The organism is Microbacterium sp. NPDC058021 (assembly GCF_042885955.1).
Taxonomy (GTDB): Bacteria; Actinomycetota; Actinomycetes; order Actinomycetales; family Microbacteriaceae; genus Microbacterium.
This window is the reverse complement of sequence record NZ_JBHVRF010000003.1, coordinates 1-111,532: the sequence shown is the minus strand read 5'-3', so window position 1 is coordinate 111,532 and position 111,532 is coordinate 1. Positions and strand designations below refer to the sequence as shown.

Annotated in this window: 108 protein-coding genes and 2 tRNA genes (1 of these 110 cut by a window edge); 64 read left to right on the top strand and 46 right to left on the bottom strand. The window is 70.1% G+C overall.

The window, feature by feature from the left end:
- Together ACFVR6_RS07340 and ACFVR6_RS07335 are read left to right on the top strand one after the other, a co-directional pair.
- A protein-coding gene (locus ACFVR6_RS07340; RefSeq protein WP_386960612.1) for a DNA-directed RNA polymerase subunit beta crosses the window boundary here: on the top strand, positions 1 to 111 show its 3' end. 531 nt of this gene lie to the left of the window's left edge; only the last 111 of its 642 coding nucleotides appear in the window; its start codon lies beyond the left edge, outside the window; it ends in the stop codon at positions 109 to 111.
- A 365-nt stretch (positions 112 to 476) separates the two neighbouring features.
- On the top strand, positions 477 to 1,361 hold the full coding sequence (locus ACFVR6_RS07335; RefSeq protein WP_386960609.1) for an aminodeoxychorismate lyase: 885 nt from the start codon (positions 477 to 479) through the stop codon (positions 1,359 to 1,361).
- 120 nt (positions 1,362 to 1,481) lie between these two features.
- Here the strand turns inward: ACFVR6_RS07335 and pstB are convergent, their stop codons facing one another.
- The 7 genes from pstB to ACFVR6_RS07300 all read right to left on the bottom strand — a co-directional run bounded on the left by pstB (position 1,482) and on the right by ACFVR6_RS07300 (position 9,677).
- Positions 1,482 to 2,261, bottom strand: coding sequence for a phosphate ABC transporter ATP-binding protein PstB (gene pstB / locus ACFVR6_RS07330; RefSeq protein WP_386960606.1), 780 nt, complete (start codon positions 2,259 to 2,261; stop codon positions 1,482 to 1,484).
- Positions 2,262 to 2,300: 39 nt separating this feature from the next.
- A complete protein-coding gene (gene pstA / locus ACFVR6_RS07325; RefSeq protein WP_386960603.1) occupies positions 2,301 to 3,410 on the bottom strand; it encodes a phosphate ABC transporter permease PstA in 1,110 nt (369 codons plus the stop codon).
- Entirely contained in the window at positions 3,410 to 4,366 is a 957-nt protein-coding gene (gene pstC, locus ACFVR6_RS07320; RefSeq protein ID WP_386960600.1) for a phosphate ABC transporter permease subunit PstC, read from the bottom strand. The genes pstA and pstC overlap by 1 nt, the downstream gene beginning before the upstream one ends.
- A gap of 78 nt (positions 4,367 to 4,444) precedes the next feature.
- Entirely contained in the window at positions 4,445 to 5,551 is a 1,107-nt protein-coding gene (gene pstS / locus ACFVR6_RS07315) for a phosphate ABC transporter substrate-binding protein PstS (RefSeq protein ID WP_386960597.1), read from the bottom strand.
- Positions 5,552 to 5,820: 269 nt separating this feature from the next.
- Complete coding sequence (locus ACFVR6_RS07310) at positions 5,821 to 6,762, bottom strand: NUDIX hydrolase (RefSeq protein WP_386960594.1); 942 nt, start codon at positions 6,760 to 6,762, stop codon at positions 5,821 to 5,823.
- Entirely contained in the window at positions 6,759 to 8,927 is a 2,169-nt protein-coding gene (locus tag ACFVR6_RS07305) for an RNA degradosome polyphosphate kinase (RefSeq protein ID WP_386960591.1), read from the bottom strand. The genes ACFVR6_RS07310 and ACFVR6_RS07305 overlap by 4 nt, the downstream gene beginning before the upstream one ends.
- A gap of 51 nt (positions 8,928 to 8,978) precedes the next feature.
- Positions 8,979 to 9,677 (bottom strand): winged helix-turn-helix domain-containing protein, encoded by a 699-nt coding sequence (locus ACFVR6_RS07300; protein WP_386960589.1) that lies wholly within the window; start codon positions 9,675 to 9,677, stop codon positions 8,979 to 8,981.
- 112 nt (positions 9,678 to 9,789) lie between these two features.
- Here ACFVR6_RS07300 and ACFVR6_RS07295 point away from each other — a divergent pair, with 112 nt between their 5' ends.
- From ACFVR6_RS07295 to ACFVR6_RS07285, 3 genes are all read left to right on the top strand, one after another.
- Complete coding sequence (locus tag ACFVR6_RS07295) at positions 9,790 to 10,080, top strand: hypothetical protein (protein WP_386960586.1); 291 nt, start codon at positions 9,790 to 9,792, stop codon at positions 10,078 to 10,080.
- A 135-nt stretch (positions 10,081 to 10,215) separates the two neighbouring features.
- Entirely contained in the window at positions 10,216 to 10,815 is a 600-nt protein-coding gene (locus tag ACFVR6_RS07290) for an FABP family protein (protein WP_386960584.1), read from the top strand.
- On the top strand, positions 10,815 to 11,903 hold the full coding sequence (locus ACFVR6_RS07285; RefSeq protein ID WP_386960582.1) for a CAF17-like 4Fe-4S cluster assembly/insertion protein YgfZ: 1,089 nt from the start codon (positions 10,815 to 10,817) through the stop codon (positions 11,901 to 11,903). Before ACFVR6_RS07290 ends, ACFVR6_RS07285 begins: the two co-directional genes overlap by 1 nt.
- 56 nt (positions 11,904 to 11,959) lie before the next feature.
- On the opposite strand, the gene ACFVR6_RS07280 is transcribed toward ACFVR6_RS07285, so the two are convergent.
- Complete coding sequence (locus tag ACFVR6_RS07280; RefSeq protein ID WP_386960579.1) at positions 11,960 to 12,796, bottom strand: class I SAM-dependent methyltransferase; 837 nt, start codon at positions 12,794 to 12,796, stop codon at positions 11,960 to 11,962.
- 50 nt (positions 12,797 to 12,846) lie between these two features.
- On the opposite strand from ACFVR6_RS07280, the gene ACFVR6_RS07275 reads away from it, so the two are divergent.
- Positions 12,847 to 13,596, top strand: coding sequence for a phosphoglyceromutase (locus ACFVR6_RS07275; RefSeq protein WP_386960576.1), 750 nt, complete (start codon positions 12,847 to 12,849; stop codon positions 13,594 to 13,596).
- A gap of 63 nt (positions 13,597 to 13,659) precedes the next feature.
- On the opposite strand, the gene phoU is transcribed toward ACFVR6_RS07275, so the two are convergent.
- Entirely contained in the window at positions 13,660 to 14,337 is a 678-nt protein-coding gene (gene phoU, locus ACFVR6_RS07270; RefSeq protein ID WP_386960573.1) for a phosphate signaling complex protein PhoU, read from the bottom strand.
- 189 nt (positions 14,338 to 14,526) lie between these two features.
- On the opposite strand from phoU, the gene ACFVR6_RS07265 reads away from it, so the two are divergent.
- Both ACFVR6_RS07265 and ACFVR6_RS07260 read left to right on the top strand, forming a co-directional pair.
- Positions 14,527 to 15,744 carry a sensor histidine kinase gene (locus ACFVR6_RS07265; protein ID WP_386960571.1) on the top strand — a complete coding sequence of 406 codons (1,218 nt, stop codon included), beginning with the start codon at positions 14,527 to 14,529 and terminating at the stop codon, positions 15,742 to 15,744.
- Positions 15,741 to 16,424: a response regulator gene (locus tag ACFVR6_RS07260; RefSeq protein ID WP_386960568.1), complete on the top strand. Its 684-nt coding sequence runs from the start codon at positions 15,741 to 15,743 to the stop codon at positions 16,422 to 16,424. Before ACFVR6_RS07265 ends, ACFVR6_RS07260 begins: the two co-directional genes overlap by 4 nt.
- A gap of 174 nt (positions 16,425 to 16,598) precedes the next feature.
- Here ACFVR6_RS07260 and ACFVR6_RS07255 read toward each other — a convergent pair whose 3' ends face one another.
- Complete coding sequence (locus ACFVR6_RS07255) at positions 16,599 to 17,084, bottom strand: DNA modification methylase (protein WP_386960566.1); 486 nt, start codon at positions 17,082 to 17,084, stop codon at positions 16,599 to 16,601.
- Between the two features lie 144 nt (positions 17,085 to 17,228).
- Here ACFVR6_RS07255 and ACFVR6_RS07250 point away from each other — a divergent pair, with 144 nt between their 5' ends.
- Positions 17,229 to 17,711, top strand: a complete 483-nt coding sequence (locus ACFVR6_RS07250) for a CarD family transcriptional regulator (protein ID WP_191717359.1) — start codon at positions 17,229 to 17,231, stop codon at positions 17,709 to 17,711.
- Positions 17,712 to 17,734: 23 nt separating this feature from the next.
- Positions 17,735 to 18,934: a 2-C-methyl-D-erythritol 4-phosphate cytidylyltransferase gene (ispD, locus tag ACFVR6_RS07245; RefSeq protein WP_386960563.1), complete on the top strand. Its 1,200-nt coding sequence runs from the start codon at positions 17,735 to 17,737 to the stop codon at positions 18,932 to 18,934.
- Positions 18,935 to 18,946: 12 nt separating this feature from the next.
- On the opposite strand, the gene ACFVR6_RS07240 is transcribed toward ispD, so the two are convergent.
- Complete coding sequence (locus ACFVR6_RS07240) at positions 18,947 to 19,408, bottom strand: GNAT family N-acetyltransferase (RefSeq protein ID WP_386960560.1); 462 nt, start codon at positions 19,406 to 19,408, stop codon at positions 18,947 to 18,949.
- Between the two features lie 4 nt (positions 19,409 to 19,412).
- Entirely contained in the window at positions 19,413 to 20,339 is a 927-nt protein-coding gene (locus ACFVR6_RS07235) for a DMT family transporter (protein WP_386960557.1), read from the bottom strand.
- Between the two features lie 546 nt (positions 20,340 to 20,885).
- Here ACFVR6_RS07235 and cysS point away from each other — a divergent pair.
- Entirely contained in the window at positions 20,886 to 22,253 is a 1,368-nt protein-coding gene (gene cysS / locus ACFVR6_RS07230) for a cysteine--tRNA ligase (protein WP_386961672.1), read from the top strand.
- The gene (gene rlmB / locus ACFVR6_RS07225) at positions 22,246 to 23,232 is read left to right on the top strand and encodes a 23S rRNA (guanosine(2251)-2'-O)-methyltransferase RlmB (protein ID WP_386960554.1); all 987 of its coding nucleotides are present in this window, start codon (positions 22,246 to 22,248) and stop codon (positions 23,230 to 23,232) included. Before cysS ends, rlmB begins: the two co-directional genes overlap by 8 nt.
- A 3-nt stretch (positions 23,233 to 23,235) precedes the next feature.
- Here the strand turns inward: rlmB and ACFVR6_RS07220 are convergent, their stop codons facing one another.
- Together ACFVR6_RS07220 and ACFVR6_RS07215 are read right to left on the bottom strand one after the other, a co-directional pair.
- A complete protein-coding gene (locus tag ACFVR6_RS07220) occupies positions 23,236 to 23,628 on the bottom strand; it encodes a RidA family protein (protein ID WP_386960551.1) in 393 nt (130 codons plus the stop codon).
- Positions 23,625 to 25,052, bottom strand: a complete 1,428-nt coding sequence (locus ACFVR6_RS07215) for an amidohydrolase family protein (RefSeq protein ID WP_386960549.1) — start codon at positions 25,050 to 25,052, stop codon at positions 23,625 to 23,627. The genes ACFVR6_RS07220 and ACFVR6_RS07215 overlap by 4 nt, the downstream gene beginning before the upstream one ends.
- Positions 25,053 to 25,340: 288 nt before the next feature.
- Between ACFVR6_RS07215 and ACFVR6_RS07210 the strand changes: the two genes are divergently transcribed.
- From ACFVR6_RS07210 to ACFVR6_RS07150, 13 genes are all read left to right on the top strand, one after another.
- Complete coding sequence (locus tag ACFVR6_RS07210) at positions 25,341 to 26,231, top strand: cupin domain-containing protein (protein WP_386960547.1); 891 nt, start codon at positions 25,341 to 25,343, stop codon at positions 26,229 to 26,231.
- Complete coding sequence (locus tag ACFVR6_RS07205) at positions 26,228 to 26,935, top strand: SDR family NAD(P)-dependent oxidoreductase (protein ID WP_386960544.1); 708 nt, start codon at positions 26,228 to 26,230, stop codon at positions 26,933 to 26,935. The genes ACFVR6_RS07210 and ACFVR6_RS07205 overlap by 4 nt, the downstream gene beginning before the upstream one ends.
- 49 nt (positions 26,936 to 26,984) lie before the next feature.
- Positions 26,985 to 28,373 (top strand): M24 family metallopeptidase, encoded by a 1,389-nt coding sequence (locus ACFVR6_RS07200; RefSeq protein ID WP_386960541.1) that lies wholly within the window; start codon positions 26,985 to 26,987, stop codon positions 28,371 to 28,373.
- A 106-nt stretch (positions 28,374 to 28,479) separates the two neighbouring features.
- Positions 28,480 to 29,346 carry a branched-chain amino acid ABC transporter permease gene (locus ACFVR6_RS07195; RefSeq protein ID WP_386960539.1) on the top strand — a complete coding sequence of 289 codons (867 nt, stop codon included), beginning with the start codon at positions 28,480 to 28,482 and terminating at the stop codon, positions 29,344 to 29,346.
- A complete protein-coding gene (locus tag ACFVR6_RS07190) occupies positions 29,346 to 30,431 on the top strand; it encodes a branched-chain amino acid ABC transporter permease (RefSeq protein WP_386960536.1) in 1,086 nt (361 codons plus the stop codon). Before ACFVR6_RS07195 ends, ACFVR6_RS07190 begins: the two co-directional genes overlap by 1 nt.
- Positions 30,428 to 31,729, top strand: coding sequence for an ABC transporter substrate-binding protein (locus ACFVR6_RS07185; RefSeq protein WP_386960533.1), 1,302 nt, complete (start codon positions 30,428 to 30,430; stop codon positions 31,727 to 31,729). Before ACFVR6_RS07190 ends, ACFVR6_RS07185 begins: the two co-directional genes overlap by 4 nt.
- Positions 31,726 to 32,529 carry an ABC transporter ATP-binding protein gene (locus ACFVR6_RS07180; RefSeq protein ID WP_386960530.1) on the top strand — a complete coding sequence of 268 codons (804 nt, stop codon included), beginning with the start codon at positions 31,726 to 31,728 and terminating at the stop codon, positions 32,527 to 32,529. Before ACFVR6_RS07185 ends, ACFVR6_RS07180 begins: the two co-directional genes overlap by 4 nt.
- An 8-nt stretch (positions 32,530 to 32,537) precedes the next feature.
- Positions 32,538 to 33,242, top strand: a complete 705-nt coding sequence (locus tag ACFVR6_RS07175; protein ID WP_386960527.1) for an ABC transporter ATP-binding protein — start codon at positions 32,538 to 32,540, stop codon at positions 33,240 to 33,242.
- An 11-nt stretch (positions 33,243 to 33,253) separates the two neighbouring features.
- Positions 33,254 to 34,924: an amidohydrolase gene (locus ACFVR6_RS07170; protein ID WP_386960524.1), complete on the top strand. Its 1,671-nt coding sequence runs from the start codon at positions 33,254 to 33,256 to the stop codon at positions 34,922 to 34,924.
- Entirely contained in the window at positions 34,921 to 35,412 is a 492-nt protein-coding gene (locus tag ACFVR6_RS07165; RefSeq protein ID WP_386960520.1) for a RidA family protein, read from the top strand. Before ACFVR6_RS07170 ends, ACFVR6_RS07165 begins: the two co-directional genes overlap by 4 nt.
- 65 nt (positions 35,413 to 35,477) lie before the next feature.
- On the top strand, positions 35,478 to 36,719 hold the full coding sequence (locus ACFVR6_RS07160; protein ID WP_386960517.1) for a M24 family metallopeptidase: 1,242 nt from the start codon (positions 35,478 to 35,480) through the stop codon (positions 36,717 to 36,719).
- Between the two features lie 88 nt (positions 36,720 to 36,807).
- A complete protein-coding gene (locus ACFVR6_RS07155) occupies positions 36,808 to 37,473 on the top strand; it encodes a cupin domain-containing protein (RefSeq protein WP_386960514.1) in 666 nt (221 codons plus the stop codon).
- 16 nt (positions 37,474 to 37,489) lie between these two features.
- A complete protein-coding gene (locus ACFVR6_RS07150; protein WP_386960511.1) occupies positions 37,490 to 38,125 on the top strand; it encodes a helix-turn-helix domain-containing protein in 636 nt (211 codons plus the stop codon).
- Between the two features lie 15 nt (positions 38,126 to 38,140).
- On the opposite strand, the gene ACFVR6_RS07145 is transcribed toward ACFVR6_RS07150, so the two are convergent.
- The 3 genes from ACFVR6_RS07145 to ACFVR6_RS07135 are packed head-to-tail and all read right to left on the bottom strand — an operon-like array spanning position 38,141 to position 40,732.
- Positions 38,141 to 39,517, bottom strand: coding sequence for an aldehyde dehydrogenase family protein (locus ACFVR6_RS07145; RefSeq protein WP_386960508.1), 1,377 nt, complete (start codon positions 39,515 to 39,517; stop codon positions 38,141 to 38,143).
- 17 nt (positions 39,518 to 39,534) lie between these two features.
- Positions 39,535 to 40,218 (bottom strand): GntR family transcriptional regulator, encoded by a 684-nt coding sequence (locus ACFVR6_RS07140; RefSeq protein WP_386960505.1) that lies wholly within the window; start codon positions 40,216 to 40,218, stop codon positions 39,535 to 39,537.
- Positions 40,219 to 40,222: 4 nt separating this feature from the next.
- A complete protein-coding gene (locus tag ACFVR6_RS07135) occupies positions 40,223 to 40,732 on the bottom strand; it encodes a VOC family protein (protein WP_386960502.1) in 510 nt (169 codons plus the stop codon).
- A gap of 188 nt (positions 40,733 to 40,920) precedes the next feature.
- Between ACFVR6_RS07135 and ACFVR6_RS07130 the strand changes: the two genes are divergently transcribed.
- The 3 genes from ACFVR6_RS07130 to ACFVR6_RS07120 are packed head-to-tail and all read left to right on the top strand — an operon-like array spanning position 40,921 to position 46,013.
- A complete protein-coding gene (locus ACFVR6_RS07130; protein ID WP_386960499.1) occupies positions 40,921 to 43,110 on the top strand; it encodes an alpha-ketoacid dehydrogenase subunit alpha/beta in 2,190 nt (729 codons plus the stop codon).
- The gene (locus ACFVR6_RS07125; protein ID WP_386960496.1) at positions 43,110 to 44,462 is read left to right on the top strand and encodes a 2-oxo acid dehydrogenase subunit E2; all 1,353 of its coding nucleotides are present in this window, start codon (positions 43,110 to 43,112) and stop codon (positions 44,460 to 44,462) included. Before ACFVR6_RS07130 ends, ACFVR6_RS07125 begins: the two co-directional genes overlap by 1 nt.
- 36 nt (positions 44,463 to 44,498) lie before the next feature.
- Positions 44,499 to 46,013, top strand: coding sequence for an aldehyde dehydrogenase family protein (locus ACFVR6_RS07120; protein ID WP_386960493.1), 1,515 nt, complete (start codon positions 44,499 to 44,501; stop codon positions 46,011 to 46,013).
- 22 nt (positions 46,014 to 46,035) lie between these two features.
- On the opposite strand, the gene ACFVR6_RS07115 is transcribed toward ACFVR6_RS07120, so the two are convergent.
- Complete coding sequence (locus ACFVR6_RS07115) at positions 46,036 to 46,977, bottom strand: hypothetical protein (RefSeq protein WP_386960490.1); 942 nt, start codon at positions 46,975 to 46,977, stop codon at positions 46,036 to 46,038.
- A 112-nt stretch (positions 46,978 to 47,089) separates the two neighbouring features.
- On the opposite strand from ACFVR6_RS07115, the gene ACFVR6_RS07110 reads away from it, so the two are divergent.
- The 8 genes from ACFVR6_RS07110 to ACFVR6_RS07075 all read left to right on the top strand — a co-directional run bounded on the left by ACFVR6_RS07110 (position 47,090) and on the right by ACFVR6_RS07075 (position 55,968).
- The gene (locus ACFVR6_RS07110; protein ID WP_386961669.1) at positions 47,090 to 48,214 is read left to right on the top strand and encodes an MFS transporter; all 1,125 of its coding nucleotides are present in this window, start codon (positions 47,090 to 47,092) and stop codon (positions 48,212 to 48,214) included.
- 28 nt (positions 48,215 to 48,242) lie between these two features.
- On the top strand, positions 48,243 to 49,271 hold the full coding sequence (locus ACFVR6_RS07105; RefSeq protein WP_386960487.1) for a LacI family DNA-binding transcriptional regulator: 1,029 nt from the start codon (positions 48,243 to 48,245) through the stop codon (positions 49,269 to 49,271).
- Positions 49,272 to 49,416: 145 nt separating this feature from the next.
- Positions 49,417 to 50,643: an amino acid ABC transporter substrate-binding protein gene (locus tag ACFVR6_RS07100; RefSeq protein WP_386960484.1), complete on the top strand. Its 1,227-nt coding sequence runs from the start codon at positions 49,417 to 49,419 to the stop codon at positions 50,641 to 50,643.
- Between the two features lie 19 nt (positions 50,644 to 50,662).
- A complete protein-coding gene (locus ACFVR6_RS07095; RefSeq protein ID WP_386960481.1) occupies positions 50,663 to 51,544 on the top strand; it encodes a branched-chain amino acid ABC transporter permease in 882 nt (293 codons plus the stop codon).
- Positions 51,541 to 53,412 carry a branched-chain amino acid ABC transporter ATP-binding protein/permease gene (locus ACFVR6_RS07090; RefSeq protein WP_386960478.1) on the top strand — a complete coding sequence of 624 codons (1,872 nt, stop codon included), beginning with the start codon at positions 51,541 to 51,543 and terminating at the stop codon, positions 53,410 to 53,412. Before ACFVR6_RS07095 ends, ACFVR6_RS07090 begins: the two co-directional genes overlap by 4 nt.
- Positions 53,409 to 54,194, top strand: a complete 786-nt coding sequence (locus ACFVR6_RS07085) for an ABC transporter ATP-binding protein (protein ID WP_386960476.1) — start codon at positions 53,409 to 53,411, stop codon at positions 54,192 to 54,194. Before ACFVR6_RS07090 ends, ACFVR6_RS07085 begins: the two co-directional genes overlap by 4 nt.
- Positions 54,191 to 55,120, top strand: a complete 930-nt coding sequence (locus ACFVR6_RS07080) for an NAD(P)-dependent oxidoreductase (protein WP_386960473.1) — start codon at positions 54,191 to 54,193, stop codon at positions 55,118 to 55,120. The genes ACFVR6_RS07085 and ACFVR6_RS07080 overlap by 4 nt, the downstream gene beginning before the upstream one ends.
- A 209-nt stretch (positions 55,121 to 55,329) precedes the next feature.
- Positions 55,330 to 55,968, top strand: coding sequence for an NAD(P)-dependent oxidoreductase (locus ACFVR6_RS07075; protein ID WP_386960471.1), 639 nt, complete (start codon positions 55,330 to 55,332; stop codon positions 55,966 to 55,968).
- Between the two features lie 24 nt (positions 55,969 to 55,992).
- On the opposite strand, the gene ACFVR6_RS07070 is transcribed toward ACFVR6_RS07075, so the two are convergent.
- Both ACFVR6_RS07070 and ACFVR6_RS07065 read right to left on the bottom strand, forming a co-directional pair.
- Positions 55,993 to 57,300, bottom strand: coding sequence for a DUF4032 domain-containing protein (locus ACFVR6_RS07070; protein ID WP_386960468.1), 1,308 nt, complete (start codon positions 57,298 to 57,300; stop codon positions 55,993 to 55,995).
- Positions 57,301 to 57,371: 71 nt separating this feature from the next.
- Complete coding sequence (locus ACFVR6_RS07065) at positions 57,372 to 58,475, bottom strand: ABC transporter ATP-binding protein (RefSeq protein WP_386960465.1); 1,104 nt, start codon at positions 58,473 to 58,475, stop codon at positions 57,372 to 57,374.
- Between the two features lie 206 nt (positions 58,476 to 58,681).
- Here ACFVR6_RS07065 and ACFVR6_RS07060 point away from each other — a divergent pair, with 206 nt between their 5' ends.
- The 3 genes from ACFVR6_RS07060 to ACFVR6_RS07050 all read left to right on the top strand — a co-directional run bounded on the left by ACFVR6_RS07060 (position 58,682) and on the right by ACFVR6_RS07050 (position 60,336).
- Positions 58,682 to 59,626: a DsbA family protein gene (locus ACFVR6_RS07060; protein ID WP_386960462.1), complete on the top strand. Its 945-nt coding sequence runs from the start codon at positions 58,682 to 58,684 to the stop codon at positions 59,624 to 59,626.
- Between the two features lie 75 nt (positions 59,627 to 59,701).
- Positions 59,702 to 60,154 carry a hypothetical protein gene (locus ACFVR6_RS07055; RefSeq protein ID WP_386960460.1) on the top strand — a complete coding sequence of 151 codons (453 nt, stop codon included), beginning with the start codon at positions 59,702 to 59,704 and terminating at the stop codon, positions 60,152 to 60,154.
- A 106-nt stretch (positions 60,155 to 60,260) separates the two neighbouring features.
- Positions 60,261 to 60,336: transfer RNA gene (locus ACFVR6_RS07050), tRNA-Thr, on the top strand.
- 6 nt (positions 60,337 to 60,342) lie between these two features.
- On the opposite strand, the gene ACFVR6_RS07045 is transcribed toward ACFVR6_RS07050, so the two are convergent.
- A complete protein-coding gene (locus tag ACFVR6_RS07045; protein ID WP_386960457.1) occupies positions 60,343 to 61,113 on the bottom strand; it encodes a patatin-like phospholipase family protein in 771 nt (256 codons plus the stop codon).
- 165 nt (positions 61,114 to 61,278) lie between these two features.
- On the opposite strand from ACFVR6_RS07045, the gene ACFVR6_RS07040 reads away from it, so the two are divergent.
- The 3 genes from ACFVR6_RS07040 to ACFVR6_RS07030 are packed head-to-tail and all read left to right on the top strand — an operon-like array spanning position 61,279 to position 63,934.
- The gene (locus tag ACFVR6_RS07040) at positions 61,279 to 62,238 is read left to right on the top strand and encodes an ABC transporter ATP-binding protein (RefSeq protein WP_386960454.1); all 960 of its coding nucleotides are present in this window, start codon (positions 61,279 to 61,281) and stop codon (positions 62,236 to 62,238) included.
- The gene (locus ACFVR6_RS07035; RefSeq protein WP_386960452.1) at positions 62,235 to 63,059 is read left to right on the top strand and encodes an ABC transporter permease subunit; all 825 of its coding nucleotides are present in this window, start codon (positions 62,235 to 62,237) and stop codon (positions 63,057 to 63,059) included. The genes ACFVR6_RS07040 and ACFVR6_RS07035 overlap by 4 nt, the downstream gene beginning before the upstream one ends.
- Entirely contained in the window at positions 63,056 to 63,934 is an 879-nt protein-coding gene (locus ACFVR6_RS07030) for an aldo/keto reductase (RefSeq protein ID WP_386960450.1), read from the top strand. Before ACFVR6_RS07035 ends, ACFVR6_RS07030 begins: the two co-directional genes overlap by 4 nt.
- 7 nt (positions 63,935 to 63,941) lie before the next feature.
- On the opposite strand, the gene ACFVR6_RS07025 is transcribed toward ACFVR6_RS07030, so the two are convergent.
- Entirely contained in the window at positions 63,942 to 64,469 is a 528-nt protein-coding gene (locus ACFVR6_RS07025; protein ID WP_386960447.1) for a TetR/AcrR family transcriptional regulator, read from the bottom strand.
- Between the two features lie 82 nt (positions 64,470 to 64,551).
- On the opposite strand from ACFVR6_RS07025, the gene ACFVR6_RS07020 reads away from it, so the two are divergent.
- Positions 64,552 to 65,271: an MBL fold metallo-hydrolase gene (locus ACFVR6_RS07020; protein WP_386960443.1), complete on the top strand. Its 720-nt coding sequence runs from the start codon at positions 64,552 to 64,554 to the stop codon at positions 65,269 to 65,271.
- A gap of 27 nt (positions 65,272 to 65,298) precedes the next feature.
- Here ACFVR6_RS07020 and ACFVR6_RS07015 read toward each other — a convergent pair whose 3' ends face one another.
- Positions 65,299 to 66,315 (bottom strand): SDR family oxidoreductase, encoded by a 1,017-nt coding sequence (locus ACFVR6_RS07015; protein WP_386960442.1) that lies wholly within the window; start codon positions 66,313 to 66,315, stop codon positions 65,299 to 65,301.
- A gap of 43 nt (positions 66,316 to 66,358) precedes the next feature.
- Positions 66,359 to 66,718, bottom strand: coding sequence for a UBP-type zinc finger domain-containing protein (locus tag ACFVR6_RS07010; protein WP_386960439.1), 360 nt, complete (start codon positions 66,716 to 66,718; stop codon positions 66,359 to 66,361).
- Between the two features lie 108 nt (positions 66,719 to 66,826).
- Between ACFVR6_RS07010 and nhaA the strand changes: the two genes are divergently transcribed.
- Positions 66,827 to 68,713, top strand: a complete 1,887-nt coding sequence (gene nhaA, locus ACFVR6_RS07005; protein WP_386960436.1) for a Na+/H+ antiporter NhaA — start codon at positions 66,827 to 66,829, stop codon at positions 68,711 to 68,713.
- 9 nt (positions 68,714 to 68,722) lie between these two features.
- Entirely contained in the window at positions 68,723 to 70,357 is a 1,635-nt protein-coding gene (locus ACFVR6_RS07000; RefSeq protein WP_386960434.1) for an FAD-dependent oxidoreductase, read from the top strand.
- 40 nt (positions 70,358 to 70,397) lie between these two features.
- On the opposite strand, the gene ACFVR6_RS06995 is transcribed toward ACFVR6_RS07000, so the two are convergent.
- The 6 genes from ACFVR6_RS06995 to ACFVR6_RS06970 are packed head-to-tail and all read right to left on the bottom strand — an operon-like array spanning position 70,398 to position 76,206.
- Positions 70,398 to 71,024, bottom strand: coding sequence for a cysteine hydrolase family protein (locus tag ACFVR6_RS06995; RefSeq protein WP_386960431.1), 627 nt, complete (start codon positions 71,022 to 71,024; stop codon positions 70,398 to 70,400).
- A gap of 20 nt (positions 71,025 to 71,044) precedes the next feature.
- Positions 71,045 to 72,217: an MFS transporter gene (locus ACFVR6_RS06990; protein ID WP_386960428.1), complete on the bottom strand. Its 1,173-nt coding sequence runs from the start codon at positions 72,215 to 72,217 to the stop codon at positions 71,045 to 71,047.
- Complete coding sequence (locus ACFVR6_RS06985; protein ID WP_386960425.1) at positions 72,217 to 73,230, bottom strand: asparaginase; 1,014 nt, start codon at positions 73,228 to 73,230, stop codon at positions 72,217 to 72,219. The genes ACFVR6_RS06990 and ACFVR6_RS06985 overlap by 1 nt, the downstream gene beginning before the upstream one ends.
- Positions 73,231 to 73,270: 40 nt before the next feature.
- Positions 73,271 to 74,566: a TRAP transporter large permease gene (locus ACFVR6_RS06980; protein ID WP_386960422.1), complete on the bottom strand. Its 1,296-nt coding sequence runs from the start codon at positions 74,564 to 74,566 to the stop codon at positions 73,271 to 73,273.
- Between the two features lie 13 nt (positions 74,567 to 74,579).
- A complete protein-coding gene (locus ACFVR6_RS06975; protein WP_386960419.1) occupies positions 74,580 to 75,083 on the bottom strand; it encodes a TRAP transporter small permease in 504 nt (167 codons plus the stop codon).
- 28 nt (positions 75,084 to 75,111) lie between these two features.
- Entirely contained in the window at positions 75,112 to 76,206 is a 1,095-nt protein-coding gene (locus ACFVR6_RS06970; protein ID WP_386960417.1) for a hypothetical protein, read from the bottom strand.
- A gap of 237 nt (positions 76,207 to 76,443) precedes the next feature.
- Here ACFVR6_RS06970 and ACFVR6_RS06965 point away from each other — a divergent pair, with 237 nt between their 5' ends.
- Entirely contained in the window at positions 76,444 to 77,055 is a 612-nt protein-coding gene (locus tag ACFVR6_RS06965; RefSeq protein WP_386960414.1) for a GntR family transcriptional regulator, read from the top strand.
- A gap of 37 nt (positions 77,056 to 77,092) precedes the next feature.
- Here ACFVR6_RS06965 and ACFVR6_RS06960 read toward each other — a convergent pair whose 3' ends face one another.
- Together ACFVR6_RS06960 and ACFVR6_RS06955 are read right to left on the bottom strand one after the other, a co-directional pair.
- Complete coding sequence (locus ACFVR6_RS06960; protein WP_386960411.1) at positions 77,093 to 77,371, bottom strand: putative quinol monooxygenase; 279 nt, start codon at positions 77,369 to 77,371, stop codon at positions 77,093 to 77,095.
- Positions 77,372 to 77,445: 74 nt separating this feature from the next.
- On the bottom strand, positions 77,446 to 78,420 hold the full coding sequence (locus ACFVR6_RS06955; protein WP_386960408.1) for an alcohol dehydrogenase catalytic domain-containing protein: 975 nt from the start codon (positions 78,418 to 78,420) through the stop codon (positions 77,446 to 77,448).
- Positions 78,421 to 78,467: 47 nt separating this feature from the next.
- Here ACFVR6_RS06955 and ACFVR6_RS06950 point away from each other — a divergent pair, with 47 nt between their 5' ends.
- Positions 78,468 to 79,415 (top strand): LacI family DNA-binding transcriptional regulator, encoded by a 948-nt coding sequence (locus tag ACFVR6_RS06950; protein WP_386960406.1) that lies wholly within the window; start codon positions 78,468 to 78,470, stop codon positions 79,413 to 79,415.
- Between the two features lie 194 nt (positions 79,416 to 79,609).
- Positions 79,610 to 80,560 (top strand): DMT family transporter, encoded by a 951-nt coding sequence (locus ACFVR6_RS06945; RefSeq protein ID WP_386960403.1) that lies wholly within the window; start codon positions 79,610 to 79,612, stop codon positions 80,558 to 80,560.
- A gap of 6 nt (positions 80,561 to 80,566) precedes the next feature.
- Here the strand turns inward: ACFVR6_RS06945 and ACFVR6_RS06940 are convergent, their stop codons facing one another.
- On the bottom strand, positions 80,567 to 81,100 hold the full coding sequence (locus ACFVR6_RS06940; protein ID WP_386961666.1) for a nitroreductase family protein: 534 nt from the start codon (positions 81,098 to 81,100) through the stop codon (positions 80,567 to 80,569).
- A gap of 14 nt (positions 81,101 to 81,114) precedes the next feature.
- Entirely contained in the window at positions 81,115 to 81,522 is a 408-nt protein-coding gene (gene msrB / locus ACFVR6_RS06935) for a peptide-methionine (R)-S-oxide reductase MsrB (RefSeq protein ID WP_386960400.1), read from the bottom strand.
- Positions 81,523 to 81,591: 69 nt separating this feature from the next.
- On the opposite strand from msrB, the gene ACFVR6_RS06930 reads away from it, so the two are divergent.
- From ACFVR6_RS06930 to groL, 5 genes are all read left to right on the top strand, one after another.
- On the top strand, positions 81,592 to 82,602 hold the full coding sequence (locus ACFVR6_RS06930; RefSeq protein WP_386960397.1) for a DUF2332 family protein: 1,011 nt from the start codon (positions 81,592 to 81,594) through the stop codon (positions 82,600 to 82,602).
- Between the two features lie 9 nt (positions 82,603 to 82,611).
- Entirely contained in the window at positions 82,612 to 82,872 is a 261-nt protein-coding gene (locus ACFVR6_RS06925; RefSeq protein WP_386960395.1) for a DUF3263 domain-containing protein, read from the top strand.
- A gap of 9 nt (positions 82,873 to 82,881) precedes the next feature.
- Positions 82,882 to 83,454, top strand: coding sequence for a LytR C-terminal domain-containing protein (locus ACFVR6_RS06920; RefSeq protein WP_386960392.1), 573 nt, complete (start codon positions 82,882 to 82,884; stop codon positions 83,452 to 83,454).
- Positions 83,455 to 83,599: 145 nt separating this feature from the next.
- On the top strand, positions 83,600 to 83,800 hold the full coding sequence (locus tag ACFVR6_RS06915) for a cold-shock protein (protein WP_386960389.1): 201 nt from the start codon (positions 83,600 to 83,602) through the stop codon (positions 83,798 to 83,800).
- 140 nt (positions 83,801 to 83,940) lie between these two features.
- Positions 83,941 to 85,560, top strand: coding sequence for a chaperonin GroEL (gene groL, locus ACFVR6_RS06910; RefSeq protein ID WP_386960386.1), 1,620 nt, complete (start codon positions 83,941 to 83,943; stop codon positions 85,558 to 85,560).
- 66 nt (positions 85,561 to 85,626) lie between these two features.
- On the opposite strand, the gene ACFVR6_RS06905 is transcribed toward groL, so the two are convergent.
- From ACFVR6_RS06905 to ACFVR6_RS06885, 5 genes are all read right to left on the bottom strand, one after another.
- Positions 85,627 to 85,914, bottom strand: coding sequence for a WXG100 family type VII secretion target (locus ACFVR6_RS06905; protein ID WP_386960383.1), 288 nt, complete (start codon positions 85,912 to 85,914; stop codon positions 85,627 to 85,629).
- Between the two features lie 175 nt (positions 85,915 to 86,089).
- Positions 86,090 to 87,238 (bottom strand): acyltransferase family protein, encoded by a 1,149-nt coding sequence (locus ACFVR6_RS06900; protein WP_386960380.1) that lies wholly within the window; start codon positions 87,236 to 87,238, stop codon positions 86,090 to 86,092.
- A gap of 20 nt (positions 87,239 to 87,258) precedes the next feature.
- The gene (locus ACFVR6_RS06895) at positions 87,259 to 88,863 is read right to left on the bottom strand and encodes a sensor histidine kinase (protein ID WP_386961663.1); all 1,605 of its coding nucleotides are present in this window, start codon (positions 88,861 to 88,863) and stop codon (positions 87,259 to 87,261) included.
- Between the two features lie 160 nt (positions 88,864 to 89,023).
- Positions 89,024 to 89,716 carry a response regulator transcription factor gene (locus ACFVR6_RS06890; RefSeq protein ID WP_257508241.1) on the bottom strand — a complete coding sequence of 231 codons (693 nt, stop codon included), beginning with the start codon at positions 89,714 to 89,716 and terminating at the stop codon, positions 89,024 to 89,026.
- Positions 89,717 to 89,964: 248 nt separating this feature from the next.
- On the bottom strand, positions 89,965 to 90,501 hold the full coding sequence (locus ACFVR6_RS06885) for a TetR/AcrR family transcriptional regulator (RefSeq protein ID WP_386960377.1): 537 nt from the start codon (positions 90,499 to 90,501) through the stop codon (positions 89,965 to 89,967).
- A 110-nt stretch (positions 90,502 to 90,611) separates the two neighbouring features.
- Here ACFVR6_RS06885 and ACFVR6_RS06880 point away from each other — a divergent pair, with 110 nt between their 5' ends.
- On the top strand, positions 90,612 to 91,520 hold the full coding sequence (locus ACFVR6_RS06880) for an alpha/beta fold hydrolase (protein WP_386960374.1): 909 nt from the start codon (positions 90,612 to 90,614) through the stop codon (positions 91,518 to 91,520).
- A 143-nt stretch (positions 91,521 to 91,663) separates the two neighbouring features.
- Here the strand turns inward: ACFVR6_RS06880 and ACFVR6_RS06875 are convergent, their stop codons facing one another.
- From ACFVR6_RS06875 to ACFVR6_RS06865, 3 genes are read right to left on the bottom strand one after another with little or no spacing between them, the layout of a single operon-like run.
- Positions 91,664 to 93,322 carry a DNA repair helicase XPB gene (locus tag ACFVR6_RS06875; protein WP_386960370.1) on the bottom strand — a complete coding sequence of 553 codons (1,659 nt, stop codon included), beginning with the start codon at positions 93,320 to 93,322 and terminating at the stop codon, positions 91,664 to 91,666.
- 39 nt (positions 93,323 to 93,361) lie between these two features.
- Positions 93,362 to 95,071, bottom strand: a complete 1,710-nt coding sequence (locus tag ACFVR6_RS06870; RefSeq protein WP_386960367.1) for a helicase-associated domain-containing protein — start codon at positions 95,069 to 95,071, stop codon at positions 93,362 to 93,364.
- A 1-nt stretch (position 95,072) separates the two neighbouring features.
- Positions 95,073 to 95,339 carry a multidrug ABC transporter ATPase gene (locus tag ACFVR6_RS06865; RefSeq protein ID WP_386960364.1) on the bottom strand — a complete coding sequence of 89 codons (267 nt, stop codon included), beginning with the start codon at positions 95,337 to 95,339 and terminating at the stop codon, positions 95,073 to 95,075.
- A 105-nt stretch (positions 95,340 to 95,444) separates the two neighbouring features.
- Here ACFVR6_RS06865 and ACFVR6_RS06860 point away from each other — a divergent pair, with 105 nt between their 5' ends.
- On the top strand, positions 95,445 to 95,828 hold the full coding sequence (locus ACFVR6_RS06860) for a cold-shock protein (RefSeq protein ID WP_386960361.1): 384 nt from the start codon (positions 95,445 to 95,447) through the stop codon (positions 95,826 to 95,828).
- Entirely contained in the window at positions 95,812 to 96,558 is a 747-nt protein-coding gene (locus ACFVR6_RS06855) for a DUF3027 domain-containing protein (RefSeq protein ID WP_386960358.1), read from the top strand. Before ACFVR6_RS06860 ends, ACFVR6_RS06855 begins: the two co-directional genes overlap by 17 nt.
- Before the next feature lie 575 nt (positions 96,559 to 97,133).
- Here the strand turns inward: ACFVR6_RS06855 and serC are convergent.
- Positions 97,134 to 98,246 carry a phosphoserine transaminase gene (serC, locus tag ACFVR6_RS06850; protein WP_386960355.1) on the bottom strand — a complete coding sequence of 371 codons (1,113 nt, stop codon included), beginning with the start codon at positions 98,244 to 98,246 and terminating at the stop codon, positions 97,134 to 97,136.
- A gap of 133 nt (positions 98,247 to 98,379) precedes the next feature.
- Between serC and ACFVR6_RS06845 the strand changes: the two genes are divergently transcribed.
- The 7 genes from ACFVR6_RS06845 to ACFVR6_RS06815 all read left to right on the top strand — a co-directional run bounded on the left by ACFVR6_RS06845 (position 98,380) and on the right by ACFVR6_RS06815 (position 108,864).
- Positions 98,380 to 99,081, top strand: a complete 702-nt coding sequence (locus tag ACFVR6_RS06845; RefSeq protein WP_386960352.1) for a metal-dependent transcriptional regulator — start codon at positions 98,380 to 98,382, stop codon at positions 99,079 to 99,081.
- A 307-nt stretch (positions 99,082 to 99,388) separates the two neighbouring features.
- Positions 99,389 to 100,216 carry a M23 family metallopeptidase gene (locus ACFVR6_RS06840; RefSeq protein WP_386960349.1) on the top strand — a complete coding sequence of 276 codons (828 nt, stop codon included), beginning with the start codon at positions 99,389 to 99,391 and terminating at the stop codon, positions 100,214 to 100,216.
- A 301-nt stretch (positions 100,217 to 100,517) separates the two neighbouring features.
- Positions 100,518 to 101,015 (top strand): HNH endonuclease, encoded by a 498-nt coding sequence (locus ACFVR6_RS06835; RefSeq protein ID WP_386960346.1) that lies wholly within the window; start codon positions 100,518 to 100,520, stop codon positions 101,013 to 101,015.
- Between the two features lie 117 nt (positions 101,016 to 101,132).
- Positions 101,133 to 102,785: an MDR family MFS transporter gene (locus tag ACFVR6_RS06830; protein ID WP_386960343.1), complete on the top strand. Its 1,653-nt coding sequence runs from the start codon at positions 101,133 to 101,135 to the stop codon at positions 102,783 to 102,785.
- 251 nt (positions 102,786 to 103,036) lie between these two features.
- Complete coding sequence (locus ACFVR6_RS06825) at positions 103,037 to 103,741, top strand: hypothetical protein (RefSeq protein WP_386960340.1); 705 nt, start codon at positions 103,037 to 103,039, stop codon at positions 103,739 to 103,741.
- On the top strand, positions 103,738 to 105,273 hold the full coding sequence (locus tag ACFVR6_RS06820) for a DNA polymerase Y family protein (protein ID WP_386960337.1): 1,536 nt from the start codon (positions 103,738 to 103,740) through the stop codon (positions 105,271 to 105,273). The genes ACFVR6_RS06825 and ACFVR6_RS06820 overlap by 4 nt, the downstream gene beginning before the upstream one ends.
- 108 nt (positions 105,274 to 105,381) lie before the next feature.
- Positions 105,382 to 108,864 carry an error-prone DNA polymerase gene (locus tag ACFVR6_RS06815; RefSeq protein WP_386960334.1) on the top strand — a complete coding sequence of 1,161 codons (3,483 nt, stop codon included), beginning with the start codon at positions 105,382 to 105,384 and terminating at the stop codon, positions 108,862 to 108,864.
- Between the two features lie 89 nt (positions 108,865 to 108,953).
- On the opposite strand, the gene ACFVR6_RS06810 is transcribed toward ACFVR6_RS06815, so the two are convergent.
- Entirely contained in the window at positions 108,954 to 109,235 is a 282-nt protein-coding gene (locus tag ACFVR6_RS06810) for an iron-sulfur cluster biosynthesis family protein (protein ID WP_257517845.1), read from the bottom strand.
- A gap of 172 nt (positions 109,236 to 109,407) precedes the next feature.
- Here ACFVR6_RS06810 and ACFVR6_RS06805 point away from each other — a divergent pair.
- Positions 109,408 to 109,482: transfer RNA gene (locus ACFVR6_RS06805), tRNA-Arg, on the top strand.
- 126 nt (positions 109,483 to 109,608) lie between these two features.
- On the opposite strand, the gene ACFVR6_RS06800 is transcribed toward ACFVR6_RS06805, so the two are convergent.
- Together ACFVR6_RS06800 and ACFVR6_RS06795 are read right to left on the bottom strand one after the other, a co-directional pair.
- Positions 109,609 to 110,235, bottom strand: coding sequence for an SHOCT domain-containing protein (locus ACFVR6_RS06800; protein ID WP_386960330.1), 627 nt, complete (start codon positions 110,233 to 110,235; stop codon positions 109,609 to 109,611).
- A gap of 301 nt (positions 110,236 to 110,536) precedes the next feature.
- Entirely contained in the window at positions 110,537 to 111,301 is a 765-nt protein-coding gene (locus ACFVR6_RS06795) for a helix-turn-helix domain-containing protein (RefSeq protein WP_386960327.1), read from the bottom strand.
- Positions 111,302 to 111,532 lie beyond the last annotated feature (231 nt).

The following is a 111,532-nucleotide window of genomic DNA, read 5'->3' as shown; positions in this document are numbered from 1 at the left end:
ACCGAGTCCGACCGGGCGACGGCGCTCACCACGCGGGCGCTGCGGCTGTCGACGTACGCCGCCGACCTGGCATCCTGCGCCGCGCTCTGGCGCCGCGACTCCCTGACCTGACCCGTCCCGCCCGCGCCGGCGCCGGGTCGCTGCCCGCGTCCACCCACCACCCGGTGAGACTACAGCTGACGGCCGAGACATCGGGAAGTTCCCATCGTCTCGGCCGTCAGCTGTAGTTTCACGGTCCCGGGGGCGGGGCGGAAAGAAGGTGCCGGGCCGCAGAACGCCTCTCGGCGCGAGGCCGCTCAAAGCGGCAGAAGATGGAGCCCGGGGTTACTGCGGCCCGGCTGATCCAGTGTAACCGAGGCCCGTGCGGGCCTATTCCCCGTCGGAATTCAGGCTGTGGACAGCAGCTCGCTCCGGATGCCGCGAATCGCGCGATCACAGCCTGAATTCCGACGGCCCACCCTCGGTAGGCTTCCGTCATGGCCTGGCGATTCGCGCTCATGATCGACCCCGCAGCACCCGGCGACCCGCGCGGGTCGTTCGCCGAGACGTTCACCGTCATCGATCCTGCCGCCCCCGCCCTCAGCGTCGGCGAGCTGAGCACGCAACGCGGCGACGGCATCTTCGAGTCGATCGGCGTGGTCGACGGTCACCCGCAGGAGGTCACCGCGCACCTCGAGCGCCTCGTGCACTCGGCCCGCCTCTGCGACCTGCCCGAACCCCACGTCGCCCAGTGGCGCGAGGCCGTCGCCGCGGCGGCCGCCGCCTGCGGCCCGGGGGAGTCGGTGGTCAAGCTCATCCTCAGCCGCGGCGTCGAGCACGGCCCCGCCCCCACCGCGTGGGTCACCGCCGCCCCCGCGGCCGACTTCGCCGCGGTGCGGGAGCACGGCGTGCGCGTGGTCACCCTCGACCGCGGCTACGCCCTGGATGTCCCGGCCCGCGCGCCGTGGCTGCTGCTGGGCGCGAAGACGCTGTCGTACGCGGTCAATATGGCGGCCCTGCGCGAAGCCAAGCGCCGCGGCGCCGACGACGCGATCTTCACGACCTCCGACGGCTACGTGCTCGAGGCCCCGACGGCATCTCTCATCCTGCGCCGCGGCGACACCTTCGTCACGCCGGCGCCCAATGGCGGCATCCTGCACGGCACGACGCAGCTCAGCCTGTTCGCTCACCTCGAGGAGCAGGGCTACGCCACCGCGTACGCCACCATCCCGGTGAGCGATCTCGCGACGGCGGATGCCGCGTGGCTCGTCTCCAGCGTGCGGCTCGCCGCGCCCATCGCCGCGATCGACGGCGCCGGGCTCGCGGTCGACCGCGCGTTCACGGCATCCGTCAACCGCTACCTGCTGAGCCCGCGCGACTGAGCGCGCTCACCCGTCGCGCATTGCTGCTTCCGCGGGCGGGAACCCGCAAGACGCGACGGGCGAGCCCCACCGCGAGCGCGCCTGCTGCCCCGAGCCCACGACGCGCGCGAGCCCTCGGCATCACCCGAAGCGGCCGGAGACGTAGTCCTCGGTGGCCTGCTGCGACGGGGTGGTGAAGATGGTGTTGGTGTCGTCGTACTCGATGAGCTTGCCCGGCTTGCCGGTGCCGGCGATGTTGAAGAACGCGGTCTTGTCGGACACCCGCGATGCCTGCTGCATGTTGTGCGTGACGATGACGATCGTGTAGTTGGCCTTCAGCTCCTCGATCAGCTCCTCGATCGCGTACGTCGAGATCGGGTCGAGGGCCGAGCAGGGCTCGTCCATCAGCAGCACCTGCGGCGACACGGCGATGGCGCGCGCGATGCACAGACGCTGCTGCTGGCCGCCCGACAGGCCCGAACCCGGGCGGTCGAGGCGGTCCTTGACCTCGTTCCACAGGTTCGCGCCGCGCAGCGACTTCTCCACCAGGTCGTCGGCATCCGACTTCGAGATGCGCCGGTTGTTGAGCTTCACCCCGGCCAGCACGTTCTCGCGGATCGACATCGTGGGGAACGGGTTCGGACGCTGGAAGACCATGCCCACCTGGCGGCGCACGAGCACCGGGTCGACGGTGGGGCCGTACAGGTCGTCGCCGTCCAGCAGCACCTCACCCTCGACGCGGGCGCCGGGGATGACTTCGTGCATGCGGTTGAGCGTGCGCAGGAACGTGGACTTGCCGCAACCGGACGGACCGATGAAGGCGGTCACGCTGCGGGGTTCGATCTCGAGCGAGACGCCCTCGACGGCGAGGAAATCGCCGTAGTAGACGTTCAGATCGTTGACTTCGATGCTCTTGGACACCTGAGGATTCCTTCGGGTTGGAGGGAGTCGGATGCCGCGTCAGCGGCCCATCTTGGGGGCGAAGATGCGGGCGATGACGCGGGCGAGGAGGTTCAGCACCATGACGATTACGATGAGCACCAGGGCGCCCGCCCATGCGCGGTCGAGGTAGGCCCAGCCGGGGATGCCCTGGTTCATGTACTGCGTGTACACGAACACCGGCAGCGACGCCATGCGCCCCTCGAACAGGTTGTAGTTCATCGAGGTCGCCATGCCGGCGGTGATCAGCAGCGGCGCCGTCTCACCGATGACGCGGGAGATCGACAGCATGATGCCGGTGGTGATGCCGGCGATCGAGGTGGGAAGGACCACCTTCACGATCGTCAGCCACTTCGGCACGCCGAGGGCGTAGGCCGCCTCGCGCAGCTCGTTCGGCACGAGCCGCAGCATCTCCTCGGTCGAGCGCACCACGACCGGGATCATCAGCACCGACAAGGCCACCGACCCCATGATGCCCATGCGCACACCGGGACCGAAGAAGAGCGCGAACAGGGCGAAGGCGAACAGACCGGCGACGATCGAGGGGATGCCGGTCATGACGTCCACGAGGAACGTGATGCCGCGGGCCAGCCGCTTGCCGGCGCCGTACTCGATCAGGTAGATCGCCGTGAACAGGCCGATCGGGATGGAGATCGCGGCGGCGGCGAGGGTGATCAGCAGCGTGCCGACGATCGCGTGCAGCGCACCGCCGCCCTCACCGACGACGTTGCGCATCGAGTGGGTGAAGAACTCCGCCGAGATCCCCGCGATGCCGTTGGTGACCACCGTGATGGCCACGGAGACCAGCGGCACCATGGCGATGAGGAACGCGACGGTCACGATGCCCGTGACGAGCCGGTCGACGCCCTTGCGGTGGCCCTCGACGACGGTGGAGATGGTCGTGATGAGGGCCAGATACACCAGCGCCGACACGATCGCCCAGCCGGCGACGTTGAACTCCGCCTCGCCGGCGAGGGCGACGACGCCGAACAGCAGCGCGACGGCGGCGGCCGAGACGCCGAGGATGACCCACGGCGCCCAGCGGGGCAGACGGCCGTTCGTGAGCCGCAGCGGTGCCGAATCCTGCTGGGCAGGGGTGGCCGGCGGGGCAGGAGCGGTGGTGACGCTCATCAGTTGGCTCCCGAGAATTCCTGGCGGCGGCTGACGATCCAGCGCGCGACGGCGTTCACCGCGAAGGTGACGACGAAGAGGATGAGGCCCGTCGCGATGAGCACGTTGATGTTCGTGCCGTACGCCTCGGGGAAGGTCAGCGCGATGTTGGCGGGGATCGTGCTGGGGTTGGATGGGGTGAACAGGCGGAAGGTCACGGCGCCCGTGGCCGAGAGCACCATGGCGACGGCCATCGTCTCACCCAGCGCACGACCGAGACCCAGCATGGATGCCGAGACGATGCCCGATCGCCCGAACGGGAAGACGGCCATGCGGATCATCTCCCAGCGCGTCGCACCGAGGGCGAGGGCGGCCTCTTCGTGCAGGCGCGGGACCTGCAGGAAGATCTCGCGGCAGATGGCGGTGATGATCGGCACGATCATGACAGCGAGCACGATCGCAGCGGTGAAGATGGTGCGGCCGGTCTGCGAGACGGGACCGGCGAACAGCGGGAACCAGCCGAGGTTGGTGACGAACCAGCTGTACACCGGCTGCACGGCGGGGGCGAGCACGAGGATGCCCCAGAGGCCGAACACGACCGACGGGACGGCGGCGAGGAGGTCCACGGCGTAGCCGAGGGCCTGCGCCAGCCGACGCGGGGCGTAGTGCGAGATGAACAGGGCGACCGACACCGACAGCGGCACCGCGATGATCAGGGCGATGAACGAGGCCCACACGGTGCCGAAGGCCAGCGGGCCGACGTACTCCCAGAAGTTGCTGGTCAGCAGCGACGCGGTCTCGTTGGTGGCGCTGAGACCCGGCAGCGACTGCACGATGAGGAAGATCGCGACCGCGGCGAGGGTGACGAGGATCATCGACCCCGCGAACAGGGCGGTTCCCGAGAACCAGCGATCACCCGCGCGCTGCGGGGGTTTGGCTGGTGCGGTCGCGGTGACCGGTGCGGGTGTGGTGGTCATGGCTTCCTGTTCTCGGTGGCCGGGTTACGGGGGTGCTGCCCGGTCCGACGCGGTGGCATCGGACCGGGCAGCGGGGTGTCACTCCGCGACGATCAGGTCGATCGCGGCGTTGACCTTATCGCGCAGCGAGTCGGAGATGGGGGCGCTGCCGGCGGCGGCTGCCGCGGCATCCTGGCCTTCGGCGCTGGCGACGAAGTCGAGGTAGCCCTTGACGATCGGGGCGGATGCCGCGTCGACGTAGTCCTGGCACGCGATCATGTAGCTGATCAGGATGATCGGGTACACGCCGGCGGCGTCGGTGGTGCGGTCCAGGGCAATGGCGAGGTCACCGGCTTCGCGGCCGTCCTCGAAGGGCGAGGCGTCGACCACGGCGGCCGCGGCCTCGGGCGAGTAGCGCACGAACTCGTCGCCGACCTTGATGGCGACCGTCGACAGGCCTTCTTCGCTGGCGCGCGACGCGTCGGCGTAGCCGATCGTGCCGTTGCCGCCGGAGACGGCCGACACGACACCCGAAGTGCCCTGGGCGGCCTCGTTCACGCCGGGGGTCTCCGGCCACACGCCGTCGGGCTCCCAGGTCCACTCCGCGGGAGCGGCCTGGAAGAGGTAGTCGGTGAAGTTCTCGGTCGTGCCGGAGTCGTCGGCGCGGTGCACGACGGTCACGGCGAGGTCGGGCAGGGTGGCGTCGGGGTTCAGCGCGGCGATGGCCGGGTCGTTCCACTTCGTGATGCCACCCGAGAACAGGCCCGCGAGCGTGGCGGCATCCAGATCGAGCTCCTCGACGCCGTCGATGTTGAAGATCACGGCGATGGGGGAGATGTAGGTCGGCAACTGGATGATGCCGGTGCCGTCGGTGCAGCCGGCGAACGTGTCGCCCAGCTCCTCGGTCGTGAACGGGCGGTCGGAGCCCGCGAAGGCCACCGCACCCGCCTGGAACGACTCGCGGCCGGCGCCGGAGCCTGCGGCGTCGTAGGTGACCTCGACGTCGGGGTGGGCCTGCTGGAAGCCGGCGGTCCAGGCCTGCACGGCGACCTCCTGCGACGACGCTCCCGCGCCGGCGATGGTGCCGGACAGGGTGGTGTCGGTGGTGCTGCCGGCATCGGGGCGCTCGTTGGCCGCACAGGCGGTGAGGGTCAGTGCGGCGACGGCGGCGATCGCGCCGGCCTGGGCGAAACGGGAGAGCTTCACGTGTGATCCTTCGGGTGTCGGAGTGGCGGGCCCGGTGCAGGGCTCGCCCCGACGCTAGAGAGCGACGCTTACGAGAGTGCGCTGTCCGGGTAAACGAAAGGTGAACGGCTTCCTTCCAGCCGCCGAGTGAGCATTCGTGTCGCCGAGTGAGCATTCGTGTCGCCGAGTGAGTATTCGGTTCTGGGCCGTTCGGTCGGACGCGCGAGTACTCACTCGGACGCGCGACTACTCACTCGGACGCGCGAATGCTCACTCGCGGGCCCGAATGCTCACTCGGGCTTCGGGACGTGCGTCTCGATCGCTACGATCCCGGAGCCGGGATTGGTGACCGACAGGTGGACCACCGAGAAGGCGCCCACTTCCAGCGCCGACGCGCTCCCCAGATACGACCCCCGCATCGTCCCGGTCGCCAGCGCGATCTCGGTGAGGATGTCGGGCAGCACCGGCCCGTGACTGCAGAGCACGGCGGGCTTGCGCGCCCGCACCCGTTCCCCGACGACGCTGCGGACGTCGGCACGGCCCTGCTCCCAGGCATCCTGGCTCAGCTGGGGGGTCTCCTCGATGCGACGACCGAGGGATGCCGCCAGCGGTGTCACCGTCGCCAGGCACCGCACCGCGGGGCTCGACACGACGCGCAGCGCCCCGAAGGAGCTCAGCGGGCCCACGAGCGCGCCGGCCTGCCGGATGCCCTTGGCCGACAGCGGCCGCTTCGCGTCGGCCTTGCTCCACTTCTCGCGGGCCACGGCCTTGGCGTGCCGCAGCACGATGAGGGGGAAGGTGGCCAGCACCCCGTCGTCGACCAAGCGGGCGAACCCGTCGAGGATCTCGATGTCGACGGGATAGCTGAGGATCTCGCGCGCCTTCTTCAGGCTCGCCCATTCGAGCGCGGCGATCTCCTTGTTCGGCACGAACGCCGACGCCCGGATCGCGGCCTCGGTGGCCTGCGCCGACCAGTAGTGCACGATCTTCTGCTTCTTGCTGGGCAGGCTGTACCGCGAAACGCCGAGCGCCACCCCGAGGGCGACACGGATGCCGGTCTCCTCGTGGATCTCGCGCACGGCGGTCTCGGCGAGCGTCTCGCCGGGGTCGACCTTGCCCTTGGGAAGCGTGATGTCGCGGTAGCGGGTGCGGTGGATCAGCAGCACCCGCAGCTTGCCGTCGACGACCCGCCACACGACGCCTCCGGCGGCGTACACCGCCGTGTCGGTCATCGCACCGCCCGCACGCGTCGCCGCCGCTGCACCGCCGCCATGGTCTTGTCCTGCAGATCGACCAAGGGTCGGCCCCTGCCGTCGAGGTGGTGGCGCACCCATTCGTTGTCCTGGCTCAGCCGCCACGAGCTCGTGGTGTCGCTCATGGCGAGGTCGAACAGGTCGATGAGCTCCGTCACGTGCGCGGCGCCGGTGACCCGCACGAGCGCCTCGACGCGGCGGTCGAGGTTGCGGTGCATCATGTCGGCGCTGCCGATGTACACCTGCGGGTCGCCGTCGTTGTGGAACGCGAAGATGCGCGAATGCTCCAGGTAACGACCCAGGATCGAGCGCACCGTGATGTTGTCGGTCACCCCGTCGAGCCCGAGCTTGAGCGAGCAGATGCCGCGCACCCAGACGTCCACCTTCACGCCGGCCTGGCTGGCGCGGTAGAGGGCGTCGATGATCTGCTCGTCGACCATCGAGTTCACCTTGATGCGCACCGAGGCGGGCTTGCCGTCCTGGGCGTTGCGCCGCTCGGCGTCGATGAGCCGCAGCAGCCCCTTGCGCAGGTGCAGCGGAGCCACCAGCAGCCGCTTGAACTTCTTCTCGATGGCGTAGCCGGAGAGCTCGTTGAACAGGCGCGTGAGATCGCGGCCCACCAGCTCGTCGGTCGTGAACAGGCCGAAGTCCTCGTAGAGCCGGCTGGTCTTGGGGTTGTAGTTGCCGGTGCCGATGTGGCTGTAGCTGCGCAGCGCCCCGTCTTCCTGACGGATGACGTGCAGCAGCTTGCAGTGGGTCTTGAGTCCGACGAGGCCGTACACGACGTGCACGCCGGCCTTTTCGAGCTTGCGCGCCCACACGATGTTGGCGGCTTCGTCGAAGCGGGCCTTGACCTCCACCAGCGCCAGCACCTGCTTGCCCGCCTCGGCGGCGTCGATGAGCGCCTTGACGATGGGACTGTCGCCGGAGGTGCGGTACAGGGTCTGCTTGATGGCGAGCACGTGCGGGTCCTTCGCCGCCTGCTCGAGGAACGCCTGCACGCTCGTCGTGAACGACTCGTACGGGTGGTGCACGAGCACGTCGCCCTTGCGGATCGCGGCGAACAGGTCGGCGCGCCCGTTCTGCTCGCTGGGCTGGAACGCCACGGCGGTCGTCGGCACATGCGGCGGGAAGTGCAGGTCGGGCCGGTCGATGCGGGCGAGGTCGAACAGGCCGCGCAGATCCAGCGGCCCGGGCAGCCGGTAGACCTCCTGCTGCGTGATGTCGAGCTCGCTGATGAGGAGGTCCAGCGTCACGTCGTCCATGTCGTCGCCCACTTCGAGGCGGATGGGCGGCCCGAACCGGCGGCGCAGCAGCTCGGCCTCGAGCGCCTGGATGAGGTTCTCGGTCTCGTCCTCCTCGATCACGACGTCCTCGTTGCGGGTGAGGCGGAAAGCGTGGTGGTCGAGGATCTCCATCCCCGGGAACAGGTCCTTGAGGTTGTGGGCGATGAGGTCCTCGAGAGGGAGATACCGCACGCTGTGGCCGTCGGCGCGCACCTGCACGAACCGCGGCAGCATGGGCGGCACCTTCAGGCGCGCGAACTCCTGCCGCCCGGTGCGGGCGTTGCGGATGCGGATCGCGAGGTTCAGCGACAGCCCCGAGATGTAGGGGAAGGGGTGCGCAGGGTCCACAGCCAGCGGCATCAGCACCGGGAAGACCTGGCCCTGGAAGTAGTCGTACAGCAGCGTGCGCTCTTCGTCGGTCAGATCGCCCCACGAGACGATGTCGATGCCGGCGTCGGCCAGCGCCGGGCGCACCAGGCTGTTCCACGCGTCGGCGTGGCGCACCTGCAGCGCGTGGGCCTCGCCCGAGATGTCGGTGAGCACGTCCAGCGGAGCGCGCCCGACGTTCGTGGGCACGGCGAGCCCGGTGACGATGCGGCGCTTGAGGCCCGCGACGCGCACCATGAAGAACTCGTCGAGGTTGCTGGCGAAGATCGCGAGGAAGTTGGCGCGTTCCAGCGCCGGGACCGACGGGTCTTCCGCGAGCTCGAGCACGCGCCGGTTGAAGGCGAGCCAGCTGATCTCGCGGTCCTGGTAACGGTTCTCCGGCAGCTGCGAATCGTAGGTCTCGACGGCCTGGTCGAAGTCGTCGTCGTCGGCGTCCCCGAGGCCGCTGTCGAGTGCTTCGGTGTGGATCATCAGCCCATCATGTCAGGGCCGTGCGGCACGGTGGCCCACCGATGCCGCGGGTTACGCCTGCGAGCGCTCGCGGGGCGCGGGCACCTGGTCGTCCTCGTACACGTTGAAGCGGTAGCCGACGTTGCGGACGGTCCCGATGAGCTGCTCGAGGTCACCGAGCTTGGCGCGCAGGCGTCGCACGTGCACGTCGACGGTGCGGGTGCCGCCGAAGTAGTCGTAGCCCCACACCTCGCTCAGCAGCTGCTCGCGCGTGAACACCCGCGACGGGTGCGTGGCGAAGAAGTGCAGCAGCTGGAACTCCTTGTACGTGAGGTCCAGCGGCTTGCCGTGCACCTTCGCCGCGTACGACGACTCGTCGATCGTGATGCCGGAGGTCTGGATGCGGGTGGAGACCTGCTCTGTCGACTGCCGACCCACCGCGAGACGCACGCGGGCGTCGACTTCGGCGGGGCCCGCGGTGAAGAGGATGACGTCGTCGATGCCCCAGTCGGTGGACACCGCGGTGAGGCCGCCTTCGGTGACGATCAGCACGAGAGGGGCGTCGAGGCCGGTCGTGGTGAGGATCTTGCACAGCGACTTGGCGCCGACGAGGTCGACGCGGGCATCCACGAAGATGACGTCGGCGCTGGGGGCGTTCACCAGCTGCGCGGGTTCGGCGGGGATCTGGCGCACGCGATGGCTCAGCAGTTCGAGCGCCGGCAGCGCGGGCGTGCTGGCGGGCGCGGAGCTCAGAAGGAGTAGCTGGGCCAACAGAGGATCCTCCCCGGGCGCGGCGGGTCGCGTCGTGCCCCCATCTTAGGGTGCGCCCGATGACGCAGATCGCGCTCAGGTGCGCGGGCCCGCAGTGGTCCACAATGGTGACATGACGATTCCCGAGCTCGCCCCGCGGCGCACCTTCGGCGGCGTCGTGGCCGTGTGGGTCGTCGCGGCCGTCGCCGCCGTGCTGATCGGTGTGTTCTCGCCGCCGGAGTGGCGGTCGGCGTGGGTCACGGTGGCGCTGGGCGGATGCCTCGTGCTCGCCTTCGCCATCCAGCTCGGCTATGGCCGCTCCCACCGCTTCACCCAGCGCATGGCCGTGAGCATCCTCGGCGCGTTGCTGGTGATGGGTCTGATCGGCTTCGGGTTCGGGCTGGCGACCCTCGTTCCGGCGTAGAGTGCTGTCTATGGATCTCTTCGCGCTCGAGATGTTCTTCGTCGGGTTGCTGGGCCTTGCGGGCCTCGCGATCGCCTTCGTGTCCGGCGTCGTGCTCAAGAACCTCTACCGCGGCCAGCGCTGACAGGCGCCGCCGTGCTGGAGCTGCCGACCGACCTCCCCGCCGACCTCGTCCCACTGTCGTGGCTGCTGGGCGTGTGGGAGGGCACCGGTGTCATCGACTACGAGTCGGGTGACGGCCGGCGCCTGGAAGGCGAGTTCGCGCACCGCGCGAGCTTCAGCCATGACGGCGGCGACTACCTCAACTACGCCGCCGAGGCCTGGCTCCTCGGCGAGGAGCGCGTACGCCTCGTAGCCGAAACCGGGTTCTGGCGCCTCGCACGTCCTCAGACCGATGCCGACGCCGGCCCCGGTCTGCTGCCGGCCACCGCCGAGCGCAGCGAACGCACCGTCGACGACGTCGAGCAGCTGCGCAACGCCGAAGGCGGCTTCGACATCGAAGTGGCCCTCGTGCACGCGGACGGCGTCAGCGAGCTCTACCTCGGACAGGTGCGCGGTCCGCGCATCGACATCGCGACGGATGCCGTCATGCGCTCGGCCTCCACGAAGCCCTACGCCGCCGCGACCCGCATGTACGGCCTGGTCGAGAACCACCTGCTGTGGGCGTGGGACATCGCCGCCCTCGGTGCGCCGCTGTCGTCCCACGCCTCGGCGCGTCTCGCGCGGGTGCAGTGATGACCGCGCCCTTCGCGACCGTTCCCGGTGCCGTCCTCGACGACGACGGCCGCCTGCTGCATCTGGGAACCCCCGCCATCGAGCAGCGCTCCCTCGCCCAGGGCACCGCCGTCGCCCCGCTCGGGGACCGCACCGTGCTCGCCGTGACCGGCGAGGATCGGCTGTCGTGGCTGGATTCGCTGTCGTCGCAGGCGCTCACGGCGCTCGCGCCGGGGGAGAGCACCGAGCTGCTCATCCTCGACCCGCGCGGACACGTCGAGCACGCGGCATCCGTCGTGGATGACGGCGAGACGACGTGGCTCATCGCGGATGCCGCGAACGCCGAGAGCCTGCTCACCTGGCTCACGCGCATGCGGTTCCGGCTGCGCGTGGCCCCGCGGGACGCCTCGGACGAGGTCGCTGTCATCGGCGGCACCGCCGCCGCGATCGCCCGCGTGGTGCCCGAAGCCCTCGCGGTGTGGACCGACCCGTGGCCGGCGATCGGCGCCGGCGGCTGGGGTTACGCCGCCACCGACCCGCACCCCGGGGGCGAGCGCGACTGGAGCGAGGCGATCGTGCCCCTCGCGACCCTCGACCGCCTCGCCGACGCCGCCCGCGCGGGCGAGATCGCCCTGGCCGGCACACTCGCCGCCGACGCCCTGCGCATCGCCGCGTGGCGCCCGCGCGCCGCTGCAGAAGGGGGCGAGCGCACGCTGCCGCACGAAGCGGATTGGCTGCGCACCGCCGTGCACCTGAACAAGGGCTGCTACCGCGGACAGGAGACGGTGGCGAAGGTGCACAACCTCGGCCACCCGCCCCGGCGCCTCGTGGCCCTGCAACTCGACGGCAGCGATGCCATGCTCCCCGAACCCGGCGCGGTCGTGCGGCGCGACGGCGAGCCGGCGGGGGAGATCACCTCGGTCGCCCGTCACTACGAGGAAGGTCCCATCGCGCTGGCCTTCGTCAAGCGCTCGGTGCCACTGGATGCCCCGCTCACCGTCGACACCGCCGACGGCGAGGTCGCCGCCGCGCAGGAGACGATCGTGCCGCCCGACGCCGGCGCCACGGCATCCGTGCCGCGCCTGCCGCGGCTCTCGCGCCGCCGCTGATCACCGCGGTCGTGGTGCGCCCCGACAGGGGTCGACCACGCTGGCCGGACCGCCGCTCAGCGCGGGGCGACCGCCGACCACGGCACGGTGATCTCGCCCAGCCGCCAGCGCGCCGCGGGGCCGAGCGCCCAGCCGGCATCCGTCATCGCCTGCAGCGCCGTGCGCCAGCGGTGCACCGCGCCGAACGGCGAGACGACGGCCGCCAGATGCCAGTGCAGGTCGAGCGCGGCGAGCAGGTCGTGCACGCCCTCCCCGGCGACGTTGCGGTGGATGAGCGCCTTCGGCAGGCGCTCCGCGGCGATCGACGGCTCCGCGAGCTCGGCCAGGCGCAGCGACAGGGTGAGCGAGCGGGGCACGGCATCGGCGCCCACCTCGATCCACGTGGACACCCGGCCGATCTCGTCGCACGTGCCTTCGACCAGGATGCCGCCGGGCGCCAGCCTCGCCGCCATGCGCTGCCAGGCGCCGGGGACGTCGGCCTCGTCGTACTGCCGCAGCACGTTGAAGGCCCGCACGACGGTGGGGCGCCGGGGCGCGGGGACTTCGAACCCGCCGCGGGAGAACGACACCCGCGCGTCGGGGGAGAAGGTGCTCAGGCCCGCCCGCACCTCGTCGAGCTGGGCGCGGGCGCGGGCGACGCGGCCCGGTTCGATCTCGAGCCCCAGCACCTCGACGCCGGGTGTGCCCGGCCGCAGCCGCGCCTCCAGCTCGAACGCGGTGACGCCGCTCGCGCCGTAGCCGAGGTCGACCACGAGGGGGTCGGCGACCGTGCGCAGTACCGGGTGGCGCGCGATCCAGCGGTCTACGCGCCGCAGGCGGTTGGTGTTCGTGGTTCCGCGCGTGATCTGCCCGACCGGGGAGGACATGATCCGCCCGGCCGGGCTGGCTTTCATACGGCCATCTTGCCAGGTGCCGATGGGAGGCCCCCGAGTAGGATTGCCCCATGACCGAGCCCTATACCCTCATCTTGCTCCGACACGGCCAAAGCGAGTGGAACGAGCTGAATCTGTTCACCGGATGGGTCGACGTGCGGCTCACGGCGCAGGGGAAGGCGGAGGCCGAACGCGGTGGCCAGCTCATGGCCGAAGCGGGGCTGCTCCCCGACATCCTGCACACCTCGGTGCTCAGCCGTGCGATCCAGACCGCGAACATCGCGCTGGACTCCGCCGACCGGCTGTGGATCCCCGTGAAGCGCTCGTGGCGCCTCAACGAGCGTCACTACGGCGCCCTGCAGGGCAAGGACAAGGCGCAGACGCTCGCCGAGTTCGGCCAGGAGCAGTTCATGCTCTGGCGCCGCTCGTTCGACGTGCCGCCGCCGCCGCTGTCGGCCGACAGCGAGTTCAGCCAGGTGAACGACCCGCGCTACGTGGGCATCGACGGCGACATCCCCGACACCGAGTCGCTCAAGCTCGTCATCGATCGCCTGCTGCCGTACTGGCACGACGAGATCGTCCCCGACCTGCAGACCGGCAAGACGGTGCTCGTCACGGCCCACGGCAACTCGCTGCGCGGCCTCGTGAAGCACCTCGAAGGCATCAGCGACGACGACATCGCGCAGCTGAACATCCCCACCGGCATCCCGCTGGTCTACCGCCTCAACGCGGACATGACCCCGGTCGGCCCGGGCGAGTACCTCGACCCCGAGGCCGCCGCTGCGGGAGCAGCCGCCGTGGCCGCGCAGGGCAAGAAGTAACACCCGAGTACGACGAGGGGCGGATGCCATCGGCATCCGCCCCTCGTCGTACTCACGTGCAGGTCACTGCAGGCGCAGGGTCTCCAGCGTCTCGGTGTCGGCGGTCCAGTCGCCGGTGGCGAGGTAGAGCACCTTCTTCGCGACCGACTCGGCGTGGTCGGCGAAACGCTCGTGGTAGCGGCTGGCGAGCGTGGCGTCGACGGTGGCCGCCGCCTCGCCCTGCCAGTTCTCGCTGAGCACCTTCTCGAACACCGAGATGTGCAGGTCGTCGAGCTTGTCCTCCGCGGTGCGGATGCGCTCGACGAGCGAGACGTCCTCGGTGCGCAGCAGCTCGGTCAGTGTCCGCGCCACCTCGACGTCGAGCTCGCCCATCTTGGTGAACGTGTTCTTGAGCCCCCGCGGAATGGCCCGCTCGGGGAAGCGCATGCGCGTGAGCTGGGCGATGTGCTCGGCGATGTCGCCCATCCGCTCGAGCGACGCCGACACGCGCAGTGCGGCCACGACGATGCGGAGGTCGCGGGCGACGGGCTGCTGACGCGCCAGGATCTGGATGGCCAGCTCGTCGAGCTCGATGGCCTTGTCGTCGATGATCTGGTCGGCCTCGATGACCTCTTCGGCCAGGGCGACATCGCTCGTGCTGAAGGCGCGGGTGGCTTTGTCGATGGCCACCGTGACGAGCTCGGCGATCTCGACGAGACGTCCCTGGACGTCCTCGAGGGACTGATGGAAAACTTCGCGCATGGCTGCACCTTCCTTACCGCGGCGCGTGGCGCCGCTCTGGCCTCGCGGCTCAGCGTCGTTCGATGGCCTGGCGATTCTTGTCGGCGAAGGTTAACGAACGGTGCCGCGGGAATGAACAGTATCCCGCACGTGGCCCGGACAAGCCAACGCCGGCCGGGGAGGGGCGCTCGGCACGTTTACGCTGTTGTCATGGATTCGACGCAGCTGGTGCTGCTCGCCTTGCTCGCGGGAATGATCGTCGGCGTGGCGGTGGCACTGCTCATCGCCCTTGCCCTGCGCGCCCGTGACCGCAGCCTGGCCGAGGGTTCGTCGCATATCCCCGACGGCGTACATGCGGTGCTGCGCGGCATGGAGGACACCGCCGTGGTGGTGGATGCGTCGTCGACGATCGTGGCCGCCTCTCCCGCGGCCGACATGTTCGGCATGCACGAGGGCGAGGTGCTCCCGAGCCCCGAGCTGCGCGCGCTCGCGCGTGGTGCGCGCATGACCGGGCTCGCGCACACCGAGACCCTCCGGCTCGGGCGCAGCGCCACCTTCGCCCCGACGCGGCTCGTCTCGGCGCGCGCCAGTGCCGTGACCCCGCGCCTCGTGCTGATGGTCGTCCGCGACATCACCGAGCGGGAGCGGGTGGAGGAGATGCGCCGGGACTTCGTCGCGAACACCAGTCACGAGCTGAAGACGCCGGTGGGTGCGGTCATGCTGCTCTCCGAGGCGATCGAGTCGGCCGCCGACGATCCGGCGCAGGTGCGGGCGTTCGCCGGCCGACTGCACGCCGAGGCGTCGCGGCTCGGCCAGCTCACCGGGCGCATCATGAGCCTGTCGCGGCTGCAGGCCTCGGACGAGCTCGCCGAAGTGCGCGACGTGCCGGTCGACCAGGTGGTGGCTGCGGCGGCGGAAGCGCAACGGACGCAGGCGGATGCCGCGCGGGTCGAGCTCGTCCGCGGCGGCGAACGGGGACTGTACGTGCGCGGCGACGCTCAGATGCTGAGCGAAGCCGTCGGCAACCTCGTCGCCAACGCCATCGCGTACTCGCCTGCCGGGTCGAGCGTCGGCATCGGGGTCAAGGCCGTCGACGGCGTCGTGGAGATCGCGGTGACCGACCGCGGCATCGGCATCGCCGAAGGCGAGCAGCAGCGCGTGTTCGAGCGCTTCTACCGTGCCGACCAGGCGCGCTCGCGGCGCACCGGCGGCACGGGGCTGGGCTTGTCGATCGTGAAGCACGCCGTCGACCGCCACGGCGGCGACGTGCGGCTGTGGTCGCGGCCGGGTCAGGGGTCGACGTTCACGATCCGCCTGCCACAGGCCGAGGCGCCGCCGAAGAACCCCCACAAGCGCAAGGCGCGGTCCCGCGCGGCGTCCGAGAGTGCAGCGGCACCGGCCGCCGTGTCGAATGGAGAACCCCGATGACCCGTGTGCTGATCGTCGAGGACGAGCCCGACCTGGCCGACCCGCTGGCCTACCTGCTGCGCCGCGAGGGGTTCGAGGTGGAGATCGCCGAGGACGGCCACAAGGCCCTCGAGATCTTCCACTCGTCGGGGGCGGACATCATCCTGCTCGACCTCATGCTGCCGGGGCTGCCGGGCACCGAGGTGTGCCGCCAGATCCGCACGACCTCCGCCGTGCCGATCATCATGCTGACCGCCAAGGACTCCGAAGTCGACATCGTCGTGGGGCTCGAGCTCGGCGCCGACGACTACGTCACCAAGCCTTACTCGGCGCGCGAGCTGCTCGCCCGCATGCGGGCCGTGCTGCGGCGCACCGCTGCGCCGGAGGAGGAGCTCGACGACCGCGTGCTCACCGCGGGACGCGTGACGGTGGACCTGGACCGGCACGCCGTGGCGGTGGACGGCGCCGAGATCAGCATGCCGCTGAAGGAGTTCGAGCTGCTCGAGGTGCTCGTGCGCAACGCCGGCCGGGTGCTCACTCGTGGGCAGCTGATCGACCGGGTGTGGGGCAGCGACTACTACGGCGACACCAAGACCCTCGACGTGCACATCAAGCGCATCCGCTCACGCATCGAGAAGAACCCGAGCGAGCCGGTGATGCTCGTGACGGTGCGAGGGCTCGGCTACCGGTTCGAGGCCTGAGCCGCCGGCATCCGCGTCACGAGCGCGCCGGCATCCGCGTCACGAGGCCGCCGGCATCCGCGCCACGAGCGCAGGACATGGGCCGAGCGTAGGACCGATCCCGGGCGGGATGTCCTACCCCCGCCACATCTCCTACCCTCGCAACGCGGCGCGCTGCGAGGCCGTCGCGCGCGCTCAGTCCTCGATGAACTCTTCTTCGACCGGGACGAACTCGGAGTAGTACGGCAGTGCGCCGTCGAGCACGGTGATCTCCGCGACCACGCCCTCGCCGTCACCCGACTGGAATGCCATCGGCGCGGTGGCGCCGGGCGCGAAGCCGAGGTCGGTGAACAGGATGGGGTCCTCGTCGACGCCGAGCGTCACCGCGGCCCCGCCGGGGACGGTGACGATCTCCGTCTCGCCGCCCTCGACGCCGATCACGAGGACCTGATCCTCGAGCGAGTTGTTGACCAGCGAGGCGATGAAGTTGCCGAGCGAGCCGTCTTCATTCGCGATGATCATCGCGTTGAGCACGTCGACGGGTCCCGACTCGGGCACGTTCACGCCGTCGGAGGGGGAGTAGGCGATGGTGGTCGCCTGAGGCGCGACCATGTTGCAGCCGGTTGCTCCCAAGATGACAGCGGCACCCAGAGCGAGCGACGCGAGCAGGCGCGATTTCACGGTTCCTCCCGGAGAACAGACGGCGATTCTGAGAAGTCTACGCGGTGCGCGCGGGCTGTCGGGACCCGCCCCCGGGCGCCCGCCGGAGAACCTTAGCGTATGAGGGGTGTGGTATCCTAGAGGTTCCCGAAAGGACACAGCTGCATGCTTTTTGAGGTTGGCGAGACGGTTGTCTACCCGCACCACGGGGCCGCGACGATCATCGAGGTCAAAGAACGAGTCATCAAGGGCGAGACGAAGAAGTATCTCAAGCTGAATGTCACTCAGGGCGACCTGATCATCGAGGTTCCGGCGGACAATGTCGACCTCGTGGGCGTTCGCGATGTGATCGGCCAGGAAGGCCTCGATCGCGTCTTCGAGGTGCTGCGTGCCCCCTTCACCGAGGAGCCGACCAACTGGTCGCGTCGCTACAAGGCGAACCTCGAGAAGCTCGCGTCTGGTGACGTCATCAAGGTGAGCGAGGTCGTGCGCGACCTGTGGCGCCGTGACCAGGACCGCGGACTGTCGGCAGGCGAGAAGCGCATGCTGGCCAAGGCCCGTCAGATCCTCATCTCCGAGCTCGCGCTCGCGGAGAAGACCGACGAAGAGCGCGCAGGCGTCGTGCTCGACGAGGTTCTCGCCAGCTGACACCTGCGAGGTAGGTTCGAGGCGTGAGCATCACGCCTGTACCGCGCGTCGCGGTGATCGTCGTCGCTGCCGGCTCCGGCACCCGTCTGGGTGCGGGCGGTCCGAAGGCGTTCGTCGGCCTCGACGCGCACAGCATCCTCCGTCACTGCCTGCACGGCGTGTTCGCCGCGCCCGAGGCGCAGGTGATCGTCGTCGCGCCCGTGGGCCGTGACGGCGACGCGCTGACCGAGGCGCTCGAGGCCGCCGGCGACCGCCGCGACCTCGTGCACGTGGTCACCGGAGCCGACACCCGGCAGGGGTCGGTCGCGGCGGGACTGCACGCCGTCTGGCCCGATGTCGAGATCGTGCTCGTGCACGACGCCGCCCGCGCCCTCACTCCACCCGCCGTCTTCGAACGGGTGGTCGCGGCGATCGACGGCGGCGCCGCCGGCGCCATCCCGGTGCGGCCCGTGGTCGACACCCTCAAGCGCGTCGACGGCACCGACATCGTCGCCGCCGTCGACCGTGACGAGCTCGCGGCGGCGCAGACCCCGCAGGGTTTCCGTCGTGACGTGCTGGATGCCGCCTACCGCGCCGCGACGGCGGAGTTCACCGACGACGCCGCGCTCGTGGCATCCGCCGGTCACCAGGTCGTCACCGTCCCCGGTTCCGAGGAGGGGTTCAAGATCACCACGCCCGCCGACCTCGCCCGAGCCCGCGCGCTGCTCGCGCCGCTGCCTGCGGTGCCGACCGCCCTCGACGCGGCCCCGCGTGCTCCGCGGGTGGGTGTGGGCACCGACGTGCACGCGTTCGGCGGCGACGGGTCGCTGTGGCTCGCCGGCCTCGAGTGGCCGGGGGAGCAGGCGCTGTCGGGACACTCCGATGGCGATGCCGTGGCGCACGCGATCGTCGACGCGCTGCTGGCAGCGGCCGGCCTCGGCGACATCGGCACCCACTTCGGCACCGATCGCCCCGAGTACTCCGGCGCCCACGCCGACGCCTTCCTCGCCCGCACGCGGGCGCTGCTGGGTGAAGCGGGTTGGGAAGTGGGCAACGTGTCGGTGCAGGTGCAGGCCAACCGTCCGCGGCTGTCGGCCCGGCGCACCGAGGCCGAGGCCGCGCTGTCGGCGGCGCTCGGCGGTGCCCCGGTGTCGGTCTCGGCGACCACGACCGACGGCCTCGGCTTCACCGGCACCGGCGAGGGTGTCTCGGCGTTCGCGGTGGCGCTCGTCGTGCCGGCGTGACCGGCCCCACACTCAGAGGGCGCGGGTGAAGAACACCGACAGCGGGTCGTCGCGGTAGCCGCCGAACGGCGGACATGGCACGAATCCCTCGCTGAGGTAGAGGCTGCGCGCGGCCGCGAACTCGTCGGCGGACCCGGTCTCGAGCCACAGGCTCGACAGCCCGTCGGCGCGGGCGGCGGCGATGATGTGCCGCAGCAGCGCGCGACCGATGCCGGTGCCGAGGTGCGCCGACGCGACCCGCATCGACTTGATCTCGCCCCGGGTGGCATCCAGCCGCGCGAGCGCGCCGATGCCGGCGAGGTCCTCGCCCTGCCACGCGGACCAGACCTGCACGGCGGGGTCGCGCAACTGATGCAGCCCCCACGCGTGCACGCTCTCCGGAGGGGACCCAGCGTGCACCTGCTCGAGATGCGTCGCCACCAGGGCGCGGGTGGCGGCGCCGGTGAGGTCGTCGCGGCGGATCTCCAGCGTCATCGGGTCATCCCTCCACGGCATACGGTTGCGGGTCGCGCGGGGCGCGCGAGCCCCAGGCCAGCAGCACGAGCCCCGCGGCGAGCACCGTGAGGCCCGCCAGCGCGAGAGAACTGAGACGTTCGCCCAGAAGCGCGACCCCGAGGATGCCGGCCGTCAGCGGCTCCGCGAGCGTCAGCGTGGCCGCCGTCGCTGCGGTGAGGCGCTGCAGCCCCCAGGTGAACAGGGTGTAGGCGATCGCGATGGTGGCGATCCCCAGCCACAGCGCCATCACGACGCCGGAGGGCGTCCCCAGCCACGTGAGCGTCACGAACGGGAGCATGAGGATGCCGCAGGCCGCGGCTCCCGCGCCCATCGAGCCGGCGACGGTGAACGGGTCCCATCCGGCATCCATCAGCCGTCGCTGTGCGTTGGCGATGACGGCGAACGACGCGCCGGCGCCGAGCGACCCGAGCAGCCCCACCGGGTCGGTGCCCGCCGTCGCGCCGGCGGCGCCGCCGAAGGCCAGCAGCACGACCCCGCCGGTGGCGAGGGCGGTGGCGGCCATCCAGGCGCGGCTGGGGAGCCGGCGGGTGAGCAGCCACTCCAGGAGCCCGGCCAGCACGGGAGCCGAACCCAGCGCGATGACGGTGCCCACCGCGACGCCGTTGCGCTCGGTGCCGAGGAAGAACAACGGCTGGTACAACGCCAGGCACAGGCCCGTGGTCGCCATGAGCAGCAGGGCGCTCCTGTCCAGGGCGGGGCGCGGTGCGGTGGAGGTGCGGCGGTGGCGCGCGGCGAGTGTCAGGGCGATGGCCGCGAGCCCCGTGCCGCCGATGACCAGACGCACCGCGCCGATGGCGAACGGGGTCGCGTCATCGGGGCCCAGGGCCTGGGAAGTGCCGGTCGTGCCGAACAGCACAGCGGCGGCGAGCACGGCGAGAACGGGGAGCACCTCTCAGTTCTAGCGGATCGGTGTGTCGGGCTCGTGACGTGCCCCGCTCCGCCGCCCCCGTGGCTTCGCTCGTCGCACACGTCCCGCGTGGCGGGAGTGGATGGTGCATACGCGACGACCGAAGCGAGGTGGTGGCGGCGTGCCTCCGCCTCGCCCCCTGCGGCTTCGGTCGTCGCAAAGGCCCCCGCCGCGCGCACCGAGGGTGCAAGTGCGACGGCCGAAGCTCGCCCCCCGTGGTTCGGCCGCCGCAAAGGTGCGTCCCCCTGCGCGCCGAGGGTGCATATGCGACGACCGAAGTGACGTGCGGCGACGTCGCCGCCCCACTCCGCCACCCCCCGCCCCGCCCCGCCCCGCTACGGTTCGGTCGTCGCGAAGTTCCCTCCCCATGCGCGGGGAGGGGGCGGATGCGACGACCGAAACCACCGGCGGGCGCGCCACCATGACCACCGGTGCCCGCGGCGCCCAGGAAGCGGGTGGTGCCGCCGGTAGGCTGGTGCAGTGACAAACCGGGGATCGGGCGTGAAGCTCTACGACACGAAGGCGCAGATGCTGCGCGACTTCGTCCCCGGCGACCCCACGAACGTGACCGTATACGTCTGCGGGCCCACCGTGCAGTCCGGTCCGCACATCGGGCACCTGCGGGGCGCCCTGAGCTTCGACATCCTGCGCCGCTGGCTCGGCCACCGGTTCGGGCGCGTCACGTTCGTGCGCAACGTCACCGACATCGACGACAAGGTGCTCGCCAACGCGCGCGCCGACGAGCCATGGTGGGCGCTGGCGTACCGCATGGAACTGGAGTTCTCGCGCGCCTACGCCGCCATCGGCATCCTGCCGCCGACGTACGAGCCGCGTGCCACCGCGTCGATCCCGCAGATGCAGGAGCTCATCGCCGAGCTCATCGCCGCCGGTCACGCGTACGCCGCGGCGGGCGACGTCTACTTCGACGTGCGGTCGTGGGCATCGTACGGCGAGCTCACCCGCCAGTCGCTGGACGCGATGGAGCCGGCCGCCGACGCCGATCCCCGCGGCAAGCGCGACCCCCACGACTTCGCCCTGTGGAAGGGCGCCAAGCCCGGCGAACCGGCGGATGCCGCGTGGGACTCGCCCTGGGGGCACGGGAGGCCCGGCTGGCACATCGAGTGCTCGGCGATGGCGCGACGCTACCTGGGATCGTCCTTCGACATCCACGGCGGCGGCCTGGACCTGCGCTTCCCGCACCACGAGAACGAACTCGCCCAGTCCGCGGCGGCCGGCGACGCGTTCGCGGCCTACTGGGTGCACAACGGTCTCGTCACCGTCGGCGACCAGAAGATGTCCAAGTCGCTGGGCAACTTCCTCCTCGCCGATGACGTGCTCGCCCACCGCGACCCGCTCGTCGTGCGCTACGCGCTCGCGGCCGCCCACTACCGCTCGAATCTCGACATCACCGACTCGTCGTTCGACGAGGCCGACACCGCGCTCGAACGCATCCGCACGTTCCAGGTGCGCGCCGCCCGGGTGCTGGGCGCCGGCAGCTGGCTCACCGTCGCCGACCTCCCCGACGCCTTCGCCGCCGCGATGGACGACGACCTCGGCGTGCCCCAGGCCCTCGCCGTCGTGCACGAGCACGTGCGTGCGGGCAACGCCGCCCTCGACGCCGACGACCGCGACGCCGCGGCACGGGCCGCGGTGCAGGTGGGACGCATGACAGGCATCCTCGGGCTCAACCCCGAAGACCCGCGGTGGCGCGGCGACGAGGACGGCGCCGCGGCATCCGCGCTCGACGCCCTCGTGCAGACGATGATCACCCAGCGCGCGCAGGCGCGCACCGACAAAGACTGGCCGACGGCCGACCGCATCAGAGATGCGATCGCCGCCGCCGGCATCACTCTGGAGGACACTCCGGACGGAACACATTGGAGTCTCAATGGCTAAGCCAGGGCGCCCCGGCGCAAGCAAGAGCGGCAAGAAGGGCCCCACCAAGGGCACCGGCGGCAAGAACAAGCGGTCCCTCGAGGGCCGCGGACCGACGCCCAAGGCGGAGGAGCGCGCCTGGCACCCGGCCGGCAAGCGCAAGGCCGCGGCCGAGCGCTACGCCGCCGCCGGCGGCAAGGGTGCACCCGGGCAGAAGCCCGCGCCGCAGCGCCGCCCCAAGAAGGACGACGACACCGAGATCGTCACCGGCCGCAACTCGGTGCTCGAGGCGCTGCGCGCCAAGATCCCGGCGACCGCGTTCTACATCGCCCAGCGCGTGGAGATGGACGACCGCGTCAAGGAGATGCTGTCGATCGCCACCCACCGCGGCATCCCGGTGCTCGAAGTGACGCGCCCGGAGCTGGACCGCATGGCCGGCTTCGACGGCGTGCACCAGGGCGTCGCGATCAAGGTGCCGCCGTACGAGTACGCGCACCCTCAGGACCTGCTCGAGCAGATCATCGACCGCGACCAGACCCCGCTGCTCGTGGCCCTCGACGGCGTCACCGACCCCCGCAACCTGGGCGCGATCATCCGCTCCACCGCCGCCTTCGGCGGGCACGGTGTGATCCTGCCCCAGCGTCGTAGCGCGAGTGTCAACTCCGCCGCCTGGAAGACCAGCGCCGGCGCCGCCGCGCGCATCCCCGTCGCCATCGCGCCGAACCTGACCTCCACGCTCAAGGAGTTCAAGAAGCAGGGCGTGTTCGTGCTCGGTCTCGACGGTGACGGCGACGTGTCGCTGCCGTCGCTCGAGCTGGCCGACAGGCCCGTCGTGATCGTCGTGGGCTCGGAGGGCAAGGGCCTGTCGCGCCTGGTCACCGAGACGTGCGACCAGGTCGTGTCGATCCCGATATCGGCGGCCACCGAGTCGCTGAACGCCGGCATCGCGGCATCCGTCGCGCTGTATCAGGTGGCGACGATGCGCGCGGCGCAGGACTAGCGCTCAGACGACCGCAACGGCGTCGATCTCGATCTCGGCCCCGCCGACGAGCGAGTCGACGCCGATCACCGTGCTCGCGGGGAGGTCGCCGGGGCCGATGAAGCGGTCGCGTGTCGCGCGCCACAGCGCGAGCCGCTCCGCGTCGAGCCGCACGATGTACACGTTCACGCGCACAAGGTGATCGACCTCCGCCCCGCCGACGGTCAACGACCGCCGGAGGCTCGCGTAGGCGAGCTCCACGGCGCGCGAGAACTCGGCCGGGGCGGTCCCGTCGTCTTCGAGCCCGACCACTCCGGATAGGAACAGCAGATCACCGGCGGAGACTCGCACGCTGTCCGATATACCCGGGTACACCGGTGCGGGATGGCGCGTGAGCCGCGAGCCGGGGTCGGTCATTTCTTGTACTGGTACGGGTTGGTGAGCACTTCGGTTTCCGGGATGTCCGGGTGCATGCCCTGGACCCAATCGTCGCCGACCTCGCGCTGAAGGAACGACACCGTGTCATCGAGCTTCGCCCGCACGCCACGCAGGTCGCCGGCGGTGACCTTGCCGTTCCACTTGACGGCCTCGCCGCCGACGAGCACGGTGTGGACGTCTCCGCGCTGCGCCTGGTAAACGATCTGGCCCCACGGATTGATCAAGGGGGCCCAGGTCGGCGAGTCCTCGTTCTTGAGCAGGACCACGTCGCCGAGCTTGCCGGTCTCCAGCGAGCCGATCACGTCGTCCTTGCCCAGGGCTTGGGCGCCCCCACGGGTGGCCATGTGTACGACGTCCTCGGCGCGCAGCCGCACGTGCGTGACGGTCTCTGCCGGCTCGCGGCGATGCGCCCGATAGTGCTCGAGAGCGCGGTCGGCGTTGACGGTCGCACGCATGGCGGAGAAGAGGTCTGCGCTGAACCACACGCTCGTGTCCACCGACAGCGAGGTCGGGATCCCGTGTCGCCGCAGCTGATGCAGCGGGGGATAGCCCTGCCCGCAGGTGTCCTCCGACTCGGTGGCGAGTGACACGTTGCCGCCGGTCGCCGCGATCATCTGGTACGACTCCTCGGAGAGCGACGCGGCGTGCACGTAGGTGAAGCCCTCGTCCATGACCCCCGCGGCGTAGGCGTTGCGGATACCCCAGTCGTTCGTCGCACCCCACACGCCGGCGTGGGTGGTCACCCGCAGCCCGAGATCCTTGGCCACCCGGTACGCCGCCAGCTCCGGGAACTGCTCGTCCTGGTTCGGCACGTCGAACGCGATCTGCGTGTCGAACATCCGCGAGTCGTCGCGTGAGGTCATGAGGAGTCGCTGGATGGCGGGGTCCGCTGTCCACTCCCATGGGGAGCGATGGATGTTGCCGTAGGCGAAGACGAATCGGCCGGGTGAGGTGACGAGGGCCTCGTAGGCGGCCTCGCCGTGCTCGACGGTGCGCAGGCCGTGTGACCAGTCCACGCTCGTCGTCACGCCGGACTCGATCGCATCCAGCGCCGAGATCAGGTTGCCGGCCGCGTAGTCCTGGGGCCGGAACTTGGCGCCATGCTGGAGGTAGTACCAGACGAAGTACTGGGTGAGTGTCCAGTCGGCGCCGTAGGCGCGCATCGCGGTCTGCCACATATGCCGGTGGGTGTCGACCATTCCCGGCATGACGATGCCGCCGGACGCATCGATGACGCATGCCCCATCCGGCGCCGCCACATCCGTCCCGACCTCGGCGATCACCCCATCCTTGACGAGCACGTCGCCGCGGGGGAGGACGGTGTGCCTGTCGTCCATCGTCAGGACGATCCCGTCCTTGAAGAGGATCGGCTGCCCCGCCTGCGGGGTCGGTGAATTGGCCATCGCTCATCTCCTTCGATCAGCAATCTCGTCGGGTCGTTCAGCGCTCTGTACAGTCACGGGGAACGCTGCGTGGCATACAGCATGGCTTAGACCGGGGCCAAGGGGAAGGGGGTAATCGCCCTAGGAATCGGCGCGGTGCAGGCGGGCTTTCGGCGACATCGCTTGACAATCACGACGCGGTGCGGTTTACATGTCGTTTAGTAAGACTGAACAGCAGCCTTCGGGCGGCTCGGGTCTCGGGTGGCGCAAGGGTGCGCCGCCTCGTTCTCACCCTCGAGGAGGAAGAGCATGGCCAGGTTCATCGTCCGCCGCGCGGCCGAAGCCCACTACCTCGACGTGGGCGCGCTCGCTCCGGGAGCCGTCGGCATGACCCGCTGGCGCGGCGTCGGGGAGGATGACGGTGCGGCGCACACCGACTTCGGGATCACGCGTCTCGCGGCCGGCGGCAGCACGGCGACGCATGTGCACTCCTTCGAGGAGAGCTTCTACGTCCTCGAAGGCGAGGTCGTCATCGTCACCCCCGAGGGAACGGTGCGGCTGGTGGCCGGCGACTACGGCGTGATCCCCATCGGCGTCCCGCACGCCTGGCGCTCGACGGGGGTCGACGCCGCCTGGGCCGACCTGTTCACTCCGCCCGCGCGAGCGCGTCACGGCTCGGACACCTATCGGGTGGAAGAGCTACCCGAGCGCGAGCCGACCCCCGTCGACACCCGGGATCCCCGCACGCGGTCGTTCGGGAACATCACCGCCGCGCACATGGATCCAGCCGGGCAGTCGCAGCAGCTGCTGGCGGTCTCGGCGAGCATGCGCACCGCGTTGCTGGTCTACAGCGGCATCACCCTGAAGATGATGGTCGACTCGGACCTCGGCGCCACCCTCGGCACCTCGTTCATGGTGCGCTACGCGCCCGACGGCAAGGCCGGGCCGCACGACCACCCGCTCGAGGAGGCCTACCTCATCACCGAGGGCGAGGTCCGCGCACATTTCGACGGTGAGGAGTTCCTCCTGACCGCGGGTGACATCGCCTGGGCGGCAGTGGGGTGCGTGCACTCGTTCGAAGCCACCGGCGCTGAAGTGCAGTGGCTGGAGACCCAGTCGCCCCAGATGCCCCCACGCCACGCGTACCGGTTCGTGCGCGACTGGCAATACCTGGAAGAACGTCTCGAGGAGGAGATGTGAGCGGACGCACGATACTCATCGCCGGAGGATCATCCGGCATCGGACTGGAGCTGGCGAAGGATCTGGTCGCCGACGGCGACCGGGTGATCCTCACCAGCCGAAGCCGGGAGCGGGCCGAGGAGGTGGCGGCGAGTCTGGGCGGGAGTGCGACCGGTGTCGCCCTGGACGTCTCGGAGCCGGAAGGTATCGCAGCCCAACTCGCCGACGTCGGCCGGCTCGACGGCCTCGTCCTAGCGGCGATCGAGCGCGACGCGAACAGCCTGCGCGAGTACGACATCGCACGTGCCCGGCGGCTGGTCACCCTCAAGCTCATCGGGTACACCGAGACCATCCACAGCCTGATCGATCGTCTCGAGCCCTCCGTGGAAACCGGCATCGTGCTCTTCGGAGGGCGCGCGAAGGACGCGCCGTACCCCGGGTCCACGACGGTCTCCACGATCAACGGCGGCATCGACGGACTGATGAACACCCTCGCCCTCGAGCTCGCACCCATCCGGGTGAACGCGCTGCACCCGGGCATCATCGGCGACAGCCCGTTCTGGGAGGCGAAGCCCGACGGTGTCGTCAGCGGCTACGAGAGCCGCACCCCCGGCGGCGCTCTGGCGACGATGACCGATGTGGTGGATGCCGTGAAGTTCCTCCTGTTCAACCGCGGCGTCTCAGCCCACAGCCTCGACGTCGACCGCGGCTGGCGCATCACCTGACGCCGAGAACCCGACGAACCCCCACGAACACGCGAACAAGGAGCAGATCATGAGCACGGCCACACGCGGCACCATGGGCGTCGACTGGGAAGCACGAGTCGACTTCGAGCGGCTGAGAGACGAGCGCCTGGCGCGGCTGCACGCGGAGCTGGAACGCTCCTCTGTCGGTGCCGTGCTGGCGTTCGACTTCGCCAACATCCGCTACGCCTCCGCGACCCACATCGGCACCTGGGCGATGGACAAGCTCATCCGGTTCTGTCTCGTCACGCGCAAGACAGACCCCATCGTGTGGGACTTCGGATCGGCGGCGAAGCATCACGCCCTGCTGAACCCCTGGCTGCACGAGACGCATATGGAAGCCGATGCCGATCCCCACGCGCCGCATCACGGCGCGACCCGGCCGCGCCAGGAATCCGGAGCGCGCGCGGGTATCTCGACGCTGCGTGGTGCGTTCCCCCCGGACGCCGGCATCGCCGAGGAGGTGGCGCGCAAGATCAAGCGCGAGCTGGAGCGGTTCGGCCTCGCGGGGGAGCCTCTCGGCGTGGACGTCGTGGAGCTGCCGATCCTCTTCGCGCTGCAGCGGGAGGGCATCGAGGTCGTCGACGGCCAGCAGATCTTCATGGAGGCCCGGCGCATCAAGACCCCGGACGAGATCACCCTGCTGACGACCGCCGCGTCCATGGTGGATGCCGCCTACGACCAGCTCTACGAGTTCCTGCGCCCCGGTGTCCGGGAGAACCAGTGCGTGGGGCTCGTGGCGAAATCTCTCTACGACCAGGGCTCCGAGTATGTCGAGGGCGTCAACGCGATCTCGGGTGAGCGGTGCTCGCCGCATCCGCACGTCTACTCCGACCGTGCCGTGCGGCCGGGCGACCCGGCGTTCTTCGACATCCTCCACTCGTTCAACGGGTACCGCACGTGCTACTACCGCACCTTCGCGGTCGGGTCAGCCAGTCCCGCTCAGCGCGATGCCTACAAGAGGTGCCGTGAGTACATGGACCGGGCCATCGCCGCGGTCAAGCCGGGAGCCACCACGGCCGACATCGTCGAACTGTGGCCAACGGCGCAGGAGTTCGGCTTCCCTGATGAAGAGGCCGCTTTCGCCCTGCAGTACGGGCACGGCGTGGGGCTGTCGATCTGGGAGAAGCCGATCTTCTCGCGTCTCACCTCTCTCGATCACCCGGAGGTGCTCGAGGAGGGCATGGTGTTCGCTTTGGAGACGTACTGGCCCGCTGCCGACGGCTGGGGCGCCGCCCGCATCGAGGAGGAGGTCGTCGTCACGGCGGACGGCTGCGAGGTGATCACGAAGTTCCCGGCTGAGGAGCTCCTCGTCGCCGGCGGCGGGCGCTACTTCACCGTCAACGGGCCGCTCCCCGGCATCCGTGATTCGCAGTCCCACCTCAACACGCCGGAGGGGAGAGGGGAAGCGACGGCCTGACCAGTTCACTGAAGCTGGACAGTTGTACACTCTGACTTGACACCCTGTTCAGTCGTTGCTTGACTGAACCTGCCAACTCCCCGACGCAGTGGAAGGCCTGATCACGGTGCCCGAACCCGTATTCCTCGCCCAGCAAGTCCTCAATGGACTGAGCTTCGGCGCGTTGCTGTTCCTTCTGGCCAGCGGCTTGACGCTTGTCTTCGGGCTCATGCGCATCGTCAACATGGCGCACGGGGCCTTCTACATGCTCGGCGGCTACATCGGCGTCGTCATCGCGACCCTGACGGGAAACCTGCTGATCGCCGTGATCGCGGCAATCGTCGCCGTGGGGGTCACCGCCTTCCTCGTCGAGGTCGTGCTCCTGCGTTTCGTGCGCGGGCAGGAGATGCCCGAGGTGCTGCTGACGATCGGCGTGTCGTTCGTCATCGCCGATCTCTGCCTCGCCTTCTTCGGCGGGGACCCCCAGAACCTCCCGAACTCGGTGCGCATCCCGGGGGCCCTCGCCGTCGGCGACCTGGTGTACCCCTGGTACCGGATCTTCGTGATCGGGCTGGCGGTCGCCATCGGGGTGGCGCTCGCCCTCGTGCAGAGCCGCACGCGCGTCGGGGCCATCGTCCGTGCCGGCGTCGACGACCGGGAGATCATCTCGGCGATGGGGGTGAACATCCGCTGGGTGTTCACCGGAATGTTCGTGGTCGGTGCCGCCCTTGCAGCCATCGGCGGCACGATCGGTGCCGGCATGCAGAGCATCCTCCCCGGAGTGCAGAACGAGGTGCTCCTGTACGCCCTCGTCGTGATCATCATCGGCGGGCTAGGCAGCGTCCCCGGAGCCGCGGTGGGCAGCGTCCTCATCGGGTTGATCGACGCCTTCGCCAAGGCCTGGATCCCCGAACTGGCGTACTTCACCATCTTCCTGCCGATGGCGCTCGTTCTCGTCTTCCGCCCGACGGGCCTGTTCGGAAAGGCTGCCTGATGAGCAACCGCATCGTCGAGACCCGCACCGTTCGCACCTTCGGGCCGCCGCGCCGGGACCGCGTCCAGCTGACCAACATGGCGCTGCTCGCGCTGCTGCTGGTCGCAGCCATCGCACTGCCGTATCTCGGAGCATCCGGGTTCATGGTTTCTTTGGCGTCCACGATCCTCATCGCGGCGACGCTCGCCTCGAGCGTCAACTTCCTCGCCGGCAACGGCGGCATGGTCTCGCTCGGACATGCCGGCATCGCGGCGGCGTCGGCGTACGGCGCAGGCTGGGCTTCGCAGCAGGGCATGGATCCGGGGATGCAGGTGCTCGTCGCTCTGGGGATGACGCTGCTGGCATCATTCCTCTACGGTCTGCTGTCGATGCGGACGAGCGGCATCTACTTCCTGATGGTGACCCTCGCCGTGGGGATGCTCATCTACGGCCTCGCATTCCGGCTGTCGTCGGTGACCGGCGGAGAGAACGGCATCTCCGGGATCGAGCGATTCGAGTGGCTGGATTCGTACTGGACCTACTACTACTTCGTGCTCGGCGTATTCGTCCTGGCGACTGCGGCGCTCTGGATCGTGAGCAACTCGCCGTTCGGAGCGAGCCTGCGCGGAATCCGCGACAGTGAGAGCCGGATGCGCAGCCTGGGCTACAGCGTAAGGTCCTACAAGCTCGGCGCATTCATGATCTCCGGGAGCGTCGCCGGTCTGGCCGGGCTCCTCGCCGTCTGGCACACCCACTTCGTGAGCCCGTCCTCGGCGGGGGTGGACCGTTCGGTGCATCTCATCGTCATGGTGATCCTGGGCGGGGTCGGCACGCTGCTGGGGCCTCTCATCGGTGCCGCTGTGGTCGTGATGGTCGAGAACCTCCTGTCCAGTTACGTCGACCGCTGGCCGACGCTGCTCGGACTCATCTTCATTCTCGTGATCCTCTTCGCCCGTGCGGGAATCGCCGGCAGCGCCGGAAAGCTCTTCCGACGGCTCCGCGCCCGATCGAAGGCGGCGTCCTCACCCGAAGGGGACGCACCGGGGGGCGCAGCCGCGCCCCCCGGAGACCGCCACGCAGTACACCAAGGAAAGGACCCGCAATGACGTCAATGAAGACCCGCGGTCGCCGATCGGCGCTCGCCGCGGCAGGCATCGCGGCCATCACGGCGCTCGCGCTGACCGCCTGCGCCCCTCCAGGAGCCAGCGAGCCGGCCCCGAGCGCAGGCTCGGAAGGCGAGGAGGGCGGCGCGCTCAAGGTGGGGTTCATCTCGCCCACGACGGGCAACTTCGCCGTCGCCGGACAGGAGATGGTCGATGGCTGGAACCTCTATTGGGACCTCAACGGCGCGGAGGTCGACGGCATCACGATCGAAACGATCGTGGAGGACGACGCAGGCAACCCCGAGACGTCGCTGACGAAGGCGAAGAAGCTCGTCGAGCAGGATGAAGTCGACTTCATCGTCGGGCCGCTCATCGCCAACACGGCACTCGCCGTCGCGGCCTACACGGCGAGCGTCGACGTGCCCAACCTGCACCCGGTGGCCGCTTCCGACGACCTTACTCAACGCGCCGCGAACGACCTCACCGTCCGCACCGGCTCCATGGGAGGTTCTCAGGCGAACTACCCCGGCGGCGAGTGGGCCGCGACGGACGGCGGCTACGACACGGCTGTCACCCTCTGCGCCGACTACGCGTTCGGCTGGGAGTCCTGTGCCGGATTCGTGCAGGGCTTCACGCAGAACGGCGGAGAGGTCGTCGAGCAGATCTGGTTCCCCAACACGACGACGGACTTCTCAACCTACGTCTCGCAGATCCAGGCTGCGGGAGCCGACGTCGTGTACGTCGCGACGGCGGGTGGGGCGCCCGGACCGAACTTCCTCAACGCCTACCTCGGTCTCGGTCTCGACATGGACGATCTGCTCCTGAACTGCTGTGCCGCCGACCAGGGGACGCTGCGGACGATGGGCGACCAGATCGTCGGTCTGAAGTCGGTCAGCTACTGGGCGGAAGGCCGCGACAGCGAAGCCGTGGCGGAATTCGTCGACGCCTACAAGGAGTTCGCGGACGGCAAGGTGCCCGGCGCTTACGTCGCGGGCGGATACATGACCGCGTCGCTGGTCGCATCCGTGCTGGCCGAGCGCGGCCTCGTGACCGGCGAGGACCTCGTCAGTGCGATCACCGAGTACACCTTCGAGGACAGCATCTTCGGGCGGGTCTCCTGGGACGACTACAACCAGATGGTCGGGCCGGTGTACGTTCGCGAGGTCACCGAGGGCGATGACGGCAACTTCTACAACACGCCGATCGCGACGTTCGAGGACGTGGACCAGTGGCTGGGCCGTTCCCCGGAGGACGCGCTCGCGCAGCCGACGTACTCGCAGAGCTTCCAGGGGCTCGAGTGACCGCATCGGCAATGGCGGCGGCCTCGGATTCGTCAGGATCCGGGGCTTCCGCCCCCGCGCTCACGGTGGAACGCCTGGGCAAGCGCTACGGCGGGGTTCAGGCGGTCGAAGACATCTCTCTGCGCCTCGGCGCGGGCGAACGTATGGGGGTCATCGGCCCGAACGGCGCGGGCAAGACCACACTGTTCAAGATGGTGGCAGGCGATGTCGCGCCGACCACCGGCTCCATCGACCTGTTCGGCAGGGAGGTCACGAAGCTGGACACCGCGCGTCGTGCCCGGCTCGGCGTCGGACGCACGTTCCAGGTCTCGAACCTGTTCCGCGATATGACCGTGCTCGACAACGTGCGCGTCGCCGCCCGCGGCGGCTCGGGACAGGCCCGCATCTTCTGGCGGACCCAGGGCCAGCGCGACGAGATCACGACGCGCGCCACCGAGATGCTCGATTCGGTCGGCCTGTTCGACCGCCGGGACGACACCGTCGCCGACCTCTCGCACGGCGAGCAGCGTCAGCTCGAGATCGCGATGGCGCTCGTCGGCGAACCCCGCATCCTGCTGCTCGACGAGCCGGCCGCCGGACTGTCGGCCGCGGAGCGAAGCACCCTGCGCAGCCTCATCGAGGCGTTGCCGCGGACCCTCCCGATCCTCCTCATCGAGCACGACATGTCGCTCGCATTGGGGCTGACCGATCGCGTCATGTGCATGGAGAACGGCCGGCACGTCGTGACCGGCACACCGGACGAGGTGCGGGATCACCCGGTCGTCAAGGAGATCTATCTCGGAAGGCGGGACAAGAAGTGACACTCCAGGTGACCGGATTGCATGTCGGCTATGCCACGGCCCAGGTGCTGCACGGTGTCGACTTCGAGATCGGCGACGCCCAGAGCGTCGCGCTGCTCGGACGCAACGGCATGGGCAAAACGACGCTCGTCCGGGCCATCTGCGGCCTGCGCCCCCCGACGGTGACGGCAGGGTCGATCGTCTACAACGGTGCCGAGCTGACACGGATGCCGGTGTACCGCATCGCCCGCGCGGGAGTCGCCCTCGTCCCGCAGGGCCGGCGCGTCTTCGGCTCTCTGACGACGCTGGAGAACCTCACCGTCGTGCCGCGTCATCGGCGCGCCCACTCGGCGGAACCGTGGACGGTCGAGCGCGTGTTCGAGTTCTTCCCCCGACTGTCCGAGCGCTCCGGGTCGATGGCCCGGGCGCTCTCCGGCGGCGAGCAGCAGATGCTGGCCATCGGCCGCGCGTTGATGACCAACCCGTCCCTGCTGATCATGGACGAGCCGAGTGAAGGCCTCGCGCCGAGCGTGCTCGATGTGATCCAGGACCGGCTCGAGGGCCTGCGTGCCTCCGGTCTGTCGATCCTCATCGCCGAGCAGAACGTTGACCTTGCACTGGACATCGCAGAGAAGGCGATCGTGATCGACGACTCGGGGACGATCGCGTGGAGCGGGCCGACGTCGCAGCTCCGTGCCGACGACGTGCTGCTCGAACGACACCTCAGCATCTGATGGGTCACCGCATGCCCGAATCCCGCTTCGCACTCCCGGTCGTCGATCTCGTTCTCCGCGGCGGTCGTGTCACGACTTTCGCCGACCCCGATCAGGCACCCTCGCACGCCGAGGCCGTCGCGATCGCCGCCGGACGGATCATCGCCGTCGGCACCGACGAGGAGATCGAACCCTATGCCGAGCTGGCCGCCCGTGTCGTCGAGCTCGGGGGACGCGCGCTCATCCCAGGCCTGAACGATTCCCACATCCACGCCGTCAGAGGCGGCAACTCGTGGAGCAGCTCCCTGCACTGGGAGGACATCGACTCGGTGTCCGCGGCCCTGGACGCCATCCGGGACGCGGCCGCGCGGCTCGGTCCCGGACAGTGGATCGCCGCGGTCGGAGGATGGCACCGATCGCAGTTCCAGGAAGCGCGCATACCGACGCCCGCCGAGCTGGACGAGGCCGCACCGCACAACCCGGTGTTCATCCAGGAGCTGTACGACGTCGGCGTCCTCAACGCAGCGGGACTGGAGGCGAGCGGTTTCTCGGGTGCCACCGAGGATCCGCCGCGGGGCGTGCTCGAGCGCGACCACTCCGGGCTGCCCACGGGCCGCATCCACGGTGTGGGTGCGTTCGCCGTTCCCATCGCGCATGCCCTCAGCTCGGATGGACAACGCTCCCGCGAGGGCATCCGCACGATGCTCGCCGAGTTCGCCCGGCATGGTCTCACCGGGGTGGTCGACGGCGGCGGGTTGCTCATGACGCCCCGTGACTACGACCCCGTCTACGAGGTGTGGCGCGAGGGCGCCCTCGATGTCCGAGTGCGGCTCTTCTTCTCCGCTTGGACACGCGGCGGCGAGGTGGGCGACATCGACGCCCTCACCTCGCTCGTGCCGGCCGACGTGGGCGACGGTCTTCTCCGTATGGTTGGAATCGGCGAGATCCCTCACCTCGGATGCCACGACATGGAGGGACTGGATCCCTTCGCCATACCCGACGCGGGGTTCGAGGAACTCGTCGACATCGTACGACTGTGCGCGCAACGCGGGTGGCGGATGAGCATTCACGCCGTCCTGGACGACACCCTCGGCCGCGTGTTGGATGCATGGGAGCGCGTCGAGGCGGAGACGGGTCTCATCGCCGGGCGCGGATGGTCGATCGTGCATGCCGACGAGGCGAGCCGCGCCAATCTCGAGCGCTTGGCGCGACTCGGTGCCGGCATCCTCGTGCAGAACCGCCTCATCCTCAAAGGCGGGGACTACGTCGACGTCTGGGGTCCGGCGGCGACAGCCCAGGCGCCGCCGATCGGACTCATGCGTGAGCTCGGCATCGTCATCGGCGGGGGAACCGACGCCACCCGCGCCAACTGGTTCTCGCCGTGGGCATCGATCTGGTGGCTCGTCACGGGACGCACGCTCGACGGTCGCGGTGAGCGGCTCGCGGAGCACTGCCTCAGCCGCACACAGGCGATCGCCGCGTTCACCCGGGACGCCGCGTGGTTCACCGGGGAACAGGATCGTCGTGGCCGCATCGCACCCGGCTACGACGCCGACCTGTGCGTGCCCTCCGCCGACCCCTTCGGCTGTGCGGATGACGCTCTGCGCGACATCCGCAGCGACCTCACCGTCCTTGCCGGCCGCATCACCCATCAATCCAGCGCTCGTCCCGTGACGAGCGCGCAGCTACAGGAGACGACGTGACCCGCATCCCCGCCCCCCGGCGTGTCGGCCAGGCCGACATCATCCACCACGATGGATACGACGACACCATCGTGAGTCCGTTCGTCCCCGCGATGCGGGTCGTGTCGCCGGCGAGCCTCGTCTTCATCAGCGGTGTCACCGGCGCGCCCGTCTACCACGACCACCCGCACGTGCCGGAGGTCTTCGATGCGATGCCGATGGACGCGGCGGGCCAAGTGCGCAACGCGTTCGACCACCTCGACCTCGCGCTCGCTGCGGCCGGGTGCGGCCGCAGCGACGTGGTCAACCTCATCCGCTTCTTCACCGACGTCGAGGCCGACCAGGACGTCGTGAACGCGCACCAGAAGGAATGGTTCGGCGGGCACATCCCGACGAGCACGACGGTGGAGGTGACGCGCCTGGCCACCGATCCGCGGCTGCGGTTCGAGTTCCACGTGGTGGCGGCTGCACCTGCCGACGCCTCCGCGCAGGCGGGGGCACAGGCATGAGCGGCGCACACGGACACAGTCACGCCACGCGGCGGTTCGCGCGGCCCATCGATCGACCGGCCGGCGTGCGTCCCCTCGGCGCCCCCGGCATCATGGGCGTCGACTACGAGCACCGCGTCGATTTCGACCGCCTCCGCGACTACCGGCTGGGACGTGCGAAGGCCGCGCTCGAGGCCAGCGAATGCGGCGCCTTTCTCCTATTCGACTTCTACAACATCCGGTACACGACGCAGACCTGGATCGGCGGCGCGCTGGGCGACAAGATGATCCGCTACGCGCTGCTGATCCGCGGCCAGGAGCCGATCCTCTGGGACTTCGGCTCCGCGGTGCGTCACCACAAGCTGTACTCCGACTGGGTGCCCGACGAGAACTATCGCGCCGGCTTCCTCGGGTTCAAGGGCGCCGTCGCGCCCGAGGGCGGCGCGGACCTCATGAAGACGGCGATCGATGAGATCGAGTCGCTGCTGGCCACGGCAGGCGTGAAGGATGCGCCGTTGGGTGTCGACATCATCGAGCCGCCGTTCCTGTTCGAGCTGCAGCGCCGCGGCATCCGCATCGCCGATGCGCAGCAGCACATGCTCGACGCGCGGGTGATCAAGAACCAGGACGAGATCATGCTGCTCAACCAGGCTGCGGCCATGGTCGATGGTGTCTATCAGGACATCGCCGAGGCACTCAAGCCGGGTGTGCGCGAGAACGAGATCGTCGCCCTCGCCAACGCCCGCCTCTACGAGTACGGCAGCGATCAGGTGGAGGCGATCAACGCGATCTCGGGGGAGCGGTGCAACCCGCACCCGCACAACTTCACCGACCGCATCATCCGCCCCGGGGACCAGGCCTTCTTCGACGTGATCCACTCGTACAACGGCTATCGCACGTGCTACTACCGCACCTTCGGCGTGGGGTGGGCCACTCCCAGTCAGCACGACGCGTACAAGCAGGCGCGCGAGTGGATGGATGCCGCGCTGGACGCGCTGCGCCCCGGTGTCGCGACCGACGAGGTGGCCGCGGTGCTCCCCAAGGCACAGGACTTCGGTTTCGAGAATGAGCTGGCCGCCTTCGGACTCCAGTTCGCGCACGGCCTCGGTCTGGGCCTCCATGAGCGGCCGATCATCTCGCGACTGAACTCGCTGGCCGACCCCGTGGAGCTTCGGGCGGGGATGGTGTTCGCGATGGAGACGTACTGCCCGGCGTCGGACGGCTCGTCTGCCGCACGCATCGAAGAGGAAGTCGTCGTCACCGATTACGGCATCGAGGTGCTGACGAAATTCCCTGCGCAGGAGCTCTTCGTGGCGAACCCGTACTGATCGTCGCTTGCGCTGTGCCGGGCGCCCGTCGTGGCGCACCGTGCCCGGCAGCGGTGGAAGGTAGGGTCGGACACGCGAAAGGACGCTCATGACTGCTCAGTTGGGCGAGTGCATCCGCGCTGCGCGGATAGCGCGAGGGCTGAGCCTGCGCGCGACCGCTGCGGAGGCGGCGATCTCCCCGAGCCTCCTGTCGCAGGTGGAGACCGGCAAGGTGCAGCCGTCGGTGAGCACCCTGTACGCGATCGTGAGCTGCCTCGGGATCTCGCTCGATGAGGTGCTCGGCAACCGCCCCCCGGCCGAGGTCGTCCCACCTCCTCGCATGCGCAGCCGCCCGGTGCAGGAGCTGGCCGACGCGCCCGAGATCGTCATGCAGAACGGCGTGACCTGGCGGAGCCTCGCGGTCGGCGGCGATGAAGGGCTCGACGCCGTGCTCGCGACATACGAGCCCGGCGCAGCCAGCTCGCTCGATGAGACCCACATGCGCCACGTCGGCATCGAGCACGGCTACATCGTGCGCGGTGAGCTCACCCTGAAGCTCGACTTCGACACCTTCGTGCTACGGGCAGGGGACTCGCTCTGCTTCGACGCCCAGCGGCCGCATTACTACTTCAACCACAGCGACGCCGTGGCCGAGGGAGTCTGGTACATCCTCGGCGCGCGGCACCCATCCGCCGCGCACGCTCCCGGTGACATCCGCAACGCCGTGGACGTTCTCGACGCCATGGGACGGCTGAATGCGCGCAGTGACGTCTGAACGAGGGGGCGAGCCCATGTCCGAGCGGGAGACGCCCTGGGATGCGGTCGGCGAGCGCGTGCGCGAACTGCGGGGCGCCGCCGGACTCACCGTGCGTGAGCTCGCGCGCCGGATCGGCGTGTCGGCGAGTCATGTCTCTCAGGTCGAGCGCGGCATCGGCTCCTTCAGCGTGCCCGCGCTCTATGCGGTGGCCGCTGAGCTCGGCGTGCCGATGCACGACATCCTCGACCCGCAGGCGCCTCCGGCCCCGCCCGTGGCGCCGGCACTCGCGCCGGGCGGTGGCGATCTGGTCTCCGCGGGAATCGTGCAGAGAGCTCCCGATCATCCGTCGATCAAGCTCAGCTCCGGACCGCGGTGGAGTCGGCTCACCGCGATGGGAGAGCCCGACGCGGAGTTCCTCGAGGTCGTCTACGCACCGGGCACCGACGCGCCCGCCGAGCACATCGTCCACCAGGGCAGGGAGTACGGCGTCGTCATCTCCGGCCGGTTGAGCGTCGAACTGCGGGGGGAGGCGACGGTGCTCCACCCCGGGGACTCGATCGTCTTCGACTCCGCCATCCCGCACCGGTTCTGGAACTCCGGCGACGAGGAGGTGCGGGCGATCTGGTTCGTGCGGGATCGCAAGGCGAACGATCCCGTCCCGCACGCCTGAATCCCGCGGCGGCCGTCACGCCTTCCAGATCGACTTCAGGTTGCAGAACTCGCGGATGCCCTCCGCTGACAGCTCGCGGCCCACGCCGGAGTCCTTGATGCCGCCGAACGGCAGCTCCGGGTAGGACACGGACATGCCGTTGATGAACACCGCTCCGGCCTGCAGTCCTGCCGTGAGCAGGGCTTCCTCGGCGGCGTCCTCGGTCCACACCGCGGAGCTGAGCCCGAAGGTGGTGTCGTTGGCGATGCGCAGCGCATCCGCGGCGTCGGTCGCGTGGTAGACGGCGGCGACGGGGCCGAACGCCTCCTCTCGGTAGAGGCGCATCCGGTCGGTGACATCGGTGAGAACGGTCGGCGGGTAGAACCAGCCGTCGCCATCGGGGCTCCTGCCCCCGGTGACGGCGCGCGCGCCTGCGGTCAGCGCGTCTTCGACCAGTTCGGCCAGTTCTGCACGCCCGGTGCTCGTCGCCAGCGGTCCCACCTCCGTGCGTTCGTCGAGCGGGTCGCCCACGCGGAGCGCGCCCATGGCGGCGGCGAACTTCTCGACGAAGGCGTCGTGGATGTCGGCGTGCACGATGAAGCGCTTGGCGTTGATGCAGGCCTGGCCGTTGTTGGCGGTGCGGGAAGCGACGGCTGCGGCGACGGCAGCGTCGAGATCTGCGGACGGCATCACGATGAAAGGATCGGAGCCGCCGAGTTCGAGGACGACGTGCTTGACTTCTGAACCGGCGATCGCGGCGACCGAACGCCCGGCGGGTTCGGAGCCGGTGAGGGTCACCGCGACCACGCGGCGGTCGCGGATGACTCCCTCGACCTCGCCGGCGGAGATCAGCAGAGATCCGAACGAGCCGGCGGGGAATCCGCCCCGCTCGAACAGGCTGTCGAGGTAGAGCGCGGACTGCGGCACGTTGGAGGCGTGCTTGAGGAGACCCGTGTTGCCGGCCATGAGTGCGGGAGCGGCGAAGCGCACCACCTGCCAAATCGGGTAGTTCCAGGGCATGACCGCCAGCACCACGCCGAGGGGCTGGTACACCGTGCGCGCGGCGGTGGCTCCGACAGCGCTCGGGTCGTCGAGCGCTGAACCGGAGAGGAACGTCTCGGCGTTGTCCGCGTAGAAGCGCATCGCCTTGGCTGATTTGTGCACCTCGCCACGCGCTTGGGCGAGGGTCTTGCCCATCTCGCGGGTGATCAGCTCCGCGACCGCGTCGACATCGGCGTCGAGCAGGTCGGCGGCGGAGCGCATCCACCGCGCGCGGGTGGCGAAGTCGGTCCCGCTCAGCGCATGAAAGGCGTTCTGTGCCGCGCCGATCCGCGCATCGACCTCGTGGGCGTCATGCTCGGCGAACTCGGCGAACGTCGCTCCCGTGGTCGGGTTGATGGATGCGATGGGCATGAGGTTCTCCTCAGGGATCAGTGCGTGCGGGCGTCGAAAATGTGAGGTGTGCGGGCGAGATGGCGCCGTGTGCGACGGATGTGTCCGCCCAGGACGCGCTCGGCCTCCTCGAGGTCGCCGTCCTTCAGTGCAGCGACCATGAGGTGGTGCTCGTCGTGGGCGATGCGTCGTGCGTTGGCATCCCATGATGAGACGTAGGCCCTGCGGTATGGTGCGGTGGTGTTCCAGAGTTTGCGCACGAGCGGATCGAGCTGCGAGGTCTGAGCCGTCGCATAGCTGGCCAGGTGGAACTCGCGGTCCAGCTCGAGGAAGGCGTCGGTGTCATCGCCCACGTCGCTGATCCGCTGGGCGAGTTCCGCCAGGTGACCCAGATCGTCGGCGTCGAGCTGCGGGGCGGAATACCGCAGAAGCAGCGGCTCCAGTCGCTCGCGCATCTGGTAGATCTCTTCGCATTCGGCGAGTGTCAGATGTGACACCCACGCGCCGGAGTTCGGGACGACCGTGACCAGGCCCTCGTACTCGAGTTGGCGGATCGCCTCCCTCACCGGGACGCGGCTCGCTCCGAACTCCGCGGCGACGTCCTCCTGGCGGATGCGGGTGCCGGGGGGATAGGCGCCGGCGATGATGCGGCTGCGGATGCCGTCGGCGATGCGCGCGCCGGCGTCTCCGTCCCGGGTGCGGGTGGTCTCGAACTCGCTCATCGTTCTACTCTGCCGGACGGGACGGGTGCCACAGTGTGGTCTCCGCGTGGCGCTCGTACGCTTTGCCGTCGGGGTACGAGACGAGTTCGAACTGCATGCCCCACGGGCTGCGGAAGTAGAGCCAGCGCTGACCGGCGGACTCCCCGGCGCTGCGCACCGGGTCTCCCATGACCTCGACGTCGTTCGCGCGCAGGTACGCGGCTGCGGCATCGAGATCGTCGACGTAGAGGGCGAGGTGGTGACCGCCGATGTCGCTGTTGCGCGGCTGCGGCGCCTGTCCGTCGGCGCTCTCGTACTGGAACAGCTCGACGTTGCCTCCGTTGCCCAGCCGGTAGAAGCGGATCTCGGAGATCTCCGTCCGGGGATGCACACCCAGCTGCATCGCCATGAAGTCGTCATCGGCGCGCTTGGGGCCCAGCGTGTAGACATGCACGGCGCCGAGGATGTCCACGAAGAACCGTTCGGCTTCATCGAGGTCGGGCACGGTGAAGCCGATGTGATCGGTTCCTGTCATCCCGGGGATCGGCATTCCGGCTCCTTTCGTCACGGCACTGTGATGACTCACGGAAGGTGAGCACTGCGATTGTATCCAGATTGAGGCGTTCGGTGCGACAGATGCGACAAAACCCGCCGTGGGGGTTGTCATTGGATGCAATTGTCCTCTACCGTGAGCCCATCGCATGAAGATCGATGGAGACAGACATGCCGCGACGACGCAAGCTTTCGACCGAGGTGCCGTGGATCGAGCTGAGCACCACCCCGGCCGATTGGAAGGCCGCCGATCCGGCGTTACTCACCACCATGCTCGGTGAGCTCCATCTGATCCGGGCGTTCGAGGAGAGCGTGCTCGAACTCGCGGGCGCCGGCCTCGTGCATGGACCTGCGCACTCGAGCATCGGGCAGGAAGGCGGCGCGGTCGGGTCGATCGTGTCCTTGCGCTCCGCCGACGCCGTCAACGGCTCCCACCGTGGCCACCACCAGTTCCTCGCGAAGGCGATCACCCACGTCGCGGGGGGAGTGCTCGACCCCGCGGCGCTCGTCGACGAGCCGATGCAGCAGCTGCTCCAGCGCACGCTGGCCGAAATCCTGGGCCTGGCGCAGGGGTTCTCCGGCGGGCGCGGTGGATCGATGCACCTGCAGTGGCTGGAAGCCGGCGCGCTCGGCACCAACGCGATCGTCGGCGGCGGTGCTCCCATCGCCACCGGGAATGCGTGGGCCCAGAAGCACGCGGGCACCTCCGACGTCTCCATCAACTATTTCGGGGACGGCGCCAGCCAGATCGGCTCGGTGCTCGAGTCGATGAACCTCGCGGCGGCTTGGCGGCTGCCGGTCATGTACTTCATCGAGAACAACCTCTACGCCGTGTCGACGCGGGCCGAGGAGGTCACCGCCGACCCCCGGTTCTCCGTGCGCGGTCAGGGGTTCGGCATCCCCTCATGGCGGGTCGACGGCATGGACCCGCTCGCGGTGCACCTGGCCACGCAGGAGGCCCTGGAGCGGATGCGCGGCGGCGAAGGCCCCGCGATCATCGAGGCCGAGGTCTACCGGTTCTTCCACCAGAACGGCCCCTATCCGGGAAGCGCCTTCGGCTACCGCACGAAGGACGAGGAGAAGAGCTGGCGCGAGCGCGATCCGATCGCGCGCGTGACGAAGCAACTGGCTGCCCTGTCCGTGCTCAGTCCAGACGAGGCGGCGCAGATGCGGGCGCAGGCGCGGGAGGCGATGGCGCAGGCGGTCGCCCAGCTCACCGAGGACGACCCCGACAACGCCGGCCGACGCCGCATCGTGCCAGCGCTGTGGCCCGACCCCGCTGTCGTGGACACCGGCATCCGCAGCGATGCGTCGGAGCTCGAAGGGCTGACGGACGCCGAGCCCGACCCGCAGTCGGGGACGTGGACCGACATCAAGTTCGTCGACGCGATCGCCGCAGCGATGCATCGGCGGATGGCCGACGACGACCGGATCATCGTCCTCGGCGAGGACGTGCACCGCCTGAGCGGCGGCACGAACGGCGCCACGAAGGGGCTTCTCGCCGCCTTCGGCGGCGATCGCGTGATCGGCACCCCGATCAGCGAGAACGCGTTTTTCGGCCTCGCCGGCGGCATCGCGCTCGACGGCCGCTTCCGCCCCGTCGTGGAGTTCATGTACCCGGACTTCATGTGGGTCGCGGCGGACCAGGTGTTCAACCAGGTGGGCAAGGCGCGCCACATGTTCGGCGACAACAACACGATGCCGCTCGTGCTGCGCACGAAGGTCGCCATGGGATCCGGCTACGGCTCGCAGCACCTCATGGACCCGGCGGGCATCTTCGCCACCGCCCCCGGCTGGCGCATCGTGGCCGCCTCCACCGCGGCGGACTACATCGGGCTCCTCAACGCGGCGCTCGCGCTCGAAGACCCCGTGCTGATCATCGAGCACGTCGACCTGTACGGCGCCGTCGACCGCGTGCCCGAGGACGACCTCGACTACGTGATCCCGCCCGGACGCGCCGCCGTGCGGCGTGAGGGCACCGAGGTGACCGTGCTGACGTACCTGTCGATGGTCGCTCACACGCTCGAAGCAGTGCAGGGCACGGGCGTGGATGCCGAGGTCATCGACCTCCGCTGGCTCGACCGCGCCTCCCTCGACTGGGAGACCATCGAGCGCAGCGTGCAGAAGACCGGTGCCGTGCTCATCGTCGAGCAGGGAGCGCGCGGCACGTCGTACGGCGCCTGGCTCGCCGACGAGGTGCAGCGCCGGCTGTTCGACTGGCTCGACCAGCCGGTGGAGCGCGTCACCGGCGGCGAGGCCAGTCCGAGCATCTCCAAGGTGCTCGAGCGCGCCGCGATCGCTCGCACCGAGGAAGTGGCCGACGGACTCGAGCGCGTGCGCGTGAACGCAGGGGGCCGCTGATGGCCGCCGTGATCCGCATGCCGGCACTCGCCGCGGGCGCGACCGAGGCCGCGGTGCAGACGTGGCTCGTCGCCGTGGGCGACCGTGTCGAGGTCGGCCAGGCGATCGTCGAGATCGAGACCGAGAAGGCCGTCGTCGAATACGAGGCCGAGCAGGACGGCGTGGTCGCGGGGATCCTCGTCGATGCAGGCGTCGCCACGGCGGTCGGGGCCCCGATCGCCGTGCTCGCCGCGGAGGGTGAGTCCGTGGCGGAGGCAGTCGCCGCGGCCAGCGCGTCCTCTCCCGCCGCTGCTCCCGTCGCCGGGGCCGTTCCGGAGCTCGCGCCCTCCGCCGCACCCGAGCCCGAGACCGCCCTCGAGCCTGCGGGCGAGCCGGTGACGGACCCGTCTCCTGCCCCTGCTCCGTCACCCGCGCCGGCACCGGAGGCCTCCGCGCCGGCACCGGCTGGCGGCGGGACGGGACGCCTGTTCGCGAGCCCGCTCGTCCGGAAGCTCGCCCGCGAGAAGGGCATCGACCTCACCGGTCGGAAGGGTTCGGGGCCGAACGGTCGGATCGTGCGCCGCGATCTCGACGACCTGCCGGCGGGTTCCGCGGAGGCATCCGCCCCCGCCGCACCGGCCACCGCCGCGCCGGCGGCTCCGGCCATGAAAGCGCAGTCGGAGGCGGCCGCGGCCTTCACCGACATCTCGCACACGGGGATGCGGCGCGCCATCGCGCGCCGGCTCACCGAGAGCACCACGACCGTGCCGCACTTCTTCCTCTCGGCGGACTGCGTCGTGGATGAGGTGCTCGAGCTGCGTGCGCGCATCAACGAGCGCGCCGACGTGAAGATCTCGGTCAACGACTTCGTGCTGAAGGCGGTCGCGGCGGCGATGGTCGCCGTCCCCGACGCCAACGCGATCTGGACGAGCGAGGCGACGCGCCGCTTCGCGGGTGTCGACATCGGCGTCGCCGTGTCGGTCCCCGGTGGTCTTGTGACGCCTGTCCTGCGCGGGGTCGAGGGGCTGTCGCTCAGCGGCATCAGCCGCACCGTGCGCGATCTGGCCGAGCGCGCGCGGGCGGGTGGACTCAAGCAGGCGGAGCTGGAGGGCGGCTCATTCGCGGTCTCCAACCTCGGCATGTACGGCACGACCCGCTTCTCGGCCATCATCAACCCGCCGCACGCCGGCATCCTCGCCGTCGGTGCGGCACAGAAGCGGCCCGTCGTCGGCGAGGACGGCGCGCTGACCGTGGCGACGGTCCTGACCGTCACCCTCTCGGCCGATCACCGCGTGCTCGACGGTGCGCTCGCCGCCCAGTGGCTGGCGGAGTTCACCGACCGCATCCAACACCCCCTGTCCCTGCTCGTGTGACGGGCGAGACCCATTCCGATCGACAGAGGCGCTTCCGTGACATCCACCCCGACAGCAGTGAACGGCAGCCACCCGCCCCTCGCCCGAGGGCGATGGAGCTCCTTCATCGACGGACGCTTCGTCCCGGGCGGCCCGCGCGAGGTGTTCGACGTGCACGAGCCGGCGACAGGCCGGGTGCTCGCGACGGTCGAGGCGGCGGACGATGCCCTCGTCGATGCCGCGGTCGCATCCGCTGCGAAGGCGCAGCGCGCGTGGGCGGCACTGCCGCCACGGGAGCGAGGCGCCCTTCTCAGGCAGGTCGCCGATCGGATCCGCGCACACGCCGACGAACTCGCGACACTCGAGGCGCGGGAGGTCGGCAAGCCCAAACGCGACGCCGGCAGGTTCGACGTGTCGTTCAGCCACGCGGCGTTCGACTACTTCGCCGGTCTCGCCGACACGCTGCACGGCGAAATTCTCGACCAGGGGCCCATCGAGGCACGCGTGGTACTGGAGCCCTACGGCGTGGTCGCGGCGATCCTGCCGTTCAACTGGCCGCCCATCCACTTCGCCAAGAAGTGCGCACCGGCTCTCGCAGCCGGCAACACCGTCGTCATAAAGCCCGGGGAGCAGGCGCCGCTGACCGTGCTGCGCCTCGTCGAGATCGCCGCGGAAGTGCTGCCCCACGGTGTGCTCAACGCGGTCACCGGCATCGCGGCGGGAGCGGCGCTGGCCGGACACAAGGGGGTGCAGCGCATCACATTCACCGGAGCCACGGCGACCGGACGGCGGGTGCTGCAGTCGGCGGCATCCCATCTGACGTTCGCGACGATGGAGCTCGGCGGCAAGAACGCCCTCATCGTGCTCGACGATGCGGACGTCGCGCAGTCCGTGGACGTCGCCATCGAGGGCATGTTCTATAACCAGGGCGAGGCATGCACCTCGACCGCCCGCATCCTCGTGCACGACGCCGTCTACGACGAATTCGTCGATGCATTCTGCCGCAAGGCGACCTCGCTCGTGGTCGGCGACGGTCTGGATGCCGCCACCGACATCGGTCCCATGGTCGACGCCAGGCAGCGCGACCGTGTGCTCGCCTACCTCGACACCGCGATGGCCGAAGGCGCGCGCGTCGTCGCCCAGGGCGCGGTGCCGGACGACCCGGCGCTCGCCGGCGGGTACTGGGTGGCGCCCACGGTGCTCGTGGACGTCACGCCCGACTCCACCTTCGGTCAGGAGGAGGTGTTCGGGCCGATCGCGGGCATCATGCGGTTCAGCGGCGAAGACGAAGCCATCCGCATCGCGAACGGCACCGAGTACGGCCTCACCGCGGCGATCTGCTCCGCGGACGAGCAGCGGGCCTGGCGGATGGCGCAGAGGCTGGAGGCCGGCATGGTTTTCGTCAACAACTACATGCGGCGCGCTTTCCTCGGGTCGCCGTTCGGCGGTGTCAAGGGGAGCGGTTTTGGCCGGGAGAACGCCGCGGAGACGCTGCGCGAGTTCGTCCGCTCGAAGAACGTCCGCTTCCGATCCGGTCGGGCGCCCGTACCCGTGTGGCCCCCGACCGACTGATGTCCTGCGCGCAGCCGTCGGTTCAGGTGGCCCGACCGGATGCTGTCTCGAGCAGCAGATCCACCGCCGCGGTCAGTGACTCCGCAGGCTGGAGTCCTCGCCGCAGGCCAGCGAGGGTGAGGAGCGCCGTGCGCTCGAGCCGACCGCCGGCCACGACGCCGGTCTGCGGTGACCGGAGCACGTCGAGGTGACGGCGTGCGGACGCGGGGGACAGCCCCAGCAGCCGCTCGGCGGCCGAGACCGCGAGGGCGTCGTGACGACCGGCGGCGATCTCCGCGCCCGTGTCCACGAGAGCGCCCGCGACGGCGTCTGCATCCCTGGCATTCCGAGGCGCGGCGGTGGTGAGGCGGCACGCCACTGCGCCCAGGTAGTCGCCGAGCTGGCCGACGGATGCCACCCGGCGGCATCCGTCCTCCTCTGCGCGCAGCTCGTTCCCCGATCCGAGGATCGTCACATCGCAGACGCCGGCCGTGAGCGCGACCCGTCGCTGCGGGGTGGAGCCGAGGGGCAGCGTCTCGAGAGCATCCGTGTCCACACCCAGGCTCGTCAGCAGCGCCCGTGCGGCGATGGCGAATCCGGAGACGGCGACATCCACCCCGAAGACACGCGCCTCGGAGAGCCCGATGCCGGGGCGCGTCCACAGCGACAGGCCGAGCCCGCGGTCGAGGGCTGCCGTGATGGTCAGAGGCAGCCGGCCCCGGAGCGGGTTCGCGTCGAACCCCGCGTAGAGCAGCACGTTGTCGGGGCTTGTGACGGCGAGGTCGAGCGAGCCGTCCTGAAGCGCCGCGAACTGCGCCGGGGACGACGTCACCGGATGCTCTGCCACCTCGACCCCGAGCTCCGCCAGGCGGCCGGTGCGCCGAGCCACGTCGAGCACGACCGACGGTGTGAAGGTGCCGACGTGCACCGTTCGGGCTTCCACGATCACCACGAGGCTCCGTTTTCTCTGCTGCGCGCGGGCCATCGAGCAGCAATCGATTGTAGCGGGGGCGCGTTGCACCCGCGGAAGACGGGACACCGGGCGGGGTCGGGTCCTCGTGTCTGAGCGGTTGGCGCGTATCGCCTCGGTGACTCTGATGGCGGCCGCGTTCCTCGCCTTCTACGACAGGGCGCTGCTCGCCCCGATGATCACCGCCGCCGCACGCGACCTGCGTGCGGATCCCGCGGAGATCGCCCAGGCGGTCACGGTGTACGTGCTCACCTATGCCGCCACGCAGGTGCCGTGGGCAGCGGTCTCGGGTCGTCTCGGGCAGCTGCGCACACTCTCGATCGCGGCCGCCATCGCGGGGGCGGGCGCGGTGCTGTCTGGCGTCGCCTGGGATGCGTCGTCCCTCACACTCGCGCGCGCCCTGAGCGGAGCGGCGCTCGCGGCGATCGTGCCCACGATCCTCGTGCACATCGGCGACACGATGCAGCTGCAGCGGCGCGCGGTGGCGGCGGTCAACCTCGCGACGGCGCTCTCGCTCGGGATGACGGTGGGCTCCGCGCTGTCCGCGGCGCTCGCCGAATGGTGGTCGTGGCGCGTCGCGTTCTTCTCCAGCGCCATGCTCGCGGTCGTCGTGTGCGTGGTGTTCGCCCTGGCCGGCAGGGGCGGAGCCGGAGCGCCGGTGGCGTTCTGGTCGTCGTTCCCGCGTCTGGCGCGCAACCCCTGGGTCCCCGTGGTCCTCGCCCTCGCCGTCATCGAGGGGACGGTCCTGGTGGGCGTCATCAACTTCATCCCGGTCGCGCTCGAGGCGGACGGCGTGCCGGTGAGCGTCGCCGGCTTCGCGCTCGCGGCCTTCGGCGTCGCGGTGGTGGGATGGAGCTTCGTGGTGCGGTCGCTCGTCCGCCGACTCCCGACGTGGGCGCTGCTGGCCACCGGCGGGTCGACCGCGGTGGCCGCGTTCGCGGTGCTGTGGGGCGTGCGGGGTGTCGCCGCGGCGACCGTCGCCGTCGTGCTGCTCGGCTTCGCCTGGTCGTGTGCGCACACCCAGCTGCAGACGTGGGTGACGGATGTCGTCACGGGGGCCCGGCCGCTCGGGATGGCGTTGTTCGCCGTGGCGCTGTTCGGCGGCGGAGTGATCGGCTCGGCATTGGGGGTGTGGGCGATCGCGCAGAGCGCCTATGCCGCTCTCTTCGCCATCTCCTTCGCGATAGCGCTCGTCTTCACCCTCGCCGCATCACTGCTGAGGCTGCGCTACACCCCTCGCGAGACCGGGTGAGGGGGTGCCGATTGGCTAAGGTCGGCTCATGGCGAAACGGGTCACCCTCGATGATGTGGCAGCGCACGCCGGAGTCCACAAGGCCACCGCATCCCGCGCGCTGAACGAGCGCACGCAGCATCAGGTGAATGGCGAGACGCTCAAGCGGGTGCGCCGCGCCGCGCGCGATCTCGGCTATCAGCCGGACGTCGTGGCTCGGAGTCTGCGCACTGCCTCGACCCGCACGATCGGCATCATCATCCCCGATCTGATGAACCCGATCTTCCCGCCGCTCGTGCGGGGGATCGAGCACTTCCTGCAGCCGCGGGGCTACAGCGTGCTCATCACCAACACCGACGGCTTCGACCACGCGGAGTCGGCCGCCTTTGACTCGCTCATGCAGCGGCGCGTCGACGGGTTCATCCTGGCGACCGGCCGACTCGCGGCGCAGGACTTCCTCGCCGACGCGCGGCAGCGAGGCGTGCGCATCGTCATGGCCAACCGCGATGCGGAGGGGGGCTTTCCCGTCGTGACGGCGGACAACGCGTCGGGAATCTCGGCCGCGGTCCACCACCTCGTGGGACTCGGGCACCGATGCATCACCCACCTGGGCGGCCCTGATGACTTCTCGACGACCCGCGCCCGCGCCCAGGCCTTCACGCAGTCGGCAACGGGGGCCGGCGTGTCGAGCGAGGTCGTCGCCAACGTCGCCCTCACCGCCGAGGCGGGGGAGAGGGCGATGGACATGCTCATCGCCCGGGGCGGGCCGCGGGCGACCGCGATCGTGGCGGGCAACGATCTCGTCGCGCTCGGGGTCCTCCGCTCGATGCGCGCCCACGGGCTTCGCTGCCCACAGGACATCAGCGTCGTGGGCTTCAACGACATGCCCTTCGCGGGAGACTTCTCCCCGTCGCTGACGACGGTGCGCGTGCCGCTGCGCGAGATCGGCATCGAGGCGGCGCGCACTCTGCTCGCCGCGATCGAGGGTCCCGAGGGGGCGCGGCAGGAGCGCGTGATGATCACCCTGCCGGTCTCGCTCATCGTGCGCGAGTCGACCGGGCGCGCACCCCGCGGCTGATACACCCCCGCCGGCGTCTACGCCCTGCGAAGCGTTGACATTGGATGCAATCACGTCCTAGGATCAGTGCAATCGATTGCAGAAATCGGAGCGAAGACGCCCGATCTTCCGAGCGTCAACGGTAGCTAACAGAGAGGTTAGTTCCATGAAGAGGTCCGTCATCACACGACTTTTGGGGGCGGTCACGGGTGTCGCCGTGGCCGCCCTCTTCCTCTCCTCGTGCGCGGCTGACGCGCCAGGAGACGCCGACTCCGGTCCCATCCGAATCGGCGCGTCCCTGCCACTGACCGGCGAGTTCAGCCAGGGTGGCCTCGACACCCAGCAGGGCTATGAGGTCTGGGTCGAACTGCAGAACGAAGCCGGCGGCCTCCTCGGCCGCGACGTCGAGATCATCGTCAAGGACGATGCCACCAACCAGAACACGGTGGTCACCAACTACAACACCCTCATCGGTCAGGACAATGTCGACCTGCTTCTGGGCAGCCAGTCCTCACTCCTCAACATCCCCGCGTCCTCCGTCGCCGAGCGCGCTGAGATGGTCTTCGTCTGCCCCTCCTGCGGTTCGCCGGACATGTACAACCGCGGGTACGAGTTCATCTTCTTCTCGCAGCAGGCTGTCGCCACTGACCAGGCGAAGGTTTTCGCGGAGTGGGTGGCCGCTCTCCCCGAAGACCAGCGGCCCAAGACCGCCGCGTACCCTTCGCTCGACGACCCCTTCGCCGGACCGGTCGTGGAGGGTGCCGAAGCGATCCTGTCCGCCGCGGGCATCGAGACGGTCTACAAGGACGTCTATCCGGCGACGACCAAGAACTTCGACTCCATCGTCAACACGATCAAGGAGGCCGACGCCGACATCATCGTGCAGGGTGCCCAGTACGAGGACGGGGTCAACTTCGTCCGCTCCCTGCTGCGGGCCGGCTTCAGCCCGGAGATCCTCTACCAGTCATCCTCGCCGACCTATGGTCAGCAGTACGTGGAGGGCGTCGGCGCGGAGAACGCCGAGGGCGTGTTCTTCTCTTCGAGCTACCACGTCGCGGCCGACACCCCCGGCAACGACGAGTTCGTCGCCAAGTACACGGAGATGTTCGGCGGGGAACCTCCCGAGGACGCTGCTGACGGCTTCGCGGCCGCGACCGTGCTCGCCGCCGCCGTCGAAGAGGTCGGCGCGCTCGAAGATCAGCGGGCGCTGGCCGACTGGATCCGCGCCAATGAAGTTCCGACCATCCTCGGCACGCTCAGCTGGAACGCGGACGGAAGCCCGAAGGGCGACTTCCTGGTGGGGCAATGGCAGAGCGGCGTCTCCCAAGTCGTGCTGCCGACGGACGCTGCCACGACCGACACCATCCTCCGCTGGAAGAGCCCGGCGTTCTGAGCGCCGGACCTGAGAACCCATGATCCCCCTCCTGCAGACGCTCATTCTGGGGCTGCTCATCGGCGCGGTGTACGCGCTGATGGCATCCGGGCTCACACTCATCTTCGGAGTGATGCGTGTGATCAACCTCGCGCATGGCGCCCTCGCCATCTTCGCGGCGTTCCTCACATACACGCTCTGGAGTTCGTGGGGCTGGGATCCGCTCCTGGCCATCCCGCTTCTCGTCGTCGTGATGTTCGGCATCGGCTGGCTGCTGTACGTGACCGTCATCAAACGCGTGCGCGGACAGCATGTCAGCATGACGGTGCTCGCGACCTTCGGGATCGCGCTGGTCCTCGAGGGGGTCATGGGCTTCATCTGGGGCAACACATCCCACTCGGTGCGCACGCCCTATACGGACACCTCCGTGGTCTTCGGCCCGTTCTACGCACCCACGGCCCTCCTCATCGCCGCCGGGGTCGCTGTCGTCGTGCTGGGTGTCCTGGCGCTCGTGCTGAACCGCACGTGGCTCGGGCGGGCGATACGCGCGGCATCGGTGAATGAGAACGGCGCGCTCCTGGTCGGCGTCAGCGTCGCGACCGTCGCCGCGGCGACTTTCGCGATCGGGATCGCGACGCTCGCGGCGAGCGGGGCGATGATCAGCACGATCTACCCGTTCCTGCCTGGCTCCCACTACCAGTGGATCGCGCGCCTCCTCGCCATCGTCGTCCTCGGCGGCCTCGGCAGCTTGCCGGGAGCCGTCGTGGGCGCCCTCGTGATCGGCGTGACGGAGCTGCTGGCGACGGCCTACATCGGTGCGGCGTGGCCGATCGCGGTGCCCTTCATCATCATCTTCCTGGTGCTGCTGGTGAGACCGCAGGGGCTGCTTGGCACCCGACTCCGAGAGGACGCCGTCGCATGAGCGCGTCTCCCACCACCCGTTCCCTGCGCGAACGGCTGCTCGACGAACGGCTCTGGAAGATCGGCACGCGGGTGGTCCTCGTCATCGCTGCGATCGTGCTGCTGCTGTTCCCGCTGTCGCCGTCCGCATCGGCACAGAACACGGTGATCCTCGCCCTGGTTCTCGCCATCGGTGCCGTCGGCCTCAACATCATCACGGGGTACGCGGGCTATCTGTCCCTCAGCCAGGGCGCGTTCCTCGGCATCGGTGCCTACATCGCGGCCGTGATGACCCGCGTCGCACCCGACGTGAGCCCGTTCGTGTGGATGCCGCTGTCCGGCATCGGCGCTGCGCTCATCGCGATGGTCCTGGCGCTCGTGACCTACCGCTCCCGCGGTCCGTCGTTCGTGATCATCACGATCGCATTCCTCTTCCTCGTGCAGTTCGTCGCCATCGAGTGGACCGCCGTCACCAACGGCAGTGCCGGGATCACCCTTCCGCTGCCGGACTGGCCGCGGGAGTGGCGCAACTGGCCGTTCCACCTCGTGCTCGTGGTGCTCCTGGCGCTGTCATTGCTGATGTCATGGGCCATCCGACGCACCAAGTTCGGCACCGGGCTCATCGCCATCCGTGAGGACGAGGGCAAGGCCGGCACGATCGGCGTCAACGCGCCCATCTACAAGGTGCTCGCGTTCGGTCTGAGCGCGGTCTTCGTCGGCATGGCCGGCGCGGTGTACGGGTATTACCTGTCATTCGTCGATCCTGTCGGGATGTTCTCCATCATCATCTCGGTGCAGATGGTGCTCGCCGTGATTCTCGGTGGCAGGGGCACGCTCTTCGGACCCGTCCTCGGCGCCTTCCTCATCGAGCCGCTCAACGCTCTCGCCAACAACTCGTTCGGTGGGGGCAACGCGCGCCTCGTGCTGTTCGGCGGGCTCCTCGTGCTGCTCGTCGTGCTGCTCCCGCAGGGCATCATCCCCGGCGTCCGCTCGCTGCTGACGAAGGCGCGCACGCGGGGCTCGGTCGGACTGTCCGGAGCGCGCCTCGAGCCGCGCCCGGTGACCCTGGTCGAGCGCACCGAGCCGCAGGCGCCGGCGCGGCCGCTCTTGGAAGTGCGCGGGCTGCACAAGAGCTTCGGGGGGAACCGCGCCGTGGACGGCTGCAGCTTCACCGTGCCGGAGGGATCCATCACGGCGCTGATCGGACCCAACGGCTCGGGGAAGACGACGGTGTTCAACCTCATCTCCGGCACGATGGCCGCCGACGCGGGACAGGTGCTGTTCGACGGCGAGACACTCGGGCGCAGTCCGTGGTCGCGGGCGCACCGCGGGATCGGACGCACGTTCCAGATCACGCGCCTGTTCCGTGAGATGACGGTGCTCGAGAACCTGGTGGCGCCGTTGCGCGACTTCTCGTTCCGCCAGCTCGGCCTCGGCGCCGTGAGCGGCACCGAGGCGGCGAAAGCCGAGGAGCTGCTGTCGTTCGTCGGCATGTCGGCCTACCGCGATGCCCCCGCATCGTCCCTCAGCTACGGCCAGCAGAAGCTCGTCGAGCTGGCGCAGGTGCTGATGCTCGACCCGAAGCTGATCATGCTCGACGAGCCCGCGGGCGGCATCAACCCGACGCTCATCGCGCGGATGGGTGACCTCATCCGTGAGCTGAACGCGCAGGGCACGACGTTCCTGCTGGTCGAGCACAACATGCCCTTCGTTCTCGATCTGTGCGATCCCATCCGCGTGCTCGCGAAGGGCAAGGTGATCGCGCAGGGGCCGCCGGACATGATCCAGAAGGATCCCGTCGTCCTCGACGCCTACCTCGGCGATGATTACCTGCTCGACCAGCAGTCCAGGACCGGCGGAGTGGCCGTCGTGAGGGGAGCACGGCGATGATCCGACTCGAAGGAATCGTCGCCGGCTACGGCGGCGGCAACGTGCTCCAGGGCGTCACCCTCGAGGTGGGCGGGGGTGAGCTCGGCTGCATCGTCGGTCCCAACGGCGCGGGAAAGTCCACCGTCCTGCGGGTGGTGAGCGGGCTGCTGGCCCCTTCGGCGGGGACGGTCCATCTCGACGGCGAGGACATCACCGGGCTCCCGCCGCACGAGGTGCTCGCGCGCGGCGTCACTCAGGTCCCGCAGACCAACGGTCTGTTCTCCAATCTCACGGTGCGCGACAACATCCTGATGGGCGCGTACGTCATCCGCCGGAAGCGCGCCCTCGTGAAGGAGCGCTACGAACGGGTGCTCGACCTGTTCCCGCTCGTCAAGGACCGCACGGGCATCAAGTGCGGCAATCTCTCCGGGGGACAGCGCCGCATGGTCGAGTTCGCGCGATCGCTCATGCTCGATCCCGGCCTGGTGCTGCTCGATGAGCCGTCACTCGGGCTCGACCCGAAGTCGCTCGGAGTCATCGACGAAGCCGTCGCGATCATGCTCCAGGCAGGCAAAGCCGTGCTGATGGTCGAACAGAATGTTCGTTTCGGCCTGCGCATGGCCAACACCGGCATCGTGATGGAGAGCGGGCGCGTGCTGATGACGGCCCCCGCCGATCAGGTGCTCGACGACCCGGAGATCGCCGACCTTTACTTCGGCGGGGCCGTTCGCAAAGACCTCGACGCCGAGGCCGCGGCTACCGCCACCCCGGACCCCATCCAGAAAGAAGGAAGTGCACCATGACCGACAACCTGCCCACCATCGGCTGGATCGGCGCAGGCCGTATGGGCACGCAGCTGATCCAGCGTCTGCTGCATGCCGGGTACGACGTTGCCGTCTACAACCGCACCGCCGCCAAGGTGCAGCCGCTGGTCGACGCCGGCGCGACGCATGTCGCGCGGCCTGTGGATCTCACAGACCGCGACATCGTGTTCAGCATGGTGTCCGCGGACAAGGATCTCGAGTCAGTGCTGCTCGGCGCCGAGGGGCTGCTGACGGGTACGTCCAGCCCCCGGATCCTGGCGGATGTATCGACAGTCTCGATGGTCACGAGCGAGAGAGTTCGGGCTGCTGCGAGCGAGCGCGGTACCGAGTTTCTCGCGACGCCCGTGTCGGGCAATCCCGCCGTCATCGCTGCGGGCAAGCTCACCGTCGCCGCGTCCGGTCCGCGGACCGTGTTCGACGAGGTCGAACCTATCCTGCAGGTGTTCGGACGCGGCGTGACATACGTCGGCGAGGGCGAGGTCGCTCGACTCGTCAAGATCGCCCACAACGTGTTCCTGGGCGTCGTGACGCAGTCGCTTGCAGAGATCACGGTGCTCGCGGAGAAGGGCGGCGTTTCGCGCGCCGCCTTCCTGGCCTTCCTCAACGAGTCGGTCATGGGGTCGATCTTCACCGGCTACAAGACGCCCGCTTTCGTAAGCCTCGACTTCACCCCGACCTTCACGATGCCGCTGCTCCAGAAGGACTTCGACCTGGGGCTGGATGCCGCATACCGGCTCGGTGCGCCCATGCCGGTGGCCTCGGCGACGCGTCAGATCGTCGCGCAACAGGTCGGCGAGGGCAACACCGAAAGTGACTTCGCGACGCTGTTGCTCGGTGTGGCGCGCGGCGCCGGGCTCGACTTGCAGCCCGAGAACGCGGACGTGACGGACGGGCTGCAGGACTGAGGACCCGCGAACACCGAGGGATCCCGGCGGTGTGCATGCGGCTGCGCGGCACGGTCGCCGGGATCCCCGTTTCCACACCGTCGCAGAGGGCGTCCCCGCCAGGAAGCAGGGGAATCACATTATCGCGCCTGGCATGATTGCAGGAGCGACGGGAATGATCTCGCGACTGCGTGCCTTGCTCCCGATGAACGTCCGACGGAAGGAAAACCATGACCCGCATCGCCGTCATCGGAGGCACCGGCTACGCCGGCAGCAACATCGTCGCTGAGGCCGTCGACCGTGGCCACACCGTGGTCTCGGTCGCCCGCAGCATCCCCACCGAGCGCATCGAAGGTGCGACGTATGTCGAGGGCACCATCCTCGACGTGCCCTCCCTCGTCGCCCAGCTCGAGGGTGTCGACGTCGTCGTCGTGGCGATCTCGCCGCGCGGCGACATGGAGGGCAAGGTGCGCGAAGCGGTCGCCCAGCTGGTCGCCGCGCTCCCCGAGAACGTGCGGGTCGGCTTCATCGGCGGGGCCGGGGGGAGCCTGGTGGCCCCCGGCGGTCCGCGCCTGATCGACACCGACTTCCCCGAGGAGTTCAAGGCCGAGGCGTTCGAGGCCATCGGCGTGCTCGAAGACCTGCAGGCGACGGATGCCGCTCGCGACTGGTTCTTCGTGCACCCCGCCGGCGGCTTCGGGGCGTGGCATCCGGGTGAGCGCACCGGTCGCTACCGTGACGGCGGCGACGTGCTCGTCGTCGACGAGGCGGGCGACTCGTTCATCTCCGGACCCGACCTCGGCGTCGCCGTGGTCGACGAGATCGAGAACCCGCGACACCGGCGGGAGCGCTTCACCGTCGGGTACTGATCCGCACCGACCGGTGCGGCCTGACTACACCAGGTCGCGCCAGTCGACGGTCTCGTCGTCGTCGTCCTGCACCGGAATCGCCGACGTGCTCGTCATGACCGACAGGGTCTCGGTCTCGGGTCCGACGACCGTCGCCTCGTCGCGCCGGTGGCGCAGCACGTTTTCGATGTACGACGTCAGCGTCTCCGCCAGCGGCACCGAGCGGCCCCGCGACTGGGAGATGTACCACCGGTGCTCGAGCACCTGGTGGAAGACCTCGGCCGGTTCGAGCTTGGCTCGCAGATCCCACGGGATGGCCTTCACGACCGGCTCGAACACGCGCGTGAGCCATTCGTGCGCCACCATGTCCTCGTCCGAGCCCAGGCGCGACACGCGCGCCGCGAACTCGTCGAGGTCGTTGAGCAGTCGGCGGGCCTGGTTCTCCTCCACGTCGAGGCCGGTCAGCCGCAGCAGGCGGCGTTGGTGGTGCCCGGCATCCACGACCTTCGGCTGGATCGACACGCGCGTGCCGTTGTCGGTGGCCTCGATCGACATCTCGCCGATGTCGAAGCCCAGGTCGTTGAGCCGCTGCACGCGCTCGGTGATGCGCCACGACTCGTTGGCGGCGAAGGTCTCGCGGTCGGTGAGGGCAGCCCACAGTGCGTGGTACGACGACACGATGCCGTCGGCGATCGCCACGGCATCCACGCCGCCTTCCAGCCGGCCGCCTGCTTCGAGGTCCATGATCTCGCCGGCGATGTTGGTGCGCGCGACATCGAGGTCGTGCTCGCGCTGGCCGCGGGTGAGGCCGGACTCGTGCAGCTCGCCGGTCTCTGCGTCGACGAGGTAGGCCGCGAATGCACCGGCATCCCGGCGGAAGAGGGTGTTCGACAGCGACACGTCGCCCCAGAAGAAGCCGACGTTGTGCAGGCGCACCAGCAGGAGTGCGAGGGCGTCGACGAGGCGGGATGCCGTGTCGGGCCGCAGCACCTGCGTGAACAGCGCCCGGTAGGGGAGGGAGAACTTCAGGTGCGCCGTGACGAGGGCGGCCGGCAGCGGCTTGCCGTCGTCATCGGTGCGGCCGGCGATGACGGCGATGCGAGAGACGCACGGCACGTCGAGGCGGGCGAGGTTGCCCAGCATCTCGTACTCGCGGCGCGCCATCTCGGCGGTGGTCTCCTTGATCGCCACGACGCGGTTCGACAGGTTCGCGAAGCGCACGAGGTGGCGGGAGAGGCCCTTGGGAAGGGAGACGATCGTCTGCGACGGCCAGTCGGCCAGCGGCGTCGACCACGGCAGGGTCAGCAGACCCGGATCGACCGAACTCGCGGTGATGCTGAGGGCTGAAGGCACGGGGACTCCTGGCGAAACGGCGCGGCGCGGGCAGCCCCAAGGCTACCCGCGCCGCGCGAGGTGCAATGCGATCAGGCCGAGACGACCGGCTTGTCGTTCAGGCGCTCGCCCGACTCGATGTCGAAGGCGTGCACGTGACCGGCGGTCGCGGCGAGCGTGACCGTCTCGCCGGCGTTCGGGTGGTTGCGGCCGTCGACGCGAGCGACCAGGTCGGTGCGCTTGCCGTTGATCTCGGTGTGGCCGTACAGGTAGCCGTCGGCGCCGAGTTCCTCGACGAGGTCGACGACGACCGAGAGGCCCTTGCCGTCGGCGGGGCCGACGACGATGTCCTCGGGGCGCACGCCCACGGTGACCTGGCTGCCGTTGGCGCGGCCGACGGTGTCACGGTCCAGCGGCACGACCTCGTCGCCGAAGCGCACACCACCCTCGGCGAGGTCCGCCGAGAAGAGGTTCATCGCGGGGGAGCCGATGAAGCCGGCGACGAACACGTTGTTCGGCTTCTCGTACAGGTCGCGCGGGGTGCCGACCTGCTGCAGCAGACCGTCCTTGAGCACGGCGATGCGGTCGCCCATGGTGAGGGCCTCGGTCTGGTCGTGGGTGACGTAGACCGTGGTGACGCCCAGGCGACGCTGGAGCGACGCGATCTGGGTACGGGTCTGCACGCGGAGCTTGGCGTCGAGGTTCGACAGCGGCTCGTCCATGAGGAACACCTGGGGCTGACGCACGATGGCGCGACCCATGGCGACGCGCTGACGCTGACCACCCGAGAGGGCCTTCGGCTTGCGGGTCAGGTACTCCTCGAGGTCGAGCAGCTTGGCGGCCTCGAGCACGCGGGCGGCGCGCTCTTCCTTGCCGACGCCGGCGATCTTCAGGGCGAAGCCCATGTTCTCGGCAACCGTCATGTGCGGGTAGAGCGCGTAGTTCTGGAAGACCATCGCGATGTCGCGGTCCTTCGGCGGGACGTCGGTGACGTCGCGGTCGCCGATGAGGATGCGGCCCGAGTTGACCTCTTCGAGGCCGGCCAGCATACGCAGCGACGTGGACTTGCCACAGCCGGACGGGCCCACCAGCACGAGGAATTCGCCATCGGCGACCTCGAGGTTGAGCTTGTCGACGGCCGGGCGCGTGCCCCCGGGGTACAAGCGAGTTGCGTTGTCGAACGTGACAGTCGCCATGTTTCCTTCTCCTTCACCGGCAGGTACGTGCCGGACGATCCGTAGTGAAGTGATGCGGGGGCTGATTCCCGCGCGCCCGCCTTCGGGTGCCCCTCCAGTATGGCATGTCTGGGTTTTTCCCAGACACTCTGACTAGCATCGATATCGCCGCGCACACCCGAGCGGCCCCCGCCGGACAGCCGGCCGCACGTCTCTCAGAAGGTTCCATGTCCAGCGACGATCACTCGAACGCACCCGTGAAGCGCGACGCCCGCGAAGCGGTGCGTGAGAAGGCGCAGCTCGTGCACGCCAAACAGTCCCGCATGCGGATCATCCGGCGGTCGCTGCTGGGCGTGGGCGCCCTCGCCGTCGTTGCCGTCATCGCCGGATCGCTCGTGTGGGTCGTGTCCAGCAACGCCTCCAAGCCTCAGATGTCACCCGCCAACGAGGTCGACAACGGATTCGCCATCTCGTCGGTGACCGGAGCGCTCGGGCAGGCCGACGCCGAGCGCGGGATGGCCGAGGCGACGCCCGCTCCCGCCGAGGTCACTCCCAACGTCACGCTCGCCGAGCCGGCCGAGAGCGACGCCGCCGTCGACATCCGGGTCTACATCGACTACCTCTCCGAGGGGTCGCGCACGTTCCAGATGACCAACATGACGCAGCTCGCATCGTGGGTCGACGACGGCTCGGCATCGCTGACCTACTACCCGGTCGCCATGCTCAGCGCGAAGTCCAACGGCACCAAGTACTCCCTGCGCGCGGCCAGCGCCGCGGCCTGCGTGGCCACGCATTCGCAGGAGGCATTCTTCACCTACACCAACGAGCTGCTCACCAAGCAGCCCGACGTCGACGACGACGGCATGTCCGACAAGGAGCTGGCCGACCTCGCCCAGGCATCCGGCGTGAACGCGCCCAAGACCGTGCGCGAGTGCATCGACGAGGGGCGCTTCGCCTCCTGGGCTCGTGAGGCTACCGATCGTGCACTCAAAGGCATCCCCGACACCGACGGCCTGGCGCTGACCGGCACCCCGACGGTGCTCGTGAACGGCGAGCCGTACGTGGGCGCGCTGGACGACCCGGCCGAGTTCGCGCAGTTCGTGATGACGCTGGCCAGCGACGCGTACTACAAGGAGACCAACCCCACTCCGACGCCCACCCCCACGCCGTAAGCGGCAGTGCGTGGGCGCCGGTTAGTCACGGCGCGGGCTCGGGACGGGTGGCGCGCCCCGGCGTAGTCTGCGGATATGGAGACCGTGCTCCGCCCGCCGCGACGCTGGCGGGTGACGCTGGCGATCATCGCCGGGTTCAACCTGCTGTCCGCCGTGGTCGGCTTCGTCGGCCTGACCGCCGGCGGCGGTCTCGGGCTTCCCCTCGCATGGCTCCACGACAGTGTGTTCTCGTCGTACGTCTGGCCAGGCGTGATCCTCGGCATCGTGGTCGGCGGCTCGCAGGCGCTCGCCCTCGTCGCGCAGCGACGCCGACTCCGGCTGGCATGGGGTCTGCACGCCGCCGCGGGTCTCGTCATGATCGTCTGGGTCTTCGTCGAGATCGCGATCCTGCTCGTGTGGTCGCCGCTGCAGGGACTGTACTTCGCCACCGGCTTGCTGCAGGTCGTCGCGGCGGTGCTCGCGCTCGGCGCGTGGCCGCGACCGTTCTTCGCCGTGGAGGGCGCGGCGGCCGTGCACCGGACGCTCTAGACTCTGTGGTGGCTCCGTCGACGGCGGAGCCGAGTCTGCGGGGTTCGTGCGTGGCCGGTTCGACCGGGCGGCGTGAGCTCCCGCGGAAGCCCGGGATTCCGGGCTTGCCGGCTTGGCGCAATTGGTAGCGCACCGTACTTGTAATACGGGGGTTGCAGGTTCAAGTCCTGTAGCCGGCACCACGACACTCACGACGACGGCCAGTCGCCGTGCCCGTGCGACGCTGCGGCATCCAGCGCCGCCTCCGCCGCCCGGCGGCCTTCCGCGATCAGGCGCGGCACCGACGCCATCGTCCACTGCGCCATGCCTTCCATCTCGGGCTGGATCAGCACCACGGAGGGATCGCGCACGAGATCGGCCGTGCGACTGACGGTGCGCATCATGCGCACGTTCTCCCACTTCGCGTGCAGCCGCACCACGATCACGCGGGACGCCCCCAGGGTGCGGGCGGCATCGAATGGGACGTTATCGACGATGCCGCCGTCGGCCAGCAGCGCCCCGTCACGGCGCACCGGCGGCAGCAGACCCGGAACCGCGATCGTCGCCCGCAGTGCCTCGCTCAGCGGTCCGCGGTCGATCGTCACCGCGCGGCGGGTGCGCAGGTCGGTGGCCACGGCGCCGAACCGGCGGGGGAGGTCTTCGATGAGCGGGTCGCCGCCGAGGGTGCGGGTGACCGCGTCGGTCAGCACCCGGGTGTCGAGCAGCCCCCAGCGGGGAGTGAACGACCAGCGCGCGATCGCCCGCCAGCGGAACCGCTGCGCCAGCTCCTCGATCGCCGCGATCTCGAGGCCCGCGGCATAGACCGACGCGACCAGCGCGCCGGAGCTCGTGCCGGTGGCGATGCCGGGACGGATGCCGCGTTCCGCGAGTACCTGCAGCACACCGACGTGCGCCGCACCGAACGCGCCGCCGCCGCCGAGGGTTAGGCCCAGCGCCCGGTCATCGCCTGCGTCGCTCACAACGTCCTCCCGTCGCCGGTGGCGCCGTCCGCGGCGAATGTAACACCCCGCCCCTTACGTCCGGCCGTCCGCGGTGGCACGCTATGGATGCCGTCGCTCGAGTGGCCTGCATCCGCCGGTCCGTCGGGGTCGACGTACCACGTGCGCGGATCCGGAGGACGAGCAATGGGCGACGCGGGGAGTACCGGGGAACCGGTGGCGGTGCGGGTGCGCGGGCTCCACAAGAAGTACGGTGCGCACACTGCGCTGCACGCACTGGACCTCACCGTGCCACCGGGCTCGATCTTCGGGCTGATCGGCCCGAACGGCGCGGGCAAGACCACGACGCTGCGGGTGCTGCTCGACATCATCCGGCCCACGTCCGGGGAGGTGTCGGTGCTCGGCGCGGATCCGCGTGCGGGCGGCGCGGCGCTGCGACGCCGCATCGGGTACATCCCGGGGGAGCTGCGCCTGGCGAGTCGGGTGGGCGTGGGCGCCATGCTGCGCCACCTCGCCGAGATCAGCGGACCGGTCGCGCCCGGCGCCATCGAGAGCCTGGCCGAACGGCTGGGGCTGGACCTCACCCGCCCGGTGCGGACGCTGTCGAAGGGGAACAAGCAGAAAGTGGGGGTGGTGCAGGCCTTCATGCACCACCCCGCCCTGCTCGTACTGGACGAACCGACCAGCGGCCTGGACCCACTCGTGCAACGGGAAGTGCTCGCGATGCTGCGGGAAGCCCGTGACGACGGGCAGACGGTGCTGCTCAGCTCCCACGTGCTCAGCGAGATCCAGCAGACCGCCGACGACGTCGCCGTGCTGGCGGAAGGACGCGTCGTGGCGGAAGGATCCGTGGCGACTCTGCGCATCGCGAGCGTGCGCCGCCTCCAGGCCACCCTCGCAGGCGGCGCCGGGGAGGCGCTGCGGACGGAACTGGACGGGGTGCCCGGTGTCGCCGACCTGGATATCACCGCGCTGGGCGAGTTGACACGGGTGTCGGCCACCGTCCGCGGCGACATCGACCCGGTCATCCGCGCTCTGTGCACCGGGATGATCCGGGAGCTGACCGTGGAGGAGCCCGACCTGGAGGAATCGGTGCTCGGGCTCTACGGCGCGGCGTCCGGCGCCACGCGACGGAGGCGGTCATGACGGCCGAGGTCCGCGCACCCGCCCGCCCGGTGGTGGTTCCCGTGCTGCGCCGCGGGCTGCTCGACGGCTGGCGGGGCCAGATCGGCTGGTCGATCGGCATCGTCGCGATCGTCGGACTCTACCTGCCGCTGTTCCCTGCGATGCGCTCGCCGGAGTTGACGGGGCTGCTGGACTCCCTGCCCCGTGAGTTGGTGCGCACCATCGGGTACGAGGACATCGCCACCGGTGCCGGGTACACGCAGGCGACGTTCTTCGGCTTGATCGGCTTCGTGCTCATCACCATCGCGGGGATCGTGTGGGGTGCCGCCGCGATCGGCGGTGCCGAGGAGTCGGGACGTCTCGAACTGACGCTCGCCCACGCGGTGGGCCGCGTGCAGTACGCCCTGGAGAGCGCCGTCGCCGCGATGGTGAAGCTGCTTCTGCTGGGCGTCGTCGCGTGGATCGCGGTCGCGATCCTCAACGGCCCCGCCGAGCTCGATGTGAGCACGAGCAACCTGGCGGCGGTCGTGCTCGCCTGGGTCGGAGTGGGACTGTTCTCAGCGACCGCCGCGCTCGCCGCCGGTGCCGTCGCCGGCCGCAGGTCGTGGGGCGTGGGGATAGGCGCGGGGGTCGCTGTCGCCGGCTACGTGCTGCAGGCCGTCGCCAATAACGCCGACGACCTCGACGGACTGCGCATCTTCTCGCCGTTCGAGTGGGCGTTCGGGCAGGCACCCCTCGCGAACGGCGTCGACGGCCCGGGGCTCGCGTTGCTGTGGGGAGGCAGCGCCCTGCTCACCGCGGTCGCGACGGCGGCGCTCGCGCGCCGCGACGTCACCGGATGACCAACGAAAGGAACGACACCATGATCCTCGACGAGACCTACACACTGGCCAATGGTGTGCAGATCCCCAAACTGGGCCTCGGGACCTGGTTCATCGACGACGACAAGGTCGGCCGCGCGGTCGGCGACGCCATCGGCATCGGGTACCGCAACATCGACACGGCACAGGCGTACGGCAATGAGCGCGGTGTCGGCGAAGGCGTCCGCGGCAGCGGCGTGCCGCGCGAGCAGTTGTTCGTCTCCACCAAGCTCGCCGCCGAGATCAAGGAGCACGATGCCGCAGTCGCCGCGATCGACGGCTCGCTGGCCACGCTCGACATCGACTACATCGACCTGATGCTCATCCACAGCCCGCAGCCCTGGAACGACTTCCGTGGCGGTGGCTACGACGAGGGCAACCGCCAAGCGTGGCGGGCGCTGGAGGAGGTGCACGCCGCGGGCAGGATCCGCGCCATCGGCGTCTCCAACTTCCAGCAGCGCGACATCGAGAACATCCTCGAGGTCGCCACCGTCGCCCCGCAGGTCAACCAGATCCTCGTGCACATCGGCAACACCCCGACCGAGCTCATCGACTACTGCCAGGATGCCGGAGTGCTCGTCGAGGCCTACTCGCCGATCGCGCACGGCGAGATCCTGCACCGTCCCGAGCTCCGGGCGGTCGCCGAGCGGTACGGCGTCTCGGTGCCGCAGTTGTGCATCCGCTACACCCTGCAGCTGGGTGCGGTGTCGCTGCCCAAGACCGCGAACCCCGAGCACCAGCGCGCCAACGCCGACGTCGATTTCGTCATCTCCGACGACGACATGGGGACGCTTCGGAACCTCGATCTGCGCGACTACGGCAGATCGTCCGCGTTCCCGGTCTACAGCGGCAGATAGCCGCGCGTCAGCTCTGCCGGAGCGCGACCTCGAGTTGCGCGAGCCCGTACTCGAACGCGCCGTCCACATCGCCGCCGAGGCGGAAGGCGCCGGCCAGCTCCATGCTGAGGAACCCGGTCGCCCAGGCGGTCACGAGGCGCGCGGCATCCAGTGCCCGTTCCTCTCCGACCGTCGCACGCGCCGCCTGCAGCACCGGCTCGCTCGTGCGCTGCAGGTGGGCGAGGTCGGGGGAGGAGGCGTAGAGGTAGCGGAAGCCCTCGGGGTGCGTGTGCGCGAACGTGCGGTAGGCGTGCGCGAGGCCGGTGAGCGTGCCGTCGGATGCCGCGAGCACGGTGCCGAGGTCGTCGACGATGTCCTCGGCGATGAGCTGGAGCAGCGCCTCGCGGTCGCGCACCCGCTTGTACAGCGAGGGTGCGCGCACTCCTACCCGGTCGGCGACGGCCTGCATGCTCACCTTCGCGGGCCCGCCCCGTTCGAGCAGCTCCCGCCCAGCCGTGACGATGGCCGCGAGCGAGGTGCGATCGGGTGTCGGCATGGACGGTCCTCCTTGATGGCTATTGACGTAAGCCATGATAGCTAAGTATCGTAGCCAACGCCATCATCTCCGGGAGGACACCATGCGACTCGGACCGCACCTGCACCGCATCGGCAACGACATCGTCGCCGCGTACCTCGTCGTGACCCCCGAGGGGATCACCGTGATCGACGCCGGTCTCCCCGGCCACGAGCGGGATCTCCGCGCCGAGCTGGCGGGCATCGACCGCTCGATCGACGACATCCGCGGCATCGTGCTCACTCACGGCGACAGCGACCACCTCGGCTTCGCCGAGCGGCTGCGGCGCGATCACGGCGTGCCCGTCTTCGTGCACGCTGCCGACGCCGACCGCGCCCGTGGCGGAGACAAGCCGAAGACGCCGATGGGGCGGGTGCGGGTGGGGCCGCTGCTCGGTTTCTTCGGCTATGCGCTGCGCAAGCGCGGTATGCGCACCACCTACCTGAGTGAGGTCGTCGAGGTCGCCGACGGCGAGGTGCTCGACCTGCCGGGCGCCCCGCGCGTGATCGGGATGCCTGGACACTCGCCCGGGAGCATCGCGGTGTATGTGCCCATGGCGGATGCCGTCTGCGTCGGCGACGCCCTCACCACCCGCCACGTGCTCACGGGGCGCACCGGGCTCGGGCCCGCCCCCTTCACCGATGCGCCCGACGACGCGCTGGCGTCTCTCGAGCGGCTCGCGGGCCTCGAGGCGACGTGGGTGCTCCCCGGCCACGGCGCGCCGTGGCGGGGGTCGCCCGACGAGGTCGCCGCCGTCGTGCGCGCGGCGGTCGCGACGAGCTGACGCCGGGTCGCCGCGGTCCGCGTGGCGTTACGAGGTGGTGGCCCGTGCGCTGCCGGCGCGGTCGGCGTGGGCGATCATCGCGTCGAACGCGGCATCCAGCTCGGTGTCCACCCGCTGCTGATCGGGGTGCGCGTCGTAGAACGCCACGATGCGCCGTGCGCCTTCGTCGAAGGTCACGGTGGTGCGGAACCCGGGCACCAGGCGCGTCACCTTCGACACGTCGAAGACGACGGAATGCGCCTTGTCGCCCAGCAGCGTGGGGCCGAGATCGGGTGCCCACGCGGCGATCGTTTCGCTGGCCACGTGCACGAAGCGCGGGTCGGTGACGCCGGCGGCGTCGGCCAGCCACCCGTAGATCTGGTTCCAGCTGGGCGCGTGGGTCCCGGTGATGGTGAACGCGTCGCCGATGGCAGCCGGATTGCCGAGGATGCCGGTGAACGCGACCGCGAAGTCGTCGGCGTGCGTGATTGTCCACAGGCTCGTGCCGTCGCCGTGGACCACGACGGGCTTGCCCGCCCGCAGGCGCGCGATGTCGGTCCAGCCGCCGATCGTGGGGATCTTCGTCTCGTCGTACGTGTGCGACGGCCGCACGATCGTCACCGGCAGCGCGCGCGACCGATGCGCGTCGACCAGCAGCTGCTCGCACGCGATCTTGTCGCGGGAGTACTGCCAGAACGGGTTCCGCAGCGGCGTCGATTCGGTGACCGGCAGATATCGCGGCGGTTTCTCGTAGGCGGATGCCGAGCTGATGTAGACGTATTGCCCGGTGCGGCCCTCCACGGCCGAGAGCACGGTGGCGACGTGCTCGGGCACGAAGGAGAGGAAGTCGGCGACCACGTCGAAGCGCTGGTCGCCGATCGCGGCGCGGATCGACTCGGCGTCTCGCACGTCGCCGGTCAGCCGCCGCACCTCCGGGGGAAGATCGCGGTCGCGGGAACCGCGGGTGAGCACGGTGACGTCGTGGCCGGCGGCGACTGCGGCGCGCACGCACGCCGTGCTGATGGTGCCGGTGCCGCCGAGGAAGAGCAGGCGCAGGGAGGTCATAGCCCGACCCTAACGAGCGTCGGGGCGCGCTGCACGGGCGATGTCAGCCCCGGGCGCGCGCCTCGAGCAGCTCGCGCCAATTGCCGGGGACCCGGCCTCGCGGCCCGGGCGACGGCTGATCGAGGGGCCTGCTCGTCGGCGGCGCCAACGGCGGACCGTCGACGAGTTCCTTGCCGACGAAGTCCCAGAACCAGTCCTCGCCCGGCTCGAAGCTCTGCATGTAGCGGTGGCCCGTCGCGCGGAAATGCGCGGTGGCGTGCGTGCCGAGCGACGAGTCGCAGCATCCGACGTGGCCGCACGCGGCGCACCGCCGCAGATGCACCCACCAGCCGCCGATGTCGTCGCATTCGCGGCATCCCGTGCCCGAGGGTGGCACGGCCGGATCGATCTGGTCCTGGGGCATCGTGCCTCCTGTCGCCCGATTTCGTCCGTGGCACTCTACGCGGCGGTATCCTCGGGGACCAGACGTGCCGCAGTGGCTGCCGAACCCATCGTGCGAGCGGAGAAGCGGATGAGCGACCTCTCGATCATCGACGCACCACCGCGCGATCCGCGCGCCCGCGGCCGGGGGAAGCGGGAGTCCATCGCGGCCATGGTCCGCGCGATGGGGCGCCAGCGCATGGGTGCGCTGCTGCTGCTGCTCGCCACCGTCGCCGCGATCGTCTGGGCCAACGTCGCCGCGGGTGCCTACACGTCGTTCTGGGAGACCGACCTGTCGATCGGGGTCGGCGACCTGCGACTGGACTTCACCCTCCATGCTCTCGTCAACGACGCGCTCATGGCGATCTTCTTCTTCACCGTCGGGCTGGAGGTGCGTCGCGAGTTCGCCATCGGGGAGCTCACCAGCTGGTCGCGTGCGATGGTGCCGGTCATCGCCGCGGTGGCGGGCCTGGCCGTGCCGGCGCTGCTGTTCGTGCTGGTCGCGGGCTCCAGCGGTCAAGCCCACGCGTGGGGAGTGGTGATCTCCACCGACACCGCGTTCCTGGTCGGCGCGCTCGCGCTCGTGGGCCCGCGGGTCCCCGGCCGGCTGCGCGTGTTCCTCCTGGCGCTCGCCGTGGTCGACGACATCGGCGCGCTCAGCATCATCGCGTTCGTGTACACCGAGGACTTCTCGCCGATGCCGCTCCTCATCGCCGCGGTGGGGCTCGCCGGCGTCTACGCGACCCGTTACCTGCGCGGCGGGCGGGGGCCGGTGTACGCGACGCTCAGCATCATCGTCTGGCTGGCCTTCCTCGCCTCCGGCGTGCATCCCACCCTCGCCGGTGTCGCGATCGCGCTGCTCGTGCCGGTCTACCGCCCCAACCGCCGTGACGTGGAGCACGCCCTCGAGCTCGCCCGCACCTTCCGGCAGTCGCCGAACACCGAGTACGCCCGCGCCGCGGCGAACAGCCTGCGCGAGTCGATCTCGATCAACGAGCGGCTGCAATCCGCGTACGCGCCGTACGTGGCCTACGTGATCCTTCCGGTGTTCGCGCTCGCGAACGCCGGGGTCGTCGTCTCGCCCGAGATCCTGCGGGCGGCGGTGGTGTCGCCGCTCACCTGGGGCATCATCGTCGCGCTCGTGGTCGGCAAGTTCGTGGGCGTGTTCGGTTCGGCGGCGGTCATGCGGATGCTGCGGGTGGGCGAGTTCGGTCCGGGGCTGACCCTCGACCGCATCGCCGGGGGCGCGGCACTGTGCGGCATCGGCTTCACGATCTCGCTGTTCATCGTCGACATCGCCATCGACGACGCGATGGCCCAGAACGAGGCGCGGGTCGGGGTGCTCGTGGCATCCGTCATCGCGTTCGTGCTCGCCACCGTCATCTTCCGCGTGTCCGACGCCGTGCACCCCGACGCCGAGAGCGGGCAGGTGCTCGTCCGCCCGGTCGATCCGAGGCGTGATCACGTGTTCGGTGCCGCCGACGCGCCCTACACGATCGTGGAGTACGGCGACTTCCAGTGCCCCTTCTGTCTCAAGGCGTCGGGATCGATCCAGCAGGTGCACGACGCGCTGGGCGACCGGCTGCGCTACGTCTGGCGTCACGCGCCGCTGACCCGGCAGCACCCCAACGCGCTCGCCGGGGCGGAGGCGTCGGAGGCAGCCGCCCGGCAGGGCAAGTTCTTCGAGTTCGAGCGGGCGCTGTTCGCCGATCAGGACAACCAGCGCCCCGCCGACATCGTGCGCATCGCCGAGCGCATCGGGCTGGACGTGGCGCGGTTCGAGCGCGACCTGGAATCGGCCGAGGTCGCGGCCCGCGTGCAGGACGACATGCTCGACGCGGAGGCGATGAACATCACCTCGGTGCCGACCCTGTTCATCAACGGCCGCCGCCACACCGGACCCTACGACGCGCAGGCGCTCATCCGCGCGCTCGGGGAGATGGATGCCGCGGCCGCGTCGACGCCCGTCGAGCGCTGAGGAGGCGCCATGACCACCGCACCCGTCACCGACCCGCGGCTCGCCCCGAGCCTCACCGACGAGCAGTGGGCGCGATTGACCGCCCGCGCGGAGCCCGTGGACATCCCCGCGGGGGAGTACGTCTTCCGCACCGGGGAGAGCGACTACCCGATGATCCTCGTGGACGACGGCGAGATCGAGCTGCTGCGCGACGCGCTGAGCTGGAGCGAGGAGGTGGTGCTCGCGAGCGTCGGTCCGCGGTCGTTCGCGGGGGAGCTGGGGCTGCTCAACGGGCAGCGTGCCTTCCTCTCGGCGCGGGCCACCCAGCCGAGCCGGGTGCGCAGGCTCTCGCGCGCCGAACTGCGGCGGCTGCTGACCGACGATGACGAGCTCGGCGACATCATCCTGCACGCGCTGTGGGAGCGGCGGGAGTCCCTGCGCCGCGGTCCCGCCGCGATGACGCTCAAGTTCGTCGGGTCGGGAGGGACGAGCGAGTTCCTGGCGCTGCGCCGGTTCGCCGAGCGGCTCGACCTCGTGCACACCGCCGTCGCGCTGCCGCCGGGCGAGGCGCTGACGCATCCGCTGCACCAGTACGCGCGGGAGGACCTGCCCATCGCGTTCATCCAGGGTGAGCCCATCGTGCGGGCGACCCCCGGCATCGTCGCGGAGCAGCTGGGCCTCAGCTACGAACCCGGAGATGAGGGCACCGCCGACGTCATCGTGATCGGCGGCGGACCCGCCGGGCTGGCGGCGGCGATCTACGCGGCATCCGAAGGCCTGTCGACCGTGCTGCTGGACTCCGTCGCCCCCGGTGGGCAGGCGGCGGCGACCGCGCGGATCGAGAACTTCCTCGGGTTCCCGTTCGGCGTCAGCGGCGGCACCCTCATCGGGCAGGCGTCGCTGCAGGCCATCAAGTTCGGCGTGCGGGTGTGCGCGCCGTGCGAGGCGGTGGGCCTGCGCGCCGTCGGCGACGAGGTCGCCGTGGACCTCGCCGACGGTCGCACCGCCCTGGCGCGCACGGCGATCGTCACAGCCGGCGCGGCGTACCGCCGGCTGCAGCTGGACCGGTGGGAGGACTTCGAGCACTCCGCGATCTACTACGCCGCCACCCCGCTCGAGCTCAAGCAGGTAGCCGGTGCGCCCGTGGTGGTCGTCGGCGGCGCGAACTCGGCGGGTCAGGCGGCGCTGTACCTCGCGGCCAACGACTGCCCCGTGCATCTCGTGGTGCGCGGACCCGACCTGCAGGCGCGGATGTCGTCGTACCTCGTCGACCGCATCGCCGAGAACGGCCGCATCCAGGTGCATACCGGCTCGCGCGTCGTCGGGCTCGGCGGCGAGACGGCGCTCGAGACCGTCGAGATCGACACCGCCGGCCCCGTGGTCGCGCACGGTCTCTTCTGCTTCATCGGCGCCGACCCCGCCACCTCATGGCTGGAGTCGATCGACCGCGACCAGGCCGGGTTCATCCGCACCGGCACCGACATCACCCACCAGTCGCTGACGCAGTGGCGACCGCTCGGACGCGAGCCGCTGCCGTTCGAGACCTCGATCCCACGCGTCTTCGCCGCCGGTGACGTGCGCCGCGGGTCGATGAAGCGCGTCGCGGCTGCCGTGGGGGAGGGATCGAGCGCCGTGGCATCCGTGCACCGCGCGCTGGCAGGGTGAGGCCCGCCCCCGGTGAACGCACCGAGGGCGGACGCCCGCCTCAGACGGTGATGCCCGCCGCGCGCACCTGTGCGATCACCTCGGCACCCGACAGCACATCGGCGTAGCGACGCCCGACGTCGCGCATGTTGTCGGCGTGCGCCTGGGCGTCCTGGTCGCCGCAGCAGTCCTCGGCGACGATGGTGCGGAACCCGAGCGAGAAGGAATCGATGATCGATGCGCGCACGCATCCCGATGACGTGCATCCCATGACGATCACGGTGTCGACGTCCCAGAACCGCAGGATGGATGCCACGTCGGTGCCGAAGAACGCGGAAGGGAAGCGCTTCTCGACGACGGCGTCCGCGGGGGCGAGCACGCGGGGGTCGATGGTGGCCAGGTCGCTGTCGGGTGTGAACGCCGCGAGGTTCGCAGCCGCCTTCCAGTGCCCCAGCTCCCACGGGCCGCGGTACGCGACGAAGCTGTGCAGCACGGGGACGCCGAGGGCGCGCAACTCCTGCAGCACCTCGCCGGCACGCGTGGTGGCGGCGTCGACGTGCGCGCTCTGCGCCATCGGGTTGGTGCCGCCGGTGAAGCCCAGTTGCAGGTCGACGACGACGACCGCGCTCTTGCGGCCGAAGCCGACGGGACGGGCGCCGTAACCGGCGGCGGTGAATGCATCGGACATGGGAGCTCCTTCGATGGGGGTCAGGGGAGGGTGGGAAGCAGCCGCGGCGGCAGCGACCAGGCGAGGAGGAGGGAGACGGCTGCGAGCACACCGGCCAGCAGGACGACGGCCGGCCACCGGCCGACGTCCCATGCCAGGCCCATGCCCAGCGCGCCGACCGATGATCCGCCGTAGTAGAAGAGGGTGTACCAGGCCGACCCCGTCGTGGGGGTGGCGATCGTGCGGGGAACCAGACCGCTCGCGGTCGCGTGCACGATGAAGAAACCGGCGGCGAGGGCCAGCAGCCCGGCGATGACGACCCACAGGATCGTCGACAGCGTGAGTGCGATGCCCACGATGACGATCACCGCACCGATCGTCGTCGCCCCGCGCACACCGTGGCGGTCGATCAGGATGCCGGTGCGCATCGACGACAGCGTGCCGGCCAGGTACGTGAGGAACAGCAGCGAGACGGCGGTGAGGCTGAGGGAGAACGGGGGCTCGGTCATCCGGAACGTCAGGGCGTTGAACAATCCGACGAACACGGCCGTGCCCAGTCCGCCCAGTGCGTACAGGCGCAACCGCAGCGCGCGGGCACCGGGAGGGGGCGTCACGGTGCGGGTGTGCCCCGCTGCCGGCGCGGGGGGACGCCGTGCCGCGTGCCGGACGAGCAGCAGCCCGACGGCCGCCGCGATCAGCAGCGCGGCATCCACCGCCAGCAGGCCCCAGCGCCAGCCGAACGCATCCGCCACAATGCCCGACAGCACCCGGCCCGTGATGCCGCCGGCGGTCGTGCCTGCCACGTACATCGCCGCGACGCGGGCGGCATCGGCGCGGTCGACGACGCTGGTGGTCCACACGATCGCCGCCACGAGCACGGCGCTGCTGGCGATGCCGGCGAGGAAGCGGATGACGACGAGGGCTTCCCAGCCGGGCACGGTCGCGGTGGCCGCCGTCAGCAGCGCCGCCGCGCACAGTCCCGCCGCGACCGAGCGACCGCGCCCGAACCGCGCCGCCAGCGCCGCCATCGGGAACACCCCGAGAGCGATGCCGAGCGTCGTCGTGGACACCACGAGGTTCGCCTCGAAGGCGCTGCGGCCGAACTCGCGTGCGATCTCGGACAGCAGCGGCTGCGGCGCGTAGATCCCCGACATCACCGCGACGCCCACGGCGAGCGCGCCGATCGCGACGCGTTGTGCGCGTGCGGTTGCCATCAGTGCGTGGCGAACGCCGCGCGCGTCTGCGCGAGGTCGAACCCGGCGGTCAGGCACAGGCTCAGCAGGATGCGCGCCGCCTGCGGCGACAGCGAGTCGCTGGAGACCAACCCGCGGCGATCGAAGTCGCGGCGGTGGTGCACCCGGCCGCTCGAGGCGCGGCTGGACTGCACGACCATGACCCCCGCCGCGGCTGCGGCATCGATCGCCGCCTCGACGGGTGCCGGGCTCATGCTCGGCGGCAGCGCCGCCATCACCACTCCGGTGACCCCGTCGGCCAGCGCGCGTTCGAGCAGCCGGGGAGTGGAGCCGGCCCACGTCGGCACGATCTCGGTCGGTGCGAGCTCGACGGCGGGGTCCTCGAGCACGTGCCTGAACGCACTGGTCGTGGTGTGCGCGCGCAGGTCCTTGCGGTACATCCAGACATCGCCGTACGCGTCGATCTCGCCGAGCGGACCGTACGCGCGGGCGCGGAAGGCATCGAGCGCGTGGTTCGCGGCCTTCGTGACGTCGCGTGCACACAGGATGTGGTCGTCCATCGCGACCAGCACGCCGTGACCGCGCGCCGCGGGCGAGGCGGCCAGGCAGATCGCGGATGCCAGGTTCGTCTGGGCATCCGAGCCGAGCGCGGTGGGCGGGCGCTGCGCCCCGACGAGCACGACCGGCAGGTCGGTGGGGACGGTCAACTGCAGGAAGTACGCCGTCTCCTCGAGCGTCGCCGTGCCGTGCGCGATGACCACGCCGACGATGTCGGGCTCCTCCCGCTCGATACGCAGGATCTCTTCGCGCAGGCGTCGCCAGACGGTGAGATCCACGTCGTTGCTGCGCATCCGCGTGAACCGCCGCGTGACGACGTCGATGTGATCGGGAAAGCGGTACAGCGGGAGGGCCTGCTCGTCGGTGAGGACGAGGGCGAGGTCGACGTAGTCGAGACGGTCGGTCTCGTCTCGGCCTCCGCTGCCGATGGTGCCGCCGGTCAGCAGCACGGCGACCCTGGGGCGGGTGTCAGTCATGGGATTCCTTCGTGTCTGGGGGAGGCGGGGCGGCGGCGGATCAGTTGAGCATGCTGTCGGGAAGCCACGTGGCGAGCTGCGGCCAGGCGGTCACCGCGACGATCGCCACGACGATGCCGATCAGCATGAGCAGCGCGCCGCGGTACGCCTCGGCGAGCTTGGTCTGGGTCACCCCGGCGACGATGAACGTCACGATGCCGATGGGCGGCGCGATGAGTCCGATGTTCAGCAGCATGACCGAGAAGACGCCGTACCAGACCGGGTCGAAACCGGCCGTCACGGTCATCAGCGGAAAGGTGACGGGCAAGGTCAACAGCATGAACGGCATCTCGTCGACGAACATGCATCCGACGATGTAGATGAGGGCGACCAGTAGCAGGATGCCGATGGGGTCCAATCCGAGGTCAGTCACCCAGAGCACGACCGTCTGCGGAATGCGGGCGAGGGTGAGGAACTGCCCGAAGAAGCCGGCGCCGATGAACAGTCCGAAGATCATGACGGTGACCTTCAACGTCTGCGTGACGGCGTCGACGAAGCCGCCCCAGGTGAGCCGGCGCATCACGAGTGCCAGCACGATCGCGCCCAGCGCGCCGACCGCCGCGATCTCGGTGGGGGAGGCGATGCCGGTGTACAGGCACACCATCAGCAGTCCGATGAGCGCCACGACGGGGATGACGCCGATCACGGTGCGTCGCTTCTGCTCCCAAGAGGTGCGCGGGCCACGCGGGGCCAGCCCCGGCCGCACGACCGCGATCACCATGATGAGCGCGGCCAGCAGTGCCGCCAGCAGCACGCCGGGCACGATCCCCGCCATCATGAGCTGGCCGATCGAGGTCTCCGTCGAGATGCCGTAGACGATGAGCACCACGCTCGGCGGGATCAGGGTGGACAGCGTCGAGCCTGCCGCCACCGCGCCGGTGGACAGCGCCCTGCTGTAGCCGCGGGCGTCCATCGCGGGGACCGCCATGCGGGACATGACCGTGGCGGAGGCCACCGACGTGCCCGACATGGCCCCGAACACTCCGCCGGCGAAGATGCTCGAGACGGCCAAGCCGCCGGGGAGGCGGCCGAACCAAGCCGCGACGGCATCGAACAGGTCATTGGACAGCCGTGCGTTCTGCACGACGTAGGCCAACAGGACGAACAGCGGGATCGTGATCAGGCTGAAGTTGGTGCCTTCTCCGTACGCGACCGTTTCGAGCTGGCCGAGGACGATGTCCAGGCTTCCGGTGAGCAGGAACACGCCGACCAGGCCGGCGGTGGCCATGGTCCAGGCGACGGGGATCCCGGCCAGGAGCATGACGACGAACAGGATCAGAGACAGGGCGATTTCCATGGTGGGTTCTCTCTCAGACGCCGTCGACGGTGGGATCTGCCGGTGCGGGCGGCTGGCCGATGTTGATCAGGCACGTGACGGACATGAGCGCCGAGCCGGTGGCGACGATCGCGTACCCCACGAACACCGGCAGCCCGAACGAGACCGTGGAGACCTCGCCCGCCTGGAACGACTCCAGTGCGCGGGTTCCGACGACCAGGGCGATCGCCCCCCACAACAGCCCGGCGACGAGCAGCGCGACGCCGCGGAACGCCCGCTGCCCGCCCGGCGGGAGCCGGTCGACGATCACACCCAGCCGCACCTGCCCGTCTCCGCGGACGGACAGGGCCATGCCCATGAACACCACCAGTGGCAGCAGGAGCGTCGTGGTCATCTCCATGACGCCGTCGATCGGACGCTTCAGGAAGTAGCGGGCGATGACGTCGGCGCAGAACAGCAGCATGAGCGCCACGAGCGCCGCGCCGCCGGCGGTCGTGACGAGCCGTTCCAGCCACCGGGTGAGGCGGTTCACGAGCATGAGCGTTCCTTTCCTCGCAGCAGCGACGTCAGTACGTGGACGGGGTCCACTCGTCGACCGGCTGGGGAGTGATGTCCCGCAGGGCGTCGAGCGCGTCGACAGCCGCCTGCGCCTCGGCGCCGAGACCGCGCTCGCTCGCCATTCGCGCCACCCACCGGTCGAGGACGGCCGAGACGGTCTCGCGCACCGCGGCGCGTTCGCCCTCGGTGACCTCGTAGACGCTGATGCGCTCCGCCGTGTCCTGCTTGGCCTTCTCATCCTCCGCGTCGATGCCTTCGGCGATGGCGAGGGAGTACTCGCGGCCGAGTTCGCGCAGCGCCTCACGCACTTCCTCGTCCAGCGACTTCCACTTCGCCTCGGACATCGCGAACATCACCAGGCCCGCGTTCCAGTTGGCGAGCCCCTGCGTCGCGTCGGTGGTGACCTCGCCCAGTGACAGCGCGGGCATCGTGTACCAGCCCGCCGTCGTCCCGTCGATCGCGCCCTGGTCCATGCGCAGGTAGATCTCGGTGCTGGAGTCGGTGGTCGCGGTCGCGCCGAGGGCAGCGACGATCTCGCCCTGCAGGCCGGTGGCGCGGATGCGACGGCCCTCGAAGGCCGTCGCGACATCTCCGATCTCGGCGTTGCGCAGGAAGAGCTCGTACGGCGAGACCGACGTGCACACGATCGGAACGACGCCGGCCGCCCTGATCTCGGACGCGAACGGTTCCTGCTGGCACATCTCCCACATCGCCTGGGCCGACAGCGCCGCGGTCTCCCACGCGGCGCCGGCGGTCACCTGCAGCAGCGGGAACTCCGCGGGGTGGTAGGCCACGGTCGTCGAAGCCATGTCGGCGATGCCGCTCTTGAGCATCGTCAGGGTGTCGCCCACGGCGCCCAGGCCCTCGGAGGGGTAGTGCTCGATGCCGACCGCGCCGTCCGTGGCCTCAGCCAGGGCTGCGCCGAACGGCTCCCACCCGTCGGCGTTGAACGGGTGCGCGGGCGGGTTCCAGTCGTTCGTGCGGAACGTCGTGCCGGGCGCGTCGGCGGTGTCGGCGGCGGCGGTGCTGCTGCACGCGACCAGAGAGCTGCCGAGGATGCCGGTGAGAGCGAGTACTCCGATGAGGTGACGTCTGTTGCGCATGAGGTGCCTCTCAGTGGACCGCCGAAGCGGTGCGGATCAACTTCTATAGAAGTTAGGGAGGCTTCATTTCCTGAAAGTTTCGGCGGGGTTCCGGGAAATGGCGGAATTGCGCGCTTTTGATTCGATCTCGCAACAGAACTATCCGCAGACCCTTCGCGGAGTGGGGATGATCTATAGAATCAAGAGGGAAGAACGGGGTTGACGATGAAGCAAAACCCGCAGACCAACCGGGAAAGCGTGCTGGCCCGGCTGCGCTCGGAGATCTACGGAGGGGCGCGTGCTCCGGGTTCCCGTCTGGTGCAGACGGAGTTGGCTCGCGAGTACGGCGTGAGTGCGACGCCGGTGCGCGAGGCGATGCGGGACCTCGCCAACGAGGGCCTCATCACGGTGGTCGCGCACCGCGCCGCGCGCGTGCGCCGGCTCGACCCGGCCGAGGCCGTCGACATCAACGAGCTACGGCTGCTTCTGGAGCCTTATGCGGCAGGCCAGGCGGTCGAGCGGATCAGCGCCGACGAGGTCGCCGAGCTGGAGGATCTTCATGCCCGTATGTCGGGGGTGCACAGCGCCGACTGGGTGGAGCTGAACCACCGGTTCCACATGATCATCATCGAGGCGACCCGCAATCCCACGCTCGTGGGCATCCTCACCAACCTGCGCAATGTCAGCCGCTTCTACTTCGAAGCCGCGCTGCGCGCCGACGGTGGCGACTACGCCAAGCGCGATCTGGAGCACGCCGAAATCATCGACTGCCTGCGTCGTCGAGACGCGGAGGGGATCGAGGCCACCATGGCTCGGCACTTCTCGCCGTCGACGGAGCTGCGCCGACGACTTGCGCTGTTGGCCGAGTGATCCGCCGGATCGGGAGTGGCTGCGCAGGCGCGGCCGGTCAGATGCCGTCGACGGTGTAGCGGCGCTCGATGCCGTCGGTCGCGCGACCCCAGTCGCTCGCGGCGGTGCGCGCTTGGTGGGCCTGCAGCGCCGCGGCATCCGCGAACCGTTCCTCGACCCGCCAGACGAGCGGGTCCTCCGTCGGAGTGACCTCGAACGAGAGGCAGCCGGGTTCGGCGCGCGTGGAGGTGACATGCGGCCCGAGCTCGGCGGCGATGACGGCCGCCTGCTCCTCGTTCTCGCAGACGAGCAGACCGCTCAGGCGCACCGGACTCATACCGTCATCGTATTCGCCGAAGAGGATCCCGACCGGCCGTACCCGTGGGTGGCAGCCGGTCGGGATCAGGGCGGTCAGTCCCCGAAGCGGGCGACGAGACGCCCCGTGACCTGGTTGTTCTTGAGGCGCTCGAGGCCCTCGCCGATCTCGTCGAAACCGATCTCGGTGTAGACCGGCTCGATCTCCTTCGACAGCAGCAACGCGAAGACCTCTTCGATGTCGGCGACGCTGCCGCCGAGCGAACCGAGCAGGTTCTTGCCCAGGATCGCGTTGGTGGGCACGGTGAACGTCGGCTTGCCGAGCCCCACCTGCACCGCGGTGCCGCCACGGCGCACGGCGGCGAGTGCCTTGGCGGTGGTGTCGAATCCGGCGTAGTCCACGACGAGGTCGAAGTTCTGGCCCGCCCACTCATCGGCATCCTTCACGACACCGGCGACGCCGGCGGCCAGCGCGAGCGGCCACACGTCTTCCTTCACCTCGGCGACGTGCACCTCGGCGCCGGCGAGAACCGCCGCGCGGGTGCCGATCTGCCCGAGGCCGCCGTAGCCGATGACGCCGACCTTCATGCCCGCGGTCGCGCCGCCGGTCTTCATGATCGCGTGGTGCGAGGTCATGCCGGCATCCGTGGCGAGCGCGGCGAGGGCGAGGTCGAGGCCCTCGGGCACCCGGGCCAGGTCGGCGGCGTTGGCCACCAGCTGGTCGGCGAACCCGCCGTGGGTGAACATGCCCGCCGGAGGGCGCTCCCCGGACGAGCACACGCCGACGACATCGCCGACACTCCATCCGGTGACGCCCTCGCCGATGGCACTGATGACGCCGGCGTTCTCGTGCCCCTGCGTCATCGGCAGGAACGGCATGACGGCGTCACCCAGCTCCATGTACATGATGTCGCTGTGGCACAGGCCCGCCGCCTTGACGTCGATGACGACTTCGCCCGGTCCTGCCGTCGCTTCGGGAACCTCGTTGAGTGCGATCGGCTTGCGGTCGCCCTCGTACTGCCATGCCTTCATCTGGTGCTCCTTCTTCTTCGCGGCGCGCCGGAAGCGCACCCGTTTTCAGGCTAGGCACTTAATCGTTTAAGTGATAACTTTTCGGCATGCGGGGTGCGAGTCGGCCGACCATCCGTGACGTCGCGCGGGAGGCGGGCGTCTCGACGGCGACCGTGAGCTACGTGCTCAACGAGACGCCGGGCCAGACCATCCGCGACGGCACCCGCGAGCGGGTGCGCGAGGCCGCGACCAGGCTCGGCTATCTGCCGCACGCCGTGGCGCGCACCCTGCGGGAGGGGACGGCGCGGGTCGTCATCTTCAACACCGGCCCGGTCGTGATCGGGGAGAGCCTCAACGGGTTCATCCGCGGCATGGCAGGTGAGCTCCGCGCCCTCGGCCACGCCCTCATCGTGACGACTCCCACCGAGTCGGCCGGAGGTGCGGTACCCCGCGAGGTACTCGACGCGGTCGCCCCGCGGGCAGTGCTGGACCTCGCCTCACTCCTGTCCGACAGCGTCGCCGACGATCGCGTGTCGGGCGAGGTCGGCGGCGCTCATGTGGGATTCGCCTTCCAATCCAGCCAGCAGCTGCGCTACCTGGCCGACCGCGGGCACCGCCAGATCGCGTTCGCCTCGCTCACCCCGGCCACCGAACTCACCCGCATCCGGGAGGCGCAGTCGGCCCGCGCGGCGGACGCACTGGGCCTGGAGCTTTCGATCGTGCGGCTCGACGCCGACGACGATCATGACGCGTGGTGTCGCGAGGTCGACCGGCTTGCGCGGCACACGGCGGTGACGGCCGTGGCCGCGTACGACGACGACGTGGCCATCGCGGTGCTGGCGGCGATGGCGGCGACGGGCCTGAGAGCGCCCGACGACCTCGCCGTCATCGGATTCGACGAAGGCAAGCTGGCCCGGCTGTGGCGGCCGGCGCTGACGACCTTCCGCATCGACGCCGAGAGCTACGGCAGGCGGGCGGCACGCATCGCCCTGGGTCTCGATCCCGGGCATTGGCACCACAGTCCGTCGCAGGTGGTAATCCGCGAGACCGCATAGCCCGCGAGTGAGCATTCGAGCCTGCGAGTGAGTATTCGGGGTCGCGAGTGAGCATTCGGGCCTCCGAGTGAGCATTGGCGACGAGTACGCAATCGGCAGTGCGAGTACTCACTCGGCAGCGCGAATACTCACTCGGCAGCGCGAATACTCACTCGGGAGCGGCGGGGGAACGGGGCGCGACTAGACTTCCGCGAGTGCCCACCGAGTCCCGCCGCCTGCCCGTCTGGGTGGCGTTGGGCGGCGCAGCGCTCATCGGTGTGATGACCGCCGTGCAGGCCAGGGTCAACGGGCAGCTCGGCGTGCGTCTGGAGGACGGCTTCGTCGCCGCCTTCATCTCCTTCGCCTCGGGCCTCGTCCTCCTCACTGTCATCTCGCTCGCCCTGCCGGGCGGCCGCGCCGGCTTCGCGCGGCTGGCATCCGGTGTGCGCGAGCGGCGGATCCCCTTCTGGATGCTGTGCGGCGGCGCCGCGGGAGCCCTCACCGTCGCGACGCAGGGATTGGCCGTCGGCATCATCGGGGTGGCGCTGTTCACCGTCGGGGTCGTGGCCGGTCAGACCATCTGCGGTCTCGTGCTCGACCGGCTCGGCTACGGCCCGTCCGGGGTCGTCGCGGTCACCACCGGGCGCGTGCTCGGCGGCGTGCTCGCCCTCGCCGCCGTCGGCATCGCGCTCACCGGCGGCGCGGTCGATGCGCCCCTGTGGATGCTGGTGCTGCCGTTTGCGGCCGGCGTCGGCATCGCGTGGCAGCAGGCGACCAACGGCCGCCTGCGCCAGCGGGTGGGAACGCCCCTCACCGCGACGCTCGTCAACTTCATCGGCGGATCGCTCTGCCTGCTGATCGCCGCCGGCGTGCACGTCGCCCTGGTCGGCGCCCCCGCGGCGCTGCCGACGGAGCCCTGGCTGTACGTCGGCGGGGCGCTCGGGGTCTTCTACATCTTCCTGTCGGCCGCGCTCGTCGTGCACACCGGAGTGTTGCTGCTCGGCCTCGCCTCGGTGGCCGGCCAGCTGGCGGCATCCGTCGTGCTCGACCTCGTGTGGCCGGCACCGGCGGGACCGGGCACCGGGACGGCGCTGGCGATGGTGGCCGTCGCGCTCGCCTCGGTCGTGGTCGCCGCCGTGCCGTGGCGGCGTCGCCGCGCACGCTGACGCGGGCTAAAGCGCCTTCTTGGGCTGCGGCATCCGACTGACGAACGCCGCGGCGTCGATGACCTTGTCGCGGGATTCGCGGGTGCGCTCGGGCTTGCCGCCGACGTACAGCCAGCCCAGCAGCTCCTCGTTCTTGCGCAGCCCGTGCGCCTTGGCGACGGCCTTCGCGCGGGTGTAGTGGCCGGTGCGCCAGATGACGCCCCACCCCGCCTCGTCCAGCAGCAGGCTGAGGGCATGGGCGACTCCGGATGCCACCGCCTCCTGCTCCCACCGGGGCACCTTGTCGCTCTTGCGGTAGCTGGAGACCACGGCCACCAGCAGCGGAGCGCGCAGCGGCTTGGGGGAGACGCCCTTTTCGCCGGACGCCTTGTTGATCGCCCGGCCGAGCGTCTCGCGGTCGTCGCCGCGCAGCTCGATGAGACGCCAGGGCTTCAATTCCGAGTGGTCGGCGACGCGGCCCGCGGCGCCGACGAGCTCCAGCAGTTCCTCGTGGGAGGGCGCGTGGTCGGTCACCTTCGACAGCGACCGACGGCGCCGCATCGCCTCGAGTGCGCTCACCCGGCATCCTCTGGGGTGAACTGCAGGGCGATCGAGTTCATGCAGTACCGATCCCCCGTGGGGGTGCCGAAGCCGTCGGGGAAGACGTGCCCCAGGTGCGAGCCGCAGTTCGCGCAGCGCACCTCGGTGCGCACCATGCCGTGGGCGTTGTCCTCGACCAGCTCGACAGCCTCGGGGCGCACCGACTCGTAGAAGCTCGGCCACCCGCAGTGCGAATCGAACTTCGTCCCGCTCTGGAACAGCTCCGCACCGCACGCGGCACAGGCGTACAGGCCGGCGCGGCTCTCGTCGAGCAGTTCGCCGGTCCACGGCCGCTCGGTCGCGGCCTCACGCAGCACCGCGTACTGCTCGGGTCCGAGCTCCTCGCGCCACTGCTCGTCGTTCTTGCTCACTGCGTAGGTCATGTTCGACTCCTTCTGTCCCTATTCAACCCGACGCACCGGTGGTGTGTTCCGATCGGGGACAATCGGTGGGTGAGTTCAGAGCCGGATGCCGCGACCGCCGTCCGCGACCGCTTCGCGCGCTTCGCCCGCGACGAGGCGCCGGGGCGATCGGAGCTGTACGGCGCCTGGGCCGCGGGCGTCGCGGCCGACCCTGCCGTGCAGGCGGTGCTCGCCGGCATCCCGGCCTCGCATCGCCAGCCGCCGCTCGTCTTCGCCGTCACCCGCCTGCTCGGCGCGCCCGAAAGCGACTACCCGGCGTGGGCGTCGTGGCTGCTCGCGCACGCCGACGCGGTGGTGGCCGAGTGCGGCAGGCGCAGCGTGCAGACCAACGAGGCGCTGCGGTGCGCCGCCCTGCTGCCGGCGCTCGCCCTCATCGACGGCCCCATCGCCCTGCTCGAGGTCGGCGCCAGCGCCGGGCTGTGCCTCTACCCCGATCGCTACGGCTACCGCTACCACCGTCCCGATGGTGAGGTGCTGGCGCTCGAGCCCGCCGACGGGCCGTCGCCGGTGACGCTGCACTGCGACCTGCGCGGCGAACGGATGCCGCCGCTGGCGCTGCCCCAGGTGATCTGGCGTGCCGGCATCGACCTCGACCCCCTCGACCCGACCGATCCGCAGACGCGCGCCTGGCTCACGGGCCTCGTGTGGCCGGGGGAGGAGGGGCGCGCCGAACGCGTCGGTGCGGCGCTCGACATCGCGGCCGCCGACCCGGCGCTCCTCGTCGCCGGCGACGCTGCGGATGCCATCGCCTCCGTCGCCGCGCTCGCGCCGCCGGAGGCGACGCTCGTGGTGACCACCCCGGGAGTACTGGCGTACCTGCCCTGGGCGCGCCGCCACGAGGCGATCGCCGCGGCCCGCGCCGCAGGCCGCTGGGTCACCATCGACGACCCGCGCCTGCACGAGGGGTGGACGACGCCCGTCGACCCGGATGCCGGGCCAGGGGGCTTCGCCGTCGCGCTCGACGGCGACATCGTGGCCGCCGCGGACCCGCTCGGCGGCTGGCTGGAGTGGCGCGCGGTCGACGCCGCGCCGGCGCGTTAACGTGGAAGGGTGCCCCTGACCCCTCGCGATCGCGCGATCCTCGACTTCGAGTCGGGATGGCCGCGCCACGGTCCGGTGAAGGAGGAGGCGATCCACGCCCACCTCGGCCTGTCGCCGGCGCGGTACTACCAATTGCTCGGCAGACTCATCGACACCCCTGAGGCGCTGGAGTACGACCCGATGATGATCTCCCGGCTGCGGCGCATCCGGGATGCCCGCGAACAGGCACGGCGCGCTCGCGTTGCGATGAGCCCGCGCGTGGCCAGGTAGCATTCCAAAGTGCCGAAAACGACCTACCCGAAGGATCGCTTCGACCAGATTCCGCCCACGAGCGGCCGCGTCGGGGCCCACCGGGCCGAGAACCCCCACATGCGTGGGTGGGTCGTGCTGCTGTGGGCGGCCGTCGCGACGGTCGTGCTCGTGGCCGCGGGAATCTTCGGCACCCTCGTCGTCACCGGCCGCGTGACACTGTTCCCCACCCCCGAGCCCACGGTGGCCGCCCCACCGGTGGTGACCCCCGTGCTCGACACCACGTACGAAGTGCTCGTGCTCAACGCGACCCCCGAGGCGGGTCTGGCCAGCCGCGCCCGCGACGAGATCATCGCCGCCGGGTGGTCGGCCGACCTGGTGCTGGCCGGCGACGCCGGGTCGCAGGACTTCGCCACCACGACGGTGTACTACCCGCTCGCCTCCGACGAGGCGGCCGCGCTCGCGCTGGCCGAGGTGATCGGCGGGGCCGAGGTCGCCCAGAGCGAGGTCTACCAGCCGCTGGACGACCCCGAGGCCCGCCAGCTCGCCGTCGTCCTGGGGTTGGACCGCACCACGGCCGGTGCGGAGACACCGGCATCCTGAGCCTGTGTCGCATCGCCCACGGGCGGTGCCGTGTTACGCGCGTGTGAAGACTTCGGTGCACGCCCGTCAACAGTTGCCGGATTCGCGAATCCGCCCCTGAACTGCTGGTTACGCTGACGACGTCACACAGCAACAGGAGATTCACATGGCACAGGGCACCGTCAAATGGTTCAACGCGGAAAAGGGCTACGGGTTCATCACCGGCGCCGACGGGCAGGACGTGTTCGTCCATTACTCGAACGTCGAGATGGACGGCTTCCGCGTCCTCGAGGAAGGACAGGCCGTGGAGTTCACGGTCGGCTCGGGCCAGAAGGGCCCGCAGGCCGAGACCGTGCGCGTGGTCTGACTCCTCCGCGGGACGTGTGACCGTGTGTGTCGACGCGCCCGGCGTGGCTTGCACTCGCCTGGGGTGAGTGCCAGAATGGCTTAGCACTCACTCCTGTCGAGTGCTAAAGACATTCCTACGTCCGGGAGGGACGCACACACATGGCAAAGATCATCGCTTTCGACGAAGAGGCCCGTCGTGGTCTCGAGCGCGGCCTGAACATCCTGGCCGACGCCGTCAAGGTGACGCTCGGCCCGCGCGGTCGCAACGTCGTGCTTGAGAAGAAGTGGGGCGCTCCCACGATCACCAACGACGGCGTCTCGATCGCCAAGGAGATCGAACTCGACGACCCGTACGAGAAGATCGGTGCCGAGCTCGTCAAGGAGGTCGCCAAGAAGACCGACGACGTCGCGGGCGACGGCACCACCACCGCCACCGTTCTCGCCCAGGCGCTCGTGCGCGAGGGCCTGCGCAACGTCGCCGCCGGCGCCGACCCCATCTCGCTCAAGCGTGGCATCGAGAAGGCCGTCGCGGCCATCACGGCCGAGCTGCTCGACTCCGCCAAGGAGGTCGAGTCCAAGGAGCAGATCGCTGCCACCGCGTCGATCTCGGCTGCTGACGCTTCGATCGGTGAGCTCATCGCCGAGGCGATCGACAAGGTCGGCAAGGAAGGCGTCGTCACCGTCGAGGAGTCGAACACCTTCGGCACCGAGCTCGAGCTCACCGAGGGCATGCGTTTCGACAAGGGGTACATCAACCCCTACTTCGTCACCGACCCCGAGCGCCAGGAAGCGGTCTTCGAGGACCCCTACATCCTCATCGCGAACCAGAAGATCTCGAACATCAAGGACCTTCTGCCGATCGTCGACAAGGTGATCCAGGAGGGCAAGGAGCTCCTCATCATCGCCGAGGACGTCGAGGGTGAAGCCCTCGCGACGCTGGTGCTCAACAAGATCCGCGGCATCTTCAAGTCGGCTGCCGTCAAGGCGCCCGGCTTCGGCGACCGTCGCAAGGCCCAGCTGCAGGACATCGCGATCCTCACCGGTGGTCAGGTCATCACCGAAGAGGTCGGCCTCAAGCTCGAGAACGCCACGACCGACCTGCTCGGCCGTGCGCGCAAGGTCATCATCACCAAGGACGAGACCACCATCGTCGAGGGTGCCGGCGACTCGGCTCAGATCGAGGGTCGCGTGACCCAGATCCGTCGCGAGATCGAGAACACCGACAGCGACTACGACCGCGAGAAGCTCCAGGAGCGTCTCGCCAAGCTCGCCGGTGGCGTTGCCGTCATCAAGGCGGGCGCGGCCACCGAGGTCGAGCTCAAGGAGCGCAAGCACCGCATCGAGGACGCCGTCCGCAACGCGAAGGCTGCCGTCGAAGAGGGTGTCGTCGCCGGTGGTGGCGTTGCCCTGATCCAGGCCGGCAAGAAGGCGCTCGACGCCCTCGAGCTGACCGGTGACGAGGCGACCGGTGCGAACATCGTTCGCGTCGCGATCCAGGCTCCGCTGAAGCAGATCGCCCTCAACGCGGGCCTCGAGCCCGGCGTCGTCGCCAACAAGGTCGCCGAGCTGCCGCTCGGCCACGGCCTGAACGCTGCGACCGGCGAGTACGGTGACCTGTTCGCACAGGGCATCATCGACCCGGCCAAGGTGACCCGCTCGGCGCTGCAGAACGCCGCTTCGATCGCCGGTCTGTTCCTCACGACCGAGGTCGTCGTCGCCGACAAGCCCGAGAAGGCCGCGGCTCCGGCCGGCGACCCGACGGGTGGCATGGACTTCTGATCTGATCAGAATCTGAGCGAAGGGCCCCTCCACGCGGAGGGGCCCTTCGTCTGTTCCGGGTGGGGGTCACCGGAACAGACCCGCGGTCGCGGCTTCGGTCTGCGCGTACTGCTGACCGGCGGTCGCGAGGGCCGTGCTGATGTCGGCGAGGGTCGCCTCCACCTCGCGCTGGGTGGCGCGCCAGCGGTCGATCACCCCCTGGAAACCCAGCGCCGCCCCGCCGGTCCACGAGGACTGCAGCGTCGTGAGCTGGGCGAGCATCGCGGACGTCTCGCCCGCGAGTCGATCGGCGGTGCCGCGAACGGCGGCGGTGGCGGTGAGGACGGCGTCGCTGTCGACGGAGAAGACGGCCATGGTGTGCTCCCTTCCGAGCGGATGCACGCGACGCTACGGCGTCCCGTCGACGCGTGGATGCCGCTCACCCCCCCATCCGGGGATGGATCGGCATCCGATGGCGCGGGGGAGGAGGCGTCAGGCCTCAGGAGGTGACATGCGGGGCAGCGGCTGCGTCTCGATGTCGAGGCTTAGGTCAGGCGGGCGTGGGGACGGCGGCCGTGCGTTTCGGGACGCGCAAGTGCCCCCACTGGACGTCCTTCAATCGCATCGCCTGCTTCTCCACGCCGTGCCACGACAACCACGCCATCAGACCCGCTCCGGCGAGGGTGAGAAGGATGTACAGCCACATCTTCTCCTGCAGGCCTGCGAACCCCAGCACCTGCGCGACCGGCCAGCCGTAGAGATACAGCCCGTACGAGTAGTCGTTCTTGGCGCCGATGTGGTGGAAGAGCCTCGGCAGCGCGGCTCCGGCCCACAGGGTGGCGTAGACGAATGCGGGAATGCCGATCACGTGGAACCCACCGAGCCACAGCGTGGCGATGGCGATCGCCGCCGCGGGGAGTGCGTACCGGCTGCGAAGTGGGATGCTGGCGCTGTAGACGGCGGCGGTGGCCCCGAGCATGAAGACCCAGCCCAGCGTGATCATGCTGTCATCCAGCAATGGCACGTAGACGGTCGCTGCGCCCGGCCGGATGCGCGTGGCGATCTGCATCAGCCCGAACACCCCGGCGATGACCGGGATCATGTACCGGGCGCGGCGGAGCACGCCCCAGGCGGCCAGTGCTCCGATGAGGATGTAGCACATGAGCTCATAGGCGAGGGTCCACAGTGAGCCGTTCACTGCTCCGGCCAACCACGAGACGCTGGGAGAGACACCGAGCGGCTGCGGCGCGAACAGGTCGTGGATGTCCCACTGCTGAACCCACAGCGCAGCGTTGCGGGTGACATAGCTCAGGGGGCCGTTCGGCTCGGCCCAGAACGCGCCCATGTCCCGGCCGGACAGCCCCCAGACGATGGGCGAGATCGCGAAAGCCCCGACGATGAGCGCGACCCAGAAGGCCGGGTACAGTCGCAGCACGCGATGCCAGGCGAAGCGACCGGGCGAGAGCCGGGCGGCCGACTTCGTGACGACGTAGCCGCTGATGCCCAGGAAGCCGAATACGGCGACGCCTCCGATGTGCGCCTGACCGTTCCACCATTGCGAGGTCGGGTCGCCGGCGCGCCCGCCGAGCGGGAAGGCGTGGGAGAAGATGACAGCGGCCGCAAAGGCGAGGCGTAGGGCTCCTAGGGAGTTCTCCCGTCCGTTGAGGCGGCCACGTATCGAGGAGTCTCCAGACAGCACAACGGTGACTCTATCGGTGGTCAGGCCTCGGGAGGTGTCACACGGGGCATGGGCTGCGTCTCGATGTCGAGGTGTTCCGCCGCGTCACGGGTCTGCGCGAGGGGGAACGCCACGCGGAACGTCGCGCCGCCGCCGGGGGTGTCGCCGACGCCGATCGAGCCGTGCAGCGCCTCGACGATCGCCGCGACGATCGACAGACCCAGGCCCGAGCCGCCCGTCTCGCGGGTGCGTGACGTGTCGGCGCGCCAGAAGCGCTGGAAGATCTTGTCGCGGATCTGCGGGGGCACGCCCTCGCCGTGGTCGCTGACGGCGATCCACCCCATGCCGGCTTCGCGGTCCACCCCGACCGACAGCTCGATCGGGGAGTCCTCGGGGCTGTAGCGCCGCGCGTTGCCGAGGAGGTTGGTCACGACCTGGCGAATGCGGTTCTCATCCCCGAGCACCACCGGCGCGAGGACGACAGGCGAGACCGGGCCCGTGGGCACGGGGGTGTTCGGGGTGGGGATGGGGGTCTCGCCCTCCGCCGGGGGCTGCTTCGGGCGGCGGCGCAGCAGCGACAGGGTCGCTCCCGCGAGGCCGCTCGGGGTGCCGGCGGCGCCGCGCTTGCGCTGCGGGTGCGGCTGATCCTGCGTCGCGATGTCCGAGGTCGGCGGCGCGACGTCGCCGACGGCGGTGGTGTCGAGCACGGTGACGGTGCGAAGCGGTGCGGCCGCGCGGGCATCGAGGGCGGCGTCGCGGGCGATGGGGCGCAGATCGACGGGAGCGAACACCAGGTCGCGACGCTCATCGAGCCGGGCGAGGGCGAGGAGGTCCTCCACGAGGACCCCCATGCGGATGGCTTCCTTCTCGATGCGGTCCATCGACTGGGCGACCTGCTCCTCGCCCGAGATGGCGCCCATGCGGTAGAGCTCGGCGTAGCCGCGGACCGTCACGAGGGGCGTGCGCAGCTCGTGACTGGCATCCCCGATGAATCGCCGCATCTGGCGCACCGTGGCATCCCGTTCGGACAGTGCCGCGTCGATGCGTCCGAGCATCGTGTTGATGGCGGCCTTCAGGCGTCCCACCTCGGTCGTGGTCGGCTCGATGTCGGTCATGCGCAGACTGAAGTCGCCCGCCGCGATCGCGTCGGCGGTCGCCTCCACCTGGCCGAGGCTGCGGAAGGTGAGGGTGACGATCCAGCGCACCAGGAAGGCGCTGGCGATGACCGTGATGAGCGCGAGGAAGCTGTAGATGCCGACGAACGACGCGAGGAACCGTTCGTTCGGAGCCGTGGGCAGCGCGACGAGCTGCGTGTAGAAGATGCCGTTCGAGGTGTCCTCGATGCCGACCGCCGCGCGGTAGCCCGCGCCGCCCTCGCTGCTGCGCAGATCGAACACGGTGTTCGGCCCGAAGATCGTGGCCTGTTGCAGCGTGAACGTCTTGGGGAACTCGGGCTCGGGCGCGCCGTTGCCGCCGCCGCTGGTGAGGAACGTGCCGTCGGGGCCGTAGACGGCGACGAAGTACGCGGTCGCGTCGGACTTCACCTCGAAGTCCTCGCCGTCCTCGGTGACCGATCCGGTGAAGACGCTGCTGACGGCATCCGTCACGGCCAGCTGCTGCACCTGGGCGTCGAGGTTCGTCGCCATGGTGTTGCGCAGGAACGCCAGGGTCCCCACTCCCGCGGAGACGAGCCCGATGGCCAGCACCGCGACGGTGACCCCCGTGACCTTGGCGCGCAGGCTCACGCCGCGCCACCACCGGGTCAGCGCGTCGTTCTTTCCTGCATGTGCGGCTAGTGCCACCGGATCACGCGGACTTGCCCGCCTTCAGCATGTAGCCGAAGCCCCGCTTGGTCTGGATGAGGGGCTCGGAGGAGTGCGGGTCGATCTTGCGTCGCAGATAGGAGATGTAGCTCTCCACGATGCCGGCGTCGCCGTTGAAGTCGTACTCCCAGACGTGGTCGAGGATCTGCGCCTTGCTGAGCACCCGGTTCGGGTTGAGCATGAGGTAGCGCAGCAGCTTGAACTCGGTGGGGCTGAGGTCGATCGAGACGTCGCCGACGAGCACGTCGTGGGTGTCCTGGTCCATCGTCAGCTCACCGGCGCGGATGATCGACTCCTCGTCGGCCTGCATCGTGCGGCGCAGGATCGCCTGGATGCGCGCGACGATCTCGTCGAGGCTGAAGGGCTTGGTGACGTAGTCGTCGCCACCGGCGTTGAGGCCGGTGATCTTGTCTTCGGTCTCGTCCTTGGCCGTGAGGAACAGGATCGGCGCGGTGTACCCCGCGCCGCGGAGGCGCTTGGTGACGCTGAAGCCGTTCATGTCGGGCAGCATGACGTCGAGCACGATGAGGTCGGGCTCCTCTTCGAGGACGGCCGAGATGGTCTGGGCGCCGTTGGCGACGGCGCGCACCTGGAAGCCCGCGAAACGCAGGCTCGTGATGAGCAGGTCGCGGATGTTCGGCTCGTCGTCGACGACAAGAATGCGCGGAGCGGTCATGCCCTCATTATGGCCACCGAACCCATGCGCTGTCTGGATGCCGGGCGGAGCGGCCCCGATCGGACTGCTGTGCTGTCGGAATTCAGGCTGTGCCTGCGGCGGGGCGGGCCGGTGGGGGCCGGGCGTTGCCGGTATGCGGAGATCTGCCGAAATGCGGACGGGCGCGGGCCCTGCGTCCGCATCTGGGCGGATCCCCTTGTTTCGGGAGCGTGACGGTCGCGGAGTAGCCGACGGGCCCGGCCGAGCGGCTAGGGAGCCAGAGCGGCATCCACGGCGCGGGCGATCACGGCCTCGACCGGGGCATCGGGGTCCACCGTCATCCGGTGCAGCAGCAGCCCGTCGGCCGTGGCCATGAGGAAGCCGGTCTGCTCCCCGGCGGACGGGCCGCCCAGGTCGTGCAGGATGCCGCGCACCCACGACTCGAACGCCGTCCGCTGCTCGAGCAGCGGCTGCGCGGTCTGCGCGTCGGCCTCCAAGAACAGTGCGTACCGCGCGCGGGTGCGCAACGCCTGGGGGCCGGACTGCACATCGATCATGCGGGTGAGCCCGGCGATGAGGTCGTCGCGCGTGTCGATGCGCGGCATGCCCGCGTCGGTGCGCTCCTCCGCGGCGATCCATTCGATGACGCCGGTGACGAGCGCCGTCCGGGTGCGGAAATGGTTCGACGTCGATCCCGGCGGCAGCGCCGCGGCGGCATCCACCCGCCCGTGCGTGAGGGCGCGGATGCCCTCGCCGCCGACGAGTTCCACGGCGGCCTGCAGTGCGCGTCGTCGGGTGTTGCTCACGGGCCGAGGGTACTACAACGTTTCTAGTGACACGGCACTACGAACGTAGTAACCTGCGGGCAGGGGAAAGGCCCCGCCCCTCGCGGGGCCATCGCGAAAGGAGGCGCGCGATGGATGGGTCGCACGTCGGCAAGCCGTCGGCGGGAACGGTGGCGTGGATGCCGCCGCTGCCGGAAGCTGAAGGGTTCGAGCACGTCGTCGTCGAGACACCGGGGCTGCGAAGTCACGTGGCGATCGTGGGGGAAGGGCCGCCCGTCTTGCTGCTGCACGGCTTCCCGCAGCACTGGTGGCAGTGGCGGCAGGTGGCGCCGGCGATCGCGCGGCACGGCTACCGCGTCATCTGCCCGGACCTGCGCGGAGCGGGGTGGACAGCGGCAGATGCTCCCGGCATCCGTCATGAGACCCGGATGCACGATGTCCTCGCGCTGCTGGATGTGCTTGGCATCGAGCGCGCCGACCTGCTGACGCACGACCTCGGAGCGATCACCGGGATGCACCTGGCCTATGCCCACCCGGAGCGCGTGCGCACGCTCGTGCAGCTCGCGGTGCCGCCCGGTTTCATGAGGTTCACCCCGAAGATCATCCCGGCGTTCCGGCACTACCCGTCGCTGATCATGAGCAGCCCCGACCGGTCGCTGCGGTGGCTCTTCGTTCCGCCGTACACGGTGCGGCCGATGACGGAGGAGATCCTGGACGGCTACCTGCGCGTGGAGGAGCGGCCGGAGGTGCGGCGCGCGGCCCGCGCGGCGGTTCTCGGCATGATCACCCCCGAGTTGCCGCGGTTGGTGGGCACCTACTACAAGCGCCGAAGGCTGCAGCCTCCGACGCTCGTCGCCTTCGGTCGGCGGGATCACCCCTTCACCGAGCCGACGGTGCGCCGCATGTGCCGCGACCACGAACGCGTCGCCGCGCGGTTCGAGCTGGCGTTCGTGGAGGATGCCGCGCACTTCGTCACCGACGACGCGCCGGATGCCGCCGTCGCCCTCGCGCTCGACTGGTTCGAGCGTGGGCCGGCGTAGGGCGCGGGGTGTCGGAACTCAGTCTCAGCGGGCGTGGGCGCGCTCAGTTCGCCGCGGGGCGGGTCGACAGACTGAATTACGACACACGCGCGGCCGACAGGCGCGACCGACAGAGCGCGCGAGCCGCCGCGCGGCCCCGCGGGTCAGGCCGCGGCGACCTGGTCGGCGTCGAGGATCGTGTACGAGTAGCCCTGCTCCGCGAGGAACCGCTGCCGGTTCTGCGCGAAGTCCTGGTCGACGGTGTCGCGCGCGATGAGCGTGTAGAAGCTCGCCGTGTGCCCGTTGGTCTTCGGCCGCAGCAGACGGCCGAGGCGCTGAGCCTCCTCCTGGCGCGAGCCGAACGACCCCGACACCTGAATGGCGACGGATGCCTCGGGCAGATCGATCGAGAAGTTCGCGACCTTCGAGACCACCAGCACCGGCACCTCGCCGACCCGGAACTGCTGGTACAGCGTCTCGCGCTCGTCCACCGGAACGGCGCCGGTGATCTTCGGCGCCCCGAGGGCCTCGGCGAGCTCGTCGATCTGGTCGAGGTACTGCCCGATCACGAGGATCTGCTCACCCTTGTGCCGCGCCACGAGGTCGCGCACGACGTCGATCTTCACCGGCGCCGTGGCGGCGAGCCGGTAGCGGTCCTCGTCGGCGGATGCCGCGTACTCCAGCCGCTCGTCGACAGGGAGGTCGACGCGCACTTCGTAGCAGACCGCGGGGGAGATGAAGCCCTGGGCCTCGATCTCCTTCCACGGTGCATCGAACCGCTTGGGCCCGATGAGGCTGAACACGTCGCCCTCGCGGCCGTCCTCGCGCACGAGCGTCGCGGTGAGGCCCAGGCGCCGCCGCGCCTGCAGGTCGGCGGTGAGCTTGAACACGGGGGCGGGGAGCAGGTGCACCTCGTCGTAGACGATGAGTCCCCAGTCCAGCGCGTCCAGCAGCGACAGGTGCGCGTACTGGCCGCCGCGCTTGGCGGTGAGGATCTGGTAGGTCGCGATCGTGACCGGCTTGATCTCCTTGACCTGCCCGGAGTACTCGCCGATCTCCTCGGCGGTCAGCGTCGTGCGCTTGAGCAGCTCGTCGCGCCACTGCCGGGCGCTCACGGTGTTGGTCACGAGGATGAGGGTCGTCGTCTTCGTTGCGGCCATCGCGCCCGCGCCGACGAGTGTCTTGCCGGCGCCACAGGGGAGCACGACGACGCCGGATCCGCCGTCGGAGAAGATGTCCACCGCGGTGCGCTGGTAGGGGCGCAGGGTCCAGCCGTTCTCGGCGAGGTCGATCGGATGCGGCGTGCCGGGGGTGTACCCGGCGTGGTCCTCGGCGGGCCAGCCGATCTTCAGCAGCTCCTGCTTGATGTGACCGCGCGCCCACGCGTCCACGACGAACGTGTCGGGGGCCGGCCGCCCGATCAGCAGCGGGTGGATGCGCTTGTTGCGCGACACTTCGGCCAGCACCGCGGCATCCGTCGAGCGCAGCACCAGCACGCCCTCGCCGAAGCCCTCGACGTCGGCGCGCTCGATGACGAGCCGGCCGTAGCGGTTGACGGTCTCGCGCAGATCCATCGACACGGATGCCGGCACCGGGAACCGCGACCAGCGGTCGAGGGTGGCGAGCATGTCGTCGGCGTCGTGCCCGGCCGCGCGCGCGTTCCACAGCCCCAGGCGCGTGATGCGGTAGGTGTGGATGTGTTCGGGGGCGCGTTCGAGTTCGGCGAAGATCGCGAGCTCGTGGCGCGCGGTCTCGGCATCCGGGTGGGCTACTTCCAGCAGCACCGTCCGGTCGCTCTGCACGATGAGGGGGCCGTCAGCCATAACGGGCAAGTCTAGCCCGCTGTGGGGCGTCCGCGGCCGTCAGGCCAGGGGATGCACGGCTTCGATGCTCGTGACCGGCAGCGTCCGCTCGACGTCGGCGGCGCGGTCGCGGCCGCGCAGGCGTCCGCCGCCCAGGCCGCTGGCCTCGAGCGTGAAGTCGCGGGTCGTGCCGTCGGGCAGGCGCACCGTCACCACGATGACCGCCTTGGCGCGCACGGCCTGCTCCAGTTCGCGGCCGAGCCACGCGGCATCCGAGTCGGACTCGTGCGCGGAGCGCAGCCGCGCCAGCAGCGGCGCGTAGGGATTCTCGGGCTCGGCGACGGGCTCGGATGCCAGGCGGTGGCGCATCACGGTGCGGCTGTGGCCCGCGGCATCCTGCATGCCGACGGGGTAGCGGGCGTCGGCGAGCATCCAGAAGACGGTGTCGGCGCTCGAGCGCGAGGCGAGGCCCTGGGCGTCGCGGATGAACCCGAGGGCTCGCAGCGCCTGATCGACGGCGAGGGTGTCGAGCACGGCGGGGTCGTCGCTGCGCACGAGGGTGTGGGTGGATGCCGGGTCGTCGATGACCCGGATCAGCCCGTGCCGCGCGGCGGTGCGTTCGATCTCGTATGCCAGCGGCTGCGGCAGCCCGGTGAGTGAGAGGGCGGTGAGGAACTCGCGCAGCGTCTCGGCGGTCTCGCCGCCGGTGATGGCAGCCCCGATCGACTCCGACGTGAAGCGGTAGCTCGAGGCCTGCGCCCGGGACTCGCGCACCGCCATGGTGCGCAGCCGCATGTCGAGGTTCGGTGCGAGGGGGCCGGGGGCGATGGCGGTGAGGTCGTTCTGCAGGAACACGCGGTCGACCTCCGACGGCAGGAGCGCGCGCAGTTCGGTGAGGTCGGCGTCCGCCCCGGCGGCCAGGCCGTGCGCCCACGGGGCGCTCGCGCCGTCGGACGCGATGAGCGCCCAGCGGTGCATCAGGCCGCGCCAGCGTTCGGCGTGCGGCGGCCACGCCGGGTCGAACGGGTAGGCCGTGGGCCACTCGGATGGGTCGATCCACCCGCCGTCGTCGGAGCGCAGCGCCGCGGGGAGCGCATCGCGCAGGCGCCGGGCCACCTCGCCCCAGCGGTCCACGGTGCCCGCCTGCAGCCAGGCGAGCCCGGCCCGGGTGACGAGCCATTCCTTGTCGGTGGGGGCGGTGAGTCCCGTCACCGCCGACAGGGCGACGAGTTCGTCGGCGGTCGCCGGATCGTCGACGATGCCCGATTCCATCAGCCGTCGCCGCTCGGTGGCGCCGAGCGCGCCCGAGCCGATGCGGGCCAGCGGCGAGGCCAGCGCGAGCTGCAGGATGTCGGCGAGCGTCGCGGCGGCGGTGAAGGCGCGTTCGGCGGCTGCGGCATCCGATTCGGGCTCAGCGGTGGATGCCGCGGCCGGCTGCGCCGCCGGCGCGAGCGCTGCGACGGTCTCGGCGACCGCGCGGTACACGGTGCCGTCGGGGGCGACGAGGGCGCGGGAGTTGAGCGCCGCGCGCGCGGGCTCGGTGACCTGACCGTCGCCGGCGGCGAGCAGCGCGTCGGCGAGGGAGCGTGGCAGGGCCGCGAGGGCGCGGGTGAGTGCGGGGGTGTCCTGCAGCGCTTCGGCGGCATCGAAGAAGTCGCTCCACGAGGCCGTGGGGGCGATGCCGCGTTCTGCCAGCAGGGCCGCGAGGGCGGCGTCGTCCTGCGTCGCGAGCCAGGTCGCGAGGGCGCGGGAATCTGCCGGATATGGCACGTCAGCTCGCCTTGTTGGCGCGTGCCCTTCGCACGAAGCTCATGATCACGAGGGTGATCAGCAGGACGAATGCCAGGGGCGGGGCGAACCAGACGAGCGCGCCGACGGTAGGCCAGATCCCCTCGCGCATGTCGCCGCCGGTCGCGGAGCCGATCATGATCGCCACGAAGCTCACGATCGACAGCAGCAGGAGCCCGAACGACATGAACGCGAGGATGCGGTCGATACGGCGGATCGGCATGTCCTCGCCGGGGGTGCGTGTGCTCATCATCGCCAGCCTACTGGGTGGCCGGTGCCGTAGGCTGTTGTGGGGTCCGATCGGCCCGCTTTTGGCGTCCTGCCCCCGCGCAGGCCCGACTTCAACGAGGTTCGCATGCCCACCGGCAAAGTCAGGTTCTACGACGAGGAGAAGGGGTTCGGCTTCATCTCCGCCGATGACGGTCAGGACGTGTTCCTGCACGCCACTGCCCTCCCCGCCGGTACCACCGGGCTCAAGCCCGGCACGCGTCTCGAGTTCGGCGTCGCCGACGGCAAGCGCGGTCTGCAGGCGCTGTCGGTGCGCGTGCTGGAGGCTCCGGTGAGCCTGTCCAAGCGCACCCGCAAGCCGGCCGACGACATGGCGATCATCGTCGAAGACCTCGTGAAGCTGCTCGACGGCATCGGTGGCGACCTGCGTCGCGGCCGCTACCCCAGCGGACCCCACGCGAAGAAGATCGCCGCTGTGCTGCGCAAGGTCGCTGATGACTTCGAAGCCTGAGCCCGCCGACGAGCGGCTGCTCGGCGCGCACGACCTCGCCCGCGCCGCGCTGCGTGAGGTGACCCCCGAATCGACCATCGGCGACGCCGCCGGCTACACCCTGGAAGAGGGTGGAGTGGTCTCGCTGCGCTTCAACAACCGCCTCGCGGGCTACCCGGGCTGGTTCTGGACCGTCAGCGTCGCGGCCGTCGAAGGCGCAGAGCCGACCGTGCTCGAGGTGGAGCTGCTCCCCGGTGACGGCGCGCTGCTGGCACCGGAATGGGTGCCGTGGGCTGTGCGTCTGGCCGAGTACCAGGCCGCGCAGGCGGTGCAGGCTGCCCGCGCCGCCGAATCCGGCGAGGGCGCGGCATCCGACGATGACGACGACGAGGATGCCGACGACGTCGATGACCTCGACGATCTCGACGCGTCGGACTTCGACGACGACGGGTCGGCGATTCTGCACGGGGGCGACCTCGACGGCGTCGACATCGACGAGCTCGACGAGAGCGGCAACGTCGACGACTCCGAAGACGACGAGCAGGACGCCGACGACGACTCCGAAGAGGACTCCGAAGCGGGCGACGTCGAGGAGGATGTCGACGACGAGGGCGACGACGACGCAGGCTCTGATGACGACGAGTCCGACGACGAAGAGTCCGACGACGACGAGTCTGATGACGAAGAGTCCGACGACGACGACGCAGACGACGACGACGCAGACTCCGATGACGAGGATTCCGACCACTGACACCCTGCCCCGTCGCTGACGAGGGTTCGGTCGTCGCGAACGCCCGTGTTGGCGAGCGCACCGGGGACGTTTGCGACGACTGAAGCCCGGGGATGCCGGTGCGCCCGGCGTTCGGTCGTCGCGAAGGGCCCTACAGCGCGCGTCGGAGAGGCTGTTTGCGACGACTGAGGTCGCGGCGGGCGCGGGCGCACGCGTGTCAACCCAGCACGAGGGTTCGGTCGTCGCGAACGCCCGTGTTGGCGAGCGCGCCAGGGACGTTCGCGACGACTGAAGCCTGGGGATGCCGGTGCGCCCGGCGTTCGGTCGTCGCGTAGGGCCCTACAGCTAGCGTCGGAGAGGCTGTTTGCGACGACTGAGGTCGCGGCGGATGCGGGCGCACGCGTGTCGACCCAGCACGAGGGTTCGGTCGTCGCAAACGACCCTGCTGACGAGCGCGCCGGGGACGATTGCGACGACTGAAGCCTGGGGATGCCGGTGCGCCCCGAGTTCGGTCGTCGCGTACGACCTCGACGGGGTCGCGGCGGGGACTAGTGCGACGACCGAAGCGCCGGCGCCGCCGCGACCCCCACCCCGCCTCAGAGGTGGTCGACGATGTAGTCGATGCAGCGGATGAGCTGACGCACGTCGTCGGGCTCGATCGAGACGAACGTCGCGATCCGCAGCTGGTTGCGCCCGAGCTTGCGGTAGGGCTCCGTGTCGACGATGCCGTTGCCGCGCAGGGTCTTGGCGACGGCCGCGGCATCCACCGAGTCGTCGAAGTCCACCGTCACCACGACGGGGGAGCGGTCGGCGGGGTCGGCCACGAACGGCGTCGCGAACGACGAGGCCTCGGCCCAGTCGTAGAGCGCCGTCGACGACTCGCGCGTGCGGGCATCGGCCCACTGCAGACCGCCGTTGCCGATGATCCAGTCGAGCTGGTTGTCGAGCAGATAGAGGGTCGTGAGCGCCGGGGTGTTGAGCGTCTGGTTCAGGCGCGAGTTGTCCAGGGCGTTCTTGAGGCTCAGGAACTCGGGGATGTAGCGCCCGGATGCCGCGACGCGCTCGATGCGCTCGACGGCGGCGGGGGAGACGAGGGCGAACCACAGGCCGCCGTCGGAGCCGAGGTTCTTCTGCGGTGCGAAGTAGTAGACGTCGGACTGCGTCACCGAGAAGTCGATGCCGCCGGCGGCGCTCGTGGCGTCGATGACGGTGAGGGCTCCCTCGTCGCCCCGGACGCGCTCGACGGGGGCGGCGACACCGGTGGAGGTCTCGTTGTGGGTCCAGGCGTAGACGTCCACGCCTTCGACCGGCTCGGCCACGGCGCGCGTGCCGGGCTCGGCCTTGCGCACGTCGGGGGCGTCGAGCCAGGGTGCTGCGGCCGCGGCGGCGAACTTGCCGCCGAACTCGCCGAACACGAGGTTCTGGCTGCGGCGCTCGATGAGACCGAACGCGGCGGCATCCCAGAAGGCGCTCGAGCCGCCGTTGCCGAGGATCACCTCGTATCCGTCGGGCAGGCGGAACACCTCGCCGAGGTTCGCGCGGACGCTCCCGACGAGATTCTTCACCGGCGCCTGGCGGTGCGACGTGCCGAGCACGGCCAGACCCGGACCGACGAGCGCGGCGATCTGGTCGGCGCGCACCTTCGAGGGGCCGCAGCCGAAGCGTCCGTCGGTGGGCAGGATCTCGCGGGGCAGCGTCACGTGGGCCATGTGCCGATTGTAGGGCCGCGCGCGGGGGCAGCCATGTCCACCGGGACACGGACCGGAGCCGGGACCGAGGCTGGGGTCGGGGGCGCGGGATAGGCTGGGAGACGCTGAATCCGCCCCCGACATCGAGGCTGCCATGACCGATCTGATCGACACCACCGAGATGTACCTGCGCACCATCCTCGAGCTCGAGGAGGAGGACATCATCCCCCTGCGCGCGCGCATCTCGGAGCGGCTCGGGCACTCCGGCCCCACCGTCTCGCAGACGGTCGGACGCATGGAGCGCGACGGTCTCGTCGTGGTGTCGGAGGACCGCCGACTCGAACTGACGGATGCCGGTCGGCAGAAGGCCGTCGACGTCATGCGCAAGCACCGCCTCGCCGAGCGCCTGCTCAGCGACGTCATCGGCCTGGACTGGTCGTACGTGCACGAAGAGGCCTGCCGCTGGGAGCACGTCATGAGCGAGCAGGTGGAGCGTCGCCTGATCGAACTGCTCGGGCACCCCACCGAGTCCCCCTACGGCAACCCCATCCCTGGTCTCGACCAGCTCGGCGATGTGCCGGCGACGACCTTCGACCAGGGGGTCGTGGGCCTCGTGCGCTGGCTGAACGCGGCCGACGGGCCCATCCGCGGCACGGTGCGGCGCCTGGCTGAGCCCGCCCAGGTCGATCCGGAGCTGCTCACCCAGCTGCGCATGGCAGGGGTGGTCCCCGGCGGCACCGGCGATTTCCGCTACAACGAGGGCTACGTGCTGGTGCAGATGGACGACAACGACGAAGCGCTCGAGCTGCCCGTCGAGGTGGCATCCCACATCTTCCTCATCGACGGTCGTTCCTGAGTCGTACCCCATCCGGTCACCGGGCGGCAACAGGTTGTGCACAGCAGCGTGACTTGTTCGTTATCTTCGGGTAGCCTCGGGAGAGTCCAACGGCGAGAAGCCCGCCACGGATACCACGAGGATTGCCTCTCCGGCTCGTCGTTCTCGTGGCTGACCCGCATATCTGTGCCCCGACACCGAATGCCGACGAGCCAGCGTCCACCCCGGCGCGGAGGCGCCGGAGGTTGAATTGACCGAAGACATCGACTCGTCACGTGATGAGATCGCTCCCACCGCTGGGACGCGTCGCAGCACTCGACTCAGTACGGTGAAGGCCGCAGCGCGGTTGCCCATGCGTCGCCGACCCGCGGCTGCCCCGGCATCCGCCTCGGCGCTGCCCCGCCACGAGAAGACCAAGTCGGTGCGCAATCTGCTCATCGTCGCCTCGGTCGCGGGCATGTTCGCCACCGTCGCCCTGCCCGCCTACGCCGCCACCCGTGCCGGCAGCGGCGAAGAAGTGCAGACGATGCAGCAGGTCGCCGCCGACAACGCGCAGTCGCTCGTCGTCGCCTCTGAGGCATCGCCCCAGGCGCTCGACCGCTACAGCTACTCGGCCACCACGCCGGAAGAGATCGAGAAGAAGAAGGCCGAAGAAGCCGCCGCGGCAGCCGCCGCAGCCCGCGCCTCGGCCGTGACCGCCTCCGCCCGCACCGGTGCGGTCGCCTCGGTCGACCTGTCGATGACGGCTCCAGGCTCCGGCGAGGTGCGCTGGCCCGTGACGGCGTTCAACTACCAGAGCTACAACCTGTTCGGCGGCTACGCCGGCCACAAGGGCTTCGACATGATGTCGGGTTCCGGAACGCCCATCTTCGCCGCGGCATCCGGTGTCGTGCGCACCTCGACCGATGGCGGCGGCAGCTACGGCGCGGTCGTCATGATCGACTCGGTCGTCGGCGGCCAGCAGGTCAGCACCACGTACGCGCACATGAGCTACGGCACCCGCGTCGTCTCGGCCGGCCAGAGCGTCACGGCCGGGCAGCTGATCGGCCAGGTCGGCCAGACCGGCAACGCCACCGCACCGCACCTGCACTTCGAGGTGCAGGTCAACGGGTCGTACGTCGACCCGCTGGCGTGGCTGCAGGCCAACGCCGGCTGACGACACGCGCAACCTGCCGTTCACCCGAGATCGGGCGGTGGTGTCGGATGCGTGCGTTACCCTGATCCCGACGCTGAGAGAGAAGCGGAGGGACGCCGATGGACGGCACGCCACGCATCCGAACCATGGATGCGCTCGGGTTGCTCGTCCTCCGGCATCGTGAGATCGGATGCTGCGGCTCTGCCGCTGCGCTCAGGCGCTGTCTATGAGACAGCGCCTTTTTTCATACCCCTCCGCGGATCGATCATCGATCGCGCCGAACATCCGGGAATCCGTCTCGGCCGTTCGAGAGGACTGGGAAATGCGCACATTGGTGCTGAACGCGGGCTACGAGCCCTTGGCCGTGGTCTCCTTCAAGCGGGCGCTCGTGCTCGTGATGAACGACAAGGCGACCGTCGTCGAACACGTCGCGGACGATCCCGTCTGGGGCGCGCGGGGCGCGTATGACCGGCCCGCCGTGATCCTGCTGGCCCGCTACGTGCGCGTGCCGGGAAGCGGCCGGGTGCCGGTGACCCGCCGAGGGGTGCTGCGCCGCGATGCGCACCGCTGCGGATACTGCGGCAAGTCCGCGGCGACGATCGACCACATCCTGCCGCGGTCGCGCGGCGGCGCCGACACATGGGAGAACCTCGTGGCGGCGTGTGTGCGCTGCAACAACCTGAAGGGCAACCGCACGCCGCAGGAGATGAACTGGGAGCTGCGACTCACCCCGCGGCCGCCGCGCGGCGCGCAGTGGACGGTGCGCGGCACCGAGCGCGCCGATCCGCGGTGGGAGCCGTACCTGGCGCTCGCGGCCTGACGCGGGTGGGGTGGGGCGGGGCTGCGTGGTCGCGCCCGCTCGCCGCTGGCGGTGCGCCGACGGCGGGGCGCGTCAAGGGGACTGGTGGGGCGCGCGGGAGCGGGGTACACCGGGGGCATGAGCACACCAGCGGCGGCGGGCACCGAGCCGGAGGTCGGGCCCTCGCGCCGGCGCGTCTACGTCATCTTCGTCGCCCTGATGGCGGCGATGTTCCTGTCGGCGCTGGATCAATCGATCGTCGGCACGGCCCTCCCGACGATCGTCGGCGACCTCGGCGCCGCCGAGAACGAGGGCTGGATCATCACGGCCTACCTGCTCGCGATCGCCATCGTCATGCCGATCTACGGCAAGGTCGGTGACCTCGTCGGCCGACGCATCCCGTTCCTCATCGCGATCGCCCTGTTCGTGGTCGGCTCCACCGGTTCAGCACTGTCGGGGTCGTTCATCGAGCTCATCACCTGGCGCTCGGTGCAGGGCCTCGGCGCGGGCGGGCTGGTGATCCTGTCGCAGGCGATCATCGCCGACATCGTCTCGGCCCGGGATCGCGGCAAGTTCATGGGCCCGATGGGCGCCGTGTTCGGCATCGCGACCGTCGCGGGGCCGCTGCTGGGCGGGTGGTTCACCGAGGGACCCGGATGGCGCTGGTGCTTCTGGACCAATGTGCCCTTCGGCATCCTCGCGTTCGGCATCGCCTGGTTCACCCTCAAACTGCCATCGCAGCGGCCGTCGCGCCGGTTCGACATCGGCGGCGCCGTGCTGCTGGCGGCGGCGACCTCGGGCATCGTGCTGCTCACCAGCTGGACGTCGCTCACCGGATCTTCGGGCTACGACTGGAGCCACCCCTGGCTGCTGTCCCTCACCGCCGCGACCCTCGCCGCGCTGCTGGCCTTCCTCGTCGTCGAGTCGCGGGTGAGCGACCCGATCGTGCCGCTGCGTCTGTTCCGCAGCAGCACGTTCGCGGCATCCACCGCCATCGCCCTGGTGCTGGGGATGGCGATGTTCGCGGCACTGTCGTTCCTGCCGACCTTCCTGCAGATGTCCCTCGGCGTCGGCGCCACCGAATCGGGCCTGCTGATGCTGCCGATGACGGTGGGCCTGCTCATCAGCACCATCGCCTCCGGACGGATCATCACGCGCACCGGCCGGTACAAGATCTTCCCGATCCTGGGGATGGGCATCGCGACGGTGGCGCTGGCCTGGCTCACGCTCATCACCGCGGACATGTCGATGGTGCTGTTCGGCACGATGATCTTTACGCTGGGGCTCGGCCTCGGCCTGGTGATGCAGACGATCGTCATCGCCGCGCAGAACTCCGTCTCGCCCGAACAGGTGGGTGTGGCGACCTCCACCAACAACTTCCTGCGCGAGATCGGTGCGGCCGTCGGCACGAGTGTCTTTTCGACCGCGTTCACGACGCGGCTGGTCACGACCATCGCCGAGGATACGAAGCAGCTCCCGGCATCCGAAGTGCCGTCGACCTTCGGTGCGAGCTCGCTCACGCCCGCCAACGTCGCCGACCTCCCCGCGGATCTGCGCAACGCCGTCGTCGATGCCTACGCCCAGGCCCTCGCCCCCTCGTTCTGGTACCTCGTGCCGCTCGGGCTGATCGGGTTCATCGTGGCGTTCTTCATGCGCGAGATCCGGCTGTCCACGCGGGCGGGGATGGTCGCCCGCGAGGAGGATGCCGCGGTCGCGGCGGGTGCGGATGCGGGTGCGGGCTCGGGCTCGGGTGCGGGCTCGGGTGCGGACTCGCGGCATCCATCGCGGTGAGAAACCACTTTCCGGGTGAGACACCACGCATTGCGGTGTTTCCCCGCCGAGAAGTGGTTTCTCGCGGAAATGAGGCCCGCAACGCGGGCGCGTGGGGCCGCGCCGCGGGCGCGTGGGCCCACGCCGCGGGCGCGCGCGGCCGCCAGCCCGCTCCCGCGGCCGCCAGCCCGCTCCCGCGGGCAGTGTCGGATGCCGAGCGTATCTTCGACCGTGATGTTGTTGAGATAGAACATCCGTTCTAGTCTGTGTTGGTGAGGTCGATCGTGCGAAACCGGGCTGCTGCCGAAGACGTGCAGCGTCTGCGCGCGCAGCTCGAGCGCGTGCAGGGGCGGCGCATGGATGCCCCTGTGCTGCCGGCCCACCCCGCCCTGGCCGGGCTGCTGCCGGGGCGCGGCCTGCGGCCCGGGTCGGCGTATTCGCTGGGTCCGTCACTGACGCTGCTGTTCGCGCTGCTGGCACCGCCGTCGCAGGCGGGATCCTGGTGCGGCGTGGTGGGGATGCCGGAATTCGGCGCCGAGGCCGCTGCGCGCGTGGGCGTGGAGCTCGACCGCACCGTGCTGATCCCCGATCCCGGCAGCCGGTGGCTGGCGGTCACGGCGACGATCGCCGAGGTGCTGCCCGTCGTGGCCGTGCGTCCGCCGTCGCGCGCCCGTGACGGCGACGTCACGCGGCTCGCCGCCCGCCTGCGCGAGCGCGGCGCCGTGCTGCTCGTGCAGGGCACCTGGCCGCAGACCGAGGCCATGATCGACGTCAGCGACCCGGAGTGGACGGGCGTCGGCGACGGCCACGGCTACCTCGCCGCGCGGGAGTTGACCGTCACCGTCTCCAGCCGCCGCAGCCCGGTCCCGCGTCGCGCGCGGGTTCAGCTGCCGGCGGCATCCGGTCAGGTCGCCGCCACCGACACCACGACGCGCGGCTCCGCACCGATGCCGCTTCCCATCCGGGCGGCGGGATGAACGCCGCAGACCCCACCGCCCCGCAGCGCACGCTCGTGCTGTGGCTGCCGGATTGGCCCGTGGTCGCCCTCGCGCAGGAGCAGGGGGTGGATGCCGCCGCTCCCGTCGCCGTGCTCGACAAGGGGGCAGTGGTCGCCTGCTCCGCCGCCGCCCGCACCGAGGGCGTGCGCCGCGGGCAGCGGCGCCGCGATGCGCAGGCCCGCTGCCCGCAGTTGACGATCGTCGATGCCGACCAGACCCGCGACCAGCGGGTGTTCGCGCCGCTCGTGGCCCGCATCGAAGAGCTCGCGCCGGGGGTGCAGCTGATTCGGGCGGGGCTGTGTGCGCTGCGCGCGCAGGGACCGGCGCGGTACTACGGGGGAGAGGAGCGCACCGCGCACGTGCTGCGCGAGGCGCTGGGCGAAACCGACGCGCGCATCGCCGTGGCGGATGGGGCGTTCACGGCCGAGCAGGCGGCGCGGTTCACGCATCCGGATGCCCCGGTGCGCATCGTGCCGCCGGGCGAATCGGGCGCCTTCCTCGCTCCGCTGCCGATCACGGCCCTCGACGAGGCCGACGTCGTCGATCTGCTGGCGCGGCTGGGCGTGCAGACCCTCGGGCAGTTCGCGGCCCTCCCCGCCGAGCGCGTCGGCGAGCGGCTGGGGGAGCGTGGCATCCGACTGCACGCCTTCGCCTCGGGGCGCGATTCCCGTCCGGTGCAGCCGCGCACGCCGCCGCCCGAGCTCGAGCGCGAGGTGTCGTTCGAGCCCCCACTCGAGATCGCCGACCAGGTGGCGTTCGCGATGCGCGTCGCCGCCGAGGAGTTCATCGCGGGTCTCGGCGAGCACAGCCTCGTGTGCACCGAGCTGCGCGTGCAGATCACCGGCGACCGGGCCGAGAACAGCGAGCGGGTGTGGCTGCATCCGGGGGCGTTCACCGCCGGCGAGGTGGTCGACCGGGTGCGCTGGCAGCTGGGCGAGGCGGGGCTGCGCAGCGCCGTCACGCGGGTGCGCATCGCTCCCGAGACGGTGGATGCCGCCTCCCACCATGTGCGCTCCCTCTTCGGCGGCGGACCCGACGAACGCGTGCACCATGCGCTGTCGCGGGTGCAGGCGATGCTCGGGCATCGCGGAGTGGTGACCCCCGTCGTCGGGGGCGGCCGCTGGCTGAGCGAGCGGCAGGTGCTGGTGCCGTGGGGCGACCGCGCGGTGCTGCCCCGGCCCCGCGAGCGGCCGTGGCCGGGGAGCCTGCCCGACCCGCTGCCGTCGACGGTGTTCGACCCGCCGCGGCCGGTGACGGTGGTGGATGCCGACGGTGACGCGGTGGCCGTCGGCGCCCGCGACGCGCTGACCGCGCCGCCGGCGGTGCTGGTCGAGAGCGGGCGGCGCCGGCGCATCGACGCGTGGGCGGGCCCGTGGCCGGTGCGAGAGCGGGGGTGGGATGCCGCCCGTGCGCGGCGCGCGCACCGGTTCCAGGTGGTGGATGCCGAGCAGTCGGCGTGGCTGCTCGTCTGCGAGGCCGGCGACTGGTCTGCCGAGGGCCGCTATGACTAGCCGGTCGTTGAGCGAGCGCAGCGAGACGAAACGCCCGACCCCGCAGTCGGAACCGCGTTTCGTCTCGGTCGCTGCGCTCCCTCGCTCAACGACCGGGGTGAACCGCTGATGGGCTTCAACAACCCCTCGGTGTCGTGGTCCGAGATGGAGCGCCTGCTCAGCGGCCGCAAGCCCGCCGGCGCCGACGGCGGCGACAGCCCCGCCTGGTCGCGCAAGCGCGGCGCCTACAAACCCCCGCCCATCGCCCGCCCCGACGACGTCGTGCCGTACGCCGAGCTGCACGTGCACACGTCGTTCTCGTTCCTCGACGGCGCCTCGTCGCCGGAGGAACTCGTCGAAGAGGCCGAGCGCCTGGGCCTGCACGCCCTCGCCGTCACCGACCACGACGGGTTCTACGGCATCGTGCGGTTCGCCGAGGCCGCCGAGGCCCGTAGCGTCAAGACCGTGTTCGGTGCCGAGCTGTCGCTGGGGCTCCCCGGCCCGCAGAACGGCGAGCCCGACCCGCACGGCCGGCACCTGCTCGTGCTCGCCCGCGGCGAGGAGGGCTACCACCGCCTCGCGGCCGCCCTCACCCACGCCCAGCTGGCGGGTGGCGAGAAGGGCCGCCCCGTCTACGACCTGCACGACCTCGCCGCCCGCGCCGACGGGCACTGGGCGGTGCTGACCGGATGCCGCAAGGGCGCCGTCCGCACGGCACTCGCAGAAGACGGACCCGCCGGCGCCGCCCGCGAACTCGACCTGCTGGTCGACGTCTTCGGCCCCGACGCGGTCAACGTGGAGCTCATCGACCACGGCGCCCCGACGGATTCCCGCGACAACGACGTACTGGCATCCCTCGCCGCCGAACGCGGCCTGCCGGTGCTCGCCAGCAACAACGTGCACTACGCCGCCCCCGAGCGGGCCGACCTCGCCGCCGCCGTCGCCGCGGTGCGCGCCAACCGCAGCCTCGACGAGCTCGACGGGTGGCTCCCCGCCAATTCCGGCGCGCACCTGCGCTCGGGCCGCGAGATGGCGCAGCGCTTCGCTCGCTACCCCGGCGCCGTCGCGCGCACCGTCGCGCTCGCCGACGAGCTGGCCTTTCCGCTGCGGCGCGCCAAGCCCGCGCTGCCGAAGCTTCCCGTCCCCGAGGGGCACACCACCATGTCGTGGCTGCGTCACCTGGTGTGGGAAGCGGTACCCCGCAAGTACCCCGACGCGACCGACGCCGACCGCGCCCGCATCGAGAAGGAGCTCGGGGTCATCGAGCAGAAGGACTTCCCGGGGTACTTCCTCATCGTCCACGGCATCGTGCAAGAGGCGCGCCGCCGCGGCATCCTCTGTCAGGGTCGGGGCTCCGCCGCCAACAGCGCCGTCTGCTATCTGCTGGACATCACCGCCGTCGACTCCATCGCCTACGACCTGCCGTTCGAGCGGTTCCTCTCGGCCCTGCGCGATGAGGAGCCCGACATCGACGTCGACTTCGACAGCGATCGGCGTGAGGAGATCATCCAGTGGGTCTACGCGACCTACGGGCGCGAGCGGGCGGCGCAGGTGGCCAACGTCATCCAGTACCGGCCGAAGAACGCCGTGCGCGACATGGCGAAGGCGCTCGGGCACTCGCCGGGGCAGCAGGATGCCTGGTCGAAGCAGGTGGAGCACTGGGGGCCGCTCCCCGAAGCCGATGCCGCCGCCGAGATGCACGACATCCCCGAGCGGGTGCTGCAGTATGCGACCGAGCTGCTGAAGGCCCCGCGACATCTCGGCATCCACTCGGGCGGCATGGTGCTGACCGACCGGCCCGTGGGCGAAGTGGTGCCGATCGAGCACGCGCGCATGGAGAACCGCACGGTCATCCAGTGGGACAAGGACGACGCGGCGTGGATGGGGCTGGTGAAGTTCGACCTGCTGGGGCTCGGCATTCTCGCCGCCCTGCAGTACAGCTTCGATCTCATCGCGGATGCCACGGGGGAGCGGTGGGAGCTGTCGACCCTGCCCAAGGAGGAGCAGGCCGTCTACGACATGCTGTGCCGGGCCGATTCGATCGGGGTGTTCCAGGTGGAATCCCGCGCACAGATGGGCCTCTTGCCCCGCCTGCAGCCGCGCAGGTTCTACGACCTCGTGATCGAGATCGCGCTGATCCGGCCCGGTCCCATCCAGGGTGGGGCGGTGCACCCGTATGTGCGGCGCAAGCTCGGGCACGAGAAGGTCACGTACCCCCACCCGAAGCTGAAGCCGGTGCTGGAGCGGACCCTCGGCATTCCCGTCTTCCAGGAGCAGCTCATGCAGATGGGCATGGCCGTGGGCGGGCTGAGTGGGGCGGATGCCGACGTCCTCCGCCGCGCGATGGGCTCCAAGCGCGGCATCGAGCGGATCGATTCGCTGAAGAAGAAGCTCTACGCCGGCATGGCCGAGAACGGCATCACCGGGGACCTCGCCGACGACATCTACGCGAAGATCCAGGCGTTCGCGAACTTCGGGTTCGCCGAGAGCCATTCGCTGTCGTTCGCGCTGCTGGTGTACGCCAGCTCGTGGCTGAAGCTGCACTACCCGGCGGCGTTCCTCGCCGGGCTGCTGCGCGCGCAGCCGATGGGGTTCTACTCGCCGGCGACCCTCACCGCCGATGCCCGCCGCCACGGCGTCGAGGTCCTCCGCCCCGACCTCCACCGCTCCGGAGTGGAGGCCTTGTTGGAGCCGGTGGACGGGTCGCCGAGCGGGACCCACGGGTCGTTGAGCGAGCGAAGCGAGACGAAACGCCCCGCCTTCCGGTCGTTGAGCGAGGAGCGCAGCGACGAGACGAAACGCCCACCCACCGGCCGGGATGCCTGCACCGACCGCAAGCAACCCCCAGTCCCCGAGTTCGACCCCACCGCCCCCGACGAATCCGCCGCCCACCGCCGCGACGGCGCGTTCGCCGTGCGCCTCGGTCTTGCAGCCGTCAAAGGCATCGGCCAGCCGCTCGCCCAGCGCATCGTCGCCGAGCGCGAGGCGTCGGGGGAGTACCGCGACCTGCGCGACCTGGTGCGGCGCACGGGGGCGACCGCCGCGCAGCTCGAAGCCCTCGCCACCGCCGGGGTGTTCGGATGCTTCGGGCTCAGTCGCCGCGAGGCGATCTGGCTCGCCGGTTCCGCGGCGCAGGACCGGGCCGAGTTCCTCCCCGGCACGCTGGTGTCGGTGCAGCCGCCGCTGTTCGCCGACCCCACCAGCTACGAGGTGCTCGCCGCGGATCTGTGGGCCACCGGTATCTCCACCGACGACCATCCGCTTACCCATTACCGGTCGCAGCTCGACGCCCGCGGGGTGCTGACCTCCGGTGACCTACGTGACCACGAGACCGGGCGCCGGGTGGAGGTCGCGGGCCTGGTGACACACCGGCAGCGGCCGGCGACGGCATCCGGGGTGACGTTCCTCAACCTCGAGGACGAGCACGGCCTGGTGAACGTGGTCTGCTCGGTGGGGGTGTGGAACCGCTATCGCCGGGTGCTGCGCGATGCGCCCGCACTCATCGCCCGGGGGTTGCTGGAGCGCTCGCCGGAGGGCGTGACGAACCTGGTGGCGGATGCCTTCGAGGATCTGCGCGTGGGGGTGATGCACCGGTCGCGCGACTTCCGGTGAGGCGACGCCTGCGCGGGCCGTGGCTCCCTCCCCGGCACGACGAAGGCCCCAGGTCGCAACCCGGGGCCTGTCGTGTCTCGTGGTGCGCGTCAGGCGCGCACGCCGAGGGCGAAGCTCAGTGAGCCGTCGTCGCCGATCTGGGCGTCGAGCACCCGGTCGTCCAACGGCAGCGCGGCCGCCTGCTCGACGAAGACGCGGGCGCCGTCGGTCTCGATGACGGCATCCTCCGGCTCGGGCGATGACACGAGCGCGAGCTCGAAGCCGGCCTCGGCCTGGTCCGCACCGCGGATGCGCAGGCCGCCCTCTTCCGTCGGGATCTGCGACGTGAGCGTCTTGACGGCACTGGTGGCGTTCTCGGTGAGTGTGAGCATGATGCTCCCTTCCGTGGATTGCGGCGAAGACGGCCACGATTCCGAGAACCGGCCGCGGATGCAACCCGCGACGCACCTTCGAGCGGGACTCCCACCGGATACGGAGGTTCCGGCGCTGGCGGGCGCTGCTGGCCCGGGGCGTCGGCTGGTCGCGGCTAGAATCGATCAGCCAGCCTCTGTAGCTCAATGGAAGAGCAGTTGCGTCCTAAGCAAACGGTTGGGGGTTCGAGTCCCTCCAGGGGCACCAGCGGTTTTGTCTTCTGATCTGGGCTTTATCTGCACAAGCTCCCCCGGCGTGATGCCGCCGATCAGGCGTGACCTGAGCGGGTGGGGCGGCTGAAGCGACACCAAAACGTCTCACGCGGGCACCGCATCAGTATCGAGACAATAGCTCCGCTTTCTTGGCCTCGAACTCCTCGGAAGTGATGAGGCCGTCATCACGGAGTCGTGCAAGGTGGCGGATCTTGTCCGCTATCTCGTTATCTGGGCTCGCGGGTACCGGCGTCGGCGGCGCGGCGTGGGTTGACTGCTTCTCCTCCGCCGTGCTGGCCGAAGAACCGCTTACCTGGTTTACTTTCGCCGCGAACTCGCGCGCGCTACTGGTGATCGTCTTTGACTTAGCGACCGGGATCGCATGTACGATGATCGTGGTGGGCCCCTCGATGGAGAGATACAGCTGTCGGTCATCAATCTTCTTCGGCACACCTGCGGCGAACACGCCAAGCGCGACAATGCGAGTAACGGTAAACCGTCGGTTGACGCTCCCCCCCTCCTCTACTCGGGCAACGAGACCCGCGATTGGGTGCCGCGCAGCGCCCTCCCCATATCCCTCGATAAGTTCGTCTCGCGTAAGCCGGAGCACGATACCTCCGGGGATGGCGAGGGTAGCGAGCACAGCGGCCTCGTTGTCTGCAGCGGAATGCTCCTTCGCGACGTGCAGGCTCCACCACACGCCCCCGACAAGTACGGCGACGACCAGGAATGGTATGAGAACTTCCATGGCCGAAGCATAGCGATCGGCGACTTCCTCGCGAGCATCCGTCCGATAACGGCTTCCACGAGGGTGTTGTCATACGAGACACCGACTCTCGCCCGATGTTCAGGAGCTGGTCCTTCGAGGATCGTGAACGCACGTTCACGAAAATCCGGCGAGAACGCGAGGGCACGATAATCTATCCCGGCCAGCCAACGGAACCAGCCTCAGCAGACCGGCGGTACCAGACCTAGTTTGAGGGCGCGGTGCGGGCGTCGCTGGTTGAAGCGGTCGCGGAACGTGTCGAGCTGGCCTTGGAGTTCGGTGATCATGGTGGCGCGGGGCGGACGGTGAGCCAGCGTTTCAGCGAATGGTGGAACCGTTCGATCTTCCCCTGGGTCTGCGGGTGGTTCGGGGCGTGGTTCTTCTGGATCACGTTGAGGGCGGGGAGGGCGTGCTCGAACGCGTTGCGGGCGTGGGCGTGGCCGGCGGTGTAGACGCGGCCGTTGTCGGTGAGGGTTGACGCGGGTGGGCCGTAATCGTCGACACAGCCTAGGAAGGTGGTCCACGATGTTCTGGCCGGTGACGGGGCGGTGGGCGGTGCAGGAATGCAGATACCGGGGAGTGGTCGTCGAGCCAGTTCAGGATCTCCACGTCGGTGCCGTCGATGAGGCACCAGTGGGTGAAGTCGGACTGCCAGGTCTCGTTGGGTTGCGCCGCTTCGAACCGGACGTAGGAAGAGCGGGCGCTTGCGTGGTTCGGGGACGATCAGGCCCGACGCGCGCAGGATCCGGCGGATCGTGGATGTCGACGGGGGTTGCAGGCTCTCGCCGCGCAGGTGCCAGGCGATCGTGACCGGCCCCGCATCCAGCCCCTCGGCCACCAACGCCGCCCGCAGCGTGAGGATCCGTTGCCGCACCCGGTCGGTGACCTGCTGCGGGGAGGTCACCGGCGCCCGGGACCGCGGCTCGAGCCCGGCCAGCCCGTCCTGTCGGTAGCGGGCGAGGAGCTTGTGCAGATACTGCCGACTGAGCCCGTACTCGGCCGCCGCCGCGGTGACGGTGGGCTGCCCGGAGACGATCTTCAACACCACGACCCTGTGCTTCGACGGCATGCACGAGTGTCGCCTATGACGCGACTCACGTGTCGCCGATCACCTTTCGCCTATGCCGTGAACCCAGACACCTCCAGGGGCACTGTGTAATGTCCCGGGAGATGTGTCTCATATGTGAATCGGCCTGGGTTTCGTTCCTATCGGATTGTTTGTCCGGCAGATGCCGGTTGGGCTGATTCCAGGTCAGCGTAGTACGCGTTCTCGACCTCG

What these genes read in the sequence shown, in the direction of transcription:
- ACFVR6_RS07335 (WP_386960609.1), top strand. Translation starts at nt 477, where the DNA reads ATGGCCTGGCGATTCGCGCTCATGATCGACCCCGCAGCACCCGGCGAC.
- pstA (WP_386960603.1), bottom strand. Translation starts at nt 3,410, where the DNA reads ATGAGCGTCACCACCGCTCCTGCCCCGCCGGCCACCCCTGCCCAGCAG.
- pstC (WP_386960600.1), bottom strand. Translation starts at nt 4,366, where the DNA reads ATGACCACCACACCCGCACCGGTCACCGCGACCGCACCAGCCAAACCC.
- ACFVR6_RS07310 (WP_386960594.1), bottom strand. Translation starts at nt 6,762, where the DNA reads ATGACCGACACGGCGGTGTACGCCGCCGGAGGCGTCGTGTGGCGGGTC.
- ACFVR6_RS07305 (WP_386960591.1), bottom strand. Translation starts at nt 8,927, where the DNA reads ATGATCCACACCGAAGCACTCGACAGCGGCCTCGGGGACGCCGACGAC.
- ACFVR6_RS07295 (WP_386960586.1), top strand. Translation starts at nt 9,790, where the DNA reads ATGACGATTCCCGAGCTCGCCCCGCGGCGCACCTTCGGCGGCGTCGTG.
- ACFVR6_RS07285 (WP_386960582.1), top strand. Translation starts at nt 10,815, where the DNA reads ATGACCGCGCCCTTCGCGACCGTTCCCGGTGCCGTCCTCGACGACGAC.
- ACFVR6_RS07280 (WP_386960579.1), bottom strand. Translation starts at nt 12,796, where the DNA reads ATGAAAGCCAGCCCGGCCGGGCGGATCATGTCCTCCCCGGTCGGGCAG.
- ACFVR6_RS07275 (WP_386960576.1), top strand. Translation starts at nt 12,847, where the DNA reads ATGACCGAGCCCTATACCCTCATCTTGCTCCGACACGGCCAAAGCGAG.
- phoU (WP_386960573.1), bottom strand. Translation starts at nt 14,337, where the DNA reads ATGCGCGAAGTTTTCCATCAGTCCCTCGAGGACGTCCAGGGACGTCTC.
- ACFVR6_RS07265 (WP_386960571.1), top strand. Translation starts at nt 14,527, where the DNA reads ATGGATTCGACGCAGCTGGTGCTGCTCGCCTTGCTCGCGGGAATGATC.
- ACFVR6_RS07260 (WP_386960568.1), top strand. Translation starts at nt 15,741, where the DNA reads ATGACCCGTGTGCTGATCGTCGAGGACGAGCCCGACCTGGCCGACCCG.
- ACFVR6_RS07250 (WP_191717359.1), top strand. Translation starts at nt 17,229, where the DNA reads ATGCTTTTTGAGGTTGGCGAGACGGTTGTCTACCCGCACCACGGGGCC.
- ACFVR6_RS07240 (WP_386960560.1), bottom strand. Translation starts at nt 19,408, where the DNA reads ATGACGCTGGAGATCCGCCGCGACGACCTCACCGGCGCCGCCACCCGC.
- cysS (WP_386961672.1), top strand. Translation starts at nt 20,886, where the DNA reads ATGCTGCGCGACTTCGTCCCCGGCGACCCCACGAACGTGACCGTATAC.
- rlmB (WP_386960554.1), top strand. Translation starts at nt 22,246, where the DNA reads ATGGCTAAGCCAGGGCGCCCCGGCGCAAGCAAGAGCGGCAAGAAGGGC.
- ACFVR6_RS07220 (WP_386960551.1), bottom strand. Translation starts at nt 23,628, where the DNA reads ATGACCGACCCCGGCTCGCGGCTCACGCGCCATCCCGCACCGGTGTAC.
- ACFVR6_RS07215 (WP_386960549.1), bottom strand. Translation starts at nt 25,052, where the DNA reads ATGGCCAATTCACCGACCCCGCAGGCGGGGCAGCCGATCCTCTTCAAG.
- ACFVR6_RS07210 (WP_386960547.1), top strand. Translation starts at nt 25,341, where the DNA reads ATGGCCAGGTTCATCGTCCGCCGCGCGGCCGAAGCCCACTACCTCGAC.
- ACFVR6_RS07200 (WP_386960541.1), top strand. Translation starts at nt 26,985, where the DNA reads ATGAGCACGGCCACACGCGGCACCATGGGCGTCGACTGGGAAGCACGA.
- ACFVR6_RS07190 (WP_386960536.1), top strand. Translation starts at nt 29,346, where the DNA reads ATGAGCAACCGCATCGTCGAGACCCGCACCGTTCGCACCTTCGGGCCG.
- ACFVR6_RS07185 (WP_386960533.1), top strand. Translation starts at nt 30,428, where the DNA reads ATGACGTCAATGAAGACCCGCGGTCGCCGATCGGCGCTCGCCGCGGCA.
- ACFVR6_RS07170 (WP_386960524.1), top strand. Translation starts at nt 33,254, where the DNA reads ATGCCCGAATCCCGCTTCGCACTCCCGGTCGTCGATCTCGTTCTCCGC.
- ACFVR6_RS07155 (WP_386960514.1), top strand. Translation starts at nt 36,808, where the DNA reads ATGACTGCTCAGTTGGGCGAGTGCATCCGCGCTGCGCGGATAGCGCGA.
- ACFVR6_RS07150 (WP_386960511.1), top strand. Translation starts at nt 37,490, where the DNA reads ATGTCCGAGCGGGAGACGCCCTGGGATGCGGTCGGCGAGCGCGTGCGC.
- ACFVR6_RS07145 (WP_386960508.1), bottom strand. Translation starts at nt 39,517, where the DNA reads ATGCCCATCGCATCCATCAACCCGACCACGGGAGCGACGTTCGCCGAG.
- ACFVR6_RS07140 (WP_386960505.1), bottom strand. Translation starts at nt 40,218, where the DNA reads ATGAGCGAGTTCGAGACCACCCGCACCCGGGACGGAGACGCCGGCGCG.
- ACFVR6_RS07135 (WP_386960502.1), bottom strand. Translation starts at nt 40,732, where the DNA reads ATGACAGGAACCGATCACATCGGCTTCACCGTGCCCGACCTCGATGAA.
- ACFVR6_RS07130 (WP_386960499.1), top strand. Translation starts at nt 40,921, where the DNA reads ATGCCGCGACGACGCAAGCTTTCGACCGAGGTGCCGTGGATCGAGCTG.
- ACFVR6_RS07125 (WP_386960496.1), top strand. Translation starts at nt 43,110, where the DNA reads ATGGCCGCCGTGATCCGCATGCCGGCACTCGCCGCGGGCGCGACCGAG.
- ACFVR6_RS07115 (WP_386960490.1), bottom strand. Translation starts at nt 46,977, where the DNA reads ATGGCCCGCGCGCAGCAGAGAAAACGGAGCCTCGTGGTGATCGTGGAA.
- ACFVR6_RS07110 (WP_386961669.1), top strand. Translation starts at nt 47,090, where the DNA reads ATGGCGGCCGCGTTCCTCGCCTTCTACGACAGGGCGCTGCTCGCCCCG.
- ACFVR6_RS07105 (WP_386960487.1), top strand. Translation starts at nt 48,243, where the DNA reads ATGGCGAAACGGGTCACCCTCGATGATGTGGCAGCGCACGCCGGAGTC.
- ACFVR6_RS07100 (WP_386960484.1), top strand. Translation starts at nt 49,417, where the DNA reads ATGAAGAGGTCCGTCATCACACGACTTTTGGGGGCGGTCACGGGTGTC.
- ACFVR6_RS07095 (WP_386960481.1), top strand. Translation starts at nt 50,663, where the DNA reads ATGATCCCCCTCCTGCAGACGCTCATTCTGGGGCTGCTCATCGGCGCG.
- ACFVR6_RS07090 (WP_386960478.1), top strand. Translation starts at nt 51,541, where the DNA reads ATGAGCGCGTCTCCCACCACCCGTTCCCTGCGCGAACGGCTGCTCGAC.
- ACFVR6_RS07085 (WP_386960476.1), top strand. Translation starts at nt 53,409, where the DNA reads ATGATCCGACTCGAAGGAATCGTCGCCGGCTACGGCGGCGGCAACGTG.
- ACFVR6_RS07080 (WP_386960473.1), top strand. Translation starts at nt 54,191, where the DNA reads ATGACCGACAACCTGCCCACCATCGGCTGGATCGGCGCAGGCCGTATG.
- ACFVR6_RS07075 (WP_386960471.1), top strand. Translation starts at nt 55,330, where the DNA reads ATGACCCGCATCGCCGTCATCGGAGGCACCGGCTACGCCGGCAGCAAC.
- ACFVR6_RS07065 (WP_386960465.1), bottom strand. Translation starts at nt 58,475, where the DNA reads ATGGCGACTGTCACGTTCGACAACGCAACTCGCTTGTACCCCGGGGGC.
- ACFVR6_RS07060 (WP_386960462.1), top strand. Translation starts at nt 58,682, where the DNA reads ATGTCCAGCGACGATCACTCGAACGCACCCGTGAAGCGCGACGCCCGC.
- ACFVR6_RS07055 (WP_386960460.1), top strand. Translation starts at nt 59,702, where the DNA reads ATGGAGACCGTGCTCCGCCCGCCGCGACGCTGGCGGGTGACGCTGGCG.
- ACFVR6_RS07040 (WP_386960454.1), top strand. Translation starts at nt 61,279, where the DNA reads ATGGGCGACGCGGGGAGTACCGGGGAACCGGTGGCGGTGCGGGTGCGC.
- ACFVR6_RS07035 (WP_386960452.1), top strand. Translation starts at nt 62,235, where the DNA reads ATGACGGCCGAGGTCCGCGCACCCGCCCGCCCGGTGGTGGTTCCCGTG.
- ACFVR6_RS07030 (WP_386960450.1), top strand. Translation starts at nt 63,056, where the DNA reads ATGACCAACGAAAGGAACGACACCATGATCCTCGACGAGACCTACACA.
- ACFVR6_RS07025 (WP_386960447.1), bottom strand. Translation starts at nt 64,469, where the DNA reads ATGCCGACACCCGATCGCACCTCGCTCGCGGCCATCGTCACGGCTGGG.
- ACFVR6_RS07020 (WP_386960443.1), top strand. Translation starts at nt 64,552, where the DNA reads ATGCGACTCGGACCGCACCTGCACCGCATCGGCAACGACATCGTCGCC.
- ACFVR6_RS07015 (WP_386960442.1), bottom strand. Translation starts at nt 66,315, where the DNA reads ATGACCTCCCTGCGCCTGCTCTTCCTCGGCGGCACCGGCACCATCAGC.
- ACFVR6_RS07010 (WP_386960439.1), bottom strand. Translation starts at nt 66,718, where the DNA reads ATGCCCCAGGACCAGATCGATCCGGCCGTGCCACCCTCGGGCACGGGA.
- nhaA (WP_386960436.1), top strand. Translation starts at nt 66,827, where the DNA reads ATGAGCGACCTCTCGATCATCGACGCACCACCGCGCGATCCGCGCGCC.
- ACFVR6_RS07000 (WP_386960434.1), top strand. Translation starts at nt 68,723, where the DNA reads ATGACCACCGCACCCGTCACCGACCCGCGGCTCGCCCCGAGCCTCACC.
- ACFVR6_RS06995 (WP_386960431.1), bottom strand. Translation starts at nt 71,024, where the DNA reads ATGTCCGATGCATTCACCGCCGCCGGTTACGGCGCCCGTCCCGTCGGC.
- ACFVR6_RS06990 (WP_386960428.1), bottom strand. Translation starts at nt 72,217, where the DNA reads ATGGCAACCGCACGCGCACAACGCGTCGCGATCGGCGCGCTCGCCGTG.
- ACFVR6_RS06985 (WP_386960425.1), bottom strand. Translation starts at nt 73,230, where the DNA reads ATGACTGACACCCGCCCCAGGGTCGCCGTGCTGCTGACCGGCGGCACC.
- ACFVR6_RS06980 (WP_386960422.1), bottom strand. Translation starts at nt 74,566, where the DNA reads ATGGAAATCGCCCTGTCTCTGATCCTGTTCGTCGTCATGCTCCTGGCC.
- ACFVR6_RS06975 (WP_386960419.1), bottom strand. Translation starts at nt 75,083, where the DNA reads ATGCTCGTGAACCGCCTCACCCGGTGGCTGGAACGGCTCGTCACGACC.
- ACFVR6_RS06970 (WP_386960417.1), bottom strand. Translation starts at nt 76,206, where the DNA reads ATGCGCAACAGACGTCACCTCATCGGAGTACTCGCTCTCACCGGCATC.
- ACFVR6_RS06960 (WP_386960411.1), bottom strand. Translation starts at nt 77,371, where the DNA reads ATGAGTCCGGTGCGCCTGAGCGGTCTGCTCGTCTGCGAGAACGAGGAG.
- ACFVR6_RS06950 (WP_386960406.1), top strand. Translation starts at nt 78,468, where the DNA reads ATGCGGGGTGCGAGTCGGCCGACCATCCGTGACGTCGCGCGGGAGGCG.
- ACFVR6_RS06940 (WP_386961666.1), bottom strand. Translation starts at nt 81,100, where the DNA reads ATGCGGCGCCGTCGGTCGCTGTCGAAGGTGACCGACCACGCGCCCTCC.
- msrB (WP_386960400.1), bottom strand. Translation starts at nt 81,522, where the DNA reads ATGACCTACGCAGTGAGCAAGAACGACGAGCAGTGGCGCGAGGAGCTC.
- ACFVR6_RS06915 (WP_386960389.1), top strand. Translation starts at nt 83,600, where the DNA reads ATGGCACAGGGCACCGTCAAATGGTTCAACGCGGAAAAGGGCTACGGG.
- groL (WP_386960386.1), top strand. Translation starts at nt 83,941, where the DNA reads ATGGCAAAGATCATCGCTTTCGACGAAGAGGCCCGTCGTGGTCTCGAG.
- ACFVR6_RS06905 (WP_386960383.1), bottom strand. Translation starts at nt 85,914, where the DNA reads ATGGCCGTCTTCTCCGTCGACAGCGACGCCGTCCTCACCGCCACCGCC.
- ACFVR6_RS06895 (WP_386961663.1), bottom strand. Translation starts at nt 88,863, where the DNA reads ATGGCGACGAACCTCGACGCCCAGGTGCAGCAGCTGGCCGTGACGGAT.
- ACFVR6_RS06890 (WP_257508241.1), bottom strand. Translation starts at nt 89,716, where the DNA reads ATGACCGCTCCGCGCATTCTTGTCGTCGACGACGAGCCGAACATCCGC.
- ACFVR6_RS06880 (WP_386960374.1), top strand. Translation starts at nt 90,612, where the DNA reads ATGGATGGGTCGCACGTCGGCAAGCCGTCGGCGGGAACGGTGGCGTGG.
- ACFVR6_RS06875 (WP_386960370.1), bottom strand. Translation starts at nt 93,322, where the DNA reads ATGGCTGACGGCCCCCTCATCGTGCAGAGCGACCGGACGGTGCTGCTG.
- ACFVR6_RS06865 (WP_386960364.1), bottom strand. Translation starts at nt 95,339, where the DNA reads ATGAGCACACGCACCCCCGGCGAGGACATGCCGATCCGCCGTATCGAC.
- ACFVR6_RS06860 (WP_386960361.1), top strand. Translation starts at nt 95,445, where the DNA reads ATGCCCACCGGCAAAGTCAGGTTCTACGACGAGGAGAAGGGGTTCGGC.
- ACFVR6_RS06855 (WP_386960358.1), top strand. Translation starts at nt 95,812, where the DNA reads ATGACTTCGAAGCCTGAGCCCGCCGACGAGCGGCTGCTCGGCGCGCAC.
- serC (WP_386960355.1), bottom strand. Translation starts at nt 98,246, where the DNA reads ATGGCCCACGTGACGCTGCCCCGCGAGATCCTGCCCACCGACGGACGC.
- ACFVR6_RS06845 (WP_386960352.1), top strand. Translation starts at nt 98,380, where the DNA reads ATGACCGATCTGATCGACACCACCGAGATGTACCTGCGCACCATCCTC.
- ACFVR6_RS06835 (WP_386960346.1), top strand. Translation starts at nt 100,518, where the DNA reads ATGCGCACATTGGTGCTGAACGCGGGCTACGAGCCCTTGGCCGTGGTC.
- ACFVR6_RS06830 (WP_386960343.1), top strand. Translation starts at nt 101,133, where the DNA reads ATGAGCACACCAGCGGCGGCGGGCACCGAGCCGGAGGTCGGGCCCTCG.
- ACFVR6_RS06820 (WP_386960337.1), top strand. Translation starts at nt 103,738, where the DNA reads ATGAACGCCGCAGACCCCACCGCCCCGCAGCGCACGCTCGTGCTGTGG.
- ACFVR6_RS06815 (WP_386960334.1), top strand. Translation starts at nt 105,382, where the DNA reads ATGGGCTTCAACAACCCCTCGGTGTCGTGGTCCGAGATGGAGCGCCTG.
- ACFVR6_RS06810 (WP_257517845.1), bottom strand. Translation starts at nt 109,235, where the DNA reads ATGCTCACACTCACCGAGAACGCCACCAGTGCCGTCAAGACGCTCACG.
- ACFVR6_RS06800 (WP_386960330.1), bottom strand. Translation starts at nt 110,235, where the DNA reads ATGGAAGTTCTCATACCATTCCTGGTCGTCGCCGTACTTGTCGGGGGC.